The sequence below is a fragment of the Pseudomonas sp. FG35 genome, assembly GCF_057809295.1.
The window spans coordinates 1-114448 of record NZ_JBMDJR010000012.1; the positions used below are offsets into that span (position 1 = coordinate 1).

Sequence of the window (114448 nt, forward strand, 5' to 3'; positions counted from 1 at the left end):
CGTCAAGATTAAATTCCGAAACCCCAATTGCGAAAGCAGTTGGGGTTTTGTTTTGGCCGCAGGAAAGTGCCTGGAGAAACCTCCAGCCGTCTCGACCGGAACCATTGGGGAAATCCTTCTGAAATGACCGCCCGGTTTTTGGTATGGTGCAGCTCGTTTTTTAACGGACTGATGTCATGCCCAAGGATCGGCGCTTATTTTTTGTCAAAGAGTGGCTGCAGAAATGCCTGAACCCATCCCTATCAAGGACCACGAAAAAGAGACGCGGCTGGTCAACAAACGCCTGATCGCCTGTGCCTTGTTCGTTTTCGCCATCAGTTGTGCCCTGGTGGTACGCCTGTACATCCTGCAAGTCGTCGAGTTCGATTACCACTCGACCATCTCTGAAAACAATCGCGTCCATGTCCTGCCGATCCCGCCGACACGCGGCCTGATTTACGATCGCAACGGCGTGTTGCTGGCCGATAATCGTCCCAGCTACAACCTGACCATCACCCGCGAACGGGCGACTGACGTCAATCAAGAGCTGGATGAAGTCATCAACCTCCTGCACCTGCCCGCCGAAGACCGCGCAGTCTTTGACAAAGCCATGAAGCAGTCGCGTCATCCGTTTACACCCGTAACGCTGTTCTATGAGCTAACCGAAGAACAGATCGCCGTGCTGGCAGTTAACGAGTTCCGTCTACCGGGCCTGGATGTCGAGCCACAATTCGTTCGTAACTACCCGTTGGGTGCGCACTTCGCACACTCGATCGGTTACGTTGGCCGTATCAACGAAAAAGAATCCAAAACCCTCGACTCCGTCGAATACCGTGGCACCCAATCCATCGGCAAGACGGGTATCGAACGCTTCTACGAGCCACAGCTGCACGGCCACGTCGGTTACGAGGAGGTAGAGACCAACGCACAAGGTCGAGTACTACGGGTCCTGAAACACACCGATCCAATACCAGGCAAAAACATTGTCCTGAGCCTCGACGTCAAACTCCAGGAAGCCGCCGAAGCCGCACTGGGCGACCGTCGCGGCTCGGTCGTTGCACTGGACCCCTCTACCGGCGAAGTGCTGGCCATGGTCAGCAACCCGAGCTTCGACCCCAATCTGTTCGTGACCGGTATCAGCTCCAAGGAATATTCCGCGCTGCGCGACTCCATCGACCGTCCGCTATTCAACCGCGTGCTGCGCGGTCTGTATGCACCCGGTTCGACGATCAAGCCGGAAGTGGCCATCGCTGGCCTCGACGCCGGTGTCGTCACTCCACAAACCCGAGTCTTCGATCCGGGCTACTACCAACTGCCGGATTTCGACCACAAGTATCGCAACTGGAACCACAGCGGCGACGGTTGGGTAGACATGGATGCAGCGATCATGCGGTCCAACGACACCTACTTCTACGACCTGGCGCACAAGCTCGGCATCGATCGCCTTCACGACTACATGGCGATGTTCGGCCTTGGCGAGAAAGTCTCGCTCGACATGTTCGAGGAGTCACCGGGCTTGATGCCGTCCCAGGCGTGGAAGCGCGCCACCCGGCGTCAGGCCTGGTTCCCCGGCGAAACCGTGATCCTCGGTATCGGCCAGGGCTACATGCAGGTCACGCCGCTGCAACTGGCTCAAGCCACCGCACTGATCGCCAACAAGGGCGTCTGGAACCGTCCGCACCTGGCCAAGACCGTCGACGGTGTGGCGCCGGTGGACGAGCATCCGATGCCGAACATCCTGCTCAAAGATCCCCGTGACTGGGAGCAGGTCAACCACGGCATGCAGATGGTGATGCACGATGCCCGCGGCATTGCTCGTGCGGCAGCGGCCGGTGCGCAATACCGCATCGCCGGCAAGAGTGGTACGGCGCAGGTGGTGGCGATCAAACAGGGTGAGCGTTACAACCGCGAGAAAACCCTCGAGCGACATCGTGACAACGCCCTGTTTGTCGGGTTTGCCCCGGCCGAGCATCCGAAAATCGCGATCTCGGTAATGATCGAAAACGGCGAGGCTGGTGGCCGAGTCGCAGGTCCGGTGGTGCGGCAGATCATGGACGCCTGGCTACTCGACCAGGACGGTCACCTCAAGCCGCAATACGCGGCGCCGACCAAAGCGCCGGGCGATCCTCACGTGTAACCCGCTAAAGCTTCACAGCACAGGCTCACGCAAGCTGAGCATGTGCTGGAAGCTGTCGAGGAATACCGTTTCCGCCTGAGTCATCTTCTGCTCGCGGTTCCACAGCAGCTGAATATCGAAATCCACCACCCCATCCTCCGGCGGCAAGCGCCACAGCAAACCCTGTTCGACATCCCGTCGCACCAGGTGAATCGGCAAGCAACCAATCCCGAACCCTGCACAGATCAGGCGATAAATCTCTTCGAAACTGGTGGAGGAAGCAACGATCTTGCCGGTAAACCCCTGCTGGTCACGAAACAGCGTCAATGGCGAAAGATTGCCGCCGAGCTGATCGCTGGTGAAGCTGACGAAGTTCTCCGCCGCCAGTTGCTCCAGCGTCAGATTCTGCTGCCCGAACAGTCGATGTCGCTGTCCGCAAAAGTACGCATAGCGCTCACGAAACAGTACCCGTTGCTCCAACCTTGGTTGGGGTAATCGACACAGTCCGACCCCCACCGTAGCGGTCTTCTGCAGCAATGAACTGATGATGTTCGAGCTGCCCATCACCTCGACTTCCAGCTCGATTTTCGGGTGAGTTTCGTGGAAGTCCGCAAGAAACTCATCGTAATGCCGCGCCTGAACGCCACTGACGGTGAGGATACGGATCTTGCCCACCACGTCGTCATGGCGATTCTCGACCACGGTGCCCAGACGGGAAATATCCCCGTAGATGTCCGCCGCAATCCGCAGGACTTCCTCCCCGGTTTCCGTCAGATCAAAGCGCCGTCCGCTGCGCGCAATCAGTACACAATCCAGTTGCTCTTCGAGACGTTTCAACGCCTGACTGACCGCCGATTGGGTGATGTGCAACCGCGCAGCAGCGCGGCTCATGCTGCCTTCCTGACCGATCACCAGATACGTGCGAAGCAGGTTCCAATCCAGCCGGTCATTGAGAAAACGCCGACCGACCCAGGGATTAGCAGTAGAAGTCATGTAGTAGTCACGCTAATAGTAAAGATAAGTTTTTGAAAATTGACTAATCCTGTCACGGAAGCGATAAAGCCCACAAGCGCCACAGAGCGCGACCGTCAGCCGCTTCGACACCTGCCCAAAACTATAAATACACAGGGTTCTTGCATGCACACCACCGCTCAGCCGAGTCGCGCCGCGGCAGCTGCCTTCATTGGCACGACCATCGAGTTCTACGATTTCTATATCTACGCCACCGCCGCCGCACTGGTGCTCGGGCAAGTGTTCTTTCCCAGCAGTGACCCGGTGACCAGCACCCTCGCCGCATTCGGCAGTTTCGCCGTCGGCTTCATCGCCCGCCCGATGGCCGGGATGGTGTTCGGGCATTTGGGCGATCGTCTGGGTCGCAAGAAAATGCTGTTGGTGACCATGGCGCTGATGGGCCTGGCCACCGCCGGCATCGGTCTGCTACCGAGCTATGCCAGCGTCGGCATCTGGGCGCCGATCGGGTTGATCGTATTGCGCCTGATCCAAGGCATCTCCGTCGGCGGCGAGTGGGGCGGGGCGGTGTTGATGGCCAGTGAGCACGCGCCGGCCAAACGCAAAACCTTCTACGCCTCGTTCGCCCAGCTCGGCAGCCCGGCGAGTTTGCTGCTGGCGTTGATCGCGTTCCGACTGGTGACGTCGCTGTCCCCGGAAGACTTCCTCGCCTGGGGCTGGCGTCTGCCGTTTTTCGCCAGCGGCGTGCTGATGATGGTCGGGTTGATGATCCGCTCCGGGGTGCATGAATCGCCGGAGTTCGCCAAGGCCAGGGACAACAACGAGACGGCGAAATACCCGGTGAAAGACGTGTTCCGTCAGTGCTGGCGGCAGATCCTGTTTGCTGCCGCCGCCGTCACCATCGGTTCGGCCGGCTTCTTCTTCACCAACACCTTCATGATCACCTACGTCACCCAATATCAGGGCATCCCGCGCTCGACCATTCTCGACTGCCTGTTCCTCGTAACAGTCATTCAACTGCTGTCGCAACCGTTATCGGCGCTGCTCGCCGAGCGCATCGGCGAAGGCCGATTCCTGATGCTGGTCGCGTTGCTGTGCATGGTCACGCCATACCCGATGTTCCTGCTGGTCGGCACTCAAAACATTCTGTTGATGACCCTCGGCATCGCCGCCGCGGTGGTGATTCTCTCGGCCCTGTACGCGGTGATCGCCGGATACATGACCCAAGCCTTCCCGGTGCATCTGCGTTACTCGGGCATTTCCATCGCTTACCAACTGAGCTGCGCACTTGCCGGCGGCAGCACGCCGCTGATCGGCACGCTGCTGGCCAGCAAGTTCTCCGGGCAATGGCTGCCACTGGCGGTGTTCTTCACGTTGCTGTCGGCCCTGTCTCTGATCGGTGTCTGTGGCCTCGCACGTCTGCGGGCCAACCCGGTCACCCTTCATACCAACAAAGAGGTGTATTCGTGAGTAAGCCCGCCCACATTGACCCGATCGAATGGCAAGCCCGTTGCGAGCTCGCGGCGCTGTACCGCCTGATCGCGCACTTTCGCATGACCGACCTGATCGACACCCACCTCACGCTGCGGATTCCGGGGCCGGAGCATCATTTCCTGATCAATCGCTACGGGGTGATTTTCGACCGCATGCGCGCTTCCGATCTGGTGCGCATCGATCAGGACGGACGCATCGTCGACCCTGAATACGCCGGGCATCGGGTCAACGCTGCCGGCTTCGTGATCCACTCGGCGATCCACATGGCGCGCCCGGATCTGAACTGTGTGATCCACACTCACACCGCCGCCGGCATGGCCGCCGCTGCGCAGAAACAAGGCCTGCTGCCGATCAGTCAGCACGCGCTGAAGTTCTACGGAAAACTCGCTTACCACACCTACGAAGGCATCGCTTTGTCGCTGGATGAGCGCGAGCGGTTGATCGCCGACCTCGGCCCGCATCGGGCGATGATCCTGCGCAATCACGGCCTGCTGGTCGGCGGTTCCGGCGTGGCCCAGGCGTTCCAGGAAATCCATTTTCTGGAGCGTGCCTGCCAGGCCCAAGTGCAAGCGCTGGCCGGCGGTTGCGAGCTGCATTTCCCGTCGCCGGAAGTCTGCGCCCACACCGCCGAGCAGTTCGACCGCGATGAACAGGACAACATCATCGACCTGGCCTGGGAGGCCGCACTGACCCTGATCGAATCCCAGCGCGAGTCCTATCTGTCATGAACACCGTTGCACTGATGTCCCGCGATACGCTGTTGCTCAAACAATTGCAGGAAGCCTTTGCTCGCCGTGCGCCGCAGCTTTCGGCGGTGCTGGCTGACGATCCCCGTGCGGTGAATGCGCAGATCGCAGCGTGCTGGTTTCCGTTGCCGGACAGCCTCGCCGCGTTGCCCAATCTGCAAGTGATTCACTCGGTCGCCGCCGGCATCGATCATTTGGAGCACGATCCGTCATGCCCGGATCTGCCGGTGTGCCGGGTGGTCGATCCCGGTCATCGCCAAGGCATGACCGAGTATGTGCGCTGGGCGGTGATTCATTTTCATCGCGGCTTCGATCAAGTGCTGGAGCAACAACGCCAACAGCATTGGGAGCGACCGCTGCAACGCCCGGCCCATGAGTTCCGGATCGGTGTGATGGGGCTCGGTTCGCTCGGCAGCGCGATCGCCCAAGACCTGGCCAACGCCGGTTACGAGGTGCGTGGCTGGGCGCGCAGCAAAAAGGATTTACCGGGCGTGCAGACCTTCGCCGGCACTGACGCCTTCAATCCGTTCCTCGACGGCGTGGAGTTGCTGATCAACCTGTTGCCGCTCACCCACGATACTCGCGGCATCCTCAATCATCAGACCTTCGAACGGCTGGCCAACGGTGCGGCACTGGTCAACGTCGGGCGCGGCGGGCATCTGAACATCGAGGATCTGCAGCAGGCGCTGGCCCGTGGAAAAATGCGCGGGGCACTGCTCGATGTCTTCGAACAGGAACCGCTGCCCGCCGATCATCCGTTGTGGAAAACTCCGGGCGTGACCATCACCCCGCACATGGCTTCGGCGGCGTCTCATGACTGCATTGCGGAGCAGATCGCCGAGAACTTCCGCCGTCTGAATGCCGGTGAGCCTTTGCTCAACAGCGCGGATCGGCTACTCGGTTACTGATCCGCCAGACAGGCCTGCAAGCGTTCGATGAACAGCGTCTCGGCGCGGCTCATGCGCTGCTCGCGATTCCACAGCAGATGAATGTCGACATCGGCAATCCCCTCGTGGGGCGGCAGGCGCCAGAGCAATCCGGCCTCGACGTCCGCCGCCACCACATGCTCCGGCAAACAACCGATACCGAACCCGGCGATCACCAGTCGCCGCACCTCTTCCAGGCTTGGCGAGGAGGCAACGATGCGTCCGCTGAAGCCCTGTTGATCGCGAAAAATCGTCAGCGGCGAGAGCATGCCGCCAATCTGGTCGCTGGTGAAACTGACGAAGTTCTCACGCTGCAGATCGCCTTCGCCGATGTCCTGTCGGCCAAACAGCGCGTGGTGTTTGCCACAGAAAAACGCATAGCGTTGACGCAGAAACAGACGCTGTTCCAGACGCGGTTGCAGGCGGCGATTGAGGCTCAGACCAAGGGTCGCGGTTTTCTCCTGAAGCGCGCTGACGATGTCCGAACTGCGCATCACATCCACCTCCAGATCCACCCTCGGATACTGCCGGTGAAAGTCAGCGAGGAAGTCATCGAAGCGCTCGGAAAAGATCCGACTGATGATCAGCAGTCGCACCTTGCCGATCACCTCGTCGGCCGGTTGCTCCAGCAGGCTGCTGACCTGGGACATCTGCCCGTAGATCTCGCCGGCCAGTTCGAAGATCTGCTCGCCGACTTCGGTGAGGGCAAATCGTGGGCCGCGTCGGGCGATCAACTGGCGACCCAGTTGCTCCTCAAGACGCTTGAGCGCCTGGCTCACCGCCGGTTGCGTCAGGTGCAGACGCGCGGCGGCGCGGCTGATGCTCAGCTCCTGACCGATCACCCGAAAGGTGCGCAACAGGTTCCAGTCGAGGCGGTCGTTGAGCAGGCGCTGGACGTCGCGTTCGGCCATGGGATTTCTCGATTATAAGGAAGGGTAATACTCGGAATAATAAATAGAAAATTGACTAATCATAGCCCCGGGACGATAAATCACCCCACGACAGGCGCCGCCAGAGCGCCTTGGATTTACGTTTTCCTCCTGCCAAAAAAACAATCAAAGGAGCCCGACCCATGAAGCCCCACGCTTCGAACCAGCCGCGCCGTGCGGCGGCCGCAGCCTTCATCGGCACCATGATCGAGTGGTACGACTTTTACATCTACGCCACCGCCGCCGCGCTGGTGTTCGGTGCGCTGTTCTTTCCCTCCGACGATCCGCTGTTCAGCACCATGGCCGCGTTCGGCACCTTCGCCGTGGGCTTCTTTGCCCGGCCACTGGGCGGGATCATTTTCGGTCATATCGGCGACCGCATCGGCCGCAAGAAATCCCTGATCATCACGCTGCTCATGATGGGTGTGGTCACGGTGTGCATCGGTCTGCTGCCGACCTACGCGCAGATCGGCGCGACGGCTCCGGTGCTGCTGATTCTGCTGCGTATCGTCCAGGGCATCGCCGTCGGTGGCGAGTGGGGCGGGGCGGTGTTGATGGCTGGTGAACATGCTCCGAAGGGCCGGCGCAATTTCTTCGCCTCGTTCGCGCAACTGGGCAGTCCGGCGGGTTTGATTCTGTCGCTGCTGGCCTTCAGCGCGGTGACCCGTTTGCCGGAAGAAGACCTGATGAGCTGGGGCTGGCGTCTGCCGTTCCTCGCCAGTGCGCTGTTGCTGCTGGTGGGCCTGGCGATCCGACTGGGCGTGAACGAATCGCCGGAATTCCTCGCCAGTCGCGAGCAGGCCAGCAAGCAAATCAAGAATGAACAAGCGCCGGTGATGGAAGTGTTGCGCACCGCGTGGCGTCCGCTGTTGCTGTGCATCGGTGCCAACACGCTGGGCATCGCCGGGGTGTATTTCACCAACACCTTCATGATCGCCTACACCACTCAGCAACTGGCACTGCCGCGTTCGTTGATTCTCGAATGCCTGTTCTTCGTCGCGATCATCCAGTTCTGCGTCCAGCCGCTGGCCGCGTGGACGGCGGAGAAGATCGGCGCGACGCGTTTCCTGTGCCTGGTGTCGCTGCTGGCGATGGCCTCGCCGTACCCGATGTTCGTGCTGGTGAGTTCGGCCCAGGCGCCGCTGATCATCCTCGGCATCGCGCTGGCGGTGGTGTGCATGGCCTCGTTCTACGCAGTGATCGCCGGCTACGTCAGCGGCATGTTCGAGACCCGCGTGCGCTACACCGCGATCTCGCTGGCCTATCAGATTTGCGGCGCGGTGGCCGGTGGGCTGACGCCGCTGATCGGCACGATGCTGGCGCACAAATTTACCGGGCAGTGGTGGCCGATGGCGGTGTTCTACAGCCTGATCGCCGGCATTTCGCTGGTCTGCGTGCTGTCCCTCGCTCGTCGTCACGCCAACGTCCATCGCGCGGAAATGGCCCGTGCCTGACCCGGAATCTCAGGAGAACCTCATGTTGAAAATCAATGGCGAACGCCTGTGGGCGAGCCTGATGGCCATGGCCGAAATCGGTGCGACAGCCCGAGGCGGCAGCTGCCGTCTGGCATTGAGCGACGAAGACAAGGCCGGTCGCGAACTGTTCGCCCACTGGTGCCGCGAAGCCGGCATGACCCTGAGCGTGGACGCCATCGGCAACCTGTTCGCCCGTCGCGCCGGCACCGATTCGGACGCCGCGCCGGTGATGATGGGCAGCCACCTCGACACCCAGCCCGAAGGCGGGCGTTTCGATGGCGTCTACGGTGTACTCGCCGGTCTGGAAGTGGTGCGTTGCCTAAACGACCAGAACATCCAGACCCGCAAACCGCTGGAAGTGGCGGTGTGGACCAACGAAGAAGGCGCGCGCTTCACCCCGGCCATGTTCGGCTCGGCGGTGTTCACCGGGATCATGGATCTGAACGCCGCGCTGACGGTACGCGATATCGATGGCATCAGCGTCGCCGAGGCTTTGCAGCGTACCGGTTACGCCGGTGAGCGTCCGTTGGGCGGCGCGGTGGACGCGTATTTTGAAGCGCACATCGAACAAGGCCCGATCCTCGAAGACAACGCCAAAAGCATCGGCGTGGTCACGGGCGGTCAGGCGATCCGCTGGCTCGACGTGCGCGTGGAAGGCATGGCTGCCCACGCCGGTACCACGCCGATGCCGCTGCGCAAAGATGCGCTGTACGGCGTGGCGCGGATGATTCAGGCGATTGAAGGTCTGGCGGCGGATTTTGCCCCCGAAGGTCTGACCACGGTCGGCGAGTTGAGCATCAATAAATCCTCGCGCAACACCATTCCGGGGCTGGTGAATTTCACCGTCGATCTGCGTCATCACCGCGACGACGCCATTGCCGCCATGGAGCAACAGGTCCGCGCCCGGTTGCAGGCCATCGCCGATGGCCGAGGCCTGAACCTGGCGATCACCCAGCACTGGAACAGCCCGGCCACGCCGTTCGACGCCGAATGCGTGGCAGCCGTGCAAGAAGCGGTGGATGCGCTGGGCTACGCTCAGCAGTCGATTGTCAGCGGCGCCGGGCATGACGCGATTCACCTCGCGCGCTACTGCCCGACGGCGATGGTGTTTATCCCGTGCGTTGGCGGCCTGAGTCACAACGAAGCCGAAGACGTGTTGGCCGAAGATGTGAAGCAGGGCACCGATGTATTGCTCAACGCCGTACTGGCCCGTGCCGGTCGAATCGAACAGGGAGCCTGAACCATGCGCAGTTTTTTCCACCCCGAACAATTGCTCCACCATCCACGCAGCTATTACTCGCGCGGGCAGATGCGTACGCCGCAGGAAGTTCCCGAGCGTGCGCAACGTCTGGTGCAGGCCGCCCACGGTCTGGGCTTCAGTGTCGAGCAACCCGCCGATGCCGGTCTCGCGCCGTTGCTGGCGGTGCATGGCGCGCCGTATCTGACCTTTCTTCAGGAAGCGCACGCACGCTGGAAGGAAATCCCCGAAGACTGGGGCGATGAAGTGATGTCGAACATTTTCGTCCGCGAGCCCAACGCTTTGCGCGGCATTCTCGCCCAAGCGGCGCGCTATCTGGCGGACGGCAGTTGCCCGGTCGGCGAGCAGACCTGGCGCTCGGCCTACTGGTCGGCGCAAAGCGCAGTGGCCGGGGCGCAGGCGTTGATTGATGGCGAGCCGGCAGCCTACGCCTTGTGCCGTCCGCCGGGGCATCATGCCCGGGCCGAAGCGGCGGGCGGTTTCTGCTACGTGAACAACGCAGCGGTGGCGGCGCAGGTGCTGCGCGACAAGTTTGAAAAAGTCGCGGTGCTCGACACCGACATGCACCACGGCCAGGGCATTCAGGAGATTTTCTACGACCGCGATGACGTGCTCTACGTCTCGGTGCATGGCGATCCGACCAACTTCTATCCCGGCGTCGCCGGGTTCGCCGACGAACGTGGCAGCGGCGCGGGGGAGGGCTTCAACCTCAACCTGCCGATGGCCCATGGTTCAAGCGAAGCGGATTTCCTTGGGCAACTGGAAGTCGCTTTGGCTGCCGTGCGCGAGTTCGGCGCTGGGGTGCTGGTGCTGTCGTTGGGCTTCGATATCTATGAGCTGGACCCTCAAAGCAAGGTCGCTGTGACCCGCGAAGGTTTTGCAGCACTGGGCGAGCGGATCCGCAGCCTGGACCTGCCATGCCTGATCGTGCAGGAGGGCGGCTATCACCTGGAAAGTCTCGAAGACAACGCCCGGGCGTTTTTCGTGAATGCTGAGGTGTGGCAGATCTGAAATTGATGTGATCCGACAGGTCGCCATCGCTGACAAGTCAGCTCCCACAGGGGTTTGTGCAGTTGCAGTTTTTTGTGATCGACACAAAAACTGTGGGAGCTGGCTTGCCAGCGATGAGGCCTTCAATAACTCTGGAAGATCAGGCTCCGGGCACCGGGCAGCTCATGTCACCTTCCTCACACTTCAAATACTGCTTGAGCGCCTCGGTTCGCGTCTTTGTCACTGAGGTGATGCAATTGTTGTAGATCAACGGATAAACACTCCCGCCTGCCACCCCGGATGCCGAAAACTTGCACTCGGCATCGCGAAAGCCGATCCACGCCCGTTGCGCGCTTACCAGCAGTTTCTTGCCATCAGGGTTGTCCTTCAACCGAGCGGTAATCTGCTGATAAACCGTATTCAACTCCTTGTCCGCCGCCTTGTTTTCCTGCGCGGCGCACTGGTTCATGGTGGCCTGATCGCTGGCATTAGCGCAGTCCACGGCAGCGTGAGCAACGGAAGTGAAAAGAAAAGGCGTCAGGGCCAGAAGCAGGCGTGGGGACATGAGTCATCTCGCTTTGATGAATGAACGTGCCGGGCAGTTTAGCGACTTCATGGCGCTAAGAAGGTGTGCGATGTCTGGATGCGTTGAGCAACCGTTCGGCAGTCGCGGCGATCTCTTCTCCGTCATGCAGCTTTTCCAGCCACCCGGACGGGATTCCCTGCACACCATAATGGGCGCCGGCCAACTGGCCGACGATGGCGGCCGTGGTGTCTGCGTCATCCCCCAGATTGGCCGCTCGCAGGACGGCTGCGGCAAAACTGTCGGTGTGGTGGAAGCACCATAACGCCGCTTCCAGGGATTCGACGCAGTAACCGCTGCCGCGAATGTCGCGCTCGGTCTTGTGCAGGTACTCGCCCTGGGCAATCGCCGCGACCTTGGACTGGCTGAAGGCTGTTGGCGGCAGGGTGCGCAGTTGCGCTTTCGATGCGCCTTCCAGGGCCTTGCCGAGCAGGTCGGCAAACAGCTGGCAGCATTCGATGGCCTCCGGTGCCGCGTGCGTGGTGCGCGAACTGTCGGCGGCGAATCGCCTGATTTTCCGGGCATCGGGGAAATAAAACAGAACCACGGGCACCAGTCGCATCAACGAGCCATTGCCGGCACTGTGCGGGTCAGTAGAGCCGGCAAACGGCTCTCCGGTGTGTTGATAGCGATCCAGCGCCTGACTCACGGTCATGCCGATATCGAAACATTCGCCGGTCGAACTCAGATAACCCCATTGCCACCAGTTCAGATAGCGGCCCATCTGGTCGGCGGCATCGAAGCCGTTTTTGTTCAGCAGACTTTCCGCCAGGCACAACGCCATCGAGGTGTCGTCGGTCCATTGTCCGGGCTTCAGGCGAAACGGCCCGCCACCGGCCATGTCGGTCAGGGGCTGGAAGCTGCCGCGCGGCTGGAATTCGACGGTGGTTCCCACGGCATCGCCGCAGGCCAGGCCGAGCAGGGCGCCACGGTAACGTTCGGGGAGGGAGGGCTGCATGATGACGTCCTTGTGTCGTTCAGTTCGCTGCGAACGTTATCAGTTTCGCAACGCTGATCCGTGCGCATTCTGACGAACCGGCGCCGCAAAATACTGCCGGATATTTCAATCAGAGCCGACCTTTGCACTGGATTGATACAACTTCGGATTGGACATGTGGTCATACAAGCCTACTGTTCAAAACAGGAGGTGACGTATGAAACCAGTACCCAACAGCTTTGAACGCAAGATCATGCTCAGGTCGCCGCGCTCCCATGTCTGGCGCGCCCTGGTCGATGCCGAGGCGTTCGGCCAGTGGTTCGGCGTTGCGCTGGAGGGCCGGCGGTTTATCGCCGGCGAATGGACGCAGGGGCAGGTCACTTACCCCGGTTATGAACATGTGCTCTGGAACGTGCTGGTGGAGCGGGTCGAGCCACAGCAGCTGTTCTCATTTCGCTGGCACCCGTACGCGGTAAACCCGAAAATCGACTACTCCCAGGAACCGACCACGCTGGTCAAATTCGAACTGCAGGACTACGAGAACGGCACGCTGCTGAAGGTCTCCGAATCAGGCTTTGCGCACATCCCCGACGTGCGCCAGAAAGAGGCCTACTACATGGACAGTCGGGGCTGGGAGGAACAGTTGAGTCGACTTGAGCACTTCCTCACGGAGAGCGACCGGGCCCGTGAGCGTGAAGGTGGCTGATCTCGACCTGTTCGCGCCGTGGCTGGGACGCTGGGCGCTGGCGCCGGACGGCGAGCCGATCATTACCCCGGGCAGCCGCCTGTTGCCGGTGCGTCAGGACGATACTCCGGCGATGCTGAAAGTCGCGGTGGACGACGAAGAAAAATACGGCAACCTGCTGATGACCTGGTGGGACGGCGACGGCGCCGCCCGGGTGTTCGCCCATCACGACGAAGGCCTGTTGCTGGAGCGGGCGATGGGTCAGCGTTCGTTGATGCACATGGCGCTCAACGGCGAGGACGACGAGGCCACGCGGATCATGTGCCGATCCTTGGCCCGGCTGCACGCACCGCGTCTGACGCCGCCACCGCCGTTGGTAGAACTCGCGCCGTGGTTCGCATCACTACGAGTGGCCGCAGCCCGATACGGCGGCCAATACGCCGAATGCCTGCAAACCGCCCAGACCTTGCTTGCCGAGCCGCAGGACGTAGTGGTGCTGCACGGCGACATGCACCACGACAACGTCCTCGATTTCGGCCCACGGGGCTGGCTGGCCATCGACCCCAAGCGAGTACGGGGCGAACGCGGCTACGACTATGCCAACCTGATCTGCAACCCGGAATTGCCGACGGCAACTGATCCCGAGCGCTTTCGGCGACAAGTCGACGTGATCTGCGAGGCGGCGGGAATCGAGCGAAAACGCCTGCTGCAATGGGTGCTCGCGTTTGCCGGACTGTCTGCCGCGTGGTTTCTGGAGGATGACGAGCAAACCGCGGCAAAAGGACAGCTGAAAGTCGCGCAACTGGCGGCTTCTGCACTTGATGCCTGGCACGCCTAAGGGTTTTCGGAAGGCCCGCTATGGCGAATGTCTTACACGCGATGGTAGCTATTTCGACTATTGCCGATTGGATCCACAGCGTAATCTAGCCTCATCAACTGAAGCACAGGGAGTGTTTCAGGATCACGGATGATCGACCATTAGCAAGGATCGCTGCCGACAGGGAGTCGATAATGGTCTTGGGAAAAACCCGCTTCGGCGGGTTTTTTTTCGCCCGCAGAAAAGTGCCGTGCCCAAACAGAAACACCGCCAATCGGCGGTGTTTCTGTATCTGCAGGTTTTACGAGGCGATCAACTGGCGCAACACGTAATGCAGGATCCCGCCGGACTTGAAGTACTCGACCTCGTTCAAGGTGTCGATGCGGCACAGCACTTCGATTTTTTCCTGATGCCCGTTTTCACGGGTGATGACCAGGGTCAGGTTCATCCGTGGCGTCAACTCGACACCGCTCAGGCCCTGAATCTCCAGGGTTTCCTTGCCGGTGAGGTTCAGGCTCTTGCGGTTCTGATCCAGCTTGAACTGCAATGGCAGCACGCCCATGCCCACCAGGTTGGAACGGTGAATCCGCTCGAAGCTTTCGGCGATCACCGCTTTCACCCCCAGCAGATTGGTGCCCTTGGCCGCCCAGTCGCGGCTGGAACCGGTGCCGTATTCTTGCCCGGCAATCACCACCAGCGGCGTGCCCGAGGCCTGATAGCGCATGGCCGCGTCGTAGATCGCCAGTTTCTCGCCGGTCGGAATGTAGATCGTATTGCCACCTTCTTCGCCGCCGAGCATTTCGTTGCGGATACGGATGTTGGCGAAGGTGCCGCGCATCATCACTTCGTGGTTGCCCCGGCGCGAGCCGTAGGAGTTGAAGTCCCGTGGCTCGACGCCTTGCTCGCGCAAATAACGCCCGGCCGGGCTGTCGGCCTTGATGTTGCCGGCGGGGGAGATATGGTCAGTGGTCACCGAATCGCCAAGCAAAGCCAGCACTCGCGCACCTTTCACATCGGCGATCACCGGCAAAGGCCCGGCAATGTCATCGAAGAACGGCGGATGCTGGATGTAGGTCGAATCCGCCTGCCAGACGTAGGTCGCGGCTTGCGGGACTTCGATGGCTTGCCACTGTTCGTCACCGGCAAACACTTCGGCGTATTCCTTGTGGAACATCGCCGTATTGACCTGATTCACCGCGTCGGCGATTTCCTTGCTGCTCGGCCAGATGTCACGCAGGTAAACCGGATTGCCCTGCTGGTCATTGCCCAGCGGTTCGCTGCTGATGTCGGTGCGCACACTGCCCGCCAAGGCGTAAGCGACCACCAGCGGCGGCGAGGCCAGCCAGTTGGTTTTTACCAGCGGATGCACCCGACCTTCGAAGTTGCGGTTGCCGGACAGCACCGAAGCCACGGTCAGGTCGGCTTTCTGAATGGCTTTTTCGATCGGTTCCGGCAGCGGTCCGGAGTTGCCGATGCAAGTGGTGCAGCCGTATCCGACCAGCGAAAAACCGAGCTGATCAAGGTACTGCGTCAGCCCGGCGGCTTTGTAGTAATCGGTGACGACTTTCGAACCCGGTGCCAGTGAGCTCTTCACCCACGGCTTGCGGGTCAGGCCTTTTTCCACGGCTTTTTTCGCCAGCAAGCCGGCAGCCATCATCACGCTGGGGTTGGAGGTGTTGGTGCAGGAAGTGATCGCGGCAATCACTACGGCGCCGTTTTTCAGGCGATACGTGTGGCCGTCGTACTCGTAGTCCGTTTCGCCGACCAGATCGGCATTGCCCACCGCCACGCCACCGCCACCCTCGCTTTCCAGACGTCCTTCTTCCTTGCTGGTGGGTTTGAACTGCAAGTCGAGGAAGTCACTGAACGCCTGGCCGACATTCGGCAGCGAGACACGGTCCTGCGGGCGTTTCGGCCCGGCGAGGCTGGCTTCGACGCTGCCCATGTCCAGCGCCAGGCTGTCGGTGAACACCGGTTCCTGACCGGGCAAGCGCCACAGACCCTGAGCCTTGGTGTAGGCCTCGACCAGCTTCACCACCTCAGGCGGACGGCCGGACAGGCGCAGGTAGTCCAAGGTCACGTCATCCACCGGGAAGAAGCCGCACGTCGCGCCATATTCCGGAGCCATGTTGGCGATGGTCGCGCGGTCGGCGAGCGGCAGGTCGGCGAGGCCGTCGCCATAGAACTCGACGAATTTGCCGACCACGCCTTTCTTGCGCAGCATCTGGGTCACGGTCAGCACCAGATCGGTGGCGGTGATGCCTTCCTTGAGCTTGCCGGTGAGTTTGAAACCGATCACTTCCGGAATCAGCATCGACACCGGTTGCCCGAGCATCGCCGCTTCCGCCTCGATCCCGCCGACGCCCCAGCCGAGTACGCCGAGGCCGTTGATCATGGTGGTGTGGGAGTCGGTGCCGACCAGCGTGTCGGGGAAGGCATAGGTGCGGCCGTCTTCGTCCTTGGTCCACACGGTGCGGCCGAGGTATTCGAGGTTGACCTGGTGGCAGATCCCGGTACCTGGCGGCACCACACTGAAGTTGTCGAAGGCGCTCTGGCCCCAGCGCAGGAAGGCATAGCGTTCGCCGTTGCGCTGCATTTCGATGTCGACGTTCTGTTCGAAGGCGCTGGCGCTGGCGAATTTGTCGACCATCACTGAGTGGTCGATCACCAGATCCACCGGCGACAGCGGGTTGATTCGTTGCGGATCACCGCCAGCCTTGGCCATGGCGGCGCGCATCGCGGCCAGATCGACCACGGCCGGTACGCCGGTAAAGTCCTGCATCAGCACGCGGGCAGGGCGGTACTGGATTTCGCGGTCGGAGCGGCGCTCCTTGAGCCACGCGGCAAGCGCCTTGAGGTCGGCGCCGGTGACGGTTTTTTCATCTTCCCAGCGCAGCAGGTTTTCCAGCAGGACTTTCAGCGACATCGGCAGCTTGTCGAGATCGCCCAAGGTCTTGGCGGCATCCGGCAGGCTGAAATAGTGGTAAGTCTTGTCATCGACTTTGAGGGTTTTCAGAGAATTCAGACTATCGAGGGACGGCATTACGATCACTCCTTTGAGTCCGCACGGCTACGGACTGAGGGGACGGGCAGAGCTATCAACGTAGCCCTGTTTTCAGTAGCTGGCTAATAACTGGACTCTATGGGCAAGTCCAAGGTTCCGACATGGGCTATCATGCGCCGGTTTTCGTGACAGGCTTTGCTTCAATGCAGGTCTGGGCATCGCGCAGGGGATGAATGATCGCCCTCTGCCCAGGAGTAAGAATGAACACCCTATTCATGCATTGCCGGCCAGGCTTCGAAGGCGAAGTCTGCTCGGAGATTTCCGACCTCGCCGCCCGACTGAATGTGGCCGGCTACGCCAAGGCCAAACCGGCCACCGCTTGCGCCGAGTTCGTCTGCACCGAAGAAGACGGTGCCGAGCGCCTGATGCGCGGTCAGCGTTTCGCCGAGCTGATCTTCCCGCGCCAATGGGCGCGCGGGTTTTTCATCGATCTGCCGGAAAACGACCGTATCAGCGTGATCCTCGCTCACATGAGTGAATTCCCGGTGTGCGGCAGCCTGTGGCTGGAAGTCGTCGACACCAACGACGGCAAGGAGCTGTCGAACTTCTGCAAGAAATTCGAAGGCCCGCTGCGCAAGGCCCTGACCGGTGCCGGCAAACTGGTGGAGGACACCAGCAAGCCGCGTCTGCTGCTGACCTTCAAGAGCGGCCGTGAGGTGTTTCTCGGTCTGGCCGACGCCGGTAACTCGGCGATGTGGCCGATGGGCATTCCGCGCCTGAAGTTCCCGCGTGAGGCGCCGAGCCGTTCGACCCTGAAACTGGAAGAAGCCTGGCACCACTTCATCCCCCGCGACCAGTGGGAAGATCGCCTGCACAGCGACATGACCGGCGTGGATCTCGGCGCGGCGCCGGGCGGCTGGACCTGGCAGCTGGTCAATCGCGGCATGCTGGTGACTGCTATCGACAACGGCCCGATGGCCGAAAGCCTGATGGACACCGGTCTGGTGCAGCACCTGATGGCTGACGGCTTCACCTTCAAGCCCAAGCAGCCGGTGGACTGGATGGTTTGCGACATCGTCGAGAAACCGGCGCGCAATGCCGCGATGCTCGAAGAGTGGATCGGCGAGGGGCATTGCCGGGAAGCGGTGGTCAACCTCAAGTTGCCGATGAAGCAGCGTTACGCCGAAGTGAAGCGCCTGCTCGAACGCATCGCCGATGGTTTCAAGGCCCGTGGGATCAAGGTCGACATCGGCTGCAAGCAGCTTTACCACGACCGCGAGGAAGTGACCTGCCATTTGCGCCGCCTTGACGTGAAGAAAGCCAAAGCCCGCTGAGCGCACGACAGGTGACCGAAGACCCAGCATTGGGCGACAATGCCGGCCAGTTTCAGGAGTGAATCATGAGTGAAATGATCAATACGCCGGTCGACGGCACCCTTGACGCCACGGGCCTCAACTGCCCGGAGCCGGTGATGATGCTGCACCAGCACATCCGTGATTTGGTGCCTGGCGGCCTGCTCAAGGTGATCGCCACCGACCCGTCGACCCGCCGCGACATCCCCAAGTTCTGCGTGTTTCTCGACCATGAACTGGTAGGGCAACACGAAGAAGCCGGGACCTATCTGTACTGGATTCGCAAGAAGTCCGGTTGATCGGAAGGCAAAAAAAAGACCTGCATGTGCAGGTCATTTTTTATGGCCGGTCAGCCCATCGAACGGCTGATGCGAATGCGTTTGCGTGCACTGCGCGTCAGGCGGATCGACAGCATCAGCGCCGCGCAGCTCAGGCCGACGATCAGGCCTTCCCACAAGCCGCTCGGGCCGCGTGGCTCGCCGAGCCAGTCGGTCAGGCCGAGGGCGTAACCCACCGGCAGGCCGATGCCCCAATAGGCGAACAGGGTCAGAATCATCGTCACGCGAGTGTCCTGATAACCGCGCAGGGCGCCGGCGGCGGTGACCTGAATCGCGTCGGAAAACTGGAACAGCGCCGAATACACGATCAGCATCGCTGCGATGTGAATCACCATCGGATCCGACGTGTAGATCGCCGCAATGTGCTCGCGCATCAGCAGCATCATGCTCGCCGACAGGCAGGCGTAAGCCAGCGCAGTGCCCATGCCGACACCCGCCGCGAAACGTGCTTCGCGAGGTTCTTCACGGCCCAGGGCCTGACCGACCCGCACGGTCACGGCCATGCCCAGCGAGTACGGAATCATGAACACCAGCGAGCTGACGTTCAGCGCGATCTGGTGCCCGGCCACCACGGTGGCGCCGAGGCTGCCGATCAGCAGCGCGATCACCGCGAAGATGCTCGACTCGGCAAACACCGCGACGCCGATCGGCAGACCGATAGCCAGCAAACGCTTGATCACCGCCCATTGCGGCCAGTCGAAACGGCTGAACAGTTCGCTCGACTTGTAGGCCGGTGCCCAGCGCTCATAACCGGCCAGACCCAGTGCCATCACCCACATCACGATCGCCGTGGCCCAGCCGCAACCGACGCCGCCCATGGCCGGTACGCCAAAGTGGCCATAAATGAACACGTAGTTGAGCGGAATGTTCAGCGCCAGGCCGCACAGGCCCAGCACCATCGCCGGGCGGGTGCGACCGAGGCCGTCACTGGTGCAGCGCAGCACATGGTAGAACGCCACGGCCGGCAGACCGCTGGCGATGCCGTGCAGGTACTGCATGCATGGGCCGATCAGCTCCGGATCGACTTTCATCAAATGCAGGATCGGTTCGGCGCTGAACAGCATGGTGGTCGCCATCAGGCCCACCACCAGTGCCAGCCACAGGGCCTGACGCACGATCGGGCCGATCTCGCTGTGGGTGCCGGCGCCAAAGCGCTGGGCGACTTTAGGCGTGGTCGCCAGCAAAGTGCCGGTCATCAGCAGGAACACCGGCACCCAGATCGAGTTGCCCAGCGCCACGGCCGCCAGATCCTTGGGCCCGACGCGCCCGGCCATCACCGCATCGACGAAGCCCATGGCGGTGGTCGCCAGTTGCGCGATCATGATCGGCAGGGCCAGGCCGAGCAGATTCTTCAGCTCCAGGCGAACCCGGGCAGGGCGGTTGAGGGAAACGGCGGCAGGGCGGTCAGTCACGGAATTCACAGGCAAAGCGTCCACAGGGGTTGATGCGCAAGGCCGGGCATTCTACGCCGCTGACGTAACGGTCAGGAAAAATCCTCTGTTGCGTATTTGTAATCGCCGCGCCTCATCAAGAAATCAAAGCCTGCTGGCTCATCGCAGTCCCAGCGCCTACACTGCCGATCCGCCCAAGGAGCCTCGCCATGCTGATTGTTGCCGACGAAAATATCCCGCTGCTCGATGCCTTTTTTGCCGGTTTCGGCGAGATCCGCCGGGTGCCTGGCCGCTCCATCGACCGAGCCACGGTCGAACAGGCCGATGTATTGCTGGTGCGCTCGGTGACCAACGTCAACCGCGCACTGCTTGAAGGCAGCAAGGTGCGTTTCGTCGGCACCTGCACCATCGGCACCGATCATCTGGATCTCGATTACTTCAATGAGGCCGGGATCACCTGGTCCAGCGCGCCCGGCTGCAATGCCCGGGGCGTGGTCGATTACGTGCTCGGCAGCCTGATGACCCTGGCTGAAATCGAAGGCGTCGATTTGAGTGAACGCACTTACGGTGTGATCGGGGCCGGTGAAGTGGGCGGTCGCCTGATCAAGGTGCTCAAAGGCCTGGGCTGGAACGTGAAAGTCTGCGATCCGCCGCGTCAGGCGGCCGAGGGCGGCGACTATGTCAGCCTGGAGCAGATCATCGCGCAGTGCGACGTGATCAGCCTGCACACCCCGCTGACCCGCAGCGGTGACGGTGCGACCTGGCATTTGTTCGACGAGCAGCGTTTGCAGCAGCTCAAGCCCGGCGCCTGGTTGATCAACGCGGCTCGCGGTCCGGTGGTGGATAACACCGCGTTGCGCGAAGTGCTGCTGGAGCGTGAAGACCTGCAAGCAGTGCTCGATGTCTGGGAGGCCGAGCCGCAAGTCGATGTTTCTCTGGCCGAGCTCTGCGTGTTGGCGACGCCGCACATCGCCGGTTACAGCCTCGACGGCAAGCAGCGCGGCACCGCGCAGATCTATCAGGCTTACTGCGACTTTATCGGTGAGCCCGCCAGCATTCAGCTCGGCGATCTGCTGCCGGCGCCGTGGTTGTCGGAAGTTTCCCTGCATGCCGACAGCGATCCAGCCTGGGCGCTGGCGATGTTGTGCCGCGGTGTGTACGACCCGCGCCGGGACGACGCGGATTTCCGTCGCACGCTGCTGGGCAGCGTCGGTGAGCAACGTGCGGCGTTCGATGTGTTGCGCAAGCAGTATCCGTCGCGACGCGAGATCGAAGGTTTGAAGGTGCGGATCGAGGGCGATTCGCCGGCCCTGCGCCAGATCGTGGCCGCGCTGGGCGCTGTGGCGGTATAAACAGCGGGCAGAAAAAACCCGGCCTGCAGGGGCCGGGTCAGGAAGACGGTGGCGATATCACTTTTGTTCGGCAGGCTTGACCAATCGCTGTTCCAGTTCGCGGCAGGCTTGCTGGATCATGTCTTCAGTGATCGGCTTTTCGTTGCCATTTTCATCAATAATTGAACAACCCAGAGACTGATCTGGCTGTGTGCGGATCACTTGAATCTTGTCATCGCTGCTGTGTTGCAAGGACATGGCCTGTCTCCTCATCAGGTTGTGTGCCTAGATTAAAACCGTCAGGTGACCAGGCTGTGACAACTCCCTGCGGTCGGTCCGGAACGGCATCTCCACTCAAACAGAAATGACCGTCTGTCTCAACCCGGACCTTAGACCAATAGCGTCTAGGGGGTAGTCTTGCCGGTCATAATTAACCTGACTCATTGTGATTTGCAGAGTTCCACCCCATTTGAGTCTGTAGGCTGGCCCTATCCATCAGCACACGACGTGAACCTGAATGATCCCGATGCTTTCCTCGCGCCACCGCCGGGCCTTGCGCCTGACCAGTTCTTTCCTTGCCCCTTATCGCTGGCCGGCCTTTGGTGCGCTGCTGGCACTGATCGTCACGGCGGGCATCACCCTGTCGATGGGGCAGGGCATCAAGTTGCTGGTCGATCAAGGCTTCATGACTCAATCGCCGCACTTGCTCAATCAATCCATCGGCCTGTTCATGCTGTTGGTGCTCGGCCTCGCGGTCGGCACGTTTGCGCGGTTTTATCTGGTGTCCTGGATCGGTGAGCGCGTGGTGGCGGACATCCGTCGGCAGGTGTTCAACCATCTGGTGTACCTGCATCCCGGGTTTTACGAGGACAACCGCAGCTCGGAAATCCAGTCGCGGCTGACCGCTGACACCACGCTGCTGCAATCAGTGATCGGCTCGTCGCTGTCGCTGTTCCTGCGCAATTTGCTGATGGTCATTGGCGGTGTGGTGCTGCTGTTCATCACCAACCCCAAGCTCACCAGCATCGTGGTAATAGCACTGCCGCTGGTGATTGCGCCGATCCTGATTTTTGGCCGCCGCGTGCGTAACCTCTCCCGGCTGAGTCAGGACCGGATCGCCGACATTGGCAGTTACGTCTCGGAAACCCTCGGCCAGATCAAAACCGTGCAGGCCTACAACCATCAGGTGCAAGACGAACAGCGTTTCGCCAGCACCGTCGAGCAGGCATTCGAGACTGCGCGCAAACGGATTTTCCAGCGGGCCTGGCTGATCACGCTGGTAATCGTGCTGGTGCTCGGCGCCGTCGCGGTGATGTTGTGGGTCGGCGGCATGGACGTGATCGCCGGGCGGATTTCTGCCGGTGAACTGGCGGCGTTCGTGTTCTACAGCCTGATCGTCGGCAGTGCGTTTGGCACGTTGAGCGAAGTGATCGGAGAGTTGCAGCGAGCGGCTGGCGCCGCCGAGCGCATCGCCGAATTGCTGCGTTCGGAAAACATCATCCAGCCACCGACCACAGGATTGGTGACGCTGCCGGAGCGGGTCAAAGGCGAGCTGGAGTTGCAGGATGTACGTTTTTCCTACCCTTCGCGTCCCGATAGCCTCGCCGTCGATGGCTTGAGTCTGACGATCAACGCCGGGGAAACCCTCGCGCTCGTGGGACCGTCCGGCGCGGGCAAGTCCACGGTGTATGACTTGCTGCTGCGTTTCTACGATCCCCGGGAAGGGCGGATCCTGATCGATGGCGTACCGCTGACGAGCCTCGATCCGCTGGACCTGCGTCGCTGCTTCGCGCTGGTCTCGCAAACCCCGGCACTGTTCTTCGGCAGTGTCGAAGAGAACATTCGCTACGGCTGCCCGACCGCCACGCTGGAGCAGGTGCGGGAGGCGGCCAGAATCGCCCACGCCCACGACTTCATCGAACAGATGCCCGACGGCTACCAGACCCATCTGGGCGACGGTGGCCTCGGTCTGTCAGGCGGACAACGCCAGCGCCTGGCCATTGCCCGGGCGTTGCTGGTCGACGCGCCGATCCTGCTGCTCGACGAAGCCACCAGCGCCCTTGATGCCCAAAGCGAACACCTGATTCAGCAAGCACTGCCGAGCCTGATGCAAAACCGCACCACGCTGGTCATTGCCCACCGGTTGGCGACGGTGAAAAACGCCGACCGGATTGCGGTGATGGATCAGGGCAAACTGGTGGCGATCGGTACGCATCAGGAGTTGATCGCCAGTAATCCGCTGTATGCGCGGTTGGCGGCGTTGCAGTTCAGTGATGGTCGTCAGGTTTCAACCGACCCTGTAACCGACTAAGTAATCGACCTAGTAGAACGCCATAAAAAATGCCCGCATCTCTCGATGCGGGCATTTTTGTTTACGTCGATCTATCGGCGAAACACGCCCCGATCACTGATCGTCGAAATACCGCTCATGCCAATCCACCAGCGGTTGCGGCGAATTGAGTTTCTGGCCGTAGATCACCGAGTAGGACAGCACGTTCTGCACGTACTGGCGGGTTTCGTCGAACGGGATGCTTTCCACCCACACGTCGAAGCTCAGATGGTCGGCGCCACGCAGCCACTGGCGCACGCGGCCGGGGCCGGCGTTGTAGGCGGCGGAGGCGAGCACGCGGTTGCCGTTGAACTGGCTGTGCACCTGGCTCAGGTAAGCGGCGCCGAGCTGGATGTTTTTATCCGGATCCAGCACCTGCTGTGGCGAGGCCAGCGGAATGCTGAACTTGCGCGCGGTTTCCTTGGCGGTGCCGGGCATCAGTTGCATCAGGCCGCTGGCGCCGACGCTGGAACGGGCGTCGTCCATGAATGCACTTTCCTGACGGGTGATGGCGAACACCCAGCTCGAATGCAGGCCGCGCACCTTGGCTTCGCGCACCAGAGTGTCGCGGTGGGCCATCGGGAAACGGATGTCCAGATCATCCCAGTACTGCGCCTGACTGATGGTGCGGATGGCCGGGAAGTACCATCTCAGGTCGTAGGCCAGTTTCGCCTGGGCGACCATTTCGTCGCGGCTGAAATGCCGGCTGACGTGATACCACTCGCGGCGGCCATCGACGATCTGCCCACGGGCGTGGAACTCCAGCGCACGACGCACGCCCGGGGTGTTGCGCACCTTGTTGATCAGCGCCTGACTGAGCACCAGCGGCTTGTTGTTCAGCGAGTACGGCGATTGCGAGCGGTCGGCGGCGAGGAAGCCGTAGAAATCCCGTTCCCGCGACAGATTCTTGTACAGCGTCTGCGCTTCCGGGTTTTGCGGTTGCGCCAGTTCCAGGCTGCGGGCCTGCCAGTAGCGCCAGCGGTTGGTAGTGGCCAGATCCTGCGGGAGACGGCGGGTCAGTTGGTAGGCGTCGTCCCAGCGCGCCAGACGCAGCAGCAGCCGCAGGCGCCATTCGGACACGGTGTTGTCGCGCAGTTCCGGGTCGTACTTGGTCATCACGTCCAGCGCGCGGCTGTCGAAGCGCCGGGCGAGGGTCAGGCCGATTTCCCGGGCGATCGCGACTTTTTCATCGCGGGAGAAATGCATGCTGCTGGCATAACCGTCGAGCAGGGCCATGGCCTTGTCCGGGTCCTGACGCGCGAGGCGGCGCAGGCCGAGGCTGACCACGTCCGACATCGGTTCATCGGCCGGCATGAACCGCGAAGGCTGATTGAGCAGTTCCGGTTTCTGCGCCACGTCCACCAGCAGGTGGCCGCGCGGGGCGAGGGTGGTCAGGCCGTTGACCAGGCTGTTGGCCAGCGGATAGTTGCGGTGCTGGGCGGCGAGTTTGGCGCGTTCCCAGCGTTTCTGTTCGGTCAACTGACCTTCGGCGGCCCACATGCCAAACAGCGCATCACAGGCGGCAGGCTGGGATTTGCCGGTCAGCCAGAGCTTCTCGGCGTTGGCGTAGCCCTCGGCCTTCTTGTTGTGGCTGATCTGGTATTGCGCGTGGAGGCAGTCAAGTTCAGTGAAATTCAGTTTCGGGTCGTAATACTTGACGAACGTCGCCCAATCGCCGCGATCGGCCAGCCAGCGCAGCCAGCGCAATTTCATCCAGTTGGCCTGCGGCAGGTCACCGTGCTCGGCGAGGAATTTCTCGATCTCCGCGTTGCTGGCGGTTTTCAGCCGCGCAGTCAGCTCGTCGTAGGCGAGGTACGGCTCCAGCGGATAATCGGCGAGAGCCTGGCTGTAACGGAAATACGGGCCGCTGTCGCCCTTGGCCAGGGCGCGCTTGGCTTCATCGTAATACTGGCGTTGGGTGGACAGGTCCACCGCCTGAGCGGATTGAACGGCAGCGGCGGAAAGCAGCAAACATGACAAAACACTGAAGAGGCGACTGCGCATGAGACATCCGGGCAGAGAAATCATGACAAGTGCCGGCTCAAAACCTGCACTGAATTGCCTGTAGCTTAGCCTTTTGCCAGCAAGGGGCGAAAGCTTTGCCGGCCTTGCAGCACAAGTTCGCAACAATTGTTGTGCAGAGTGCGTCAGCGGCGAAATTGCCGGCCTGTTCGGGCCCCGATTCAGGTAGAATGCGCGCCCGGTTTTTGGAGAAGCTCATGACCCTGCTCAAATTCAGCGATGTGTCCCTTGCATTCGGCGCGATGCCGTTGTTGGACAAGGTGTCCTGGCAGATCGCCCGTGGTGAGCGGGTGTGCATCATCGGCCGCAACGGCACTGGCAAATCCAGCATGATGAAACTGGTCAAGGGCGACCAGAAGCCTGATGACGGCTCGGTGTGGCGTGCCCCCGGTCTGAAAATCGGTGAATTGCCGCAGGAATTGCCGGTGGCCGACGAGCGGACAGTGTTCGACGTGGTTGCCGAAGGACTCGACGGCGTTGGCGCTTTGCTCGCCGAATACCATCACCTGAGCCAGAACATCGTCACCGATGCCGATCTGGACAAGCTGATGCATGTTCAGCACGACCTCGAAGCCCGCGATGGCTGGCGCTTGCAGACTTTGGTCGATAGCACCCTGAGTCGTCTGCAATTGCCGGCCGACAAGACCCTCGCCGAACTGTCCGGCGGCTGGCGTCGTCGCGTGCTGCTGGCGCAGGCGCTGGTGTCCGAGCCGGATCTGCTGCTGCTCGACGAGCCGACCAACCACCTGGACATCGGTGCGATTGCCTGGCTTGAAGAAGCGCTGAAGGATTTCCAGGGCGCCGTGCTGTTCATCACGCACGACCGTTCTTTCCTGCAAAACCTCGCCACCCGCATCCTTGAACTGGATCGCGGCGGCCTGATCGACTGGAACGGCGACTACGCCAGTTTCCTCGTCCATAAAGAAGCCGCACTGGCCGCCGAAGAAACCGCCAACGCGCTGTTCGACAAGCGTCTGGCCCAGGAAGAAGTGTGGATTCGTCAGGGCATCAAGGCCCGTCGCACCCGTAACGAAGGCCGCGTGCGTGCTCTGAAAGCCCTGCGCGTGGAGCGCAGTGAGCGTCGCGAGCGCACCGGCAAGGCCAACATCCAGCTGGAAACAGCGGAGAAGTCCGGCAAGCAGGTGATGGTGCTGGATAACGTGAGCTTCGCGCATCCGGGCGGTCCGTTCCTGATTCGCGATTTCTCCATGGTGCTGCAGCGCGGCGACCGGATCGGTCTGCTCGGCGCCAACGGTACCGGCAAAACCACTTTGCTGAAACTGATGCTCAGCGGTCTGCAACCGACCAGCGGCAAAGTGGAAGAGGGCACCAAGATCGACGTGGCCTACTTCGACCAGTTGCGCCATCAGCTGGATCTGGAAAAAACCGTGATCGACAACGTCGCCGAAGGTCGTGACTTCATCGATATCGACGGCCAGAGCCGCCACGTACTGAGCTACCTCGGCGACTTCCTGTTCAGCCCGCAGCGTGCCCGCACGCCGGTGAAGGCGTTGTCCGGTGGTGAGCGTGCACGTTTGCTGCTGGCCAAGCTGTTCAGCAAGCCTGCAAACCTGCTGGTACTCGACGAACCGACCAACGACCTCGACGTGGAAACCCTCGAGCTGCTCGAAGAAGTGCTGCTGACCTTCAACGGCACGGTGCTGATGGTCAGCCACGACCGGGCATTCCTCGACAACGTGGTTACCAGCACCTTGGTCTTCGAAGGTGAAGGCAAGGTTCGCGAATACGTCGGCGGCTATCAGGACTGGATCCGTCAGGGTGGTTCGCCGCGTCTGCTGGGCGTGACTGAAAGCAAATCCGGCAAGGCCGATCTGAATTCGGCGGTGGTGACTGCCGAACCGGCTCCGGTTGCCGCGCCGGTTGCTGCGGCCCCGGCTGCGAAGAAGAAACTGAGCTACAAGCTTCAGCGTGAGCTGGAAGCGTTGCCGGGCGACATCGACGCGAAGGAGCAGCAGATTGCTGCTGTCGAGGCTGAAATGGCCGAGGCCGGCTTCTATCAGCGTCCGCCGGCCGAGACGGCCAAGGTGATTGCTTCTCTGGAGCAGTTGCAGGCCGAGCTGGATGCGCTGGTGGAGCGTTGGGCTGAGCTGGACGCCTGATTGTTTCAAGGCATGAAAAAGCCCGGCATCCAGTAATGGGTGCCGGGCTTTTCAGCTTTTCACAAGCGAGTGGGATCAGCGTTTGACCAGGTGCACCGCCAGCACATCGCAAGGCGCGCCGTGCAGGACATCGTTGGCGGTCGAGCCCAATAGCAGCGCCAAACCGTGTCGGCCATGGCTGCCGACCACGATCAGGTCGCACTGCTGTTCCTTGGCGAAATGGTGGATTTCCTGACGCGGCTGGCCGTAGGTCAGGTGGCAGTTGGCGCCTTCGAGTTCGGTGTATTTGTGCTTCAGGCGTTCGAGGCGTTCCTTGGCCTGATCGAACTGCTGTTGTTGCAGTTGTGACAGATCCATCGGCACGTCACCGCCGAAGGCCATGGCCATCGGTTCGACGATATGCACCAGCGACAGCTTGGCGCCATTGCTCACCGACAGCTCTCGGGCGCGGTGGATCACAGGGTCGCACTCTTCGGTCAGATCTACGGCGACCAGGATATGGTGGTAGGGCATGAGGTGCTCCTCGTGAGGGATCAATATTGTTAAGTATGGCTGGTTTCAAGCGCATTGGTTCCAAAGTGACGCAATGGGCTCATGACAAAACGGGAGTAGAGATATGACGGTCTGGCTGGTGGTGTCAATCCTGCTGGTAGTGTTGAGTCCGCTGGCGTGGTTGCGTCCGTCCCGTGCCCAGAGTGGCCGGATAGCCTTGCGCACGGAGGCACGGCGCATCGGGCTGGCCATGCAACTGGCGCCTCAGGAATGGCCGCACTGGCTGAGCCAGGAGCCGCCAAACCCGTGCGCGCAATACCATCGGCCACGCCGTGGAAAGCAGCCGGCGTGCTGGACGTATTGGCAGAAATCCCCGGGGGTTTGGGTGAATCAGTGGCAGGAAGTCTGTGAGGATCCGCTGCTGCTCAATCATTTCGAAAAATTGCCGGGCAACGTTTTCAAGGTCGAGGCGGACAAGCAGATGATCGCGCTCTATTGGGGTGAGAAGGGTGACGCTTCGGTTTTGCTGGAAATTGATGCCACGCTGAAAGCGCTGGCATGACTCCCGGACTTTTCGCGCTGCAACGGTGCGAAACGTCCGGCAGACGCGCAATAAAAAGCCCGACATGATTCATCGGGCGGGGTTGGCCAGGCAGGCCGGAAATTCTTTTTTTGCGTTGGCCCGGAGTCATCCGGTCAGCAAACGTGCGCCTGTTTTCCTTCGTAGTCCAGCCAGCGTAGCCTGTTAAACAAGGCTTGCGGTGAATTAGGGCGACTTTTCTAACTATTAATCTTATGAATACCCTCACATGCAAGCGTGGGTGGCCGGGCTGCGTCCTACAGAAATGACCGCAAAGTCGCATTTCAACCCGTATTTAGGGCGATTGACAATTGTCGGAAATTCCGTGAAGGTGGCGTACCCAAATCAAACGGGCGTATGAATTGAGCGTTTGTATTGCAGACTGCTCCTACAGAATCCCGACTATCGCGTTGGCGGGTGTGCCGGGTGGATGGGTGTCAGCATCGACGAAAAAGCGTCCTGCCGAGCCATTTGCCTGCGTCCGACGTGTACTGTTCAGCTTCCATATCGTGGAGATCAGTTGATGATTTACGAAGGTAAAGCCATCACGGTTAAAGCTCTTGAAAGTGGCATCGTCGAATTGAAATTCGACCTCAAGGGTGAGTCCGTCAACAAGTTCAACCGTCTTACCCTGAACGAACTGCGTCAGGCCGTAGACACCATCAAGGCAGATGCTTCGATCAAGGGCGTGATCGTCAGCAGTGGCAAGGACGTTTTCATCGTCGGCGCCGACATCACCGAATTTGTCGACAACTTCAAGCTGCCGGATGCCGAGCTGGTTGCTGGCAATCTCGAAGCCAACAAGATCTTCAGCGATTTCGAAGACCTCAACGTTCCGACCGTCGCCGCGATCAATGGCATCGCTTTGGGCGGGGGGCTGGAAATGTGCCTGGCAGCGGACTACCGCGTCATGTCGACCAAGGCCAAGATCGGTCTGCCGGAAGTCAAGCTGGGCATCTACCCTGGCTTCGGTGGCACCGTGCGTCTGCCGCGCCTGATCGGTGCCGACAACGCCATCGAGTGGATTGCCGCCGGCAAGGAAAACCGTCCTGAAGACGCGCTGAAAGTCGGCGCCGTCGATGCCGTGGTTGCCCCTGAAAAACTGCAGGATGCCGCCCTTGAGCTGATCAAGCGCGCCGTCTCCGGCGAGTTCGATTACAAGGCCAAGCGTCAGCCTAAGCTGGAAAAGCTCAAGCTGAACGCCATTGAACAAATGATGGCTTTCGAAACCGCCAAAGGTTTCGTGGCTGGCCAGGCTGGCCCGAACTACCCGGCCCCGGTCGAAGCGATCAAGACCATCCAGAAAGCCGCGAACTTCGGTCGTGACAAGGCGCTGGAAGTCGAAGCCGCAGGTTTCGTGAAACTGGCCAAGACCTCTGCCGCGCAGAGCTTGATCGGTCTGTTTCTGAACGATCAGGAACTGAAGAAAAAGGCCAAGGCCTACGACGAAATCGCCAAGGACGTGAAGCAGGCCGCCGTACTGGGCGCCGGCATCATGGGTGGCGGTATCGCCTATCAGTCGGCTTCCAAAGGTACGCCGATCCTGATGAAGGACATCAACGAGCACGGCATCGAGCAAGGTCTGGCTGAAGCCGCCAAGCTGCTGGTCGGTCGCGTTGATAAAGGCCGCATGACCGCCGCGAAAATGGCTGAAGTGCTCAACGGCATTCGTCCGACCCTGTCCTACGGTGATTTCGGTCACGTCGACCTGGTCGTTGAAGCCGTGGTCGAGAATCCGAAGGTCAAGCAAGCCGTTCTGGCGGAAGTCGAAGACAAGGTCAAAGAGGACACCATCCTCGCGTCCAACACTTCGACCATTTCCATCAGCCTGCTGGCCAAGGCCCTCAAGCGTCCGGAAAACTTCGTCGGCATGCACTTCTTCAACCCGGTGCACATGATGCCGCTGGTGGAAGTGATCCGTGGCGAGAAGTCCAGCGAGCTGGCCATCGCCACCACCGTTGCCTACGCCAAGAAAATGGGCAAGAACCCGATCGTCGTCAACGACTGCCCGGGCTTCCTGGTCAACCGCGTCCTGTTTCCGTACTTCGGCGGTTTCGCCAAACTGGTCAGCGCCGGTGTGGACTTCGTCCGTATCGACAAGATCATGGAAAAATTCGGCTGGCCGATGGGCCCGGCATACCTGATGGACGTGGTCGGCATCGACACCGGTCACCACGGTCGTGACGTGATGGCTGAAGGCTTCCCGGACCGCATGAAGGACGACCGTCGTTCGGCCATCGACGTGCTTTACGAAGCCAAGCGTCTCGGTCAGAAGAACGGCAAGGGCTTCTATGCCTACGAGGCCGACAAGAAGGGCAAGCAGAAGAAAGTCGCCGATCCGTCGGTACTGGAAGTGCTCAAGCCGATCGTCTACGAGCAGCGCGAAGTCACTGACGAGGACATCATCAACTGGATGATGATCCCGCTGTGCCTGGAAACCGTGCGTTGCCTGGAAGACGGCATCGTCGAAACCGCCGCCGAAGCCGACATGGGTCTGGTCTACGGTATTGGTTTCCCTCCATTCCGTGGCGGTGCGCTGCGCTACATCGACTCGATCGGTGTTGCCGAGTTCGTTGCCCTGGCCGACCAGTACGCTGATTTGGGCGCGCTGTACCACCCGACCGCGAAGCTGCGTGAAATGGCCAAAAACGGCCAGAGCTTCTTCGGTTAAGCGCCCCCAACTAGAGTGAGAGTGAACTTATGAGCTTGAATCCTAGAGACGTCGTGATTGTCGACTTCGGTCGTACTCCGATGGGCCGCTCCAAGGGCGGCATGCACCGCAACACCCGCGCCGAAGACATGTCGGCACACCTGATCAGCAAACTGCTGGAACGCAACACCAAGGTCGATCCTGCCGAAGTCGAGGACGTGATCTGGGGCTGTGTGAACCAGACCCTGGAACAAGGCTGGAACATCGCGCGCATGGCGTCGCTGATGACCCAGATCCCGCACACCTCGGCCGGCCAGACTGTCAGCCGTCTGTGCGGCTCGTCGATGAGCGCGCTGCACACTGCTGCGCAAGCGATCATGACCGGCAACGGTGACGTGTTCGTGGTTGGCGGCGTCGAGCATATGGGTCACGTAAGCATGATGCACGGTGTCGATCCGAACCCGCACATGTCTCTGTACGCGGCGAAAGCCTCAGGCATGATGGGCCTGACCGCTGAAATGCTGGGCAAAATGCACGGCATCACTCGCGAACAGCAGGACGCCTTTGGCGTGCGTTCCCACCAGTTGGCCCACAAGGCGACTGTGGAAGGCAAGTTCAAGGACGAAATCATCCCGATGCAGGGTTACGACGAGAACGGTTTCCTGAAAACCTTCGACTACGACGAAACCATTCGTCCGGAAACCACCCTGGAAAGTCTGGCGGCTCTGAAGCCGGCGTTCAATCCAAAGGGCGGCACCGTGACGGCCGGTACTTCGTCGCAGATCACCGATGGTGCTTCGTGCATGATCGTGATGTCGGCGCAGCGTGCACAGGACCTGGGTATCCAGCCTCTGGCCGTGATTCGCTCGATGGCGGTAGCGGGTGTGGACCCGGCCATCATGGGCTATGGTCCGGTACCGGCTACTCAGAAAGCACTGAAACGTGCCGGCCTGGGTATCAACGATATCGACTTCTTCGAGCTCAATGAAGCGTTCGCCGCACAGGCCCTGCCAGTGCTGAAAGACCTGAAAGTGCTCGACAAGATGAATGAGAAGGTTAACCTGCACGGCGGCGCGATCGCCCTGGGTCACCCGTTCGGTTGCTCCGGTGCCCGTATTTCCGGCACTTTGCTGAACGTGATGAAGCAGAATGGCGGCACCTTCGGGGTGGCCACCATGTGCATTGGTCTCGGCCAAGGCATCTCCACCGTCTTCGAACGCGTTTAAGCGTCTCGTCGATGGAAGCCGGGGCCAAGTGCCCCGGTTTTTGTTTTTGCGGATTTATTTTTGTTTTTATTTTGAAAAAATTTGAGTGAGGGCCGAAGCATGCCGATACAACCTGGGCTCTACCAACATTACAAAGGTCCGCAGTACCGCGTATTCAGTGTCGCACGGCATTCCGAGACCGAAGAAGAAGTGGTCTTTTACCAAGCCCTGTATGGTGATTACGGCTTTTGGGTACGCCCCTTGAGCATGTTCCTGGAGTCCGTCGAGGTTGACGGGGAGCAGGTCCCACGCTTTGCTTTGGTGCAAGCCGAACCGAGCCTTTTTTCGAAGCCGTAAGGCGAGTGCGCGCAAAACCCTGCGCTTGACCTCACCTTGTAGCCACTATATATAGCGGTGCCGCGTCAGGCGCCAACCGCCTTTCACTTCTAGAATTCAGGAATTTTCTGATCCATGGGCAAATCGCTGGTCATTGTGGAATCCCCGGCTAAGGCCAAGACCATCAACAAGTATCTGGGCAACCAATACGTGGTGAAGTCGAGTATCGGCCATATCCGAGACCTGCCCACCAGCGGTTCGGCTAGCGCCAGCAAGGAGCCTGCCGCCAAGCGCGGCAAGGCTGCTGCGGGCGAAGCGCCAGCGCTGTCGCCGAAAGAGAAGGCGCGCAAGCAGCTGGTCTCGCGCATGGGTGTCGATCCCGAGCACGGCTGGAAAGCCAAGTACGAGATCCTCCCAGGCAAGGAAAAGGTCATCGAAGAGCTGCGCCGGCTCGCCAAGGATGCTGACACCATCTATCTCGCAACCGACTTGGATCGCGAGGGGGAAGCCATTGCCTGGCACCTGCGCGAAGCCATCGGTGGTGACGACAGCCGCTACAAGCGCGTGGTGTTCAACGAAATCACCAAGAAGGCGATTCAGGAAGCCTTCTCGGAACCGGGCGAACTCGACATCGATCGCGTGAACGCGCAGCAGGCCCGTCGCTTCCTTGATCGTGTCGTGGGCTACATGGTCTCGCCGCTGTTGTGGGCGAAGATCGCCCGTGGCCTGTCCGCCGGTCGCGTGCAATCGGTTGCCGTGAAGCTGGTGGTGGAGCGTGAGCGCGAGATCCGTGCGTTCAACCCGGAAGAGTACTGGGAAGTGCACGCCGACCTCGGCACCGCCAAAGGCTCGACCGTGCGTTTCGAAGTCGCTCGCGAGAAAGGCGAAGCGTTCAAGCCGCTGAACGAAGCGCAGGCCACGGCCGCGCTGGAGAAGCTCAAGTCCTCCAGCTACAGCATCGTCAAGCGTGAAGACAAACCGACCAGCAGCAAGCCGTCGGCACCGTTCATCACCTCCACACTGCAACAGGCCGCGAGCAACCGCCTGGGCTTCGGTGTGAAGAAAACCATGATGATGGCCCAGCGTCTGTACGAAGCCGGCTACATCACCTATATGCGTACCGACTCGACCAACCTCTCGGCTGATGCCGTAGCGATGGCGCGCGATTACATCGAAACCGAGTTCGGCAAGAAGTACCTGCCGGAGTCGCCGAACGTTTACAGCAGCAAGGAAGGCGCACAAGAGGCTCACGAAGCGATTCGTCCTTCCGACGCCAACACCACGCCAGCCAAGCTGGCCGGCATGGAGCGCGACGCTGAGCGCCTCTACGAGCTGATCTGGCGCCAGTTCCTGGCTTGCCAGATGCTGCCGGCGCAATACCTGTCGACCACCGTCAGCGTCGCTGCTGGCGACTTCGAGCTGCGCGCCAAGGGCCGCATCCTGAAGTTCGACGGTTACACCCGCGTGCTGCCGCAAATCACCAAGCCTGGCGACGATGACGTTCTGCCGGACATGGCGCAGGGCGACGTGATGAAGCTTATAAAGCTCGATCCGTCCCAGCACTTCACCAAGCCGCCGGCCCGTTATTCGGAAGCCAGCCTGGTGAAGGAAATGGAAAAGCGCGGCATCGGTCGTCCTTCGACCTACGCAGCGATCATCTCGACCATTCAGGATCGCGGCTACGTGACCCTGCACAATCGTCGTTTCTATTCGGAAAAGATGGGCGACATCGTTACCGAGCGTCTGTCGGAAAGCTTCTCGAATCTCATGGACTACGGCTTCACCGCCGGCATGGAAGAGAACCTCGATGACGTGGCCCAGGGCGAGCGCGACTGGAAAAACGTGCTGGACGAGTTCTACGGCGACTTCAAGAAAAAACTCGAAGTGGCTGAAAACCCAGAAGCTGGCATGCGTGCCAACCAGCCGGTGATGACCGACATTCCGTGCACCACTTGCGGCCGTCCGATGCAGATTCGTACTGCCTCGACTGGCGTGTTCCTCGGCTGCTCCGGCTACAGCCTGCCGCCGAAAGAACGCTGCAAGGCCACCGTCAACCTGGTGCCGGGCGATGAAATCGCGGCGGACGACGAGGGCGAGTCGGAATCCCTGGTACTGCGCGGCAAGCATCGCTGCCCGATCTGCAGCACGGCGATGGACGCTTACCTGCTCGACGAGAAGCGCAAGCTGCACATCTGCGGTAACAACCCGGATTGCGCCGGCTACGAGATCGAAGAGGGCAGCTACCGCATCAAGGGCTACGAAGGCCCGAGCCTGGAATGCGACAAGTGCGGCAGCGAGATGCAGCTCAAGACCGGCCGTTTCGGCAAGTTCTTCGGTTGCACCAATCCGACGTGCAAGAACACTCGCAAACTGCTGAAGAGCGGTGACGCGGCACCGCCGAAGATGGATCCGGTGAAGATGCCTGAGCTGAAATGCGAAAAGGTCAACGACACCTACATTCTGCGTGACGGTGCTTCCGGCCTGTTCCTGGCGGCTAGCCAGTTCCCGAAAAACCGCGAGACCCGTGCTCCGCTGGTGATTGAGATTCTGCCGCACAAGGATGAGATCGATCCGAAGTATCACTTCCTGTGCGAAGCGCCGCAGAAGGATCCGGATGGTCTGCCAGCCGTGATCCGCTACAGCCGCAAGACCAAGGAGCAATACGTTCAGACCGAAGTCGACGGCAAGCCGACTGGCTGGAAAGCATTCTTTGACGGTGGCAAATGGACGGTTGAAGACAAGCGTCCGGCGAAAGCCAAGGCTTGAGCAATCGCTGATCTGAAGGTGTCCTGACTGGGCATCTTCAATACAAAAGGCCGCATGACAACCTTCGGGTTTTCATGCGGCCTTTTTGTTTAATGCTTGCGGTTGGATTGGCTGATCCATGACACTGTCCGGCCTGTGTGAAGCAATTATTTCGTTGTGGAGAGTGCCAACATGGCCCACGAACTCTATACCCGTACCAATCAGAAGATCTATTTCGCGGGTTTGTCGCTGGAAGCGCTGGCCAGGGCCGAAGAGGGGCGGGCGATGAACTCGCTGGCGCTGATTCAGGCCGGGCGCGAATCCGCACTGTTTCATCTCTACGGTGCGTTGTTGGGGCTGTGTCATGAAATCGCCGGCTTCTATCGTCTGCCGCAAGCCAATGCGTCGCGGGCGGAAGTCTTGCTGACCCGCGAAGTGCTGGAGTCGATTGCCATTCCTGAGCTGGCGGAGATGATCGAGCTGGCAGGTAATCCGGAGACCTGGCTGTCCAAATTGCTGGCTGCGCACTCGGCGCTGTTTCAGCCGCCACGGGTGCCACACAAGCCGAAGGGTGATGTGACGCAGCCGTTGATTCAGGCGGTGAATCTGGATGAAGAAGAGGCGGTTGAAGAGCTGAGCCGCGAAGAGCTCGAGATCTGGCGGCAGAACCTCAAGGGGCTGGCGATCCGTTTCCGTGAAGGCTTGAACGAGTGCTGAGGAGCTGTGGACTGGCGGCGACGAGAGGCGTGCTGCTGGTCAAGATCCCGAGCGAAGCCTGAATGATGTCTATATAATCCCTGCCTTTCGTGGAGAACAGACCTATATGCCAACGTCCTTTCTAGAAATTGTCGAGCTACCAGACGGCCGAATCGAACTGCGCAGGGCCGAGGACGAGGGTTCTCTGGTGACTCTGGATTTCTCCGAGGATGCCAAGGCGTTTCTGCAGGGCCAGCACGTTGAAATTGCCAAAGCGATGTTGAGCGTCGGCGTGCAAATGGCGGGGCGTATGGTTGAAGGTGAATTCGATAAGGATGAGGGGCCGCGGGTTCTTCATTGATCCGCTGTCTGTCAGTTACTGCTCCAGATCGGCTTCTCTATCCCTGGAGAAGCCCTGCGCTTTATATGGCGCGCTTTGTTGCTGAATCACCCCAAACGAATGTTCAGGCTTTGAGCGTCCCCGGTGCGGGCGGCGCTGATCAGCTGTTGCCGTGACCCTGCGCTCAGTGGATTCAGCCACGTGACGACCGTGTGGCTGCGGCCCAGGCGTAATGCCTCACAGGCCAGTTGCTGCGTACTTTGAGCGCCGCGCGGTTGCAACAGCAGGATGCGTTCGCGATTCAATCCAGCGTCCCGCAACCAGGTCTGGGTCAGGCTTGCAGGCGGTGCAATCAGGGTCAGCCAGCGTGCGTCCTGATCTTCACTCAATTCGCGAAGAATCGGTGCCAGCAGGCTCAGGCAGTTCCCGGCCGCGCCGCGCAGTGACAGCTCGCTGAACGCTTCAGGTTCGGTATTCCACGGACGCTCGACGACATCCTTGAGGATGGGGGCGAGGGGTTGCGCCAGAAACGCTTCGAACAACGGCAATTGTGTTTGCTGAGGTGCGTGTGGGAACTGCATAAAGCCTCCTTTAGCGGCGGATAACGCCGACACTCAAGCCTTCGATCACCAGTTCCTGATCTTTCAGGTTGACTTCGATGGGGGCGAACTCGGGGTTTTCGGCAATCAGCCAGACTTTGCTGCCGTCACGCTTGAAGCGTTTGACGGTGACTTCGTCGCCGATCCGCGCAACCACGATCTGACCGTTGCGTGCCTCGCGAGTGGTATGAACCGCCAGCAGATCACCGTCGAAAATGCCGATGTCCTTCATGCTCATGCCATGAACGCGCAACAGGTAGTCGGCACGCGGATGAAAGAAGGCCGGGTTGATGTTGCAGGACTCTTCGATGTGTTGTTGGGCGAGAATCGGCGCGCCGGCAGCTACTCGACCGATGATCGGCAGGGTGGATTCGTCGACCTTGGCTTCAAAACCGGGGATCCGAATGCCGCGCGAGGCGCCGGGAGTCATCTCGATCGCGCCTTTGCGGGCGAGTGCCTTGAGGTGCTCTTCGGCCGCATTGGGCGACTTGAAACCCAGTTCCTGAGCGATTTCCGCACGGGTCGGCGGGTAGCCGTTGTCTTCGAGGCAACGTTTGATAAAGGCCAGAATCTCGGCTTGGCGTGGCGTCAGTTTAAGCATATTGATCGCTCTGTCTTTTTATACAGTGACTGGGATTATATACAGTGAAGCGGTCTTGGCAATGATCGTTTTTTGCCATGCCGCCGGACGGTCAGTGACGACGCCGATTAATGTGGCGTCCTTGTTGTGGTTAAATATCTGACCGACCATTCCCAAAACGAACTGGCAGGCTTGACAAGGCATAGGCTGAAACGTATGTTTCAAACAAGTGTTTGTCAGGCGGAGTAGCCATGGCCCAGTCGGAAACCGTTGAACGCATTCTTGATGCTGCAGAACAGCTGTTCGCGGAAAAAGGTTTCGCTGAAACCTCATTGCGTCTGATCACCAGCAAGGCAGGGGTCAACCTCGCTGCGGTGAACTATCACTTCGGCTCGAAGAAGGCGCTGATCCAGGCGGTTTTCTCGCGCTTCCTCGGTCCGTTCTGCATCAGTCTCGACAAAGTGCTGGAGCGCCGCCAGGCCAAGCCAGAGAACAAGCCTTCGCTCGAAGAGCTGCTGGAAATCCTCGTCGAGCAAGCGCTGGTGGTACAACCTCGCAGCGGCAACGATCTGTCGATCTTCATGCGCTTGCTCGGTCTGGCCTTCAGCCAGAGCCAGGGCCACCTGCGGCGTTATCTGGAAGACATGTACGGCAAGGTATTCCGTCGCTACATGTTGCTGGTGAACGAAGCTGCCCCGCGCATTCCTCCGATCGAACTGTTCTGGCGCGTGCACTTCATGCTCGGTGCCGCAGCATTCAGCATGTCGGGTATCAAGGCCTTGCGCGCGATTGCCGAGACCGATTTCGGTGTCAACACCTCCATCGAGCAGGTAATGCGTCTGATGGTGCCGTTCCTGGCAGCCGGCATGCGTGCCGAAACCGGTGTCACCGACACGGTAATGGCCACCGCGCAGTTGCGGCCACGCAGCAAATCCGCGCCGGCACCTGCCAAGGTTTAACCGTCCATGGGTGGGCGCGGCAGCTGACATCCGCTAAGCTAGCCGCCCATGTCGACTCTCGTTCTGAACCCGTTTCTCATTGAAATCACCGACCCGCCGGACAATGCCCCAGGCGGTGATTTTGTGGGCGACGGGTTTTTCGTTTTCAAGGAATCTCTATGACTGCTGGCCTGCAAGGCTCGTTGATGGTGGACGTCGCCGGTACCTGGCTGACGGCCGAAGATCGCCAATTGTTGCGCCAGCCCGAAGTGGGCGGCCTGATCATCTTTGCCCGCAACATCGAGCATCCGCGCCAGGTGCGCGAGCTGAGCGCGGCGATCCGTGCCATTCGTCCGGACTTGCTGCTGGCGGTGGATCAGGAGGGCGGCCGCGTCCAGCGCCTGCGTCAGGGCTTCGTCCGTTTGCCAGCCATGCGCGCCATCGCTGACAACCCGAACGCCGAGTATCTCGCCGAACAATGCGGCTGGATCATGGCCACCGAAGTGCTGGCGGTCGGCCTCGACCTGAGCTTCGCGCCGGTGCTGGATCTGGATTACCAGCGCAGTGCCGTCGTCGGCACCCGCTCGTTCGAAGGTGACCCGGAGCGCGCCGCGCTACTCGCCGGTGCGTTCATCAAAGGCATGAACAACGCCGGCATGGCCGCCACCGGCAAGCATTTCCCTGGCCACGGCTGGGCGGAAGCCGACTCCCACGTCGCAATCCCCAACGACGAGCGCAGCCTTGAAGAGATCCGCGCCAACGACCTCGTGCCGTTCGCCAGACTCAGCAAGCAACTGGCCGCCGTCATGCCCGCCCACGTCATTTACCCGCAAGTCGATGCACAGCCCGCCGGTTTCTCCCGGCGCTGGTTGCAGGACATCCTGCGCGGCGAGCTGCAGTTTGACGGCGTGATCTTCAGCGACGACCTGTCGATGGCCGGCGCTCATGTAGTGGGCGACGCCGCCAGTCGTATCGAAGCGGCTCTCAGCGCCGGTTGCGACATGGGCCTGGTGTGCAACGACCGCGCCGCCGCTGAACTGGCCCTGAGCGCTACGCAGCGCATGAAGGTCAAGCCGTCGCCGCGTATCGCACGCATGCGCGGTCAGGCATTCGCCAACACCGAATACCGTCAGGATCCGCGCTGGCTGACCGCTGTCGGTGCGCTCAAAGACGCTCAACTGATCGATTAAGGATTTTTCGCTATGACGGTTTACGCAATCATCGGCGGCACCGGCCTGACCCAGTTGGAAGGCCTGAGCATTCGTCAGTCGCTGGCGGTGGATACGCCCTATGGCGCGCCATCGGCCGAGGTTCAGATTGGTGAGTACGCCGGCAAGGAAGTGCTGTTCCTCGCTCGCCACGGTCATCCGCATCGCTTTCCGCCGCACAAGGTCAACTACCGCGCCAACCTGTGGGCGTTGAAGCAGGCCGGAGCCGAATCGATCATTGCGGTCAACGCCGTGGGCGGGATTCATCCTGCAATGGGCACCGGACATTTCTGCGTGCCGCATCAGGTCGTGGACTACACCAGCGGTCGCGAGCACACCTATTTCGCCGATGACCTGGAACATGTCACACACATCGACTTCAGCTTTCCCTACAGCGAACCGCTGCGTCAGCAATTGATTGCTGCGTTGGCCGCCGAAGGTTGCGAGTACAGCGATCAGGGCGTTTACGCCTGCACCCAAGGCCCGCGTCTGGAAACCGTGGCCGAGATCGTGCGCCTGGAGCGTGACGGTTGCGACATCGTCGGCATGACCGGCATGCCGGAAGCGGCGCTGGCCCGCGAGCTGGATCTGAATTACGCCTGCCTGTCGTTGGTGGTGAACCCGGCGGCGGGCAAGACCACTGAAGTGATCACCATGGCCGAGATCGAGCAGGCGCTGCATGACGGGATGGGCAAGGTGAAATCGACGTTGGCGCGGGTGCTCAAGGGCTGAGTCTGGCTCCGCAATGACGTGACTGAACAAGCGCTGAGAATCTCAGCGCTTTTCAAACTTGTCCGGCAACGGCGCAAACAGCGCCTCGATATCATCACTCTGCAACTTCCAGTCCCCGGCCTTGCGCCCATCCAGCACGCCGGCCGCCAGGTCGGATTTCTCCCGCTGCAGAAGCTGAATTTTCTCCTCGACCGTGCCCCGGGCAATCATCTTGTAAACGAACACCGGCTTCTCCTGACCAATGCGATAGGCGCGGTCGGTTGCCTGATTCTCGGTCGCCGGGTTCCACCACGGATCGTAGTGAATCACCGTGTCCGCTTCTGTCAGGTTCAGGCCCACACCACCAGCCTTCAGGCTGATGAGAAAAATCTGACGCTTGCCGCTCTGGAATTCCTTCACCGGTGTACGTCGATCACGGGTCTGTCCCGTCAGCAGCGCATACGCGACATTGCGTTTTTTCAGCTCGTCCTCGATCAGTGACAACATCGAAGTGAACTGCGAGAACAGTAGAATCCGCCGTCCTTCCTCAAACAACTCCTCAAGCATTTCCATCAGGCTGTCGAGCTTGCCCGAGGTGCTGCCGCGGGCGGGCAGGGTGGCGTCGTTGACCAGGCGCAAATCGCAGCAGACCTGGCGCAGCTTGAGCAGCGCTTCAAGAATGATGATCTGGCTGCGCGCCACGCCTTTGCGAGTGATCTCGTCGCGAACCTTTTTATCCATGGCCAGGCGCATGGTTTCGTACACGTCGCGCTGGGCCTCGTTGAGCTCGACCCAGTGGATGATCTCGGTTTTCGGCGGCAGCTCGGTCGCAACCTGTTCCTTGGTGCGACGAAGCAGGAACGGTTTGATCCGACCGTTGAGGTGCTGAAGTCTGACTTCGCTGGCGCGTTTTTCGATCGGCACGCGGTAATCGGCGTTGAAGCTTTTGAGGTCGCCGAGCCATCCGGGCAGCAGGAAGTGAAACAGCGACCACAGTTCGCCCAGGTGATTTTCCAGCGGCGTCCCGCTCAGGCACAGACGCTGACGCGCATTGAGTTCACGGGCAGCCTGGGCGGCTTTGCTGTTCGGGTTCTTGATGTACTGCGCTTCGTCCAGCACCAGCACGTGCAGTGGCTGCTGGGCCAGACGTTCGACATCCTTGGGCAGCAATGCATAAGTGGTGAGGATCAGGTCGTAATCGGCCAGATGCTCGAAATGCTTTTTTCTGCTGGCACCGTACAGGGCGACAACCTTGAGTTGTGGCGTGAAGTGCGCCGCTTCGTCCAGCCAGTTGGGGATCAGGCTGGTAGGCATCACCACCATGCACGGTCGATCCAGTCGCCCTGCGTTTTTCTCGCTGAGAATGTGCGCCAGCGTCTGTAGGGTTTTACCCAGGCCCATGTCGTCCGCGAGAATCCCGCCGACCTCAAGTTGCCGCAGCGACTGCATCCAGCTCAAGCCTTCGAGCTGATAAGGACGCAGCGTCGCATTCAGCCCCTTCGGTGCCTTGGCGCTGTAATCGCGGATGTCGCGCAAGCGTTGGGCGAAGCTGCGGATCTGCTCGCCACCTTCCCAGAGCAGGGGAATGCCTTCCAGCGAATTCAGGCGCGTGGCGTCGGCTTTGCTCAGGCGCAGGGTGGTTTCGCCCGGCTCCTGCAAATAAAACTCGCCCAAGGTCGCCAGCACCGGTTTCAGCCGGCCGAGGGGCAGAGCGACTTGCAGCGGCCCGTGCTCGCTGTTGCGTTGCGGGATGTTCACCAGAATCAGTTCATCGTCGCGACGGCGGGCGAGACGTTCCGGATTGAGGATTTCCGTGTGCGAACGCATCAGGTTGAGCAGGATCGGCAGCAGGCTCAGGCGCTCACCGTTAACGATGATCCCCAGCTCCAGATCGAACCAGTCGCGCTCCGGCGTTTGCTCGACGGTGGCGTACCAGTCGTCGACGGCGGTCAGGTCGAAACCGAACTCATCGTCGACCAACAGCTCCCAGCCCTGGGTGCGCAGCTTCGGCAGATCGTTGAGGGTGAAGGTCAGCCAGGCGCTGTCGTTGACCATCTCGTAAAGTTCGCCGGCGCTTTCCGGCAGGGCCTTGCTCTGCCGGGTGGCAATGCGGAAGCCGAGAATTCGCAGTTGCTCGCGGTAGCTCTGTTCGACGTCCGGGTGGCGCTTGACCCGCAGGGTCTGGGCTTCCTGGCGAATCAGAATGTCGCTGTTCTTCTGGCCGCTGACGTATTCGTCGAGGTAACTGAAGGACAGCGCGGCGCGATGCTGGATGTAACGCTGCATCTTGCCGTTGCGCGGTTCGAACGCGCTGAACTCGACGCTGGCCAGCCACAGGCGCGGCACCGGCTGCACGTTGTCCACCAGCACTTGCGGTGGCGACTTCGGGCTGCGGTTTTCCAGCACGGCCTGGAGTTTTTCCAGCAGTTCGGCGTCTTTGGCGGCGGCGGGGTATTCGAGGGTTTCCTGCACCTGCAACAACACCGCTGCACAGTGTTTGCAGTTGCTGTGAACCGGGCAGGTACAGGTGGCGTCGACCATCAGCAGCGTGCCTTTGGCCGATTCGCGCAGGTGAATCGTCTGACGGTAAACGTTACCGCCAGAGCCTTCGCAGCTGGCGGTAATGGTCGCATCACCGACCTGCACGAATCGCACCCGGTTCTCCAGAGCGTAGCGGCGGCCACGCTCCAGGCTTTGTTCCTTGAATCGGCTGACCCAGGAGGAGGCCAGCGGTTTACTCAGTGGCGGGGGCATAAGGACTTCGATCAGTCCGGAACGACTTCAGGCGCTTCCCGAGGCGCGGGCGCCGTCAGTGAAGTGATCTTGATCAGCAGGGCCAGGTGGCCGTTATCGAGGTAGTTGAGTTGGCCATTTTTGGTGTGGCTGTCCTGTTTCAGGCGCTCGCTGGCTGTGACCATGCCGTTGGCGTCGATCTGGTTGACCCAGAAGTCGGCGTTCACGTCGGTGAAGCGCCCGAGCTTCATTTCAATCGTGCCTTCGATCGGGAACTGGCCGAACTGCTCCTGACCTTCGCTGACCGCCACTTTGGCAGGCGTCTCGCCCAGCGTCTGCTGCCAGGCTTTGTGCATCAGCACGCTGTATTCGCCGCTGGCGGTGAGTTTGGTCACAACATCGTTCAGCGCCGGGGTGCGTTTGCTGTCATCGCCCAGGCGTTGGGCGCCGGCCGCCCAGTCTTCCGGTGCGGCGCGGCTGACAATCGCCGGCACGGCGTTCTGGCGTACCAGAATCATTTCGACCTGATACAGGTCATCGGCAAACGCCGTAGGTGCCACCAGAGTGAGTAGCAAAGTCAGAGAGCGAAACAGGCGCATGCGGCGTCCTTCAAGCAGTTTTCGGGATGAGGCGCTCGAACAGCGCCTCCACAGTATTAAAGCGCTCTTCCGGGCGCTCCATCGGCACCTGGAACTTGAACATCGTGGCGCCTTCGAATTTGTAGCGTTTTGGCTGGCTCTGGATCAGTTTGATCAGGGTCATCGGGTCGACCGGCGTCTGTGCCGCGAACTCGATGCGCCCACCTTGCGGGCCACCATCGACTTTCTTGATGCCCAGCTGCTCTGCCTGCAATTTCAGCGCCGTGATACGCACCAGATTCTTGGTCGGTTCCGGCAACAGGCCAAAGCGGTCGATCATCTCGACTTGCAGATCTTTCAGGCCTTCCTCGTCGGTGGCCGAAGCGATGCGCTTGTAAAGGATCAGGCGAGCGTGCACATCCGGCAGGTAATCTTCCGGAATCAGCGCCGGGACCCGCAGGTTGACTTCCGGACCACCGCCGAGCGGTTGATCGAGGTTTGGCTGTTCGCCCTTGCGGATCGACTTCACCGCGCGCTCGAGCATTTCCATGTACAGCGTGAATCCAACGGCCTGAATCTGCCCGCTCTGACCGTCGCCCAGCAATTCGCCGGCGCCACGGATTTCCAGATCGTTGGTGGCCAGCACGAAACCAGCGCCAAGGTCTTGAGTATTCGCAATCGCCTCCAGGCGTTTTTCCGCATCGCCGGTGATCTGCTGGCGCGGCGGGGTCAGCAGGTAGGCGTAAGCCTGGTGGTGGCTACGACCAACGCGGCCACGCAGCTGGTGCAACTGCGCCAGACCGAACTTGTCGGCGCGCTCGATGATGATGGTGTTGGCGCTCGGCACATCGATGCCGGTCTCGATGATGGTCGAGGCGATCAGCACGTTGAAGCGTTTGTGATAGAAATCGCTCATCACCTGTTCGAGTTCGCGTTCGCGCATCTGCCCGTGGCCGATGCCGATCCGCGCTTCCGGCACCAGTTCGGCCAGTTCGGCGGCGCACTTCTCGATGGTCTTCACGTCGTTGTGCAGGTAGTAAACCTGACCGCCACGCAGCAGCTCACGCAGCAAAGCCTCTTTGACCGTGCTCTTGTTCTGCTCCATGACGAAGGTGCGCACGGAGAGGCGTCGCGCCGGCGGCGTGGCGATGATTGACAGGTCGCGCATGCCCGACACCGCCATGTTCAGCGTGCGCGGAATCGGCGTGGCGGTCAGCGTAAGAATGTCGACTTCGCTGCGCAGGGCCTTGAGCTGTTCCTTCTGACGGACACCGAAGCGGTGCTCTTCGTCGATGATCACCAGCCCAAGGTTTTTGATCTTGACGTCGTCCTGCAGCAACTTGTGAGTGCCGATGACGATGTCGATATTGCCTTCGGCCAGTTGGGCGACCGCTGCGTTCACTTCCTTCGCCGACTTGAAGCGGCTCATCACTTCCACGGTCACCGGCCAGTCGGCGAAGCGGTCGCGGAAACTGTTGTAGTGCTGCTGGGCGAGCAGGGTGGTCGGCACCAGGATCGCCACTTGCTTGCCGCCGTGCACGGCGATGAACGCGGCGCGCATGGCCACTTCGGTCTTGCCGAAACCGACGTCGCCGCAGACCAGGCGATCCATCGGTTTCGGCGAAAGCATGTCCTCGCGCACGGCTTCGATGGTGGATTGCTGGTCTGGGGTTTCTTCGAACGGGAAGCCGGCGCTGAAGGTCGCGTAATCGGCCTTTGGATCGGCAAACGCATAACCTTCGCGTGCGGCGCGGCGGGCGTAGATGTCGAGCAATTCGGCAGCCACGTCGCGCACTTGCTCGGCGGCCTTGCGCTTGGCTTTCTGCCAGGTTTCGGAGCCGAGGCGGTGCAGCGGGGCCAGCGCATCGTCGCTGCCGGTGTAGCGGGCGATCAGGTGCAGGTTGGCCACCGGCACGTAGAGCTTGGCGTTCTCGGCGTATTCAAGGGTCAGGAATTCGGCAGCCTGATTGTCGATTTCCAGAATCGTCAGGCCGAGATAACGGCCGACGCCGTGATCGATGTGCACCACCGGCGCGCCTTCACGCAGTTCGGTGAGGTTCTTGATCACCGCATCGTTGTTGGCGTCGGCGCGTTTTTCGCGACGGCGACGCTGCATCACGCGCTGGCCGAACAGCGGACTTTCCGCGACCAGTGCCAGCGCCGGGTCGTCGAGCATCAGGCCTTCGTCGAGCGGGGCGATGGTGATCGCCAGGCGATCCTTGCTTGCGACAAAGTCCGGCCAGCTGTCGACGGTTTTCGGCCGTAGCTTCAGGCGATCCAGCAACTCCAGCAGCACCTCGCGACGACCGGCGGATTCGGCGGTGAACAGCACGCGTCCGGGAAATTCGTCGAGGAATGCCGAGAGCGCGGCCAGCGGCTGGGTAGCCTTGGCTTCGATCGCCAGATTCGGCAGTGCCTGCGCCGGGAAACGCTCGCGGCCTGCACCGGACTCAACATCCTGCTGACTGGCGACCACACGCGGCCAGTTCTTCAGGCGGGCAAAGCAGTCCTCCACCGGCAGGAACAGTTCGGCCGGCGGCAATAAAGGACGCGAAGGGTCGACGCGGCGCTCTTCATAACGATTGCGTACGTCGTTCCAGAAGTTTTCCGCCGCCTGCTCGATACCCGGCAGCGAAAACACCTGGGTGTCCTGTGGCAGGTAATCAAACAGCGTCGAGGTTTCCTCGAAGAACAGCGGCAGGTAGTACTCGATACCGGCCGGTGTGATGCCGCTGCTCAGGTCCTGAAAGATCGGGCAGCGACGGAAGTCGACGTCGAAACGCTCGCGAAAACGCGCCTTGAAGCGGGTGACCGCGTCTTTCTGCAGCGGGAATTCCTTGGCCGGCAGAAGCTTGACTGAATCGACCTTGTCGATGGAGCGCTGGTTTTCCGGATCAAAGGTACGCAGGGTTTCGATTTCGTCGTCGAACAGGTCGATGCGATAGGGCAGTTTGCTGCCCATCGGGAACAGGTCGATCAGTGCGCCACGTACGGTGAACTCGCCGTGCTCGTAGACCGTGTCGACGTAGCGATAGCCACTGGCTTCGAGCCGCGAGCGCATTTGCTCGACGTCGAGCTTCTGACCGACATCCAGCACCAGGCTGCTGCCGAGCAGGAATTTGGTCGGCGCCAGACGATGCAGGGCGGTGGTGATCGGCACCACCAGCACGCCGTGCTCCAGCTCCGGCAGCCTATAAAGGCTGGCGATGCGCTGGGAGATGATGTCCTGGTGCGGCGAAAACAGATCGTAGGGCAGGGTTTCCCAATCGGGGAAATGCAGCACCGGCAAATCCGGGGCGAAGAAGCTCAGCTCCTGCTCCAGCCGTTCGGCGCTCTGGCTGTCGGCGGTCAAAAGCAGAGTGAAGCGCTTGGCAGCGCTGGCAGCCTCGGCAATCGCCAGGCTCAGGGCGGCACCGGGGAGGTTGCCCCAGTGCTGTTTACCTGCCGCGGCAGGGAGAAGCGGTAGACGCAGAACAGGCACGGAAGGTTGAGCTCCAGGCGTTGCGACAAAGTCGGTAATTGTAGCGGCGTCCGGTGCCGCCTGTCAGTTGCAGGATGCGTCTATCTGCGCTGTTTGAGAAAAATGTAGTGGTAACCATAAAAACCAGCGCTTTTTTTACGGTTATGTAGTGCCAAAAGTCGGTGGTGTTACGGAGGGTTACAGACATCGTCTAACAGTCGTCGAAAAACTGACTGCGCTGGAAGCCCCGGTTTTACTGGGCTGGCGGAGAGCGTTATTTTTTTGGACGGATTTTTGTTACCGATTGCGCGACAAGCGCGCATTGCTACAAGAGGTTCTCGGCGGCATAATGTAGCCCCTTTTTTCTGCCCCTACATGTGGAAGGTTACCGTGACTCAGAAGCCCGACCAGTGTCTTGGTGAATGGATCGACCGTGAAGCACTCGCAGAAGCGATGATTCCGCTTATCGGTCAGCTCTACCGCAACAACAACGTGGTGAGCTCGATCTATGGCCGCAGCCTGATCAACCAGTCTGTCATCGCGATTCTCAAAGCTCACCGCTTTGCTCGCCACCGTTCTGCCGACGACAGCGAACTCTCCGTCCACGAAACATTCCCACTGCTCAAGGCCATGAGCGAGCTCAAGCTCGGCGCGGCCTCGGTAGATCTGGGCAAACTGGCGTACAAATTCCGCAACGAAGGCAACGGCCGCACCGCCGAGCAGTTCGTCCGCGAAGAAATGGCTGACGTGGTTGGCCAGCAAAACGCTTCGGCCCGCAAAGGCACCGACGTTGTTCTGTACGGCTTCGGTCGTATCGGCCGTCTGCTGGCGCGCATCCTGATCGAGAAAACCGGTGGCGGCGACGGCCTGCGTCTGCGTGCCATCGTGGTGCGCAAGGGCGCCGAAAACGACCTGACCAAGCGCGCCAGCCTGCTGCGTCGCGATTCGGTACATGGTTCGTTCAACGGCACCATCACCATCGACGAAGAAAACAACACCATCACCGCCAACGGCAACCTGATCCAGGTTATCTACGCGAAGAACCCTACCGAAGTGGATTACACCCAGTACGGCATCAAAGATGCGCTGCTGGTGGACAACACCGGTGTATGGCGTGATGCCGATGGCCTGGGCCAGCACCTGGCGTGCCCGGGTATCGACCGCGTTGTTCTGACTGCGCCTGGCAAGGGCAAGCTGAAGAACATCGTTCACGGTATCAACCACAACGAAATCACTGCTGACGACAAGATCGTGTCCGCCGCTTCCTGCACCACCAACGCCATCGTGCCGGTGCTGAAAGCCGTGAATGACAAGTTCGGCATCATCAACGGTCACGTCGAAACCGTTCACTCGTACACCAACGACCAGAACCTGATCGACAACTTCCACAAGGGCGATCGCCGTGGCCGTAGCGCCGCGCTGAACATGGTGATCACCGAGACCGGTGCTGCCACCGCTGCTGCCAAGGCCCTGCCTGAGCTGGCCGGCAAGCTGACCGGTAACGCGATCCGTGTTCCGACGCCGAACGTGTCGATGGCCATTCTCAACCTGAACCTCGAGAAAGCCGCCACCCGTGAAGAGATGAACGAGTACCTGCGCTACATGGCGCTGCACTCCGATCTGCACAAGCAAATCGACTTCGTCAATTCGCAGGAAGTGGTTTCGACCGACTTCGTGGGCTCGCGTCACGCCGGTGTGGTCGACGCTGAAGCGACCATCGTTCAGGACAACCGCGTTGTTCTGTACGTCTGGTACGACAACGAGTTCGGTTACAGCTGCCAGGTGGTTCGCGTAATGGAAGACATGGCCGGTGTAAACCCGCCAGCGTTCCCGCGCTAAGCCTTAGCTGCAAATGAAAACGCCCCGACTCTGGTCGGGGCGTTTTTGTTTGTGCGCGATTTGCCTTAGCGGGGGACAGCGGCTTGTGCCGTGCGCAGTTCGTGCCTGTTTCCACGGAACAGCACCAGCGTGGCGATCAGGCCCAACACGGCTGCGCCGCTGAGCCAGATCCCCGGTGCCGCTTTGTTATCCAGCACATGAATCAGATAAGTGCAGGCCGCCGGTGTAAAACCACCGAAGGTCGCGGTCGCCAGGCTGTAGGCCAGCGAGAACCCGGTCGTACGAACTTCTACCGGCATGATCTCGGTGAGCGCCACCACCATCGCCCCGTTGTACGAGCCGTACAGGAACGACAGCCACAACTCGACGATCAGCAAATGGCTGAAGCTCGGGTTCGCCACCAGCCACGACAAAGCCGGGTAGGCGGTCAGGATCGCCAGAATCGTCGCCGCCAGCAGCAGGGGTTTGCGGCCGATCTTGTCAGACAGTGCGCCCATCACCGGCAGCCAGAAGAAGTTAGACAGCCCGATGCACACGGTCACCAGCAACGCATCGAAGTCAGACAGGTGCAATTCCGCCTTGCCGAAGGTCGGTGTGTAGGCAGTGATCAGGTAGAACGACACCGTCGTCATGACCACCAGCGCCATGCCGGCGATGACGATGCCAAAGTTCTGACCGATCGAACGGACGATTTCCTGCAGGGTTGGGCGATGTTTACGCGCCTGGAACTCCGGGGTTTCCTCCAGCGAGCGGCGGATGACGAAAATCACCGGGACGATCATGCAGCCGATCAGGAACGGCACCCGCCAGCCCCATTCGCCCATCTGCTCAGGGCTCAGCCAATGGTTGAGGCCGACACCGAGCAGGCCGGCGAACACCACGGCCGCCTGCTGGCTGGCGGACTGCCAACTGACGAAAAAGCCCTTGCGGCCCGGTGTGGCGATTTCCGCCAGGTACACCGACACACCGCCTAATTCGACGCCAGCCGAGAAGCCTTGCAGCAAACGGCCGAACAGCACGATGAGCGGCGCGGCAACCCCAAGGGTGGCGTAGCCCGGCACACAGGCAATCAGCACGGTGCCGGCCGCCATCAGGGCCAATGTGATGATCAGGCCCTGGCGTCGGCCGTGACGGTCTATGTAGGCGCCGAGAAAAATCGCCCCCAGCGGACGCATCAGGAAACCTGCGCCGAAAGTGGCCAGAGAAAGCATCAGGGAAGCGAAGGCGCTGTCGGTGGGAAAGAAGGTCTTGGCAATAGCCGTGGCGTAGAAGCCGTAGACCATGAAGTCGAACATCTCGAGAAAGTTGCCGCTGACAACGCGAAAAATCGCCTTGCCTTTGCCGGTCGTGGAGGACATGGGTAGGTACTCACTCTAAATCTTGTAAGAAAGCGTTGCGCTCGTAGCCCATAATGGCCGGCGCGGTTTTGCGGGGAGATGAAGAATTGTTAACTGGACGGTGGGGGATTCTCGTGCTGCTGGGCTGGGTTTTGGCCGGCTGTGGCAACGGCGATTCCCTTGAGACTTTCGGTGGCCCGACGATGGGCAGCACCTATTCGATCAAGTACGTGCGCCACGCCCATCTGCCTGCCCCCCAGACGGTGCGTATCGAAGTGGAAAAAATCCTCGCGGACGTCGACCGGCAGATGTCGACTTACCGCGCAGACTCCGATATCTCGCGCTTCAATGCATTGCCGGCTGATCGCTGTCAGGTCATGCCCGCGCCGGTCCTTGAATTGATCCGCGTGGGCGAGCAGCTGTCGCAACAAAGCGAAGGCTCCTACGACCTCACCGTCGAACCGCTGATGAATCTGTGGGGGTTCGGCCCGCAGGGGCGTGAAGAAAAAGTCCCGGATGCGGCGGCGCTGGCCGAAGTGCGCCAGCGAGTCGGTCATCAGCACCTGCGCATCGACGGTGACCGGTTATGCAAGGATGCGGCGATCGAGGTGGACTTCAACAGCATTGCCGCCGGGTACGCGGTTGACACCATTACCGCGCGGCTCGAGGCCCTGGGCATCCATGACTATCTCGCGGAAGCCACCGGCGAGCTCAAGGCGTCCGGCAAGAAGCTTGATGGTTCGCCGTGGCGTATCGCTCTGGAAGAACCGCAAGACGATCAGCAGGTGGCAGAGCGCGTCATCAATGTCGATGGCTATGGCCTGTCCACCTCCGGCGACTACCGCAACTATTTTCAGCAGGATGGCCGTCGCTATTCCCACACCTTCGATGCCCGGACCGGTGCGCCGGTCCTACACGATCTGGCGTCGGTCACGGTAATTCATCCTTCAGCGCTGATGGCCGATGGACTATCGACGCTGTTGCTGATTCTCGGGCCTGAAAGGGCTTGGGACTATGCCGAAAAACACGACATTGGTGCATTCTTTGTGATTCGTGCCGATACAGGTTTCGTCACACGCACCAGTCACGCTTTTGAACGGCTCAGTGGCGCAAAAGTTGACTGAGAACAGTACGAAAGCTGGCGTTGTAGTGCAGGCAAAAGTAGCCTACGACGCGACCAAGGGTTAATGTGCGCGGCGTTGACGCTTCTATAGACTGTGTCCGGGTTTTCTACTGGCCCCCAATTGTTCCTTCGCGCCGTCGTTCGGCGTGATTTAGCCGCCGGTGCTGCTGGCACCGCGGCCTGTTCTGAGGAGTACGCATGGCTGTCTACAACTACGACGTGGTGGTGCTGGGTTCCGGCCCGGCGGGAGAAGGCGCGGCAATGAACGCCGCCAAAGCAGGGCGCAAGGTGGCGATGGTCGACAGCCGTCGCCAGGTCGGCGGCAACTGCACCCACCTGGGCACCATCCCGTCCAAGGCCCTGCGTCACTCGGTGCGGCAGATCATGCAGTTCAACACCAATCCGATGTTCCGTGCGATCGGCGAGCCGCGCTGGTTCTCCTTCCCGGATGTGTTGAAAAGCGCCGAGAAAGTCATCTCCAAGCAAGTCGCTTCGCGTACCGGCTACTACGCCCGTAACCGCGTCGACGTGTTTTTCGGCACCGGCAGCTTTGCCGACGAGCAAACCATCGAAGTGGTCTGCGCCAACGGCGTGGTCGAAAAACTGGTGGCCAAGCACATCATCATCGCCACCGGTTCGCGTCCTTATCGCCCGGCGGACATCGACTTCCACCACCCGCGTATCTACGATAGCGACACCATCCTCAGCCTCGGCCACACCCCGCGCAAACTGATCGTTTACGGCGCCGGCGTGATCGGTTGCGAATACGCTTCGATCTTCAGCGGTCTGGGCGTGCTGGTCGAGCTGGTGGACAACCGCGGCCAGTTGCTGAGCTTCCTCGACTCGGAAATCTCCCAGGCGTTGAGCTACCACTTCAGCAACAACAACATCACCGTGCGTCACAACGAAGAATATGACCGCGTCGAAGGCGTGGACAACGGCGTAATCCTGCACTTGAAGTCCGGCAAGAAGATCAAGGCCGACGCCTTGCTCTGGTGCAACGGTCGTACCGGTAACACCGACCAGTTGGGTCTGGAAAACATCGGGGTCAAGGTCAACAGCCGTGGCCAGATCGAAGTCGACGAGAATTACCGCACCTGCGTGCAGAACATCTATGGCGCCGGTGACGTGATCGGCTGGCCGAGCCTGGCCAGTGCCGCCCACGACCAGGGCCGTTCGGCCGCTGGCAGCATCGTCGACAATGGCAGCTGGCGCTTCGTGAATGACGTGCCGACCGGCATCTACACCATTCCGGAGATCAGCTCGATCGGCAAGAACGAGCAGGAACTGACCCAGGCCAAAGTGCCGTATGAAGTGGGCAAGGCGTTCTTCAAGAGCATGGCGCGGGCACAGATCGCCGGCGAGCCGCAAGGCATGCTGAAGATCCTGTTCCACCGTGAAACCCTGGAAGTGCTGGGCGTTCACTGCTTCGGTTATCAGGCGTCGGAGATCGTGCACATCGGTCAGGCGATCATGAACCAGCCAGGTGAGCTGAATACTCTGAAATACTTCGTCAACACGACGTTCAACTACCCGACCATGGCCGAAGCCTATCGGGTAGCGGCGTACGACGGCCTCAACCGGCTTTTTTGACGGGCTCCGGCCGGTGGCCTGAGCCGGCCGGGGAGACCGATTTCAGCAATTCCCGAGGGTGGCAGTGGCCAAACCGGGAAAGTCTGTAATCAGGCTGTCAACGCCGAAGTCGGCGAGTCTGCGCATCAGCGCAGGCTCGTTGACGGTCCACACCGACACATGCAGCCCCTGACGCTGCGCCTTTTGCAGGCGTTCCGGCGTACACAGCGTCCAGTTCAACGCCAGAATCTCGCAACCGTAACTCTGTGCGACCTTCAACGGGTCGAGCCAGGCGTATTCGGCCACCAGGCCGCGCGATACGTCGGGCACCAGATCCAGTGCAGCCTTCAACACTTCCCGCGAACTCGAGGTGATTGTCACTTTGTCGAGCAGCCCGTGTCTGACTGCCATTTCACGGATCGCCAGCACGGTGGTCGCGGCGCGGGTGCGAGAAGCGCTTTTGACTTCCAGCTGCCAGTGCTCGAAATCACACTTTTCGAACAGTTCTTCCAGCGTTGGAATCGGGCATGGCTTGATCCAGCCCGGACCGCCCTTGCGCGCGTCGTAGGTCACCAGCTCGGCGGCGGTGTGCTCGACTACCTTGCCGCGCCGGTCGGTGGTGCGCTTGAGGGTCGGGTCGTGGATGACCATCAGCTCGCCGTCCTTGGACAGGTGCAGGTCCAGCTCGCAACGGCGAACGCCGTGCTTGAGACATTCCTGAAAACTGCTCAGGGTGTTTTCCGGTGCTTCGCCCTTGGCGCCGCGGTGGCCGTAGATAAGGGTCACGGTTCTTCCTTAATTTAGATGCCTGATTCGTTCTGTTCGCGGGCCAGGCGTCGTTCCTGGGCCTGCTTCTGCAAGATATAGCGGGCGAGCAACTGGCGCTGGGCGTCGGTCAGGTGTTCGAACTCGGTGCCGACGTCGTAGCCGTCGCCCTTGCGGTCGCAATGGGTCACGCGGGCACGCAACAACAGGCCAAGCGCCTGAGGCATCAGCACCAGTTTTACCGACAGGTGGGCGCCGCTGGCGATCGGGGTAGGGTGCTGAAAGTCGATGCCGCCCTCGGAGATGATCACCGGTTGCGGCTCGCCGATATGGCCGAGCACGGTCAGGGCGACCACCTGGCTGAGCAGGTCGATGCGTTTGTTCTGGGATTTCAGGAACGCCGCGATGGCGCGGTCGCGTTCACTGATCTGGCGCAGCAGGTGCTGCGACTCGAATTCGCTCAGGTGCAGTTCGCTGAGCAGGTTGAACAGTGGAGAAGCATCCTGCAACACTTCCTGGCCTGCGGCTTCGGGAGCGGACAGGGGCCGAATTTCCAGTGCGATCGTGTCCTCGATACGGTAGTATTCGCGGCGATCTTCTTCATCTAATGTCGACATGGCGAACCCATGGTAGCGGCGGTGGTCTGAGTGTAAAGCTGGTTATCGACCCCCGCCACAAGGACGTTCCTTTTCCCTCCGAACAAGCCCCGACATGTTCAGACCTCTCTTCGTATTTATCGGCACGCGTTATACCCGTGCAAAGCGTCGCAATCATTTTGTGTCATTCATTTCCCTGACTTCGATGATCGGGCTCGCCCTTGGCGTGGTCGTGATGATCGTGGTGCTGTCGGTGATGAACGGCTTCGATCATGAGATGCGCACCCGCGTGCTGGGCATGGTGCCCCACGCGACCATCGAGTCCGGTGAAGCCATCAACGACTGGCCGAGCCTGGCCGCCAAGGTCAAGCAGAACCCGCAGGTGGCGGCCGTCGCGCCTTTCACCCAGATGCAGGGGTTGCTGACCAACAACGGCCAGGTGTCCAAGGTGTTGCTCAATGCCATCGACCCTGCGCTGGAGCGCAACGTCTCGATCATCGACAACTTCATGAAGCAGGGCAAACTCGACGATCTGACGCCGGGCAGCTTCGGCATCGTGATCGGCGACAAGGCCGCGACCAAGCTCGGCGTAGGCATCGGTGACAAGATCACCTTCGTCGCACCGGAAGTCAGTGTGACCCCGGCCGGGATGTTCCCGCGCATGAAGCGCTTCACTGTGGTCGGCATCTTCCATGTCGGCGCCGGCGAGCTGGACGGCTATCTGGGCGTCACCAACCTGCAGGATCTGGCGAAGATGCACCGCTGGAAGCCTGATCAGGTACAGGGTCTGCGTCTGAAGTTCGACGATCTGTTCCAGGCGCCGCGTGAAGCGTGGAACATCGCCCAGCGCCTCGGCGAGGACCGTTACTACGCCCGCGACTGGACCCGTACCCACGGCAACCTGTATCAGGCGATCCGCATGGAAAAAGCCATGATCGGCCTGCTGTTGCTGCTGATCGTCGCCGTGGCGGCGTTCAACATCATTTCCACGCTGGTGATGGTGGTGAACGACAAGAAGGGCGACATCGCCATTCTGCGCACACTGGGCGCCACACCGGGCACGATCATGCGCACGTTCATGGTGCAAGGCACGGTGATCGGCGTGGTCGGCACGGCCATCGGCGCCGTGGTCGGGATCTTCGCCGCGCTCAACGTCAGCGCCGCGATTTCGGCCCTCGAAGGCGTGATCGGACACAAATTCCTCAACGCCGACGTGTATTTCATCGATTACCTGCCGTCGCAGGTGCAGAGCCAGGACGTGGTCATGGTCTGCGCCGCTGCGTTGGTCCTGAGTTTCCTCGCCACCCTGTATCCAGCCTGGCGTGCCGCGCGCACCCAGCCGGCGGAGGCGCTACGTTATGAGTGAGTCGGGCATGAGTGAAAAAGCAATCTTGAGCTGCCGCAACCTGGGCAAATCCTACGAGGAAGGCCCGGAGTCGGTGGAAGTGCTGGCCAACCTGCAACTGGAACTGCATCCAGGCGAGCGGGTGGCGATCGTCGGCAAGTCCGGTTCGGGCAAAAGTACCTTGCTCAACCTGTTGGGCGGTCTCGACACGCCGACCAAGGGCGGTGTCTGGCTCGACGGTGAAGAACTGTCGGCGCTGAGCGAGAAAAAGCGTGGCCTGCTGCGTAACCGTGCCCTCGGGTTCGTGTACCAGTTCCACCACTTGCTGCCGGAATTCACCGCGCTGGAAAACGTCTGCATGCCGCTGCTGATCGGCAAGACCGCGATCCCGGAAGCCCGTCAGCGTGCCACGGCGTTGCTGGAGCGAGTGGGCCTGGGCCATCGCCTGGAACACAAACCGGCGGAGCTGTCCGGTGGCGAACGCCAGCGTGTGGCCATCGCCCGTGCGCTGGTCAACAATCCAGGACTGGTGATGCTCGACGAGCCGACCGGCAACCTAGACTCCCACACCGCTGAGGGCATTCAGGATCTGATGCTGGAACTCAGCACGTCGATGCGCACGGCGTTTCTGGTGGTGACTCACGACATGAACCTGGCTCGCCAGATGGACCGCGTCCTGCAGCTGCAGGAAGGTTGCCTGACCCCCATCTGACGGCTTGAAACCCGGTGCCTGAAAAGGCATCGGGTCTTTTATTTTTATACGGTGCCCCAGCGAATGTTCAGACCGTTATCGATCTTTATCGGCACGCGCTATACCCGCGCCAAGCGCCGCAATCGCTTTGTTTCGTTCATTTCGATGACCTCGATGATCGGCCTCGCCCTCGGCGTGCTGGCGATGATCGTGGTCCTGTCGGTGATGAACGGCTTCCAGCGCGAAATGAGCTCGCGCATCCTTGGCATGGTGCCTCACGCGACCATCGTCGGCGTCAAGCCGATCGACGACTGGCAGCCAGTCGCTGCCGCCGCGATGAAGAATCCGGAAGTGACCGCCGCCGTGCCGTTCACCGAGATGGAAGGCATGCTGTCCTACAAGGGCATGATGCAGCCGATCCAGATCAGCGGCGTCGATCCGGCTCAGGAAGGCAAGGTGTCGATCGTTGCCCAACATATTGTTCAAGGCCGTCTCGATGCCTTGAAACCGGGCGAATTCGGCGTAGTGCTCGGCGAAATCACCGCTCGGCGTTTCCGCCTCAACGTCGGCGACAAGATCACCCTGATCGTGCCGGAAGTCAGCACCGCACCGGGCGGCATCACCCCGCGCATGCAGCGTCTGAATGTGGTCGGCGTGTTCAAGGTCGGTGCCGAACTCGACGGTTCCATGGGCCTGATCCACGTCTCCGACGCCGCGACCATGCAGCACTGGGAGCCGAATCAGGTGCAGAGCGTGCGTCTGGCGGTGAAGGATCTGTACGCCGCACCGAAGGTTTCCTCGGACATTGCCTCCGGTCTCGGCGCCGATTTCAAGGCTGACGACTGGACCCACACCCAGGGCAGCCTGTTCAGTGCGATGAAGATGGAAAAAACCATGATCGGCCTGTTGCTGCTGATGATCGTCGCGGTGGCGGCGTTCAACATCATCGCGACCCTGATCATGGTGGTGAACGACAAGGGCGCGGATATCGCGATCCTGCGCACCATCGGCGCCACGCCACGGCAGATCATGGCGATCTTCATGGTGCAGGGCACGGTGATCGGTATCGTCGGCACCATCATCGGTGGCGTGCTGGGTGTGATTGCCGCGCTGAACGTCAGTGAGATGGTGGGCTGGGTCGAGCGAGTGACCGGGCAGCACATCTTCAGTTCGGACGTGTATTTCGTCAGCAACCTGCCATCGGAATTGCAGGGCGGTGACGTGCTGCTGATCTGCTCGGCGGGCTTTATCCTCAGCTTCCTGGCCACGGTTTACCCGGCCTGGCGGGCGGCGAAGATCGAACCGGCGCACGCATTGCGCTATTCGTAAGTTCCCCATTGAGGCCGGCATTGCCGGCCTCAATCGTTTTTCGGCAACTCAATCACAAACCGCGTCCAGCCCTGAGCCGATTCGCAATGAATCTGCCCGCCATGGGCCCGGATGATCGACTGAGTGATCGCCAGCCCCAATCCCGCATGCTCGCTGCTGCCTTCCTGGCGCGCCGGATCCGCCCGGTAGAAGCGGTCGAACAAGCGCGGCAACAACTCGGCAGAAATCCCCTCACCACTGTTCTCCACAGTCACGCTCAAGAATTTCGCCTGCTCGACCACCTTTACACGCACTTCGCCGGCGGCCGGGGTAAAGCGCAACGCGTTATCCAGCAGATTCGACAGCGCCCGACGCAACATCGCGCGATCACCCTCGAACCGCCCCGCACCGTCACGGCTGAGGCTGACCTGAGCGTCTTCGGCCAGCGGCGCAAAAAACTCCAGCAACGCATCGGCTTCTTCCGCCAGCTCCAGCGGTTCACGCTTGGGCACCAGCAAGCCGTGGTCAGCCTTGGCCAGATAAAGCATGTCGTTCACCAACTGCGCCATCCATTGCAGCTCTTCGAGGTTGCTGTGCAGTGCCTCGCGATAGTCTTCGAGGGGGCGAGGGCGGGTCAGGGTGACCTGAGTTTGAGTCAGCAGGTTTGACAATGGGGTGCGCAGTTCATGGGCGATGTCGGCGGAAAACGCTGACAGCCGCTGAAAGGAGTCATCGAGGCGTCCGAGCATGGCGTTGAAGCTGTGGGCCAATTCCGCGAGTTCTGCAGGCATCCGTGCGTCCGGCAGTCGGGCATTCAGCGATTGCGCCGAAATCCCCCGGGCGACCGCACTCATGCGGCGTAACGGGCGAAGACCGCTGCGGGCAGCCCAGGCGCCGAGCAGCGCAGTGGCCAGCGCCGACAGGCCGACGGTCAGCCAGATCAGATGCTGCATGCGTTGCAGGAAGTGCTGGTGGTGGGTGATGTCCAGCAGCAAGGTCAATTGCGGGGAATCGGGTTTTCCCGGTTCAAGCGCGGCGTTGAGCAGGCGATAGTCGGTGCCGTTGTCGTTGATGGTGGCCAGGCCGGGCTGTTGCGGCAGATTCGCCGGGGTATGCAACGAGCGACCGAACCAGCGCTGCCCCTCAGAGCTGCTGATACGCAACGAAACATCGCCCTGTTGGCTCAATTCATCGGTGATGTGCGCGGCGTCGCTACCGCTGCGCAGCGTCTGACGCACGCTGAGCAGTTTTCCTTCGAGCAATTGCTGGTCGAGTTCGATGAAGTGGCCTTCGCTGGCCCGATTGAACACCACCCCGGCGACCAGCGAAACCACTGCGGTGCAGCCGGCGAACAACAGCACCAATCGGCCGCTCAAGGACAGTCGGCGCATCAGTCGGCACGCTCTTCAAGGACGTAACCCATGCCGCGTACGGTGTGGATCAGCTTGTTGGGGAAGTCGTCATCGATCTTCAGGCGCAGTCGACGAATCGCCACTTCGATCACATTGGTGTCGCTGTCGAAGTTCATGTCCCAGACCTGCGAGGCGATCAGTGACTTGGGCAGCACTTCGCCCTGACGGCGCAGGAGCATTTCCAGCAGGGCGAACTCTTTGGCGGTGAGGTCGATGCGTTGACCGCTGCGTTCGACCCGGCGGCGGATCAGATCCAGGCTCAGATCGGCTAGGCGCAGGCTGGTTTCCTGGGGCGTGGAACTGCCGCGGCGTAACAGGCTGCGCACCCGCGCCAGCAGTTCGGAGAAAGCGAACGGTTTGACCAGGTAGTCGTCGGCGCCCAGTTCGAGGCCGTGAACCCTATCTTCCACGGTGTCCTTGGCGGTCAAAAACAGGATCGGTGTTTCCAGGCCGGCGCTGCGCACCGCCTGCAGGATCTGCCAGCCATTGCGTCCGGGCAGCATCACATCGAGGATCAGCAGCGCATAGTCGCCACTCAACGCCAATTGCTGGCCGGTGGTGCCGTCGGCCACCAGTTCGGTGTTGAAACCGGCCTCGGTCAGGCCCTGGCGCAGGTACTGGCCGGTTTTGGGTTGGTCTTCGACGATCAGCAGTTTCATGGGCAACTCGGGTAGCGGGAACGAGGACGTTATACCGTGGGCTCACGCGGTGAGCGCCAAACTGACAAAGTTGTAATCTCTCTGTCAGGTCGCTGCCAGCGCAGGCGGGCTAGAGTTTCCCACAGGCTGAACCTTGATTTATTGGAGTACGACTATGTTTTTGCGCAACCGTCTGGCCCTTGCCGCGTGTCTGCTGGCGCTGAGTTCGCCGCTGTGGGCGTCGCCGGCGCACACCTATGACTTCGGCCAGCCGGCCCCGGCGGCCAAGGCCACCCGCAGCATTGAAGTGGTGATGGGCGACATGAGCTTCGATCCGAAGGCGATCGAGATCAAGGCCGGTGAGACCGTTCGTTTTGTGCTTGTGAATAAAGGCCAGTTGTTGCACGAATTCAACCTCGGCGACGCAACGATGCATGCCAAGCACCAGCAGGAAATGTTGCAGATGCAACAAAGCGGCATGCTGACGCCGACCGGCATGAAGGAAATGTCCCACGACATGGCGGGCATGGATCACGCCGCAATGGGCCATGGCATGAAGCACGACGACCCCAACAGCGTGCTTGTCGAACCGGGCAAGACCGCCGAGTTGACCTGGACCTTCAGCAAAGCGGTGAACCTGGAGTTTGCCTGCAATATTCCCGGGCATTACCAAGCGGGAATGGTCGGCAAACTGACTGTCAGTCAGTAAGCACTCAAAGGCGGAAGCAAAGGCTGGTAGAATCCGCTGATTCTTCAGTCAGGTTTCCGCCATGCATCCCGCAGCCGAACATTCGCCGCTGGGCAAATCCAGCGAATACATCGCCACGTACACGCCGTCCCTGCTGTTCCCGATCCCGCGCACCGCGAAATGGGCCGAATTGGGCCTGACCGCCGAGACCCTGCCGTATAAAGGCGTGGATTTCTGGAACTGCTTCGAACTGTCGTGGCTGCTGCCGTCGGGTAAACCGGTGGTGGCGATCGGTGAATTCAGCATTCCGGCGGATTCGCCGAACATCATCGAATCCAAGTCGTTCAAGCTGTACTTGAACTCGCTGAACCAGACGCCGTTCGCCGACACCGCGAGCCTGGAAGCGACGCTGGTCAAGGATTTGTCCGCTGCTGCCGGCAAACCGGTGGGCGTGCGCGTCCGCAGCCTGAAAGACGTCGAAGCCGAAGGCGTTGTGGCGCTGCCGGGCGTGTGCATCGACGATCTGGATATCAGCGTCAGTGACTACGAACACCCGCGTCCTGAGCTGCTGCGCTGCGACGATTCGCGGGTGGTGGAGGAGAGCGTGCACAGCCATCTGCTCAAATCCAACTGCCCGGTGACCAGTCAGCCGGACTGGGGCAGCGTGGTGGTGGAATACCGTGGCGCGGCGCTGGATCACGCCAGTTTGCTGGAGTACATCGTCAGCTTCCGTCAGCACTCGGACTTCCACGAGCAGTGCGTGGAGCGGATCTTCCTCGACCTGCAGCGCCTGCTGAAACCGGAAAAGCTCACGGTGTTTGCGCGTTACGTGCGCCGGGGCGGGCTGGACATCAACCCGTACCGCAGCACTGAAAGCGTGCAACTGCCGAACCACCGTCTGGTTCGTCAGTAACCCGCCTCGCGGACATGAAAAAGCCCTGCCAGTGATGGCAGGGCTTTTTTGCATTCGCGGGGTCTCAGATGCCCATGCTGACCAGGGAATTCATGATGTTGCGCAGTGTGCCGGCGATGGTGGGGTGATCAACTTCAAAGCGCTCAACGGCCAGGTTCACACCATCGGCAATGTTGGAGTCCTTGGTTTTGGTTTCCAGTTCAAGTTCCAGTTCGATCTGTTTCATCAGGGCATGTAGATCAGCGCGCTCGGCTTCGGTCAGCGGAGGATTTTGATCCAGTTGCTCGCGCAGGGCATTGAGCTGTTTCTGCAGTTCTTGAGCGGGCATGGTTGTTTCCTTTTATCGAGAGGCACTGGCATAGACCGCAGCCGTGCGCCAAAGGTCTATGGCTCTCCTTAAGACTAATCCACTCTTGGCCAACCTGCATGATCCCGGTCAGGGCTTTTCGCCTTTGAGGCGGCGCAGGTTGATGTCCGCCAGACAAGTGTCGAGTTCGCCCAGATGATCGATCACCGAGTGCACGCCCAGGCCGAACAGCTGCACCGTCGCCTTGCCGCGCAGCTGTTCGCGTTCTTTCTGGCTCAGGGCCTGCCATTCGCTTGGCGCCAGGCCGCACAGCGAGCCGCAGGACGCCAGGCCGATGGTCCACAACCCGGCATTCAGGCCCGATTGCAGCAAGCGCGGCTCGCCGCTGACCAGCACGCAACCGTCGAGGCAACCGACATTCAAGCCCATCAGCGCTTGCCAGCAGGCGTTGGGCGCCGGCCATGGATTGATTGTTGCCGAATGTTGCGACGGTTTTATCCAGTCAGGCAGTGTGGATGACAGCACTTGAGTGAAGCTTGCAGACAACTCATCCAGCCAGGCGCAGGGAATTTGCTGGCGCTGCAGGCTGCGCAGGCTGTCCAGGGCGCCGGGTGTGACGTCGGCGTGTTCCGGGCCGACGCTGGTGTGATGACGGGCGCGAGCGCCGAAGTCCACCAGACAGCCGCTGAGTCCGAACAGCACGGCGGTCAGCGTCGGTGCCGCGAGGGGCAAGGCTTCGGCTTGAGGCATGGAAAACGTCCCTGAAATAGCGATCAGGCTAGGCAACATCGGTGACAGTTGCATGACAGGCCAGTGACGAAGCGTCCTACAGAGGGTTTCACCGGGGGAACTGCCTAAAGTGCCGTTTCCGTCTTATACTGACGCACTAATCGCCGCGGCCCAGGTGCTGCGTCCGTACTATCCAAGGAGTTTTCTATGCGCTGGAGCCATCCTCTTGCTCAGCTTTGTGTATGTGCCAGCGTGATGCTGGTGCCGTTCGCCGCTCAAGCCGCAACGGAAGAAGACCCTTGGGAAAGCGTCAACCGTCCGATCTTCCAGTTCAACGATTTCGTCGACACCTATGCGCTGAAGCCGCTGGCGCAGGGCTACGAATTTGTTACTCCGCAATTCCTGGAAGACGGCATCCACAACATGTTCCGCAACGTCGGTGATGTCACCAACCTGGCGAACAACATTCTTCAGGCCAAACCGGCTGCGGCTGGCGTCGACACCGCGCGCCTGATCTTCAACACCACCTTCGGCCTGCTCGGATTCTTCGACGTCGGCACCAAAATGGGCCTGAACCGCAGCGACGAAGACTTCGGCCAGACCCTCGGCTACTGGGGCGTCGGCAGCGGTCCTTACGTGATGCTGCCACTGATGGGCCCGAGTACCCTGCGCGACGCGCCGTCCAAGTACGTCGACAGCTTCACCGGCCCGTACCGCTACATCAACGATGTGCCGGTGCGTAACTCGATTTTCGGCCTGAACATCGTTGATACCCGCGCCAGCCTGCTGTCGAGCGAGAAGCTGATCAGCGGCGACAAGTACACCTTCATCCGCAACGCCTACCTGCAGAACCGCGAGTTCAAGGTCAAGGACGGGCAGGTCGAAGACGATTTCTGATCTCGGTTGATCGGTATGAAAGGGCGGCCGCGAGGTCGCCTTTTTTGTGGGCGCGTCCAATGATTGGGTTACGGTTGAAGCCGTTCTTATAACTGCGAGTGATTTGACAAACAAAGTCTCCAAGCGACCATCGGCGCATGCTTGAAACGCTCGAAGGATGGGAGTACCGTCTGCGCCTTAGAAGGGCACCTCTGGTGCAACCGTGTGCGGGGCGAACGCTCCGAAGCGGTGCAGCAGAGAGGCTAGAAAGCGAATCCAGTAGTCTGTGCCGGGCCTTTGCCCCGCCTGCTACGCCAACCTAATTCTGGCGCCGTTTGCCCACATGCCAAAAACCAGTGCCACGCTGCTGATAATCGATGATGACGAAGTAGTGCGCGCGAGCCTCGCGGCCTATTTGGAAGACAGTGGTTTCAGCGTCTTGCAGGCCAGTAACGGCCAGCAGGGTCTTCAGGTATTCGAGCAAGACACGCCCGACTTGGTCATCTGCGATCTGCGCATGCCGCAGATGGGCGGTCTCGAACTCATCCGTCAGGTCACTGAGCGGTCACCGCAGACACCGGTGATCGTGGTCTCGGGCGCCGGCGTGATGAACGACGCGGTCGAGGCCCTGCGCCTGGGCGCGGCGGATTACCTGATCAAGCCTCTCGAAGATCTGGCCGTGCTCGAGCATTCCGTGCGCCGGGCCCTGGATCGTGCGCGCCTGCTGCTGGAAAACCAGCGCTACCGCGAGAAACTGGAAAAGGCCAACCGCGAACTCGAAGCCAGCCTGAACCTGCTCCAGGAGGACCAGAACGCCGGTCGCCAGGTGCAGATGAACATGCTGCCGGAAAGTCCGTGGGCCATCGACGAGTTCAGGTTCGCGCACCAGATCATCCCGTCGCTGTACCTGTCGGGTGATTTTGTCGACTATTTCCGTGTCGACGAGCGCCGGGTGGCGTTCTACCTGGCGGACGTTTCCGGTCATGGCGCTTCTTCAGCGTTCGTCACCGTGCTGCTGAAGTTCATGACCACGCGCTTGCTGTTCGAATCCAAGCGCAACGGCACGCTGCCGGAATTCAAGCCTTCGGAAGTCCTCGGTCATATCAACCGGGGGCTGATCAGTTGTAAGCTGGGTAAACACGTCACAATGGTCGGTGGAGTCATCGACGAGGAGACCGGTTTGTTGACCTATAGCATCGGCGGCCATCTGCCGTTGCCTGTGTTGTACACGCCTGACAGTGTTCGCTACCTCGAGGGGCGCGGTCTGCCGGTGGGGCTTTTCAACGAAGCCACCTACGAAGACCACGTGCTCGAGCTGCCACCGACGTTCAGCCTGACGCTGATGTCTGATGGCATTCTGGATCTTTTGCCAGAGCCCACACTCAAAGAGAAAGAAGCCGCTTTGCCGCAAAAGGTGAAGTCGGCGGGCGGCAGCCTGGATGGTCTGCGGCAGGTTTTTGGATTGGCCACGCTAGGGGAGATGCCGGATGATATCGCCCTGTTGGTGTTGAGCAGGAATCTTTGATGAGTACCGGTAGAATCCAGTTCGCCGAGCAGGACGGCACCTTCGTCCTGAAGTTCGTCGGTGAAGTTCGCCTGACCCTGTGTTCGGCGTTGGATGCGACTATTGAAAAAATCTTCACCGCGCTGAATTTCAACGCGATCGTGATCGATTTGACCGAAACCCGCAGCATCGACAGCACCACCCTGGGCCTGTTGGCCAAGCTGTCGATCCTGTCGCGGCAGAAGGTCGGCCTGCTGCCGACCGTGGTCACCACCCACGAGGACATCACCCGTCTGTTGCAGTCGATGGGTTTCGAGCAGGTGTTCAATATCGTCAATCATCCCGTGCCGTGCCCGGAATGCCTTGATGACCTGCCGGATCAGGATCAGTCGGAAGAGGTGGTGCGGATCAAGGTGCTCGAAGCGCACAAGATTCTCATGGGCCTGAACGACTCCAACCGCGAAGCCTTCCATGACCTGGTGAATGCCCTCGAGCGGCATTGATCGATCAATCCGCCAGGCACAAAAAAGGGCGAACCTGTGAGGGTTCGCCCTTTTTGCGTTTGTGCTCGGCCGATTACAGCTTGGCTTGCAGCAGCGCCTCGAGTTTTTCCTGGTCGCGGGCAAACTGACGGATGCCTTCGGCCAGTTTCTCGGTGGCCATCGCGTCTTCGTTGGACAACCAGCGGAATTGCGCTTCGTTGAGGCTCAGGCGCGCTTCGCCAGCATGGCCCGGAGCAAGTTTGCGTTCCAGCTTGCCGGTGTCGGCCGCCAGTTTCTCGATCAGGTCCGGGCTGATGGTCAGGCGGTCGCAGCCGGCCAGTTGCTCGATCTGACTGAGGTTGCGGAAGCTCGCACCCATGACCACGGTCTTGTAGTCATTGGCCTTGTAGTAGTTGTAGATGCGCGTCACGGACTGTACGCCCGGATCGTCGGCACCGGTGTAGTCGTTGCCGTTGGCCTTCTTGTACCAGTCGTAGATGCGACCCACGAACGGCGAGATCAGGAACACGCCGGCATCGGCGCAGGCAGCGGCCTGAGCGAAGGAGAACAGCAGGGTCAGGTTGGTCTGGATGCCTTCCTTCTCGAGGATCTCGGCGGCGCGGATGCCTTCCCAGGTCGAAGCGATTTTGATCAGCACCCGGTCACGGCCTACGCCGGCCTTGTCATACAGCTCGATCAGGCGATGGGCGCGCTTGAGCACCGCGTCCTGGTCGAACGACAGGCGCGCATCCACTTCAGTGGAAATGCGGCCCGGGATCACTTTAAGGATTTCCTGACCGACCGCGACGCCGAAACGGTCGCTGGCCAGGCCGACATCGCCCTTGCAGTCGCGCACGCTGGCGTTCAGCAGTTCGGCGTAGGCCGGAATCGCCGCTGCCTTGAGCAGCAGGGAGGGGTTGGTGGTGGCGTCGACCGGTTTGACCCGGGCAATCGCTTCGAAGTCGCCGGTGTCGGCCACGACGGTGGTGAACTGTTTGAGTTGTTCCAGCTTGGAAGTCATGAGCGTGCTCTGTCCTATGGGTCTGGTGACATTACCCGAGCGCCGACAGCCACTCAAGGGCATGTCGGCGTATCGAGCGCCCCGGTGGCAACAACCTGAAAACGGCTGTTTGAAAGGCGGGGCGCGTTATCGATCAATACGATGCCAAAAAGGACCACAGGTTCAAAGCAACCGACCCGCTGTACCGCTCAATCGGCGTTCAAATGAGTCGAGACCGCCGCCTGTGCCGGTTTCGGCTGGCCGTCGGAGGTCAGCAGGCCGAAATTCTTCTCCCGGTCGTTGCTGCCCGATTCGCTGTTCTTCCATTCATAAATCGACGTCAGCGGAATGTTGAGTTTTTTAACATCGGCGATGAACGCGGAGATTTTACTGGCTTGCCCTTCCGGCCCACCGTTTGAAGCGAGCGCCGAGACGCCCCATTCACTGATGACCCCCGGCAGACGGAAGTTTTGCTGGATGAAGGTCTGCGCGTTGCTGATCTGCGTCGCGGTCATGCCGTAGGGGTGATAGGAAATGGCGTCCAGGCACTCGGGATACGTGCCGAGAATGCTGTTGAGTGCCACGGTCGAGGCGGAGCCGGCCGTCGGTGGACGGGCGAAACCGAATCCCACCAGGGGCGTCGATTGCGGCTTGCCTTGCAGCGTCTTGCACATGGCCGTCATGAACGGCACGAAGGTGTTTTTGAAGTCCCCAGTGGGCCAGTAAGTGTCGAGGTCCGGCTCATTCCAGATTTCGATCCCTACCAGTTGCGCGCTCCAGCTTTGCTCAAGCCCGGTTACCGCGTTGGCGAAGGCCTCGCCGGCGGTCGCCAGGTCGCCGCTCAACGGCTTGGTGGCGCGCACGGTCATCAAGACCGGCAAGCCGGCGGAGCGAGCCGCCGCAAACGCATCGCTGATCTGTTTCTGATAGGCCTTGGCGCCGAGGCTGTCGCTCCAGACGCCAAAGCGCACAAAGCTGAATCCGGCCGCTTTGATCTGCTCGGCGTCGGCCGGGGCGAAATTCTGGATCTTGACCTGTACGCCGATGGTTCTGGCGGGCAGTGACGGGAACAGCGCGCTGGCGTGAACCTGCGCGGTAGCACTGAGCATCAACAGGGCGGCGGCACCAAGATGTTTGAGATGTGCTGATTTCATGTCGGCTCTCCTGATGAGAATGACATCTAGCCAATAGTTATCTCGTTGCCTGTATTTCGATGCCGAAGAGGGCGTGAAGTGCACGAATGTTATTTTTTGTCGGAAAACGTTCGCCCGAAAATCACAGTTATTTTTAGTCCGGTAATTCTGGTTGGGAGACTTTTAGAGGCCGTGGTACTTAATGCATCGGTATTAAGGGTGAATCTATTTCCGAGTGAAGGAAGGTCTTGCGGGTTCACTCGAATTTGCAAGACATGTTGGCCGATTGACATTACACGGGAAAGTAAACCTTGTTCAAAAAGATTCTTGTCGTTTGCGTAGGCAATATCTGCCGAAGTCCGACAGCGGAACTTCTGTTGCGCAACGCGCTGACCCCCTCGGCGATCAGCGTGACCTCCGCAGGCTTGTCTGCACGGGTTGGCGAAGGCATGGAGTCGACCGCGCGCCAGGTGCTGGAAGAACGCGGTCACAGTGCCGAAGGGTTCAAGGCGCGGCAACTGACAGCGGACATCGTCAATGAATCAGACCTGATTCTGGTGATGGAAAAACAACATGTTAATCAAGTACTGAAGATTGCCTCTCACGCCAGGGGCAAAGTGTTTCTGCTGGGCAAGTGGCAGAGCGAACGAGAAATACAGGACCCGTATCGTCAGGGGCAAGCCGCTTTTATTCATGCCCATGCATTGATTGAAGATGCTGTTAGCTCATGGGCGCAACGCCTGGCGCGTTGATGAATATTCTTCAGTTCAGTGAATGGTAAGAAAGACTTATGCAGTTACCGTCAGTAATCGGCACCCGTGAAAATGATCAAGACAGTATTGATCTTCTCGGCATCTTCGGCAGCCTGATCGATCAGAAGTGGTTGATCGGTGCGTTCACCGGCGCTTTCATGATGACCGGTGTGGCCTATGCGATTTTGGCCACGCCGGTGTATCTGGCCAATGCGTTGGTGCAGGTCGAACCGAAAAAGAACGACATGCTCGGTTTTTCCGACCTCAACAGCATGCTCGGCGGGCAATCGCCGTCGGTGACCGAAATCGGCATCATCAAATCCCGCGCGGTAATCGGCAAGACAGTCGACGACCTGCGCCTGGACATCGACGTCACCCCCAACACCTTTCCGCTGATTGGCGGCTTTCTTTCCCGGCGTTATCGCGGCGAGACCGAACTCAGCGTCGCGCCGCCGCGTTTCGGCCTGAGCAGCTACGCCTGGGGCGGTGAACGCCTGGAGTTTGCCAAGCTCAATCTGCCCAAGGAATTGCTGGGCAAGAAGCTCACCCTGATTGCCGGCGAGCAGCATCGCTTTCAGCTGTTGGACGACAACGACAACCTGCTGGTCGACGGTGTGGCGGGCGAAGCCTTCGCCCAGGACGGCGTAGAAGGGCAGATCACGCAGCTGTTGGCCAACCCCGGGACCCGTTTCGAAGTGGTGCGCTACCCACGAATCGTGACCATTCAGGGTTATCAGGACGCGCTGGACATCTCCGAGCAAGGCAAGGAATCGGGGATCATCCGTCTGGCCCTGGCCAGCAGCGACGCCGCCGAAGCGGTGAAGATCCTCAACAAGATCGCTTCGCTGTACGTCGATCAGAACGTGCGCCGCACCTCGGCCGAAGCGGCGCAGAGCCTGGCCTTCCTGCAAAGCCAGTTGCCGCAGGTCAAACGCGATCTGGCCAAGGCCAGCGATGCGCTCAACGCCTATCAGACCCACGGCAAGACCGTGAACATCTCGCTGGAAACCCAATCGGTGCTCGGCCAGTCCGTGGCGCTCGAAACGCGGATTTCCGAGCTGAAACTGCAACAGGCGGAGATGGATCGCAAGTTCACCAAACAGCACCCGGCCTACCGCGCGCTGATGACCCAGATTGGCGAATTGACCCAGCAACAGCGCTCGCTGGAAGGCAAGGTTCAGGACCTGCCGGCCACGCAGCAGGAACTGCTCAACCTGACCCGCGATGTCGAAGTCGCTTCGCAGATCTACACCCAGTTGCTGAACAAATCCCAGGAGCTGGACATCATTCGCGCCGGTGCCGTGGGTAACGTGCGTCTGGTGGATACGGCGGACGTCGACCTGACCAGCCCGGTCAAACCGAAAAAAGCCCTGATCGTGTTGATCGCCACTTTCCTCGGCGCCTTCGTCGGCGTGGCGCTGGTGTTGTTGCGCAAATCCCTGAGCAAGGGCCTGGAAGGGCCGGAAGCCATCGAACAGCTCGGCTTGCCGGTCTACGCGTCGATTCCCTACAGCGCCCTGCAACAGGAAGAGGACAGCAAAAAAGTCCGGGCCAAAGTTGCGGCGGACACGCCGGCGTATCTGCTGGCCCTGCGCAACCCGACGGACCTGTCCATCGAATCGATCCGTAGCCTGCGCACCTGCCTGCACTTCGCCGCACTGGATTCGACCAACAACCGCATCATGATTTCCGGCCCGAGCCCGCAGGTCGGCAAGACCTTCGTCTCTTCCAACCTCGCGGCGGTCATGGCCCAGAGCGGGCAGCGCGTGGTGCTGATCGACGCCGACATGCGCAAGGGTCATCTGCACAAGACGCTGAACACGCCGATCACCAACGGCTTGTCGGATCTGCTGGTCAAGCGCTGCACCCTCGATCAGGCGATCAACAAGGTCGAGGTCGACAACCTGCACTTCATCAGCCGTGGCCAGGTTCCGCCCAACCCTTCCGAACTGTTGATGCACGCGAATTTCCGCGACCTTTTGGCGCAACTCAGCGAGCGCTATGACGTGGTGATCATCGACACGCCACCGCTGCTGGCGGTGACCGATGCGGCGATTGTCGGTCGCGAAGCCGGCATCAGTCTGATCGTCGCGCGGTTCGGGGTGAACCCGGCCAAAGAGATCGAGATGACGATCCGGCGTTTCGCTCAGAACGGTATCGAGTTGAAGGGCGCGGTGTTCAACGGCGTCGAGAAGCGTGCGGCCAGCTATTACGGCAATGGCAGTTATTACAACTACGAATACGCGTCCGACCAGTCCTGAATCTCAGCGACGGTCCTTACAGGCATGAAAGTGGGTGGGTTGTGAAAAAAATACTGCACGTGGCGGAAACGATCAAAGGCGGGGTGGCGACGGTCATCCGCACGATTTCGGCGGCTCCGGAAGACGGGCGCTATGAGCTGGTGTATCTGGTCCCGCTCGACCAGAAGAAAGAACTGCATGGCATCGATCCACAGCAGATCCGCACCTTCGCCCGAAGCGGGCGGAATGTGCCGTCGCTGCTGCGTTTCGCCTGGCAACTGGCGCGGGTCCTGCTCAAGGAAAAACCTGATGTGGTGCATTTGCACAGCACCTTTTCCGGGGTAATCGGCCGTTGCGTATGCGTGCTCCTGCGGCCATGGCGCAAGCCGAAAATCGTCTACTGCCCCCATGCGTTTTCGTTCCTGATGGAAAGCTCGCCGATCAAGCAGAAAGTCTATGCGGGGATCGAGCGCGTGCTGCAGAAGGTCACGGACAAGATCATTTGCGTCAGCCAGTTCGAACTGGACAAGGCCGCGAAGTTTGGCATCGAGCGCCAGCGCATGACGCTGATCTACAACGGCATCGATCACAAGGATGACGAACGCAAGACCGATGATCCGGCACCGATTCATCTGCTGTTCGTCGGTCGCCTCGACTACCAGAAAGGCTTCGACGTGTTGCTCAAGGCCTACACCGAAGCACAGCGCAGCGACCTGAAACTGACGGTGGTGGGCAGCGCGGTGAATGAGGACGTCGTCGAATGTCCGCCGCTGGATGGGGTGGAATACCTGCCCTGGGTGACGCCAACCGAGGTGCACGCGCTGTATCGGAAAGCCGATGCGCTGATCGTCCCGAGCCGCTGGGAAGGCTTTGCCATGGTGCCGCTGGAAGGCATGGCGCTGGGCCTGCCGGTGATCGCCAGCGACTGCACCTCGTTGCCCGAACTGGTCACCCATGGTGTGTCCGGTTACGTGTTCCCCGCCGGTGACCACCAGGCGCTGGCCGAGCGCCTGAAGAAAATCCAGAAGCCTGCGTTGTCGGCCCTCGGCATCGAAGGTCGGCGCATCGTCCGCGAGCGTTTCAGCGCCGCGTTGATGATCCGCCAGACCTACGACGTGTATTCCGCTCCCTCTTATTAAGTAGAACTCCGCTCATGAACGTAACGATTTTGCATGGCTACAGTGCCTCCAATTCCGGCGATGGTCTGCTGGTCGACCTGGCCATTGCGCTGGTGCAGCGCAACTTTGGCGAAGACACCGCGATCAGCGTCGTGGCGTCCGATCCGGACTCTTTCAAGTACCTGCCGCACCCGCGTTTCGACGCGCCGGTGATGGCGGCCAAGGGTTTGGGCCGAGTCAAACAGGCGGTGTTTCTCAATCAGTCCTACGCCGGGTTGGCGGATCTGTTGAAGAAAACCGATCTGATCGTCGGCGTCGGCGGCGGCTACATGCGCTCGAAAAGTGCCTTCGAGCACATCAAGCTGAAACTCGGCCACGCCAAGCAACTGGAAACCGCGATCCTCAGCAAAGTGCCGTCGGTGTACCTGCCGCAAAGCATCGGGCCGTTCCACGGCGACAGCGACAAGATCGTCGGCCACTACGCCAGCGCCGATGCGGTGTTTGTGCGCGATAACCGTTCCTCGGCGCTGTTCGATGCCTGTGAAAATGTCTACCGCGCGCCGGACCTCGCGGTGCAGGCGCTGGCCGGCAAGATCCTCCAGCAACCCAAGTTCACCCGCTGCGCCTCGACGCCGGCCACGGTGTGCGTAGTGCTGCGCAAACCGCCGGCGTGGAGCAAGGAAAAGAAACTCGCCTACGTGGCCAACCTGAAGGTGCTGCTGCAGCGTTTGAAGAACAAAAGCAAAGTGGTCTGCGCCGTACAGAGCGCCGTGCGCGGTAATGATGACGGCGCGTTCTATCGCGAACTGGGCATCACCGAAGACCTGTTGCCGCTGAAGGCAACGCTGGCCAAATACCAACCGGACCTGGTGATTTCCGTACGCCTGCACGGTGCGATCGAATCGCTGCTCTCGGGCGTGCCGGCGTACCACATCAGCTACGAACGCAAAGGCTTCGGCGCCTATCAGGACATGGGCGTCGAGGACTGGGTCATCAACGGTGGCGACATCAATGTCGACACCATCATCGACACGGTTTACGCGCCGGACGCGCTGTCGAATTTCGGCAAGCGCCTGACCGACACCTGCCGCGAGATCGAGGCGAAAACCGTGGCCATGGACGACATCATCAAGGGCGTCATTCGATGATATTCCGGCTGTTGCTGCGGGGCGGGGCACTGGGCGCGAAGTTCCTGCTGGTGCTCGCCATCACCCATTACCTCGGTTACGAGGCGCTGGGTTTTTACGGCGTGGTGGTTGCGGCGTCGTTGATCGCGTCGAAGTTCTACAGCGTCGGTTTCAGTTCCGAGATCAATCGCCTGATCAGCGTCGGCGGCAGTTCGCGCCGTGTGGTGGACAAGGTGCTGCTGCTGTACCTGGCCGTGGGCCTGGCGTTGTCGGTGCTGACGGTGGTGATTTATTCACTGTTCCAGTCGGTGGAGGCGACCACCGCGCTGATCGCCTGCGTGACGTTGGTGCTGCTCACCGAACACCTGTCGTTCGAGATCAACTCGTTCGTGTTTTCCGCACAGAAAGCCACGGCGGGTGCGCTACTATTCTTCATCAAGACCGGGCTCTGGGCGCTGCTGGCCGTGGGCGGCATGGCACTCGGCTGGGTGTCCGCAATCGCCAGCGTGCTGTGGCTGTGGGTCATCGCCAACGTGCTGATGATTGTCGCCGGTTACCTGATCGTGGTGAATGTTCATCGCGGGCGCGAAGAGGGAACCCTGGCGACGGCGGCCGTGTGGAAAGCCGGGTTGCCGTTTTACCTCGGCACCGGCCTGATCGCGCTGAGTCAGTACGCCGAGCGCTTTCTGATCATCGACCTCGAACCCTACGCCAGCCTCGGTAAATACGTGTACGCGTGGTCGGCGGCCAACACCTTGCAGGCGCTGTCCTACGCGGTGGTGGCGGTGGTCGGCATTCCGCTGCTTGCCAAGCGTTATCAGGCCGATCAGCAACCGTTCACGGTCCGGCAGTTGTTCGTGAACAAGTGGGTCGCGCGTTCGCTGGCGGTGTCGGCGGCGGTCGCGGTGGGCATTTATCTGTTCTTCAACGTGGTGCTCGATTACGTCGCCACCAGCGTTCCGCGTCCGGACAACGGCATCCTCGGCGTGCTGATTTTCTCCTTCGCCCTGCGTGCCATTGGTGACATCGTCTGGGGCGGGTTGATCGCCTCGAAAAACAGCCGGGTGTCCCTCGCCAGTGCGGCCATTTGTCTGTTGGTTTCAGTGCCGGTCAGTTACCTGCTGATCAAGCATTATTCGATCTACGGCGCGGCCTGGGGCAACGTGTTTGCGATCATCGTGCAGCTCGGCGTGATTGCGTTGCTGACTCGCGCCACTCGCGCGAAAAAGGCTGTCGTGTCATGGGCCTGAAACTGCCGTGCATCGAGTTTCGTGGTCGCCGTCTCGATTCGTCGCTGTCGTTCCTGATCCTGTTCACCGGGCTGTTTCTGTCGGTGGCGATGCCGCTCTTGGTGCCGCGCGATCCGGGCCCGGACGCGATGACCCTGTGGTCGTCCTATGCCCGGGCCGACAACTGTAATTTCTGGAACCCGTTCTCGCCGGATCGCTCGTCCTACGAGTGTTCGGCGTTCCTGCTGCGGCCCACCGGGATCAACCTGACCAACGCCTGGGCCTACGGGATGTTCTGCAACTTTTTCCTCACGGCGATTCCCGTGGTGGTGTTCCGGCGCATGCCGCTGACCATCTTCGGAACCCTGTGCCTGTGGGGCATCGTGCGTTCGTTTTTCCTGGAAAACCTGACCAAGGAAATCATCGTGTCGGTGGCGGTGTTGAGCATTCTTTTCAGCTCGCTGACACGCAAATATCGCGGCGGATTTTTCCTCTCGGCGGTGATCTACGGCGTGCTGATCCGGCCTTACTGGATCCTGTTTTCGCTGTCCTGGGTCGGCGTCTGCGTGATGAAGAAATACGTCTCGCGCACCACCTTCTTCCTGATGCTGTTCCTGTTTTATCTCGCGGTTGCGATGGCGATTCAGCTGGCGCTGGGCTTTCCTGTGTCGTCGATTCGCGCCAGCAACAACGAACTGCGCACGGCGGGCGAGGAGGGGTCCAAATCGCTGATCGTGTCGTGGCTCAGCGGCAGCGACTTCGTCTCGCAGGCCCTGGACTCGATGATCATTTTCTTCCGCTTGTCGTTTCCCGTTGAGCTGATCCTGCTGTCGGGGCCGGGCCAGGTGATCTTCGTCGCGTTGATGATCATGACCGCGCTGCTGCTGTTCAAAGTCATCACCTCGACCGATTACAAGGGTGCGCCGATCCAGACCAAACCCAAGGAACTGATCGCGATTCCGCTGGCGTTTCTGCTGGTTCAGGGCTTGTTCGAGCCGGACTTCGGTTCGTTCGCCCGGCACTTTTCGATGGTGGTGCCGGTGCTGTTCGTGGGCCTGGGGTTGATGCTGCGGGCGAACAAACCGGCGAAGGTTGAATCAAGAATTCTCAATTGAGGCGGGTGCTTTATGTCGAGCAAGAAAAAGTCCCTGGAGATCGAAACCCTGCGTGGCCTGGCGTGCCTGTTGCTGGTGCTCTATCACGTGATCGGGCCGTTGGGCGGTGGTTTGAAAATCGACATCGGCTCGCCGTTCCGGGTGATCGCCGATTCGATGGTGTACGTGCGCATGCCGCTGTTCACCTTCATCTCCGGCTACATCTATTCCCTCTACAAGATTCGCGGCAATGACTTTTCCACGTTCTTCAGCGGCAAGGTGCGACGCCTGATCGTGCCGCTGTTTTGCGTGGGCGTGCCGTTCTCGGTGTTGCAGGCGGTGGGGCCGGGGGTGAACAAGGACGTCAGCGTGATGGATGCGCTGTTGTCGTTCTATGTGCCGATCAACCACTTCTGGTTCTTGCAGGCGGTGTTCATCATTTTCATGTTCGTCGGCCTGCTGGAGTGGCGCGGTTTGTTGCGTACACCGACGCGCCTGTACCTGTTGTTCGCCTTCGCGGCGGCGGTGTTCCTGTTGCCGCCGTTTCCCGTGGACGCGTTCGGCATCAACGGGGCGATTTATCTGCTGCCGTTCTTCGTGGCGGGCATGATCGGCCAGGAGAAAGTCAGCGAGCTGAAGCAGACGTTCAAGGTGATCGGCCCGCTGGTGTTTGTGCTGATTTCGCTGACGCTGCTGTACGTGGCGGCGGTGGACCGCGAGCTGATTATCGACCGCCGCAGCCTGATCGGCCTGACGGTGGGCTGCGTGTCGTGCATCGCGTTGCTGTCGAGTGACATGCGCTCGAAGGCGCTGACCTGGCTTGGCGGTTACTCCTACGCGATTTTTCTGTTTCACGTATTGTTCGCCGCCACGTCGCGTTCGATCCTCGGCCGCCTGGGTGTGAAAGACGAAAGCGTGCTGGTGTTCTGCGGTTTGACGTGTGGTTTGCTCGGGCCGGTGGTGTTGTCGATGATTTTCAGTCGCTTCAACTTCACTTCCGTGCTGTTTCTCGGCGAACGTGCGGCGACGAAAAAGAAACCGGCGGCAACCATCGCTCCGGTGGCGCAGACCCGATGAAGGAAGCGATTCATGCTGGCTGTTGATGAGGTGCCGCCGGTGGCGGCGTCGGTGGTGCAAATCGGCGACGCTCGCGAGCGGTTTGGCCAGTGGCGTGAAGGCAAGGCCGGCAAGGTCTTGTCGATCTCGGTGATCGGCGACAGCTACAGCGCCGGGCAGGATTTCTACCTGAACAAACTGGTGCAGCGCGTGGCCGGGGAGGTCGGGTTTGCCGGGCCGGGCTACGTCGGCTTCAACCACGGCGCAGCGCTCGGCGGCACGCATTTCAAGTACACCCGCAGCAGTGAGAAATACTTCGGCGGCGGCTGGCAGGTCTCCGGCCTCGGCCAGGCCAGCCCCGACAGCCGCACGGTGACCGGCCGCCCCGGCGCCTGGTTGCAAGTCGAGGCCAGCCCGACGCCTGCCATCAACACCGCGGTCACTCAGGCGAAACTGCTCTACCTCGGCAACGGTGAGTCCAGTGAGTTGCGTTATCGCTGGTCACCCTCCGCCGACTGGCAGCCGTTGAAACTCGCGGGCGAGGGCGTACAGGAAGTCCCGCTGCCCGGTACGTCGGCCGCGACCGATTGGGCTTTCAGGCTTGAAGTGGTAAAAGGCGCGCCGACCCTGTTCGGTCTGTGGCTGAGCAACGATCAGAACGGGGTTCGGGTGTCGAAACTGGCGGCGTCCGGCGCGGCGTCCGCTGATTTCTACCACGACGATGCCCGCTGGCAGGCGCAGTGGAAAGCCGTTGTATCGAAGATACCCGCAGACATTTACCTGATCATGCTCGGCGGCAACGATCAGGGTTTTGGCGTGAAGCCTGAGCAGTATCTGCATAACGTTCAGGGGCTGGTCGGCATGCTCCGCGAGATTCAGCCGGCGGCGAGCATCAACCTGATCCTGCGTCAGGACACCACCCGCTCCAGCGCCTATCCGATGTCGGCTTATGCTCAGGTCATCGAACCCTGGGCCCGTGAGCAGCATCTGGGTTATGCCAATCTGCAATGTGCGTTTGGCACCGACGTCAAACGCTACGCCGCCGCGATGATCGGGCCGGACAAGATTCATCCGCTGCCGGCCACGGGCGGGCGGGTGATTGCCGATTACTTCTATCGTTGGGTCGTGGGCGGGCAACAAAAAGTCTCGCCACAGGACAGCTGTGGCGAGACTTCGAAGTAGCCGTCAGTTATCGAACAGATCCAGATGGCTCAGCAGCTCTGCGGTTTTCTGCGGCATCAACTGCGTCACGCAACGGGTTTCCACGTTGACGATGATCGCCGGGTCGTTGCAGCAGATCCGCACCCGAAAACGCCAGTCGCTGAAGATCATCTTCAGGCCATCGCGGTCATCGACCTCCAGCGCCTGTTCGCCGTAAATCCGTTTCAGGTGGGCGAGCAGGGGGTAGGGATCGCGCATCGGTCGGCGTATGTCCCCGGACGAGGGAAACACGCCGAGGCGGTCGACCAGCAGCAGGGTGCCCAGCCACGGGCCATTGGCGCTGGGCAATGGCTGATGGCGGGATAACCAGCTCATCACCCCGAGGTTGTCCACCTCACGTTCAATCTCTGCGGAATGTTGTGCAATGTTCATGGTTGCCTCGTTGGCTGTGCGTGCTGCGATGGATCAGTGGGGCCGCTCAGCGGCCCTTCAGGTAAACGTTTTCGTAGCAGAAGTTGGTCGCCTGCAGGTAACCCTCGGCGTCGCCGCAGTCGAAGCGCAGGCCCTTGAATTTGTAGGCCAGCACGCAACCGTTCTGCGCCTGTTTCATCAGGGCGTCGGTGATCTGGATTTCGCCGCCCTTGCCCGGCTCGGTGTCGGCGATCAGGTCGAAGATGTCCGGCGTGAGGATGTAGCGGCCGATGATCGCCAGGTTCGACGGTGCGTCCTGCGGGGCCGGTTTTTCCACCATGTGGTTGACCCGGTAGATGCCCTCGGAAATCGCCTCGCCGGCGATCACGCCGTATTTGTGGGTCTGGTCGCGCGGGACTTCCTGGATGGCGACGATCGAGCAGCGGAATTTCTTGTACAGCTCGATCATCTGCGTGAGCACACCGTCGCCTTCGAGGTTAAGGCACAGGTCGTCCGCGAGAACCACAGCGAAGGGCTCGTCGCCGATCAACGGTCGACCGCTGAGAATCGCGTGGCCCAGGCCTTTCATTTCCACCTGACGGGTGTAGGAGAAGGTGCAGGTGTCGATCAGCTCACGAGTGCCGGCCAGGAACTTCTCTTTCTCGGTGCCACGGATCTGGTGTTCGAGTTCGTAGCTGATGTCGAAGTGGTCTTCCAGTGCGCGCTTGCCCCGGCCGGTGACGATGGCCATGTGTTGCAGGCCGGCGTCCCGTGCTTCTTCAACGGCGTATTCGATCAACGGCTTGTTGACGATCGGCAGCATTTCCTTGGGCATGGCTTTGGTGGCCGGCAAGAAACGCGTGCCATAACCGGCAGCGGGGAACAAACATTTACGGATCATAAAAGTTTCCTGGTCATTCATGGCGCACTGCCATCGTTTATTGCAATAACGAAAGGTTGCAAGTTATTGAAGCTGTACTTTAATACCTGACTCGGGAGATGAGTGGCAAATAGCAATGAGTGTAAAACACGACAATGTTATGAGATGTCGGTTTTGCAGTTATTGGTTATTTTTAGTCGGCATCCGTTGATAGTGATGAATGCGCGAGAGTGCTAATAAGTACCAGGCAATACAGTTTGGCTTGTAAAAATATTTATAGCCAGTGATTGAACTGTTTTTGTTTCTGGTTGTTGTCGCGCTGTTTGTGTGAATCAAGACACACATTAAACAAACAGCGCTTGACACGCGAGTTGGCACTTTTCCCACTATGGACCGCGCTATGAAGATTCTGGTAACGGGTGGCGCCGGCTATATCGGCTCGCACACCACACTTGCACTTCTTGAAGCAGGTTATGAAGTTGTAGTTCTGGATAATCTTTGCAACAGCAGCGACGCCGCCTTGCACGCGGTGGAAGCCATTTGCGGCAAAAGTGCGCTGATGATTCGCGGGGATGTCTGTGACCGGGCCCTGCTGGACCGGATTTTCCAGCAGCACGCCATCGATGCCGTGCTGCACTTCGCCGGGCTCAAGGCCGTGGGCGAGAGCGTGCGCAAGCCGCTCGAATACTACGAAACCAACGTCAGCGGCAGCATCACGCTGTGCCAGGCAATGGCAGCGGCTGGGGTGTTCCGGCTGGTGTTCAGCTCGTCCGCCACGGTCTACGGCGAGCCGGCGCAGATGCCGATCCGCGAGGATTTCCCGACCGGCACTCCGACCAATCCCTACGGCCAGTCCAAGCTGATCGTCGAGAACGTGCTGCGCGACCTGTGCCAGTCCGAACCGCGCTGGAGCATCGCGCTGCTGCGCTACTTCAACCCGATCGGCGCGCATCACAGCGGCCAGATGGGCGAAGACCCCAACGGCATTCCGAACAATCTGGTGCCTTACATCAGCCAGGTGGCGGTCGGCAGCCTCAAGGAGTTGTCGATCTTCGGCGACGATTACCCGACGGTCGACGGCACCGGCGTACGTGATTACATCCACGTCGTCGACCTGGCGGACGGGCACCTGAAAGCCCTGCAAGCCATCGCCGACCGTACCGGCATTCATACCTGGAACCTCGGCACCGGCGACGGCTACAGCGTGTTGCAGGTACTGCGGGCTTTCGAACAGGCCTGTGGGCAGCCGGTGCCTTACCGGGTGATGCCACGGCGTTCCGGGGATATCGCCGAGAGCTGGGCCGACGCTTCGAAGGCGGCGAAGGAACTCGGCTGGAAAGCCACGCGCAACTTGCAGGACATGGTCACCGACACCTGGCGCTGGCAATCGAATCATCCCCGGGGTTATCAGGGATGATGGCGTTTTAGTGCAATGTTAGTTTCAGTCAGGTTGTTAGATATCGTCGGGAAATTAGACTGGCAATGCCTTTTGCAAGTCCGTAGATATAAACCTGCCGTTCGACTTTTATCAGTTGCGTAAGACTGTGAAAGAACAACGGATCTTGTTCGCGCTTTTTGCGACTTGAACTCTACCACCTCTAACCAACACCCGATGTTCAGGTGCGATGTTAGAAAGGAGTTGATATGAAGAAAGTGATGGCGATCGCCCTGTTGACGATGTTGAGCAACTGGGCCTCCGCAGCTGAAGCGCCGCTTACAGCAGTGACCAATGTATCTGGCAGTGTCGCGGCTTCTACAGCGCCTGCTGCCAGTACTGCCATGGTCGCCAGTGCTGTCGCGGCGTCCAACAGTGGTGGAAGTGCCAACGGCGGTACAACGGGTACCACCGGTACCACGGGTACAACCGGCACGCACAACTAACTGAAGTATCTGTTGGTGCAGTACAGGGTCGCCCGACGAAAGTCGGGTGACTTTGTTTTTGGATTCGCCCTTGAATAGCGTAGTGCCATTATGACCCGTCGTTTTTCTCTTTTATTGTTGGCAAGTATCGCTTTGCAAGGTTGCATGTTCTCCCCCGGCCAGTACCTGAGCACCAGTAGCATCACGCGCCAGGGCGCCAGCGAAAGCAGCCGGGTCGAGCTCATTCCGATCACCCCCAAGCTCATCGCCATGAACCGCGCCACGTACAAGCGTGAGTCGGTGCCGGCGGAGTTGTTGGCGACCCCGGCCGAATACCGCATCGGCAGCAACGATGTGCTGTACATCACGGTCTGGGATCATCCCGAGCTGACCGCCCCTTCGGGTGCGCAGCAGCAGATCGACGCCAACGGTCGTCTGGTGCGTTCCGACGGCACGTTGTATTACCCGTACATCAAGGAAGTCCAGGCCGCCGGCAAAACCATCCAGCAACTGCGTTCGGACATCGAGCAACGCCTCTCGGCGTTTATTGCCGAGCCGCAAGTGGATGTCGCGGTGCTGCGTTTCGCCAGTCAGAAAGTCGTGGTCTCGGGCGCCGTGGCCAAGGCCGGCCCCCAGGCGATTTCGACTAATCCGCTGAGCGTGGTCGAAGCCCTCGGCTCGGCCGGTGTCGATACCAATAATGCCGACTTGTCCGGGCTGATGCTGACGCGCAACGGGCGGGTCTATCCGCTCAATCTCGATGCGCTCAATCAGCAGGATTCCGAATTGCAGAACGTCTACCTCAAGGGAGGCGATCAGCTGTATCTGCCGTACAACGACAACAAGCGCATCTACGTGATGGGCGAGGTCAACCAGCCCCGTGCGCTGAGCTTCAAGACCGCCACCATGAACCTGTCCGACGTGCTCGGGTCGGTCGGTGGCCTGAGCCAGACCACCTCCAACGGCAACGCCGTGTACGTGATTCGCGGGGTGGAAAACCTCGACGTCGAGCCGGCGAAAATCTATCAGCTGGAAGCCGAATCGCCGACCGCCATGGCGCTCGCCTCGCACTTCGAAGTGCGGCCTCAGGACGTGGTCTATGTCGGGCCTGCCAACGTGACTCGCTGGAATCGCCTGATCAGCCAGTTGGTGCCGTCGGCATCGATTGTCGGGACGGGGGCTTCCGCTGCGAAGAACTGGAGCGAATACAGTAACAACAGCAAATAAGGCCGCCGACTGTGAAAACGTTGAAAGTGGGCGTGTGCCTGATGGCGGCCGTGTTGTTGAGTGGCTGCAATCCGCTGATGAGCGCTTCGTTGAACAACCTCAAGTCTGCCGTCATCGGGCCGGATGAACTGGACGTGTCGGCGGAGCAGGTGGCCGGGGTCAAGTATCCCCAGCTCAAACTGACCACGCCGTCCGGCTCCGGGGTGCTGGCGCTGGTGCGCGAGCGCGAGGACCTGCAGTTCTGGGTCGCCTCCGGCAAGCAGGTGCTGCTGATGCGCGACGGCCTGGCCATGCGCACTGTGGGCCTCGGCGTAGACGGCGATCTGGACGGCACGCGTCTGTCCGATGACTCGCCGTTCAAACAGGGCCTGCATCGCATCACCGACGGCTACACCAGCCGCCGCTGGATCGACCTCTACAAGGGCCAGGAAGTCGGGATCCTCGTCAACAGCCGCTTCTCCCGAAAGTCCCTGGAAACCCTCGACATTCTCGACAAGGAATACTCCGTGCTGCGTGTCGACGAGCAGATTGACGCGCCGGCCATCGGCCTGCGCGCGACCAACCGTTACTGGGTCGATCCGGTGGACGGTTTCATTGTGCAGAGTGAACAGCAACTGACATCGCAGTTGCGGGTCAGGATCGTGCAACTGACCCCTGACCGCAGGCATGTCCCGTGAAGCGGCTCAGAGCGCTTTCGGCGTGCCTGATGTTGCTTGCCGGTGCCAGCGAGGCAGCGGTCATCGTCAGCGGTGATGTCGCCAACCCGGGCCCGATCGAATTGCCGGCGGGCGGACGTTTGCGCGATGTGATCGGTGAGGCCGTGCCGGATGCCGAAGGCTACTGGCTGGCGGGTGTGCTGTTGCGTCAGTCGCTGCTGGAAGAACAGACGCGGCTCAAGGTAGGCGTGCTGTTCGATCTGGATGTGCTGCAGCGCATGGCCATGCTGTTCGACAAGCCTAGTCGGGCGGCGCTGGCCCAGCGCCTGGCCGAGCAGGTCCGGCAGATGCCGGTGACCGGGCGGCAGATCGCCGATCTCGATCCGGTGGCGGTGGAAGTCGGCTTTGCCCGCAACATCCGTCTCGACGATGGTGATCAACTGATCTACCCGAAACGGGTCGACGAAGTCGAAGTGCTGGGCGCGGTCGCCGAGCCGTGCCGCCTGCCTTATCAGCCGTTGCAGGAGGCCCGCGAATACCTGCAGGGCTGCACGTTGCTGGAGGCCGACGCCGATGCTGATTATCTGTGGCTGATCCAGCCCAACGGCGAATCGCGGCGGGTCGGCATCGCCCACTGGAACCGCGAGAGCGGGCAGATGCCCGTGGCCGGCAGCAAGATTCTGGTGCCGGTGAAAAACGATGATCTGGATCCGCCTGTCCCTGAACTGAATCAGCAGTTGGCCGAATTGATTGCCACGCAGTTGGCTGAGGTGGTTCGTTGAATTTGCGTTTTGCAGCTGTGTTGTTATTGCCGTGTGGCCTGGTGCATGCCGAGCCTCGGATTACCCAGAATGACTTCGGCGGCGTCGGTCTGTTGCAGACCCCGACCGCGCGCATGTCGCCCGCCGGTGAGTTGAGCGTCAACGCCAACCGCACCGAACCGTACAGCCGATACAGCGTTTCGTTGCAGCCGCTCGACTGGCTGGAAGGTTCGTTTCGCTACACCGCCATCACCAACCGTCCGTACGGTTCCGAAGCGCTGAGCGGCAGCCAGAGCTATAAGGACAAGGCGGTCGACGCCAAGGTCCGGCTGTGGCAGGAAAGCCACTGGGCGCCGGAAGTGGCGCTGGGCTTTCGAGACATCGGCGGTACCGGTCTGTTTGCCAGTGAATTCTTCGTGGCCAACAAGCGCTGGGACAATTTCGATTTCAGCGCCGGCATCGCCTGGGGTTACATCGGCAATCGCGGCGATGTCGACAACCCGTTGGGTTCGATCAGTGACCGCTTCAACACTCGCCCTGATCTGGAAGGCACCGGTGACGTCAACGCCGGCTCGTACTTTCGCGGCAAGCCGTCGTTTTTCGGCGGTGTGAGTTACCAGACGCCCTGGGACCGTCTCAGTCTGAAGCTCGAATACGAAGGCAACGACTACAAGCACGAGCCCAAGGACAACATCATCAAGCAGGACTCGCCGATCAACCTCGGCGCGGTGTTCAAGGTGACCGATTCAGTCGATGTGAGTGCGGCCTGGGAACGCGGCAACACGGCGATGTTCGGCATCACGTTCCACACCAATTTCGTCAGTCGCAAGGCCCCGGCCAAGACCTTTGATCCGCCGGCCGAACCGCTGCCGGCGAAGGCGCCGACCGCGTCCATGGAAGAGGTCAACTGGGCCGACGTGTCGCGCCGTTTGCAGCAGAACGCCGGCTACAAGGTCGAACGCATCACCCAGCGCGATTCCGAACTGATCGTGTACGGCGAGCAGCAGCGCTATTTCCATTCGCCGAAGGCTGTCGGCCGCGCGAGCCGGATCCTCGACAACAGCGTCAACGACGACATCGACTGGTTCACCGTGGTCAACAAGCGCTACGACCTGCCGCTGGAAGAAACCAGCGTGCCCCGGCAGACATTCCGCGAAGTGATCAACAACGAAGAGCCTCTGGAGTCGCTGCACCGCACCACCGAGATCAACCCGGCGATGCCGCGCAACGAGAAAACCCTCTACACCGAGGCGCCGCAGCACTTCAATTACGGCGTCGGCCTGGGCTTCAAACAGAACGTCGGCGGCCCCGATGGTTTGCTCTATCAGTTCACGGCGGATCTGGACGCCGAGTACCGCTTCAACCGCAACACCTGGTGGAACGGTCTGCTGAGTCAGAACCTGATCAACAACTTCGACAAGTTCACCTACGACGCGCCCAGCGGCCTGCCGCGTGTGCGCACCGACTTGCGTCAGTACCTGACCACGTCGGACACCACCATGCCGCTGTTCCAGGTCAGTCATGCCGAGCAACTGGACAAGGATTTGTACGGCATGGTCTACGGCGGTTATCTGGAGTCGATGTTCGCCGGGGTCGGGGGCGAGGTGCTGTTTCGTCCGACCGGCAAGCGCTGGTCGATTGGTGCGGACCTGAACTACGTGCGTCAGCGTGAATTCGACCAGGGTTTCGGCCTGCAGGATTACTCGGTCTGGACCGGTCACATCACCGGCTACACCGACCTGCCGTTCGACACGCTGGCCGCGGTCAGCGTCGGCCGTTACTTGGCGGGCGACTTTGGCGGCACGGTGGATATCTCTCGCGAGTTCTTCAACGGCGTACGCTTTGGCGCCTGGGCGACCATCACCACCGCCGGCAGCGCCGAGTATGGCGAGGGTAGTTTCGACAAGGGGCTGTACCTGTCGATTCCGTTCGACGAAATGATGAGCATGTCGACCATGCGCCGCGCCAACCTGGTGTGGGCACCGCTGACCCGTGACGGTGGCGCGCGGCTCAACCGCAGCTTCCAGCTGCATTCGATGACGGACAGTCGGGAAGGGGACATGTTTTACCGCAACTTCGGGAAGATTACCGAGTAGGTTCGGGGGAGCGGGGAGTTAAAGCGGGAGCCTGTGGGCTCCCGTTTTGGTTTGTGGTGAAGGGTGATCTTGATACAGCGCATGATTGCGGTGGGAGTCGGTGTGTTCCAGGTTCAAACCTGATGTTGAATGATCCGGCGCTTTCGTCGGATCGCCGCCCGGACCAAGCCCGCTCCCACAGGGTTTCAGGTGATGCCTTAATCTTCGCTATTCCCCGCATCCTTGTGGGAGCGGGCTTGCCCGCGAAGGCGTCCGCTCAGTCGACATCAAATCATCAGACTTTCCTCGGCCGCAGAGCCCTCCGTCAACCCCCAAATCCCGCCCACAAAAAAGGGGACTTTCGTCCCCTTGCGGTGTTGCCTTCTCAAGCGCTGCGTCTCAGTAAATATCCTTCGACAACAGGGTGAACGGCGTCTTCACCAGGATCTTCACATCCAGCCACAGCGACCAGTTGTTGATGTACTTCAGGTCGATCTCGACACGCTTTTCCATCTTGTCGAGGGTGTCTGTCTCGCCCCGGCAACCGCTGATCTGTGCCAGGCCAGTGATGCCCGGTTTGATTCGGTGACGGGCCATGTAGGCGAGGATCTTGCCCGAGTAGTAGTTGTTGTGCGCCACGGCGTGCGGACGTGGGCCGACCAGCGCCATGTGGCCTTGCAGCACGTTGAACAGTTGCGGCAGCTCGTCCAGCGAAGTGCGACGGATGAAGCGACCGACTGGCGTGATGCGCGAATCGTTGCGGCTGGCCTGTTTGACCTCACGGTCATCGTGCACGCGCATCGAGCGGAATTTCCAGACCTTGATCACCTTGCCGTTCCAGCCGTGGCGATCCTGCTTGAAGAACACCGGACCCGGCGAGGTGAGCTTCACCGCCAGCGCCACGGCCAGCAGCACCGGGCTCAACAGGATGATGGCCAACAGGGCGACGGCTTTTTCCACCAGACTCTTGCTTAGCGCGGCGGTCGGGCGGCTGGTCAGCGGGCTTTCGTTGAGGTAGATCGCCGGCAGACCGTCCACGACTTTCACCGAGTGGTTGAGCAGCGTCAGGCTGTTCAGGTCCGGCACCCAGACCACGTCAACGTTGGCATCCAGCAGATCGACGTACATGGCTTCGATCTTGGCGGCTTCCGACAGCGGCAGCGTGATGTACAGGCGGCGGATGTCGTGGGTCTGGATCAGCTCAAGCAGTTCGTCCTGAGCGCCGACAACGCGCGGAGCGTCCGCTTCCAGCGACGGGGTATCGCCGTTGCTGACCAGGCCGACCAGCGGCAGGTTTTCGTGCTGGCTCAACTTCTTCGCCAGGCCCAGTGCCAGTTCGCCGGTGCCGACGATCAGGGTCTTGTGTTCGCTTTTGCGCGAACGCTGGTAGAACTTCGAGAACGCATGCAGCGGTGCGTACAACAGCGCCTGACCGAGGAAGCCGTACACCGCCCACTCAAGGATGACCTGGCGGGAGAACAGCGCATCGGCCTTGCAGATGAAGGCGATGAACGCCAGCCCGGCCATGGTCATGAACCAGCCCACGAACAGTCGACCCAGCCCGGTCAGGTAATTGTCTCGCTTTCGGTACGCGCCGCTGAAGGTATAAGCCGGCACTGAGGCCAGTACCGCAAGGATCGTGCACATCCGATAGTAGAACTCGACGGTGCCGGTGTGCTGTTCGGCCAGTATGAACAACAGTGAAACAATGAAAGTCTGTGCCAGCGCCCATTGGCCCCAAAAGGTCAGTCCCTTGAGGCCGGTGTTTCGATTGATACGAAGAGAAAGATCCATACGATATCCCCAAAAGACGTCCATTCAGGTTTCGACAGTAGAAAACCGAGTTGTTAAGCAGACTTGTTATTGTTGTTTGAGCCAGTGTCCTGAGGTAACAACGCCGGAATGCGGAACTGTCGTCAGTCAATAGACTAAGTTATTGCCGGGGATGCTGTCTGACGAGTTCTAACAAGATGGCACAATGCCAACTTATTTGAATTTCCAATATTCAAACGTTAGAAAAGGTCGAAAGGCAGGGGGTGAATAATCAATATTGTGTTTGCTATCGTAGGTGGGGTCAGGAGGCGGGTATAACCAGGGAGGGGTGAAACCAAACAGAGTGCTTTTTTATTTTTGTAATCGCACTTGTATCTGTTTGTCTTGTAGTGGGGGATGCTGTTTAGGCAACAACTTCCTGGATCAGGCAATAACCGCGATTGCGCACGGCACGAAACAATCGTTCACCGTTGCTGGCGTTCTTGAATTTGTCTTGAAGACGGCTCAGGCACATTTCCAGTCCCCGGTATTGCTCCGGCTCGCGGCCGATGCTGAGGATCAGATCGTCCCGACTGACAACACGCTCTTCATGGTGAAGCATTTTGCGCACCAGGGCGGTTTCGAGCCCGGTGAGACTGATCTCGACACCCTCTTTCGTCAATGCACCCTGATCATTGTCCAGATGCCAGGCTTCAGTGCAGGGCGCGTCGGACTCGATCGTTCGGGAAGTGTCAGTGGGGTCTTCGGACATGGCCGTGGAGTTGTGGAATGAATGCGCCGATTGTGCTGCCAGCCATTCCGATTCGAGGGTGGCCAATATGCGCTGGGTATCATGTTCAATGCTGGGTGCGACATGCTTCCTTGTGCCGCGTGGGTAAGTGAACTCCATCAGCATCGGAGTGGAAGAGGGCGAAGCAACACCTTCAATAAACATTTGTGCCTGAGACGTGCCAAACGAATTGAAACGCTCACTGGAGAGAATGCTCTCGAGTTCGCGCTGCGACGCTGAGCTGTTAGTCACGACAACAAAGTATTTTCTTGGGAGGGTCGTGCTGGTTTCCATGTCTCTCTCCTAAAGTACACACCAAATTTGGCGAAAAAATAATGGCAGGCGAGCAATGTTTTCCTCGGAATTAATCGATCAGGCAGGGTCTGGGCCCAAAGATGGCCTCGATAAGTTCCACTCGGTCTGCGTTAGAGTAATGGTTTATTGTTATGTTTAAGTGTTGCAGCGCTCATGCAATTGACAGCTTTTTATTAGATACGTGACGCGGTTAAAACTATGAGAAAGCGGATGTTTGAAGCGTTGCATCAGACGTTCCCTCGTATGCTGCAAAAGAGTGTTTTCCCTGAATCAAGGAGTTGAGATCAACCCCCTCATCAGACGATAGCCATACCCGCGAATGCTCTGTATGGCGTTCGTACCGTACACGTCCTTGATTTTCCCACGCAAGCGGCTGATGGATTTTTCCAGCGCCCGAGGGTCGTAGAATTGGGTGTTCAGCCCCATGATGCTGGCGATTTCATCGTGGCTGAGAATGTGATTGCCGGTCTGCGCAAAGGCTTGCAGGATCTTCATTTCGGCAAAGGAGATATCGAGTTTCTTGCTGGTGTCCGAGAGGCAGATGCGGGTGGAGTCCAGCACCAGGCTGATATCCCGCTGCCATTCTTCGCTGTCGAAGAACTCACCCAGCAGTTCCGCGCTTTCATCGGACAAGGTATTGAGTTTGATACAGAAGTCGGCACCGGCCAGAAAGTACTTGATCTTGTTGTGGGCGCCGCGACCTGTGATCACTGCACAAATAATCGGCTTCAAGTTGTCGTTGCGCAGGTTTTCCACCAGCGCAAGGTTATCTTCGAGTGCCTGAGGGCTGTCGATGATAATGAAGATCGCCCGATACAGGCCGTGATATTCGTTGTGCTGATATGAACTAATGTAGGCGTCGGCTTCAACAGCCACACCGCTCTGCACATGCTTCGTGATTAGCGCGCTAAAGTGTTCAGCCACGCCACGGGTACGACCCAGGGTGAGAACACCTGGTTCGTCGCTTGTGCGGCGCGGGCTTCTAGTCGCTAAGTTACCTGTGAGCATCATGCATTGACTCGAAAAGGTGCTGACATCGGGATGTTAAAGCACCGGTTCTCATCTGTGACTGACAATTGGTAACATTTGGACGAATTTTAGACGTGGCTCCCGAGTTTTCTAACAATAATTAAGCGATTCAAGCTTTTAGTTGATTTTTTCGGGGCTGTGAACTAACGGAATTGAGGCCGTTAGATGGTGGCAATATGGAATGGTGCCACTATTTTGTAATTATCGCGAGCTGTTTTTATGTCCCTTGGCCATCACTCAATTGCATACGTATCAGAACAGTGTGAGGTGGGTCACATTTTATGGGGAGGCCTGTCTTTTGGCTATAACGTCGACAAGTTCACATACGGACGTTTATTAACATGCCTTGAGTGTGGCTTTTGATAAGACATATTCTCCGTCCCCGAGTCGGGCAATGGGTGCGCATCTGCCAATTGTTTTACTTCAGATACTCAATGCCTGAATGCATTTAACAGGGCGCCCGCAAAGAGCGCTCTGACGGAGGATTAATGGATTTACTGACCTTGTTCAAGGTGCTGATTCTTGGGGCGGTAGAAGGCCTGACCGAGTTCCTGCCCATTTCCAGTACGGGCCACCAGATTATTGTTGCCGACTTGCTGGAGTTCGGCGGTGAACGCGCCATGGCGTTCAATATCATCATTCAACTGGGCGCCATTCTGGCGGTGGTCTGGGAGTTTCGCCCGAAAATCTTCGAGATCGTCAAAGGCCTGCCGACCCAGAGCAATGCACAGCGTTTTACCCGTAATCTACTGATCGCTTTTTTCCCGGCGGTGATTCTCGGCGTGTTATTCGCCGACACGATTCATGAATACCTGTTCAACCCGATCACCGTTGCCGTTGCATTGGTCGTGGGCGGCATCGTGATGTTGTGGGCCGAGCAGCGCGATCATGTAGTGAGTGTCGACCATGTGGACGACATGAAGTGGGCCGACGCGCTGAAGATCGGTTGCGTACAGTGCCTGGCGATGATTCCGGGTACGTCGCGCTCCGGCTCCACCATCATTGGCGGTTTGCTGTTCGGCCTGTCACGCAAGGCCGCCACGGAGTTCTCGTTCTTCCTGGCGATGCCGACCATGGTCGGTGCCGCAGTGTATTCCGGCTACAAGTACCGCGAACTCTTCCAGAGCAGCGACCTGCCGGTCTTCGCCCTGGGCTTCGTCGTAGCGTTCATCTTCGCAATGATCGCCGTGCGCGGCCTGCTGAAGTTCATTGCGAACCACAGCTACGCCACCTTCGCCTGGTATCGGATCGCCTTCGGCTTGCTGATCCTTGCCACCTGGCAATTTGGTTGGGTCAACTGGACGGCTGCGGCGGCAAGCTGATTACTGACTGCTGAGCAGCGCAGCGACGGCGAGGTCATTCAATTCAGAGTCGGGCGAATCCTGACGAAACCGCTGCAACGCCGAGGTGAAATACGCAGCTTGCAGCATGCCGTCACTGGCGAGGAAATAACGTGCCGCTTCTATTTCCTCTACCGAATACACACGTTTTTTCAGTCCGGAAATGTCCGACATCCCGTCGACTGTGACCATCGTCGTCGTGAAAACCAGAAAACCAGACATTTGGGTAGATTGAAAAGGGCCATTTTCCCCGTTGCCGCACCCCTTCGCAAAATCACAGGATGCATAGGCGCTTGCATAGAGAGTCGAGAGTAAAGCGAGGAGGGTGAAACGCTTGAATAAAACACAGCTGAACGTGGGCATAACCAAAAGACATCCTGTCAGTACAGCAAAACACCGGGCAACGCTCATTCGTTGCCCACACGCTCCAAGCGTCGATCAACGCCCGGCCAGCAACTCCGCCGCCTGATCCAGCAACGCCAGCGGATCCTTGGCCTTGTGGATATCCACCGACAACAACTGACGAAACTTGCGCGCCCCCGGGAAACCGGTGCCCAGGCCCAGCACATGCCGGGTGATGTGATGCATCGCCCCGCCGGCCAGCAAATGCTCGGCTATATAAGGCCGCAACTGCGCCAGCGCCTCGGCCCGGCTGATTACCGGTGCGGTACTGCCGAACAACTGCTGATCCACCTCGGCCAGCAGATAAGGATTGTGATACGCCTCGCGCCCCAGCATCACGCCGTCAAAGGTCTGCAAATGCTCATGGCAGGCCTCCATCGTCTTGATCCCGCCGTTCAGAATGAACTCCAGCCCCGGAAAATCCGCCTTCAACCGCGCCGCCACGTCATAACGCAACGGCGGAATGTCACGGTTCTCCTTCGGCGACAACCCCTCCAGAATCGCAATCCGCGCATGCACCGTAAAACTCGTGCACCCGGCATCCCGCACCGTGCCGACGAAATCGCACAGCTCCTCATAACTGTCCCGCCCATTGATCCCGATCCGATGCTTCACCGTCACCGGAATCGACACCGCATCACGCATCGCCTTCACACAATCAGCCACCAACTGCGGATGCCCCATCAGGCACGCACCGATCATATTGTTCTGCACCCGATCACTCGGGCAGCCAACGTTCAGATTCACCTCGTCGTAACCGTGTTCCTGCGCCATGCGCGCGCAGGCGGCGAGATCCAGCGGAACACTACCGCCCAACTGCAACGCCAGCGGATGCTCGGCTTCGTTGTGACGGAGGAAACGCTCGTGATCACCGTTGAGCAGAGCGCCGGTGGTGACCATCTCGGTGTAGAGCAGGGCGTTTTTCGACAGGATGCGTAGGAAGTACCGGCAGTGGCGGTCAGTCCAATCCATCATCGGCGCGACGGAGAAACGGCGGGATAGTGGGGCGGGTGTGGCGGTGATTGGGGGCATTGGGGGTACGGAATCGGTGTGGCTGGGAGGTGGGGGGAGTTTATCAGGAATGGGAGGAGGGGGCTTGGCGGAGGGAATGGCAGAGTTGGTTCACAGCGTCCGAATCCTGGATCTGCTGAGCTCGCTCAACCTGCACCGGATTGAGCAAGACAAATCCGCCGCAGGATTGATAGCATGTGGCTATCAATGTCCACATCCATTTAGGAACGGAATCCATGTCGAAAAAAATCCATGCGGTAGTGCTTTGCCTGACCGGCCTCGTTGGCGCTATGCAGAATGCCGTTGCAGCTGACAACCTGTTCAAGAGCTACGCCTACGACACGCCAATCACAAAATACACCGAGGCTGGTGGTTACTATGATTGCTCGGCAGAGGTGGGCGCGCCCGCCCGGTGTGTAGATGACGTTGATTTCATTGATCAGAAATTCACCGCAGGCTTGGTGTTCAGCAGTGACAAGTTGATTATGGTTTCACTGTTCGCGCCCTATGAGCGTGAACTGTTCGGGCGTGCCATCGGTGCGTTGGCCAAGTCGTTCGGTCTGGTCGCACTGGCTGACGGCAAGTCCATGCTGGATCTCGTAGATCTGGCGGCTAAAGCTAAAAGCAAGGATGAGTACACCGCTAAACTCACCAACTACGAAAGTGTCGCTCTAAACGCCAATAATCTGACCTACTCGTTTATTGAGGGCGCTGCCTCGATCAAAGGCACACCTAGCATTACCGGTTTGATGGCAGCCGCGCCTGCGAATGTCAGGGGCGCTGATCTCATTGTCACGGGCGAGGGCGAGGAATCGGTCATCATGATCAAGTTTTCTTTCCCGAAATTTGACGAGAACAAGCTTGTTGAACAGGCCAAAAAACCGGTCGAATCTTTCTGAGCACGATGCTTTGGCGTGTAATACGCCTCGCCAGCAATAGAAAAAATAGAAAAGGGACAGATTTATTTGCTCATTATTTGGCGATAATAAGTCTGTCCACATTATTCCCTTGGACTAAAGCATGTTAACGGTTTAAAAAATCATAAAATTAAATGATTGACGAAAACGTGCAACTGGTAACGCCAATGAAATCTCTGCTTGAGTTACTGATCAACAATATTGGCAAGTCATATCACGACCTTGTGAAGCTGGGTTAGTTGAGAAAAACTCCCTCCGCGAATCTCAGTATGAGGATAGCCACTCACTTGAAATCGAGAGCATTCCTGGACTAGAGCTGGTCTTTGATCCAATTGCCCACAGACTTGAATCGATCTACATCAGGTTAAGGAATTACACAGGACTGAATCTCACTATATATTCCGACCCGCTACCCAAGCCTTTTGATCAGTTTAAGCAAAGAAATGACTCATATAAGTACGTTGGCATGCCGCTGTCCAGTACTGAAGCGGATAACTCTCAGGGACTCCCCACCTCCGATCACTTTCAACTGAATACGGATCTACATCCTGCAGCACTGATGGACTTGCAGTATGGTGAAGGCGAGAAGTTGAACGTTATAGCAATTTCTCTTTTCGACGCATCGGCTTGAACAGACTCAAAGATTATCTAGATATAAACCAACTCAAGTCGGATCAATGCATGCTAGGCGTAGCCGGACGCAGGCAAGAACGAAACAATGGGGACATATTTGTTTCTTTGATTGCTAGGTGGTAAATCAATCTGTCCCCCTTGTGACCTTGTTAGCTCATTTCGTTCCGGCTCCCGCATGCTTTGAAACGGTGCATGTAAAGCGCGCTTTACTTCTCTTCGATTGTGATGATAGTTCGCGAAGGAGTACCTTTTCTCAGTTCAGCCGCTGAGCGTTGGAGCGCCTTTTTTTGTAAAAGATTCTCAACTATGTCCATAACGTGGCTGATTTCATTGGAAGAAGGTAAATGACCTCGATGAGATGCAGCATGCCCCGCCTCAAGGGCTGTTTCTAGAACTTCTTTGTCCTGCCTGCCTAAATGGCCATCTGTAACCAATTTATTGAGTTTTTTGCCGAAACCGCCAATGTCTCCAACAGTTTCGTTCATATACATATCAACGATTGTCCTCGCCCCCATCATGGCAAGTCTTCTGCTGTTTGCGTGAAGAGCTGCATAAATTTCACGAAGCATCGATTGCCAGTCTTTTGGAAGAAGCTTGTGCCACTTGGGGGCTTGGCGGGAAATTCTTGGTGGATAAAAATCAGTCTCGTCACTTGCGTCGTACTCAGAATGCCACCAATCGACTCTCAATGTCACCTCTTCGCAGCCTCGGCACTCGATAAAGCGACTCGTCTTTGACCATTCGTATTCGTAACCATCAGAGTACTCGGAGTGGCTCTCGCTTTTCTCGCTGAGGCAATCATGCTTGGTCGGGCCTGAGCACTTGTTGCAATAGGACCAGATAGTTTTTTTCAACGCCATGAAGCTCTGCCTCCAGTATTCACCAATGGTCGTCGCGAGATCAGTGAAATGAATATCGGCCGCTTGGGTTCATGTAATTATAACACGCCAAGCTTTCACTGATTTTTGTACCGCTGACTATGCAAACAGGGGTACAAGCAGGTACTCCAAAGTGCGAGAAATAAGGTGACAGATTTATTTATTTCGGGTTCTAGATTGTAAGCAAATCCGCGGTAAATAAATCTGTCCCCATTGTAGTACATTGTATAGGGTTTTGGTTTCAGATAACCAGTTCGGTGATAGCGTTTCCGAGATCGAGAAGATAGCTGGCCGCTTCGGCGGACTCAGTTCGTGTTATTGGTTGTTTAATGCTCGTTATGGGGTCTAGGTCTGCCTCGTGGACAATTGCATTCCTTCTTGTGGCGATAAGCTTAAGATTCCGCTTAGCATCATTGTCTGAAAGGCCAACTTTATTACCAATAACTTGCCACTTTTGTGCTTCTAGCCATATAAAACTCAGGCCATCTGATACTTTTGCTGGATCTTGGAAGGATAAGATACTGAGCTTTCCTCGAACTAACTCTTCGAATTTTACTCCTGGTGGTGGCGTTGCACCTGGAGCCAGGTCTGTGAGATGCTGAAGGGCAATGCCTTCGTTAGCATATTTAGGTGTATGCGGTCTCGAGCCTTCGAAGATTTGCACCATTCCAATACGAATCAAATCGTGTATAAGTTTGTCAAAAGCGCTAACGGCGTAAACTAGTTGATATCGAAGTAAATCATCGAACGGCTCCCGAATCTGAACTATGTCAATGAGATGGTCATATATTGTGCCAAGGTCATTTGCCTGTTTTATGTTTTTTTGAAAAACTAATTGAGCGTTATGCATGGTTAGCGGTTCATCAGTTCTGTTAGCAGGCTCGCGATTTGTGTAAATTGCTCTTTAATTTGATCTCTTTTGGTAATGGCATTTTCAAGTACCACTCCGGTGTCAGCTAATTCACCTTTATTTAGAATGAATACAGGTACGCCGGCAATGTGCGAGCGTTGTAACAATGAACCAAAGTCTTGAATTTGCCCGACGCAATAACCGTCACTCCGGAATTGTTCTGGATATTCTTTAGGGGTAAGGGTTAAGCCTGAAGATTGCAAAGTAGGAAACAGATGGTCCCGAGCTACTGAGTTAATTTCAGCAATGTTATCTCTGTATGGCGCAGCCGGTCGACCCTTCCGAACATTGAAGCGCTGGATGGACGTCCCTAAAAATTTTGGTAGCCCTGCTCGCAAAGGATAAGCTGAGTCTTGGAATGCTTGCTCGTTTTGTACTTTCCAAGAAGCCCATCTCGGGAAAATTGTCTGGAGTGTCTCAAGCGCCATGATGGAGAATGGGTCGGGATTCGTAGGGATAAGAAAATAGTCGGAGTTCAGAAAAAGATTCTGATTTATAGCGCTCAAACCGGGGTTTAAATCAATGATTGTATAATCAATGTCGTTAGCCTGTTCGACTTTTTGGATTAATTCGTTGAACGCGCCAGGTAGGTTTTGCAAAGTCGCTAGTGCATTCGAGTTTTGCGCGAATGTTAACGAAGCATCATACTCGGATAAGGTGGCGTGGCCTGCAAGCAATTTAAGATTTGGTTGTCTTGCTGGACTTTTGCATGTAATTGCCTCAATAGGTGTTGGCTTGCCTTTGAATGCAGGCGCAACTCCATCTTTGATATTTTGGAGGCGGGTCTCATCACTAAGATAGTATTCATCAAAGTCATCGCCTAGAATGAGGCTGGAAAGATTGCATTGTGGGTCTGCATCAACTAGTAAGACTTTATTTCCTTGTTCTGCAAGCATCCAGCCAATGTTATAAACAGTTGTAGTCTTGCTGACTCCGCCTTTATGATTGAAGAGCACAAGTCTTTTAGCCATTTTTATTCCCTTATAGAAACTATCGGATGAAACTCTGTGCCTTTAAAAGCACTGAAATCGATCTGTAGGTATAGCAGAGTGCCAGTCACATTGGCAATAGCAAAGGGGGCAGATTTGTTTGTTTTGGATTTCTAGGTGTTAAATAAATCTGTCCCCGTCTTTCGTTGGAAAATAAAGGATCCTTCAGGGGCGGATTTATTTGCTTTGGATATTAAGTGGTACATAAATTAGTCCTCTTGGATTCACAATGTTACTCTGCGGGTATGTGCCAGAACATCTTAAAACTATTGCGGTCGCGATTCGTTTTCTGCAGGATATATCTTTCGTTTATTACAGCAATTAACGGTGAGCGAGTTCGTAGATCTATTCGATTGAAAGTACCATATAGATGGTCGTTTAAGGTGTCATTGTCAAAAAGCAACTTTTCAAATAGGTGCATTGTCAAGTGCTCATCGCTGCTGATTTTTAACTCGCTATTTACATAGCTTAAGTTTGAAATGTACTGAAGTCTGACATATTCAAGGAAGATAGGGGTAGGTTTGTCTGAAGTGTTTTCAGCATATTTAGCTTGAACCAACGCTTTCAAATGAGCCTCCGAAGGAACATTGAAATCGACAAAAGTTGTGCTTTCGTTGAATTTCTGCACAGATTTGGTTAATTCCCCAAAATACATGTCTTGCCAATGCATTCGTACGATGGCTTTATGGATGTCTTCATTAAGTTCTCGAAATATAGCGTCAAAATTTCCAGCATGGTTTATCATTTTATCCATGAATGAAATGGATTTCTTGAGGGTCAAAGGCAATGTCTTTGAGTAGGTCTCTGCCTCTGCTTTCATTTTGTTTATGAGGGTTCTGCTTTCTTCGATTAGAACTTTTTGCCTTTCGGATTCTTTGTTTTTTCGATATTGATGTATCGCAAGAAAGAAAGCGGCGGCTGTAGCAATTTGAGCAATGGCGTTGATTATATCAATAAACTTTATAGGCCACCAAAACTCAAAGGGTGCATAAGTGTACATGTTTAGAATTAAAATAAATCCTATTGAGATAGGGATGGTTAAGTTTTTTAATAGGTTTTTTATCGAGTTCTTGGTGAATCCCTTCTTTTCATAGTGCATAAAGTTTTGTCCCTGCGGTATGGTACGCATTGTTTGCCAAAAAAAGGGCGCGGATCTATTTTGAGTGGTAAATAAATCCGTCCCCATTTCTAGTCCTTAGGATCATGGAGGCGTTTGTGCAGTCATCGAAATAAGACGCTTCTACGAACCCTGTCTGATAATCAGGATTCGTAATTTGAGGGACTGCTAGACCTTTTTTTGAAGCATTGCTTCGATTATTCGGATGTACTCTGGAGAGGTAGAGTCATCCGTGAGGCTATTGCTGGAGGGGCGGAATAAAGTGGTGTAAAACAACATTCGAATTTCCGCCGCTTGCTCTGCCTTAGTGCTGTCTATTGCGATGTATGTCTTTATCATGGTGGAACGCTCTAAGGCTTCAATCTCTAATGCGAGATTTGTCATCATGAGTTTTACTAAGATTCGTATGAGCCAAATCATGGCTGTCGTGCAAATTACCAAAAGTGCAATGCTGAATTTTTCGGCTGGCAAAGTTATAGGGAGGCCAAGAATGTTGTATGTTTCACCATTCTTATAAACCGATAACGTTAAGAAGACGATCGTTGCAATGAAAACAATAGCCGAAACAATAACGCCGCGTCGGTAGGATCGAGCTTTGTTGCGGTGCTTTTCCTCGCGATCCTCCCAGTATTTTACAGGCTCCGCTGATAAGATTGCATTAGTTGCGGAGGTTACAGTGTTCGAGATTTCATCTGTGGCAGTTTCTAGCTTTTTTGAAAGATGCTCTGAAACTTCTTTTTTGGTTGTTGTAACGAATTTTTCAATGGAGTCTGTTGTTTCTGATAGGGTGTTGGTGAATCTTTCGTGTTCGTTATTGAAAGAGGATTTCAGGTTTTCTTCTAGAGCTATAAGTTCAGATTTGTATTTGCTTATGTATATTGCGGATTGCTGGGTTAGTAGTGCGTTGAAGATATATAGACCTGTGGCTATTTGCCCTCTTGATGTGAATTCTTTGATGTTCTCAGCATGAGGCTGCTCGTCGTGAAGTGGTATCGAATATTCGTTGTGGAATTGATAAAGTCTAGTCAGGTCTGAATTGTTATGGATCGCTCCATCAACCGTCGTTAAATAGCTAGATATAATATTTCGGTAATACGTGTCTCCGGGGTGTTGTTTTGCAGTGTTGTATATCTGCTCCCAATAAAATCTTTCATTTTTTAACCAGTTATTTCGGTCTTCTTCGTTTAGGTTTTTGATATGGCTCAGTCGATCAGCATGCGTTAAAACCAAATTTTCTATCTGCATTTCCGTTATGCCTGTTATTTAAGTGGCCCAATGATATCAAGAATCCGCCTCTAGACTGAGGGTCTGCTGAGGAAAACTCCAAACGTTTCCATTCTCGGTCTACAGCCCGTTTCGCTGTTTTCTCCGGGGCATAAAGCCACCGCAACCGCCGCGGCTTGCTCTGATCTCCAGCCGTCACCGTTTTCTCCTTCTCGGTTTTCTTGTCGCGGTAGTACGCGATGATCCCCGTGAAATTCCCTTTGCTCTCCTCCGCCAGGTCTTCGACGGTATCCTCCGGCAGCTTGCTTTCAAGCTCCAGACTGACGGTGTAGCCATTGTCCGCACTGAGCGTGTGCTGCACGTTCCCCCCATACCAGATGATTTCGTCAATCTCCGGCTTCACCCCTTCAAGCGTGTAGGTCAGCTCCGGGATCAGATCCGGTCGGCCCATGGCCAGGGTGTAGCTGAGCGTCGCGCTTCCCCGTTGCAGGCGATTGAACTCGGCCCGTGCGGCGCGTAGGGCGAATTGGCGGTCGCTGTAGGTATGACCCAGATCCTTGAGGTTTTCACCACCACCGGCAATGGCTTCCTGTTTCTTGGCGCTGTTCACGTCGTAGAAGTACGCCCGCACACCGTCGTAACTGTCACGGTCGGCTTGCAGGTACCGGTGCTGGTCGCCATCGGCGCGGGTGAGGGTGATGTGGGGCAGCTCGGCGCCGCTGGCAGTCTTGCCGCCACCGGCGGGCAGGCACAGCAAGGGGCAACACGGGGACAGATCTATTTAAGGGCAACATGGGGACAGATCTATTTAATTGGATTTTTTAGTATTCATTGGCCGATGCCTCTCCTAAGCCGTCGGAGTAGAGGGCGGATAAACAACAAATTTCTTCGTGTTTAAATCCGACTTGCCATTGATACTCGTGCCCTACACAACCTTGCGCCACCCCCTACACCTAAGACAGAATCCGCCGGCTTGTGCGTCTACCCCGTGGCTTTTATCGTTCTCGGGTCACTGAAAACCAGTGATCGGGTTTGGTAGCCCGTGTGTTAGATGTACAGCGTCATCGTCTCCGGTCGTGCTTTCGGCCGGGGTCTATGGTGGTCATGTACAGGGCGTCTTCGGGCGCGCCGGCTCCTAACACCCGGTCTACCAACCTGTTCATGGCCGCCACCCTTCGTTTGGTAGCGAAAGGGTGAAGCCTTCACTAAAAGTGTTAGGAGTTTCATCCATGTTCAAACCAACACCCAACCCACCCGAAACCGATCCAGTCTCCCCCTACAAATTCCCCGATTCACGAACCCTGAACGAAGCCGCCGAGCGCGCCCTCGATCACTACCTCACCCCACAGCAACGGATCATGGGCAGCCACACCCAACATGACCCGATGTACTTCGCCAACCCGGCCTACGACACCGAATCCCTGCTCGCCAACGCCAGCGAATCATTGGGATCAGCCTCCGAAATGCTCAACAACTTCGCCGCCACCCTGGAACCCGCTCACCGCAAAACCGCCATCGGCATTGCGCAGTTGGTGATGTTGGGGTCTTTGGCGGTGAATCAGGCGCTGGATAACGTCGAGCCGAAGTAGGTTCGGGCAACCCTCTGCGGTGGAGGGTTGATCGTCAGGCGTGGGTTCAACCTGAACCCACGCTGAAACCTCCGCAAGTTTCATCTTCCCGCCACCCGCACAGGCCTACGATCCATCCACAAGATCCCGACCCCACCCGAGCGCCACACACCATGAACAACCCACTCAAAGCGCTGTTGATCGTCGCAACCGTCTCGGTTCTAAGCGCCTGCTCCGGCTCCGGTGGTTTGACCACCACCAGTTGTTTCTCCAGCGACTGTCAGTCGCCGGAGGCGCGGAACGTGAATACGTTGAAGTTCGGCGGGAGCAATATCGGTAACAGTTTCAACCAGTACAGCTCCGGCCTGATGCATGACGATTGAGGGTTACTGAGCCGCGGGTACGGCGATCCATTCGCTCAGGACGTTCTGGTATTTGCCGGTGACTTTGCTCAGGTGCAGCCACAGGTCGACGTAGAGTTTCCAGCTGATGTCGTCGCGCGGCAGCAGGTAGGCTTTTTCGCCGTATTGCATGAACTGGCTCGGGTTGACGGCGCACAGGCCGGGTTTGAGTTTCTGCTGATAGAGGGCTTCGGAGGCGTCGGTGATCATCACGTCGGCCTTGTTGTCGAGCAGTTGTTCGAAGATGGTCACGTTGTCGTGCAACGCCAGTTGCGCCTTGGGCAGGAAGGCGTGGACGAAGGCTTCGTTGGTGCCGCCGGCGGGTTCGACCAGGCGTACGTTCGGCTGGTTGATCTGGTCGATGGTCTGGTATTTGGACTGGTCGGCGCAGCGTACCAGCGGGATCTTGCCATCGACGTCGAGGGTGTTGCTGAAGAAGGCTTTTTTCTGGCGTTCGAGGGTTACCGAGATGCCGCCGACGCCGATGTCGCATTTGCCGGCCTGCATGTCCGGCATCAGGGTTTTCCAGGTGGTCTGCACCCATTCGACCTTGACGCCGAGGCTGTCGGCCAGGGATTGCGCCATGGCGATGTCGATGCCTTCGAATCCGCCGTCCGGGCGTTTGAAGGTGTAGGGCTTGTAGTCGCCGGTGGTGCAGACGCGCAATTGGCCCTGTTGCTGGATGGTGTCGAGGTGCGAGGCCGGTTCTTGTGCCTGAGCGGCGCCGGCCATGGCCAGCAGGCCGCAGAAGATCATCGTGCTTTTTGGAATTGTCATGGAGATCTGGCTTGTGCAGTGGGAGTGCGGGCCAGTGTAGTGAATGCGTTTGCCGGGTGTCATCCCGGTTCCGGGCTCAACGTGCCCAGCCACGCCACCAGTCCCACGATCAACAGCGCAATCACCAACTCCGACGCCACGCTGCGGCGCAGGGCATTGGCCGCCACTTGATGCTGCCCGGCGCGCAACGATTGCTCGAGCAACGGCCCGAGGTGGAAGCGGTTCAACGCGGCCAGCACCAGCATGCCCCCGAACAACACAACCTTGATCGCCAGCAGAATCCCGTAGGTGCCGAGCAGGATTTCGCCCAGTGTCGGGCCGACGATGAACAGGTAATTCGCCACGCCGGTGACCGACAGGATGAGCACAATTGCCGCGCCGACGCCTTCGAAGCGTTTGACGGAATCCGCCAGCGAACGAATGCGCGCCTCGCTGCACAGTGCGTCGAGCCGCGCCATCAAGATCAACGCGAGCATCGCGCCTAGCCACGCACCCGCCGCGAGCAGGTGCAGGATGTCGCTGAACAGATGCCACGCGTTATCCATCGCGCCGTGTCCGCTCCAGGCCAGAGAGGCGAGGGCGACGGCGCCAGCCATCGACGCCAGCCACAATCCCGGCCAGATCACCACGGCGATCAGCGCAATCATCCGCAGCGCCCACGCCAGCCCGACGTTCGTTTCCAAAACCATCATTTGCAGGTGCGGCCACAGCGCCGCGAATTCCGTTTCGCCGCTCATGGCGCGGGTCATCAGCGCCAGTCCCGCCACTGACAGCAGCGCCCCAATCAACGCCATCCCGCGCAGCATCGGCCGAAACCGCAGCACCGCGTCAACGCTGTACAGCCCGAACAACGCCAGCCCGAACAACAGCAGCAAATCCACATACAGCGCCAGACGCAGGAGGATGTTGATCAGTTCAGCCATCGCTCACTTCACTTTGAACGTGACGTTGCCGGTGATCGGGTGCGTGTCCGATGACACCGCGCGCCATTCGACCTTGTAGGTGCCGGCGGGCAAGGGCGCGAGCGGGGTGACGAGCATGGTTTTCGGGTCACTGCCGGCGCTGACTTTGGCCTTCATCGGCATCGGCGAGTGGGCCATGCCGGGCATCTCGGTCATGACCAGTTTGGCGCCGGAGAACTGGGTCAGCAGATCCTCTGAAAAACGCAGCTCGATCTTGCCGGGCGCCGCGCCGTCGGCACCTTCGGCCGGGGTCGACGACAGCAGTTTTGGATGGGCCTGGGCCAGGGTGCTCAGGAGCATACCGCTGGCGAGGACGAGGGAGATTTTCAATGTGCGCATGCAAGACCTCGGTGTTGTTTTTTGAAGGGATTCAGAACCACAGCCGTACGCCGAGGACGAGTCGCGCTTCGCTGCGATCCTCGCCTTCTTCCCGTGCGTAATCGGCGGTGCGGCCGTAGGTACGGTTCCAGGTCACGCCGATGTAAGGCGCAAATTCGCGGCGGATTTCATAGCGCAGGCGCAGCCCGGCTTCGGTGTTCGACAGGCCCGAGCCGATCCCGCGTTGCGGGTCGTTTTTGCCATAGACGTTGAGTTCGGCGGTCGGCTGCAGGATCAGGCGATTGGTCAGCAGGATGTCGTAGTCACCCTCCAGCCGCACCGCGCTCTGGCCGTTTTCGCCGAGGAACGCCGTGGCTTCGGCTTCGAAGTTGTACAGCGCCATGCCCTGCAGGCCGAACGCGGCCCAGGTTTGTGGAGCGCCGGGTTTGAAGTCCTGGCGCACGCCGCTGACCACGTCCCACCACGGCGAAATCGCGTGACCCCACAGCGCCTGGATTTCCGCGTCTTCGGTCTTGCCGTTGCTGCGTTCGCCCTCGGAGCGCAGCCACAGCCGATCGATGTCGCCGCCGATCCAGCCGGACAAATCCCAGGCCAGGGTGCTGGCGTCGTCGGCGTCCTGCCATTCGAGTTTGTCGGCGAGGAAATAAGTGTTGATGGCGCTGTCGTGGACTTGGTGTCCGGCGTGGCTGGTGAACACGGCGGCGCGGTCGGCGTCGGTCAGCGCCGGGATCGGCGTGCGGCTTTCGGTCGGCGCGGCGGGCTGCATCATGCCGTCGTCCATGCTTTGCATGTCGGTCATTTGACTGTGATCCATGCCTTGCATGTCAGCCATCCGGCTGTGATCCATGCCCTGCATGTCGCTGGCGGCGAAGGCCTGGGCCATCGACAGGAGTGACAACGAAAACGCGGCAAATCGAGTCATGGTCGGCGTCCTCATTCTTCCACCCGCACTTCGCGGAACATGCCCATTTCCATGTGGTACAGGAGATGGCAGTGATAGGCCCAACGGCCGAGCGCATCGGCGGTGACGCGGTAAGTGCGACGGGTGCCGGGCGGCATGTCGATGGTGTGTTTGCGCACCTGGAAATTGCCGTTTTCGTCTTCCAGATCGCTCCACATGCCGTGCAGGTGAATGGGGTGAGTCATCATCGTGTCGTTGACCAGCACCAGGCGAATCCGCTCGCCGTACTTCAACAGCAGTGGCTCGGCGTCGGAGAACTTGATGCCGTTGAACGACCAGGCGAATTTCTCCATGTGGCCGGTGAGGTGCAGCTCGAGGGTGCGGCTCGGGTCGCGGCCGTCCGGGTCTTCGAACGTGCTGCGCAGGTCGGCGTAGGTCAGCACGCGGCGACCGTTGTTGCGCAGGCCGAGTCCGGGGTCGTCGAGTTTCGCGGCGGTGGTCATGGCTTGCATGTCCACCAGCGGGTTGTCCTTTTCGCTGTCGGGGTGCGACTGCATCGGGCCCATGTTCATGCTCGAGTGATCCATGCCGCTCATGTCCATCGAGCCATGATCCATGCCGCCCATGCCCATGTCGTCCATGGTCACCAGCGGGCGCGGGTCCAGCGCCGGCACCGGAGCCGACAAACCGGCGCGGGTGGCGAGGGTGCCACGGGCGTAGCCGGTGCGGTCCATGGCCTGGGCGAACAGGGTGTAGGCCTCGGCGGTGGGTTCGACGATCACGTCATAGGTTTCCGCCACGGCGATGCGCAACTCGTCGACGCTGACCGGTTTGACGTGCAGGCCGTCGGCGGCGACCACGGTCATTTTCAATCCGGGGATGCGCACGTCGAAGTAGGTCATGGCCGAGCCGTTGATCAGCCGCAGACGCAGTTTTTCGCCGGGGCGGAACAGGCCGGTCCAGTTGTCATCCGGGGCGTGGCCGTTCATCAGGAAGCTGTACGTGGCGCCGCTGACGTCGGCGATATCGGTGGGGTTCATGTTCATCTGCGCCCACATCGTGCGATCGGCGACGGTGGCGCCCCAGCCTTTTTCGCCGACGTCGTGGACGAAGTCGCCGACGGTGCGCTTGTGGAAGTTGTAGTAGTCGGACTGTTTTTTCAGGGTCTTCATCAGGCTGGCCGGGTCTTCGTCGGTCCAGTCACTGAGCATCACCACGTAGTCGCGGTCGTACTGGAACGGCTCTGGTTCCCGCGCATCGATCACCAGCGGCCCGTAGACCCCGGCCTGTTCCTGCAAGCCGGAATGGCTGTGATACCAGTAGGTGCCGTGCTGGCGAACCTTGAACTGGTAAACGTACACGCCACCCGGCTCGATGCCCTTGAAACTCAGGCCGGGCACGCCGTCCATGTTGGCCGGCAGCAGAATGCCGTGCCAGTGGATCGACGTGCTGTCCTTGAGCCGGTTGCGCACCCGCAGCGTCACGGTGTCGCCTTCGCGCCAACGCAACAGCGGGCCGGGCAGGCTGCCGTTGATGGTCATGGCGGTGCGGGGCCGGCCGGTGAAGTTGACTGGAGTTTCGCCGATGAACAGCTCGAAGTCTGTGCCGCTTAACTCGTTCACCTGGCCGGGGCTGTTCAAGGCCCAGACCGGTGTGCGCCACAGGCCGAGGCCGCCGAGCAGACTGCCGGCGGCGAGGCCTTTGACGAAGGTGCGTCTTGAGGTGGTGGAAGGCATGCGCTGGAAGTCCCCGTTTGACCAATGACGGGGAGGCTAACCAGCGGCAGCTTTCAGCTGGCTGAGGCGCGGATTACAGTTGTGTCAGGTTCAACCTACAGACCGAGCCCTTCCTGGACTACCAACAGCAGGTTGTTTTCCGTCAACGCAATCGCATCCAGCTGTTGCCCGGTTTCGAGCGTCTGCAACCACCAATGGCTTTCACCGTGCTCATCGACCGTGCGCAGCAGCGATGCTTCGCGGCCCGGCAGGACGATTTGCACACGCCCGGAGCCGTCTTCGGTGAAACGGGCGATGGGATCGAACGTCAGGCTGTGATGGTTGGCTTCGATGATCAACTGGTCGATGGCGTAGTCGTGGGTCTCGCCATCCGGCGAAGTTTCGCAAACATGGGTAGGATTTCGCCGAATCTTCAGTCCTACTTCGGTGACCGGTTGCAACCAGCCCTCGATGCGGTGATACAAGGCGTAGACCTGAGCCGGCCAGCAATCGATCTCCAGTTCAGCGCAGGTGATTTCGTCAGCATGGGTGTGCCGGGTTTGTTTGAGTTTCGCGGCGAGTTCGTCTGCTTTACTCATGTCGGTTCCCTGTGTTGAGTTCAACAACATCGTAGTCCTTTCAAAGTAATGCAGGTTTTGCCCTGCGTCATGCGCCTGCAACACAAGCGTGACTCAATCAGCCCCTGACCACGTGACGGTCAGACCACAGAAACCACGGACGCACGCGTCCCAAGGAACGGGAACATGAAAAAGCTTTTTACAATTATGGCGCTGATTGCGCTGACGGTCGGTAGCATCGGCCTGAGTTCGGCACGCCAGTCGTCTGCCAGCAAGGCGGAATCGGTGGCGGGGGTGTTCGATTACTACCTGCTGACGTTGTCCTGGTCGCCGACCTTTTGCCTGACCCACAAGGACGACCCGCAATGCACCGGCAAGGGTTACGGTTTTGTCCTGCATGGCCTCTGGCCGCAATACGCTAAGGGCGGCTGGCCGGAATCCTGCCCGCCGCTGACCAACCTGTCGGCCGCCGAAACGGCCAAAGGCCTGACGCTGTTCCCGACCAAAAAACTCCTCGACCACGAATGGAGCAAACACGGCACCTGCAGCGGCCTCGGCGCGATGGGCTATCTGGACGAAGCGGACAAAGCGGTGGGCGCGGTGAAAATCCCGCAAGAGTTGCAACCGTTCAGTAGCTCTTATTATTTTGAAGCGCAGGAAATTGCCGACCTGTTCCGCAGGAGCAATCCGGGCATCCCGTCAGACGGCATCGCCGTCATCTGCAACGGCCCGGAACTCTCGGAAGTGCGCGTGTGCATGGGCAAGGACCTGCAATTCGGCGCCTGCGGCAAGGGCGTGAAAACCCAGTGCCGGGCGGGGGATATTCGAGTGCCGCCGTCGCGTTGACCGGAGCAGTTACCGTCCATGGAAAACAGGCGCCTCTTCAGGCGCCTGTTTTTTTTGCATGCGGGTTTGAACAACGCCGCGACTTTGTTCATGCTTGCGCGCCAATGGATGATGACGCGACACCGCAAGGAGCTTTTCATGAGCGGAAAACCCGCTGCCCGAGTGACCGACCCGACCGCTTGCCCATTGCCGGGGCATGGCACCAACCCGATTGTCAGTGGTTCGCCGAATGTGAATTTCGACGGGCTGCCCGCTGCGCGAATGACCGACAAGTCGGCGTGCGGTAGTCCGATTACCGGTGGCGTTGCCTCGACGGTTTTTATCAATGGCCTGAACGCCGCCACCCTGGACAGCACCGGTGGTCACGGGAATGTGGTGGTGGGCGGCTCCGGTACCGTCATCATCGGCGATACCGTGGTGAACGCCCCTTTCAGCGGCCTGCTGCCAATGCCGGTGCACTTCACCGACAAGTTGCAGTTGGTGAACGACACGACCGGCGAACCGATGCCGAATCATCCGTACATGATTCAGCGCGCGGACGGTCGGATGGAGCACGGCGTGTCTGACGCCGCCGGTTTTACCCACACGATCAGTTCGCACCTTCCGGAAACCATCAAACTGTTTCTGGAGGAATGAGGCATGGGTGCGGAAACGGTCACGTGCGAGAAAGGCAACAATTACAAGCTGCACAAGGAACATACGCTGACGGACAAGAAGGATGTCAGTGTGAAGGCTGTTCCGGTGGAGAGTACCAAGGCGGTTGTTGTGTTTGTGGGAGGCGCTGGGGATAAGGAGAGTTATTACTTTTCAGGGCCGTATGGAAACATTCAAGAAGCCCATAAATACTTCGATCAGCGCGTTCAGGATTTGGCAACGGAGGGGAAATATAAATCGGATTGGTTGGGGTACAACGAAGTCAAAGGAAAGAAAGATATTCAGCGGTATGTTCTAAGCCTGATCCCTTACAAAAGCTGCCCCGTATATATCGTCGGCCACAGCCTCGGTGGCTGGAATGGCGCGCACCTGACAAAGATCATGTCCGAATGGGGATACCGTGTTCAGATGCTGGTTACCCTTGATCCCGTGGGTGAGGGCGCTTTGGTCTGGTTGGGTTCAGATATCTATTTTGACCGTCCTGATCCGGTTGCGGCCAATTGGGTCAATATCAAGGCTACGCCTAGCAAAAGAGACCCTTCAGATGGGGTCGCCGACTTTGGCGAAAAATGGCTTATCACTTGTGGCCCGTCACTGAACGTGAATGTAGATACCAATCATGCAAACGCTTTGGGTCTGTTTACCGCACGTATCGCGGGAAACAAGTCTGCTGGTGATCTGCTGTTTGACTCGATCATGGAGGAATTTTCCTGATGTATAGACTGTTCGCTTGCCTGCTTTTCGTGATTTGTTCTGGTTGTGCAAAAGACCATGTATGGCCTCCAGCGAATTTGAGCTATGTGTCTGTTGAGAGAGACAGATCTTTATATGTAATCAGATATCAGTCGAATATTGATGTGTTGGATCTTTTTGGTCGGGGAGAGAGGGTTGGAATGGCTTCAGGCATGCTTCATTGTGCCTTGGCTGAAGATCAGGATTTCTCGGTTGGTAAAGCCATTCGGTTTTCAGCGTTTGGATTGATATCGCCGGATAAAAGAGACGGAGCCCCGGCGGGATACTCTTATCTGACCCATGCTTTCATTTCCGAGACCTCCAGCAACCGAAGCTCGGAAAGATATTTGTCAGTGGCAGAAATCAACCAACTCCTCTCAGGCAAACAACAAATCCCCTGCAAAGTCGTCGTCACCGCTTACGGCTACAAACCCTACTACTCAAACACCATGAACCTCCCGGTCGCAGACCTGCTGCGCGAAGTCAACAAGCCCTGAGCTCAGCGCCATTTGGGGGGATCAAGCAAATCCCCCTGCATCCACCCCCAATTCCCCGCGCAAAAACTCCACCAACCCCCGCTGCAATCCGCTCAACACCCCCTCGCGGCTGACCAGCGCCAGCTCCGTCGGCGGCAGCGGCGGCAAGTCCGTGCACACCCGATGCTCCGGCAACACCGCCGACGCCGGCAGCACCGAAACCCCAAGCCCTGAGGCCACCGCCGCTTGAATGCCGGTCAGACTGTGGCTGCCGAAGGCCACCCGCCAGGGGCGTTGCGCCACGTCAAGCAGGCGGATCGCCCGTTGCCTGTAAAGGCAGCCTTGGGGAAACAATGCCAGCGGCAACACGCCAATGGATGAGTCGAATTCCGTGCCTTTGACCCAAACGAGTCGCTCCGGCCAGGTCGCCCAGGCCGGGCCGCTGTCGGGTTCGCGTTTGATCAGGGCGATGTCGATTTCGCCGCTGTCGAGGCGTTGGCGCAGGTCGAGGCTCATGCCGCTGACGGTTTCCAGCCGTGCTTGCGGGTGGCTGCGGGTGAAGCCGGCGAGGATCAGCGCCATGCGTCGGGCGTCGAAGTCTTCCGGCATGCCGATGCGCAGGATTTCCAGATCCAGATCGCTGGCCAGGGCTTCGCTGGCCTCGGCCGACAAGGCCAGCAGGCGGCGGGCGTAATGAATCAGCAGTTCGCCGTGCTCGGTGACGCTGACGTTCAGCCCGGTGCGGTCGCGCAACAGCAGCGCGTGGCCGACCAGGTCTTCGAGTTTGCGCACCTGTTGGCTGACCGTTGACTGGGTGCGGTGGACGCGTTCGGCGGCGCGGGTGAAGCTGCCTTCATCGACCACGCAGACGAAGGTTTTCAGCAGTTCCAGATCCAGCATGGCGGCGCTCTCGATATTTGTTTGGCAACTGACGGTCGGCTATTTATTTAATTTCACACTATCACCCCGAGTTCATAAGCTGAAGCCCTCACTTGCAGAGGAATTCCCATGACCTTGATCAACACACCGCGCCCGCAATGGCTGACATTCGATTGCTACGGCACCTTGATTCAATGGGACGAAGGCCTGCGCGCCGTGGCTGAGCGGATCCTGAGCGAGAAGGGCGAACACCGGGTCGACGCCGGGCGCCTGATCGAGGTTTACGACCGCCACGAACATCGCCTGGAACAGACGCCACCGCATCGCTCGTTTCGCGAACTCAGCACACTCGGCCTGCAACTGGCCCTGGAAGAACTGGGGCTGGCGAGTGCCAGCCAGGACAGCCAGCGCCTGGCCGCCGCGATCCCGCAGATGCCGCCGTTCCCCGAAGTCGTCGAGACCCTCGCGCAGCTCAAGGCCAAGGGTTTCAAGCTGTGCATCGTCTCCAACACCGATGACGACATCATCGCCGGCAACGTCGCTCAATTGGGTGGCCACATAGACCGGGTGATCACCGCGCAGCAGGCCGGCGCCTACAAACCGGCGCCGAGGCTGTTCGACTACGCTCATGAGCAATTGGGCGTCAGCCGCGATCAGGTGGTGCACATCTGCGCCAGCCCGATGCTCGACCACACGGCGGCCCGCGACATGCATTTTCGCTGCGTATGGATTGATCGAGGGACCGGTCGTCAGTTGCTGCCGGACTATCGGCCCGACGCGATCCTCAACACGCTGGACGAAGTGCTGCCGCTGTTCGCATCCCTTGGCTGGTCATAAAGGAGGTTCGCCATGGCCCATACCCTGACCGGCAGCGCCCGACCCGCGCGTTACGCCTCGGTGAACCTCGACAGCGAAGCCATCATCACCGCTCGCCAAGAGCTGGCGGCGTGCTTTCAACTGGCGGCGCTGCACGGGTTGGAAGAGGGGATCTGCAATCACTTTTCGGCGATGTTGCCGGGGCACGATGAGCTGTTTCTGGTCAATCCGTACGGCTATGCTTTTTCCGAAGTCACGCCGCATAACCTGCTGGTCTGCGACTTCGCCGGCAACGTGGTGGACGGCGAGGGTCAGCCGGAAGCGACTGCTTTCTATATTCATGCGCGCCTGCACCAGCGACTGCCCCGAGTAAAAGTCGCGTTCCACACCCATATGCCGAACGCGACGGCGTTGTGCCTGCTGGAGGGGCCGCCGCTGTTGTGGCTGAGCCAGACCGCGCTGAAGTTCTACGGGCGCACGGCGGTGGACGAGCATTACAACGGGCTGGCGCTGGATGAGCGTGAAGGCGACCGGATTGCCGAGGTGATGGGCGAGGCCGACATTCTGTTCCTGAAAAATCACGGGGTGATAGTCGCGGCGCCGACCATCGCCGAAGCCTGGGACGATCTGTATTACCTGGAGCGTGCCGCGCAAGTGCAACTGCTGGCGATGGCCACGCAACGGGTGTTGAAACCGGTGCCGCACGCGGTGGCGCAGCGGGCGTACGAGCAGATGCGCGAGGGCGATCCGGAAAGTGCGCGGGCGCATTTGCACAGTGCAATGCGGCGGTTGGCCCGTCAGGGCTGATGCGGGTAAAAACGGGCAGGCAAAAATAATTTGCGTCGCAGGTCATCCAATTGCCCTGCGCGCCGATAGCAACTGGGTCGGGATCGTAGCGAGGGCACTTGGTTGCCCCACACAACCCGGTGGGCTACGCTCACAAGAACAAGGGTTTCGGGCTTTTGCCCCTGTCGTACCTGCCCAGGACACGCTTTTGCCTATCCCCATTCACGATCCGCATCAGGCCCCCGGCGGCACCCTCAAGCGTTTGCCCCTGCGCAAGGCGGCGGTGTTGTTCATCGTTGCCGTGTGTCTGTGCCTGTCCGGTCTGCTGTATTTGCAGATCGAACAGTCGCGGCGCCAGGATCTGGCCAACGCGCAGGTGTCGTCGGCCAACCTGACCCGGGCGATGGCGCAGCAGGCTGAAGACACGTTTCTGGCGGCGGATCTGGTGATGACCAGCCTGGTCGACTGGGTTCAGGAAGATGGCTACGGTGCGGCGCAGAAGCCGCGATTGCAGCGAACCTTCGCGCGGCGAGTGCAACAACTCGAGCAGTTGCACGGCATGTTCCTGTTCGACCGCGAAGGTCAGTGGGTGATTACCTCGTTCCCGGATCTGCCGCGCGGCAATGGCGTGGCCGATCGCGAGTACTTCAAGTTTCACCAGCAGAACGTGTCGGGTGTGGCGCACATCGGCCCGGCGATCCGCAGCCGCGAGAACGGCGAGTGGATCATCCCGATCTCGAAACGGGTAAACGACCGCGCCGGCAATTTCCAGGGCGTGTTGCTGGCCGGGATCAAGATGTCGTACTTCGACAAGTTCTTCAAAAGCTTCAGCCTGGATGACAACGGCACGATGTTTCTCGGCATGACTGACGGCACGTTGCTCGCCCGTCGGCCGTTCGACGAGTCTCTGATCGGCACCTCGCTGGCCAAGGGCGAGATCTATCAGAAGCTGCTGCCCAACGCCTCCGCCGGCACCGCGATGATCGATTCGGTGGTCGACGGTGTGGCGCGTCTTTATGGTTACCGGCAGCTGGAAAGCTACCCGTTGGTGGTCGCGGCGTCTTCGTCCCGGGACACTATCCTCCAGGGCTGGTATGACCGGGCGTTTCAGTCCAGCGTGATCGTGGCGCTGGTGATGCTCGGCGTGGGGCTGTTCGGCTGGGTGTTCATTCATCAGGTACGCGATGGCGAGCGGATCGAAAAAAACCTGCGCAAGGCCCAGCAGGCGCTGGAACAGATCGCCACCCACGACAGCCTGACCGGGCTGGCCAACCGGCGTCTGTTCGAGCGCTCGCTGGAGGTGGAATTTGCCCGCGGTGCGCGGCAGTCGAGCCCGGTCAGCCTGATCATGCTCGATATCGATTTTTTCAAACGCTACAACGATGCCTACGGCCACGTGGCTGGCGACCATTGCCTGACGCAGGTCGCGCAGGTGGTGAAAAACTGCTGCCAGCGCAAGTCAGATCTGGCGGTGCGCTATGGCGGGGAAGAGTTCGCGGTGTTGCTGCCGGATACCGACATCAATGGCGCACTGGCGATCGCCGGGCAGATTCGCCGCAGCGTCATGGACAAACACATCACCCACAGCGGTTCGCCCACCGGGTATCTCACGGTGAGCCTGGGTTGCTACGCGTTTATTCCGACCGGCAACGACAGCCCGGAACTGTTCATTCAACGCGCGGATGCGGCGCTGTATCAGGCCAAGAACGCCGGCCGCAACCGCGCGGCCGTGCTGTCAATGGACGTTGGCGTTGGCGAACTGATGCGTTCGGATCGCTGACAAAATCGAATCGGTTCAGACACAGGCCATGGCCTTCACCATGACCTGCTCTTGTTCGTTCAGCCGCCCGTGCCACCGCCGGCACCGCCCGTGCCGCCACCGGCCGAACCGGTGCCACCTCCCGCTCCCGAACCGGAACCGCTGGCGCCGCCATTGGTGCCGGTGCCATTGCCTGCGCCGCTACCGCCGGACGGCGAGCCCGGCGTGTTGTCCGGTGGCATGGGCGGGCTGTTGGTGGAGCCGGATTTGGTGCCCGTGGCGTCGGCGCCGTCATTGGCGGCGAACGTCGCAGCTGAGCCTGTGGCCAGCAGGCCGATCAATAACAGCGAGGTGAGTTTGCGCGTCATCATGGTTTGTCTCCGGAAAGGGGATTTACCTGATATTGGTCAGACGCGCCGAACCCTTGGTGCCGGCCGGATGACGAGCGGTCAGAAGTCCACGGTCGCCGACACCTTCAGCGTACGCGGCGTGCCCTGGGTCAGGTAACCGCCGTTGGCCGAGGCCCAATAGGCTTCGTTGGCGACGTTCTCCAGATTGGCCCGCAGCGTGATCTGCTTTTCATCCAGTTTGAAGGCGTAGCGCGAGCCGAGGTCGAAGCGGTTCCACGCCGGAATGCTTTGAGTATTCGCCGCGTTCAGGTACTGGCCGCCGGTGCGCAACATCCGCACGCTGAGGGCCGCGCCTTCGAGGCCCGGAATGTCCCAGTCGGCGCCCAGGTTGAACTGGAAGCGCGGCACCCCGACGGCGCGGTTGCCGTCATTCACACCGTTGCTGCTGCCTTCCAGTTCAGTCTTCATCAGCGTCGCGCCGCTGAGCAGGCGCAGGCCGTCGAGCGGTTCGCCGTAGACGTTGAGTTCCACGCCTTTGTTGGTCTGCTGACCGTCGACCCGGAAGATTCCGTCCTGGGTGTAGCTCGACGGTTGCTCGATGCGATAGACGCCGAGGTTGGCGCCGTAGCTGCCCATGTCCAGGCGCACGCCGGCCTCGATCTGCTTGCTGCGCACCGGGGCGAAGGTTTCGTCGCGGTTGATCGCGGTGGTCGGCGGCGTCGGGCCCTTGGCCAGGCCTTCGATGCGGTTGGCGTAGAACGACACGTGTTCCCACGGCTTGATCACCAGGCCGTAGACGGGGGTAGTAATCGACTCTTCATAACTTGAGGTGCGGGCGCCGGTGGCGGTGCTCCAGCCGTCGACTTTCAATTCCTGGCGACGCACGCCGAGGGTCAGCAGGATGCGGTCATCGACGAAGCCGAGGGTGTCGGAAATCGCCTCGCTGCGCAGGGTGTTCTTGCCGGTGATGCGCGGGTCGCTGATGTCGCTGGCGAACGAGGTGGGCGCCGGGCGCGGCTTGTCGGTGACGTTGTACAGGTTGGTGCTGTAGCGCC

At 59.4% G+C, this 114448-nt stretch carries 105 protein-coding genes and 1 pseudogene (1 of these 106 cut by a window edge); 61 read left to right on the forward strand and 45 right to left on the reverse strand.

Annotated elements, in window-relative coordinates; all coding sequences use genetic code 11:
• Positions 1–223: 223 nt before the first annotated feature.
• Positions 224–2116, forward strand: coding sequence for a penicillin-binding protein 2 (gene mrdA / locus ACODTD_RS21820; protein WP_011335218.1), 1893 nt, complete (start codon positions 224–226; stop codon positions 2114–2116).
• 12 nt (positions 2117–2128) lie between these two features.
• On the opposite strand, the gene ACODTD_RS21825 is transcribed toward mrdA, so the two are convergent.
• The gene (locus tag ACODTD_RS21825) at positions 2129–3088 is read right to left on the reverse strand and encodes a LysR family transcriptional regulator (protein WP_011335217.1); all 960 of its coding nucleotides are present in this window, start codon (positions 3086–3088) and stop codon (positions 2129–2131) included.
• Positions 3089–3232: 144 nt separating this feature from the next.
• Between ACODTD_RS21825 and ACODTD_RS21830 the strand changes: the two genes are divergently transcribed.
• From ACODTD_RS21830 to ACODTD_RS21840, 3 genes are read left to right on the forward strand one after another with little or no spacing between them, the layout of a single operon-like run.
• The gene (locus tag ACODTD_RS21830) at positions 3233–4534 is read left to right on the forward strand and encodes an MFS transporter (protein ID WP_489105193.1); all 1302 of its coding nucleotides are present in this window, start codon (positions 3233–3235) and stop codon (positions 4532–4534) included.
• Positions 4531–5286: a class II aldolase/adducin family protein gene (locus tag ACODTD_RS21835; RefSeq protein ID WP_489105194.1), complete on the forward strand. Its 756-nt coding sequence runs from the start codon at positions 4531–4533 to the stop codon at positions 5284–5286. Before ACODTD_RS21830 ends, ACODTD_RS21835 begins: the two co-directional genes overlap by 4 nt.
• Entirely contained in the window at positions 5283–6212 is a 930-nt protein-coding gene (locus ACODTD_RS21840) for a 2-hydroxyacid dehydrogenase (RefSeq protein ID WP_489105195.1), read from the forward strand. The genes ACODTD_RS21835 and ACODTD_RS21840 overlap by 4 nt, the downstream gene beginning before the upstream one ends.
• Here the strand turns inward: ACODTD_RS21840 and ACODTD_RS21845 are convergent.
• A complete protein-coding gene (locus tag ACODTD_RS21845; protein ID WP_489105196.1) occupies positions 6206–7141 on the reverse strand; it encodes a LysR family transcriptional regulator in 936 nt (311 codons plus the stop codon). The two genes, ACODTD_RS21840 and ACODTD_RS21845, sit on opposite strands and share 7 nt — an antisense overlap.
• Before the next feature lie 161 nt (positions 7142–7302).
• Here ACODTD_RS21845 and ACODTD_RS21850 point away from each other — a divergent pair, with 161 nt between their 5' ends.
• Genes ACODTD_RS21850 through ACODTD_RS21860 form a run of 3 tightly spaced genes read left to right on the forward strand, consistent with a single transcriptional unit; the run spans position 7303 to position 10903 of the window.
• Positions 7303–8613 (forward strand): MFS transporter, encoded by a 1311-nt coding sequence (locus ACODTD_RS21850; RefSeq protein ID WP_011335212.1) that lies wholly within the window; start codon positions 7303–7305, stop codon positions 8611–8613.
• A gap of 22 nt (positions 8614–8635) precedes the next feature.
• Complete coding sequence (locus tag ACODTD_RS21855; protein WP_221614294.1) at positions 8636–9874, forward strand: Zn-dependent hydrolase; 1239 nt, start codon at positions 8636–8638, stop codon at positions 9872–9874.
• A 3-nt stretch (positions 9875–9877) separates the two neighbouring features.
• Entirely contained in the window at positions 9878–10903 is a 1026-nt protein-coding gene (locus tag ACODTD_RS21860; RefSeq protein WP_221614295.1) for a histone deacetylase family protein, read from the forward strand.
• 139 nt (positions 10904–11042) lie between these two features.
• Here ACODTD_RS21860 and ACODTD_RS21865 read toward each other — a convergent pair whose 3' ends face one another.
• Together ACODTD_RS21865 and ACODTD_RS21870 are read right to left on the reverse strand one after the other, a co-directional pair.
• The gene (locus tag ACODTD_RS21865; protein ID WP_221614296.1) at positions 11043–11447 is read right to left on the reverse strand and encodes a lysozyme inhibitor LprI family protein; all 405 of its coding nucleotides are present in this window, start codon (positions 11445–11447) and stop codon (positions 11043–11045) included.
• 55 nt (positions 11448–11502) lie between these two features.
• Entirely contained in the window at positions 11503–12423 is a 921-nt protein-coding gene (locus ACODTD_RS21870; RefSeq protein WP_221614297.1) for an ADP-ribosylglycohydrolase family protein, read from the reverse strand.
• A gap of 196 nt (positions 12424–12619) precedes the next feature.
• On the opposite strand from ACODTD_RS21870, the gene ACODTD_RS21875 reads away from it, so the two are divergent.
• Together ACODTD_RS21875 and ACODTD_RS21880 are read left to right on the forward strand one after the other, a co-directional pair.
• The gene (locus ACODTD_RS21875) at positions 12620–13108 is read left to right on the forward strand and encodes an SRPBCC family protein (RefSeq protein ID WP_007953087.1); all 489 of its coding nucleotides are present in this window, start codon (positions 12620–12622) and stop codon (positions 13106–13108) included.
• A complete protein-coding gene (locus ACODTD_RS21880) occupies positions 13101–13925 on the forward strand; it encodes an aminoglycoside phosphotransferase family protein (protein ID WP_489105197.1) in 825 nt (274 codons plus the stop codon). The genes ACODTD_RS21875 and ACODTD_RS21880 overlap by 8 nt, the downstream gene beginning before the upstream one ends.
• Positions 13926–14205: 280 nt before the next feature.
• Here the strand turns inward: ACODTD_RS21880 and acnA are convergent, their stop codons facing one another.
• Entirely contained in the window at positions 14206–16947 is a 2742-nt protein-coding gene (acnA, locus tag ACODTD_RS21885) for an aconitate hydratase AcnA (protein WP_489105198.1), read from the reverse strand.
• 221 nt (positions 16948–17168) lie between these two features.
• Between acnA and rlmM the strand changes: the two genes are divergently transcribed.
• Positions 17169–18242 (forward strand): 23S rRNA (cytidine(2498)-2'-O)-methyltransferase RlmM, encoded by a 1074-nt coding sequence (gene rlmM, locus ACODTD_RS21890; RefSeq protein WP_041475377.1) that lies wholly within the window; start codon positions 17169–17171, stop codon positions 18240–18242.
• 65 nt (positions 18243–18307) lie between these two features.
• Positions 18308–18559 (forward strand): sulfurtransferase TusA, encoded by a 252-nt coding sequence (gene tusA, locus ACODTD_RS21895; RefSeq protein WP_011335204.1) that lies wholly within the window; start codon positions 18308–18310, stop codon positions 18557–18559.
• A 50-nt stretch (positions 18560–18609) separates the two neighbouring features.
• Here the strand turns inward: tusA and ACODTD_RS21900 are convergent, their stop codons facing one another.
• On the reverse strand, positions 18610–20019 hold the full coding sequence (locus ACODTD_RS21900; RefSeq protein ID WP_041475594.1) for an MATE family efflux transporter: 1410 nt from the start codon (positions 20017–20019) through the stop codon (positions 18610–18612).
• A gap of 179 nt (positions 20020–20198) precedes the next feature.
• Here ACODTD_RS21900 and pdxB point away from each other — a divergent pair, with 179 nt between their 5' ends.
• Positions 20199–21341, forward strand: coding sequence for a 4-phosphoerythronate dehydrogenase PdxB (gene pdxB / locus ACODTD_RS21905; RefSeq protein WP_221614300.1), 1143 nt, complete (start codon positions 20199–20201; stop codon positions 21339–21341).
• 57 nt (positions 21342–21398) lie between these two features.
• On the opposite strand, the gene ACODTD_RS21910 is transcribed toward pdxB, so the two are convergent.
• Positions 21399–21578 carry a PA1571 family protein gene (locus ACODTD_RS21910; protein ID WP_041475376.1) on the reverse strand — a complete coding sequence of 60 codons (180 nt, stop codon included), beginning with the start codon at positions 21576–21578 and terminating at the stop codon, positions 21399–21401.
• A gap of 259 nt (positions 21579–21837) precedes the next feature.
• On the opposite strand from ACODTD_RS21910, the gene ACODTD_RS21915 reads away from it, so the two are divergent.
• Positions 21838–23631, forward strand: a complete 1794-nt coding sequence (locus tag ACODTD_RS21915) for an ABC transporter transmembrane domain-containing protein (RefSeq protein WP_011335200.1) — start codon at positions 21838–21840, stop codon at positions 23629–23631.
• A gap of 93 nt (positions 23632–23724) precedes the next feature.
• Here ACODTD_RS21915 and ACODTD_RS21920 read toward each other — a convergent pair whose 3' ends face one another.
• Entirely contained in the window at positions 23725–25653 is a 1929-nt protein-coding gene (locus ACODTD_RS21920; RefSeq protein WP_221614302.1) for a transglycosylase SLT domain-containing protein, read from the reverse strand.
• Between the two features lie 215 nt (positions 25654–25868).
• Here ACODTD_RS21920 and ACODTD_RS21925 point away from each other — a divergent pair, with 215 nt between their 5' ends.
• Entirely contained in the window at positions 25869–27791 is a 1923-nt protein-coding gene (locus ACODTD_RS21925) for an ATP-binding cassette domain-containing protein (RefSeq protein WP_011335198.1), read from the forward strand.
• A gap of 75 nt (positions 27792–27866) precedes the next feature.
• Here the strand turns inward: ACODTD_RS21925 and ACODTD_RS21930 are convergent, their stop codons facing one another.
• On the reverse strand, positions 27867–28304 hold the full coding sequence (locus ACODTD_RS21930) for a universal stress protein (RefSeq protein ID WP_011335197.1): 438 nt from the start codon (positions 28302–28304) through the stop codon (positions 27867–27869).
• Positions 28305–28407: 103 nt separating this feature from the next.
• Here ACODTD_RS21930 and ACODTD_RS21935 point away from each other — a divergent pair, with 103 nt between their 5' ends.
• From ACODTD_RS21935 to ACODTD_RS21965, 7 genes are all read left to right on the forward strand, one after another.
• Positions 28408–28845, forward strand: coding sequence for a hypothetical protein (locus ACODTD_RS21935; protein ID WP_011335196.1), 438 nt, complete (start codon positions 28408–28410; stop codon positions 28843–28845).
• A gap of 541 nt (positions 28846–29386) precedes the next feature.
• A complete protein-coding gene (gene fadB, locus ACODTD_RS21940) occupies positions 29387–31534 on the forward strand; it encodes a fatty acid oxidation complex subunit alpha FadB (protein ID WP_007953061.1) in 2148 nt (715 codons plus the stop codon).
• A 29-nt stretch (positions 31535–31563) separates the two neighbouring features.
• Positions 31564–32739: an acetyl-CoA C-acyltransferase FadA gene (gene fadA / locus ACODTD_RS21945; RefSeq protein WP_007953060.1), complete on the forward strand. Its 1176-nt coding sequence runs from the start codon at positions 31564–31566 to the stop codon at positions 32737–32739.
• A gap of 99 nt (positions 32740–32838) precedes the next feature.
• The gene (locus tag ACODTD_RS21950) at positions 32839–33075 is read left to right on the forward strand and encodes a DUF1653 domain-containing protein (protein WP_007953059.1); all 237 of its coding nucleotides are present in this window, start codon (positions 32839–32841) and stop codon (positions 33073–33075) included.
• Positions 33076–33189: 114 nt separating this feature from the next.
• Positions 33190–35820 (forward strand): type I DNA topoisomerase, encoded by a 2631-nt coding sequence (gene topA / locus ACODTD_RS21955; RefSeq protein WP_007953057.1) that lies wholly within the window; start codon positions 33190–33192, stop codon positions 35818–35820.
• Between the two features lie 171 nt (positions 35821–35991).
• A complete protein-coding gene (locus tag ACODTD_RS21960; protein WP_011335194.1) occupies positions 35992–36516 on the forward strand; it encodes a DUF6586 family protein in 525 nt (174 codons plus the stop codon).
• A gap of 106 nt (positions 36517–36622) precedes the next feature.
• Positions 36623–36856, forward strand: a complete 234-nt coding sequence (locus ACODTD_RS21965; protein WP_007953047.1) for a hypothetical protein — start codon at positions 36623–36625, stop codon at positions 36854–36856.
• Positions 36857–36942: 86 nt separating this feature from the next.
• Here ACODTD_RS21965 and sulA read toward each other — a convergent pair whose 3' ends face one another.
• A complete protein-coding gene (gene sulA / locus ACODTD_RS21970) occupies positions 36943–37416 on the reverse strand; it encodes an SOS-induced cell division inhibitor SulA (RefSeq protein WP_011335193.1) in 474 nt (157 codons plus the stop codon).
• A 10-nt stretch (positions 37417–37426) separates the two neighbouring features.
• Positions 37427–38035, reverse strand: a complete 609-nt coding sequence (gene lexA, locus ACODTD_RS21975) for a transcriptional repressor LexA (protein ID WP_007953044.1) — start codon at positions 38033–38035, stop codon at positions 37427–37429.
• A gap of 230 nt (positions 38036–38265) precedes the next feature.
• Between lexA and ACODTD_RS21980 the strand changes: the two genes are divergently transcribed.
• The 3 genes from ACODTD_RS21980 (at position 38266) to ACODTD_RS21990 (ending at position 40892) form a co-directional block, all read left to right on the forward strand.
• Entirely contained in the window at positions 38266–38973 is a 708-nt protein-coding gene (locus ACODTD_RS21980) for a TetR/AcrR family transcriptional regulator (RefSeq protein ID WP_489105199.1), read from the forward strand.
• Positions 38974–39143: 170 nt separating this feature from the next.
• Positions 39144–40142, forward strand: a complete 999-nt coding sequence (gene nagZ / locus ACODTD_RS21985; RefSeq protein WP_181457897.1) for a beta-N-acetylhexosaminidase — start codon at positions 39144–39146, stop codon at positions 40140–40142.
• A gap of 12 nt (positions 40143–40154) precedes the next feature.
• Positions 40155–40892, forward strand: coding sequence for an S-methyl-5'-thioinosine phosphorylase (locus tag ACODTD_RS21990; protein ID WP_011335190.1), 738 nt, complete (start codon positions 40155–40157; stop codon positions 40890–40892).
• 42 nt (positions 40893–40934) lie between these two features.
• On the opposite strand, the gene ACODTD_RS21995 is transcribed toward ACODTD_RS21990, so the two are convergent.
• Genes ACODTD_RS21995 through mfd form a run of 3 tightly spaced genes read right to left on the reverse strand, consistent with a single transcriptional unit; the run spans position 40935 to position 47663 of the window.
• Positions 40935–43625 carry a DEAD/DEAH box helicase gene (locus ACODTD_RS21995; RefSeq protein ID WP_011335189.1) on the reverse strand — a complete coding sequence of 897 codons (2691 nt, stop codon included), beginning with the start codon at positions 43623–43625 and terminating at the stop codon, positions 40935–40937.
• 11 nt (positions 43626–43636) lie between these two features.
• Positions 43637–44203, reverse strand: coding sequence for a CsiV family protein (locus ACODTD_RS22000; protein WP_007953029.1), 567 nt, complete (start codon positions 44201–44203; stop codon positions 43637–43639).
• Positions 44204–44213: 10 nt separating this feature from the next.
• The gene (gene mfd, locus ACODTD_RS22005; protein ID WP_011335188.1) at positions 44214–47663 is read right to left on the reverse strand and encodes a transcription-repair coupling factor; all 3450 of its coding nucleotides are present in this window, start codon (positions 47661–47663) and stop codon (positions 44214–44216) included.
• A 354-nt stretch (positions 47664–48017) separates the two neighbouring features.
• On the opposite strand from mfd, the gene ACODTD_RS22010 reads away from it, so the two are divergent.
• Entirely contained in the window at positions 48018–49481 is a 1464-nt protein-coding gene (locus ACODTD_RS22010; RefSeq protein WP_011335187.1) for a glyceraldehyde-3-phosphate dehydrogenase, read from the forward strand.
• Positions 49482–49546: 65 nt separating this feature from the next.
• Here ACODTD_RS22010 and ACODTD_RS22015 read toward each other — a convergent pair whose 3' ends face one another.
• Positions 49547–50839: an MFS transporter gene (locus ACODTD_RS22015; protein WP_489105200.1), complete on the reverse strand. Its 1293-nt coding sequence runs from the start codon at positions 50837–50839 to the stop codon at positions 49547–49549.
• Between the two features lie 53 nt (positions 50840–50892).
• Between ACODTD_RS22015 and ACODTD_RS22020 the strand changes: the two genes are divergently transcribed.
• Positions 50893–51942: an FAD:protein FMN transferase gene (locus ACODTD_RS22020; protein WP_489105201.1), complete on the forward strand. Its 1050-nt coding sequence runs from the start codon at positions 50893–50895 to the stop codon at positions 51940–51942.
• Positions 51943–52139: 197 nt separating this feature from the next.
• Positions 52140–53534, forward strand: coding sequence for a Si-specific NAD(P)(+) transhydrogenase (gene sthA / locus ACODTD_RS22025; protein ID WP_007953019.1), 1395 nt, complete (start codon positions 52140–52142; stop codon positions 53532–53534).
• A gap of 42 nt (positions 53535–53576) precedes the next feature.
• On the opposite strand, the gene ACODTD_RS22030 is transcribed toward sthA, so the two are convergent.
• Together ACODTD_RS22030 and ACODTD_RS22035 are read right to left on the reverse strand one after the other, a co-directional pair.
• Positions 53577–54299, reverse strand: coding sequence for a glycerophosphodiester phosphodiesterase (locus ACODTD_RS22030; protein WP_039772788.1), 723 nt, complete (start codon positions 54297–54299; stop codon positions 53577–53579).
• Between the two features lie 14 nt (positions 54300–54313).
• Entirely contained in the window at positions 54314–54895 is a 582-nt protein-coding gene (locus tag ACODTD_RS22035; protein WP_011335183.1) for a PilZ domain-containing protein, read from the reverse strand.
• A gap of 94 nt (positions 54896–54989) precedes the next feature.
• Here ACODTD_RS22035 and ACODTD_RS22040 point away from each other — a divergent pair, with 94 nt between their 5' ends.
• The 3 genes from ACODTD_RS22040 (at position 54990) to ACODTD_RS22050 (ending at position 58239) form a co-directional block, all read left to right on the forward strand.
• The gene (locus ACODTD_RS22040; RefSeq protein ID WP_011335182.1) at positions 54990–56240 is read left to right on the forward strand and encodes a lipoprotein-releasing ABC transporter permease subunit; all 1251 of its coding nucleotides are present in this window, start codon (positions 54990–54992) and stop codon (positions 56238–56240) included.
• A gap of 7 nt (positions 56241–56247) precedes the next feature.
• Entirely contained in the window at positions 56248–56931 is a 684-nt protein-coding gene (lolD, locus tag ACODTD_RS22045) for a lipoprotein-releasing ABC transporter ATP-binding protein LolD (RefSeq protein WP_162831788.1), read from the forward strand.
• A gap of 63 nt (positions 56932–56994) precedes the next feature.
• Complete coding sequence (locus ACODTD_RS22050; RefSeq protein WP_011335181.1) at positions 56995–58239, forward strand: lipoprotein-releasing ABC transporter permease subunit; 1245 nt, start codon at positions 56995–56997, stop codon at positions 58237–58239.
• A 29-nt stretch (positions 58240–58268) separates the two neighbouring features.
• Here the strand turns inward: ACODTD_RS22050 and ACODTD_RS22055 are convergent, their stop codons facing one another.
• Both ACODTD_RS22055 and ACODTD_RS22060 read right to left on the reverse strand, forming a co-directional pair.
• Positions 58269–59609 carry a heavy metal sensor histidine kinase gene (locus tag ACODTD_RS22055; RefSeq protein WP_221614307.1) on the reverse strand — a complete coding sequence of 447 codons (1341 nt, stop codon included), beginning with the start codon at positions 59607–59609 and terminating at the stop codon, positions 58269–58271.
• Complete coding sequence (locus tag ACODTD_RS22060; protein ID WP_011335179.1) at positions 59609–60289, reverse strand: heavy metal response regulator transcription factor; 681 nt, start codon at positions 60287–60289, stop codon at positions 59609–59611. The genes ACODTD_RS22055 and ACODTD_RS22060 overlap by 1 nt, the downstream gene beginning before the upstream one ends.
• 154 nt (positions 60290–60443) lie before the next feature.
• Between ACODTD_RS22060 and copI the strand changes: the two genes are divergently transcribed.
• Both copI and queF read left to right on the forward strand, forming a co-directional pair.
• Complete coding sequence (gene copI / locus ACODTD_RS22065) at positions 60444–60977, forward strand: copper-resistant cuproprotein CopI (RefSeq protein WP_011335178.1); 534 nt, start codon at positions 60444–60446, stop codon at positions 60975–60977.
• Between the two features lie 61 nt (positions 60978–61038).
• Entirely contained in the window at positions 61039–61869 is an 831-nt protein-coding gene (gene queF, locus ACODTD_RS22070; RefSeq protein WP_011335177.1) for an NADPH-dependent 7-cyano-7-deazaguanine reductase QueF, read from the forward strand.
• Positions 61870–61933: 64 nt separating this feature from the next.
• Here the strand turns inward: queF and ACODTD_RS22075 are convergent, their stop codons facing one another.
• Together ACODTD_RS22075 and pcrP are read right to left on the reverse strand one after the other, a co-directional pair.
• Positions 61934–62197: a DUF4404 family protein gene (locus ACODTD_RS22075; protein WP_011335176.1), complete on the reverse strand. Its 264-nt coding sequence runs from the start codon at positions 62195–62197 to the stop codon at positions 61934–61936.
• 108 nt (positions 62198–62305) lie between these two features.
• On the reverse strand, positions 62306–62926 hold the full coding sequence (gene pcrP / locus ACODTD_RS22080; protein ID WP_011335175.1) for an HAD superfamily inactivated hydrolase PcrP: 621 nt from the start codon (positions 62924–62926) through the stop codon (positions 62306–62308).
• A gap of 186 nt (positions 62927–63112) precedes the next feature.
• On the opposite strand from pcrP, the gene ACODTD_RS22085 reads away from it, so the two are divergent.
• The 3 genes from ACODTD_RS22085 to rssC all read left to right on the forward strand — a co-directional run bounded on the left by ACODTD_RS22085 (position 63113) and on the right by rssC (position 65788).
• On the forward strand, positions 63113–63802 hold the full coding sequence (locus ACODTD_RS22085; RefSeq protein WP_011335174.1) for an MlaA family lipoprotein: 690 nt from the start codon (positions 63113–63115) through the stop codon (positions 63800–63802).
• A 322-nt stretch (positions 63803–64124) separates the two neighbouring features.
• Positions 64125–65306, forward strand: coding sequence for a two-component system response regulator RssB (rssB, locus tag ACODTD_RS22090; protein ID WP_041475374.1), 1182 nt, complete (start codon positions 64125–64127; stop codon positions 65304–65306).
• A complete protein-coding gene (rssC, locus tag ACODTD_RS22095) occupies positions 65306–65788 on the forward strand; it encodes an anti-sigma factor antagonist RssC (protein ID WP_003226553.1) in 483 nt (160 codons plus the stop codon). Before rssB ends, rssC begins: the two co-directional genes overlap by 1 nt.
• Before the next feature lie 73 nt (positions 65789–65861).
• Here the strand turns inward: rssC and tal are convergent, their stop codons facing one another.
• Both tal and ACODTD_RS22105 read right to left on the reverse strand, forming a co-directional pair.
• Positions 65862–66788 carry a transaldolase gene (tal, locus tag ACODTD_RS22100; protein ID WP_011335172.1) on the reverse strand — a complete coding sequence of 309 codons (927 nt, stop codon included), beginning with the start codon at positions 66786–66788 and terminating at the stop codon, positions 65862–65864.
• A gap of 188 nt (positions 66789–66976) precedes the next feature.
• A complete protein-coding gene (locus ACODTD_RS22105; RefSeq protein ID WP_489105202.1) occupies positions 66977–67921 on the reverse strand; it encodes a glycosyl hydrolase family 5 in 945 nt (314 codons plus the stop codon).
• A gap of 290 nt (positions 67922–68211) precedes the next feature.
• On the opposite strand from ACODTD_RS22105, the gene ACODTD_RS22110 reads away from it, so the two are divergent.
• Genes ACODTD_RS22110 through ACODTD_RS22145 form a run of 8 tightly spaced genes read left to right on the forward strand, consistent with a single transcriptional unit; the run spans position 68212 to position 77698 of the window.
• Positions 68212–68652 (forward strand): low molecular weight protein-tyrosine-phosphatase, encoded by a 441-nt coding sequence (locus ACODTD_RS22110; RefSeq protein ID WP_011335170.1) that lies wholly within the window; start codon positions 68212–68214, stop codon positions 68650–68652.
• Positions 68653–68690: 38 nt separating this feature from the next.
• A complete protein-coding gene (locus ACODTD_RS22115) occupies positions 68691–70913 on the forward strand; it encodes a polysaccharide biosynthesis tyrosine autokinase (RefSeq protein WP_221614309.1) in 2223 nt (740 codons plus the stop codon).
• Positions 70914–70954: 41 nt separating this feature from the next.
• Positions 70955–72031 (forward strand): glycosyltransferase, encoded by a 1077-nt coding sequence (locus ACODTD_RS22120; protein WP_489105203.1) that lies wholly within the window; start codon positions 70955–70957, stop codon positions 72029–72031.
• Positions 72032–72045: 14 nt separating this feature from the next.
• Positions 72046–73158 (forward strand): polysaccharide pyruvyl transferase family protein, encoded by a 1113-nt coding sequence (locus ACODTD_RS22125; protein WP_039772772.1) that lies wholly within the window; start codon positions 72046–72048, stop codon positions 73156–73158.
• The gene (locus ACODTD_RS22130) at positions 73155–74387 is read left to right on the forward strand and encodes an MATE family efflux transporter (protein WP_489105204.1); all 1233 of its coding nucleotides are present in this window, start codon (positions 73155–73157) and stop codon (positions 74385–74387) included. The genes ACODTD_RS22125 and ACODTD_RS22130 overlap by 4 nt, the downstream gene beginning before the upstream one ends.
• Positions 74378–75481, forward strand: a complete 1104-nt coding sequence (locus tag ACODTD_RS22135) for a hypothetical protein (protein WP_039772770.1) — start codon at positions 74378–74380, stop codon at positions 75479–75481. The genes ACODTD_RS22130 and ACODTD_RS22135 overlap by 10 nt, the downstream gene beginning before the upstream one ends.
• A gap of 12 nt (positions 75482–75493) precedes the next feature.
• A complete protein-coding gene (locus tag ACODTD_RS22140) occupies positions 75494–76537 on the forward strand; it encodes an acyltransferase family protein (RefSeq protein WP_489105205.1) in 1044 nt (347 codons plus the stop codon).
• Between the two features lie 12 nt (positions 76538–76549).
• Complete coding sequence (locus ACODTD_RS22145; protein WP_489105206.1) at positions 76550–77698, forward strand: SGNH/GDSL hydrolase family protein; 1149 nt, start codon at positions 76550–76552, stop codon at positions 77696–77698.
• A gap of 3 nt (positions 77699–77701) precedes the next feature.
• On the opposite strand, the gene ACODTD_RS22150 is transcribed toward ACODTD_RS22145, so the two are convergent.
• Together ACODTD_RS22150 and galU are read right to left on the reverse strand one after the other, a co-directional pair.
• Positions 77702–78109 carry a phosphohexomutase domain-containing protein gene (locus ACODTD_RS22150; protein ID WP_039772767.1) on the reverse strand — a complete coding sequence of 136 codons (408 nt, stop codon included), beginning with the start codon at positions 78107–78109 and terminating at the stop codon, positions 77702–77704.
• Positions 78110–78155: 46 nt separating this feature from the next.
• Positions 78156–78989, reverse strand: a complete 834-nt coding sequence (gene galU, locus ACODTD_RS22155) for a UTP--glucose-1-phosphate uridylyltransferase GalU (protein WP_011335161.1) — start codon at positions 78987–78989, stop codon at positions 78156–78158.
• 379 nt (positions 78990–79368) lie between these two features.
• Between galU and galE the strand changes: the two genes are divergently transcribed.
• The 6 genes from galE (at position 79369) to ACODTD_RS22185 (ending at position 85568) form a co-directional block, all read left to right on the forward strand.
• Positions 79369–80385 (forward strand): UDP-glucose 4-epimerase GalE, encoded by a 1017-nt coding sequence (gene galE / locus ACODTD_RS22160; protein WP_041475373.1) that lies wholly within the window; start codon positions 79369–79371, stop codon positions 80383–80385.
• Between the two features lie 227 nt (positions 80386–80612).
• Entirely contained in the window at positions 80613–80849 is a 237-nt protein-coding gene (locus ACODTD_RS22165) for a hypothetical protein (RefSeq protein ID WP_003226528.1), read from the forward strand.
• Positions 80850–80939: 90 nt separating this feature from the next.
• The gene (locus tag ACODTD_RS22170; RefSeq protein WP_176243895.1) at positions 80940–82055 is read left to right on the forward strand and encodes a polysaccharide biosynthesis/export family protein; all 1116 of its coding nucleotides are present in this window, start codon (positions 80940–80942) and stop codon (positions 82053–82055) included.
• A gap of 11 nt (positions 82056–82066) precedes the next feature.
• Entirely contained in the window at positions 82067–82732 is a 666-nt protein-coding gene (locus ACODTD_RS22175) for a YjbF family lipoprotein (RefSeq protein WP_221614314.1), read from the forward strand.
• The gene (locus tag ACODTD_RS22180) at positions 82729–83493 is read left to right on the forward strand and encodes a capsule biosynthesis GfcC family protein (protein ID WP_489105207.1); all 765 of its coding nucleotides are present in this window, start codon (positions 82729–82731) and stop codon (positions 83491–83493) included. Before ACODTD_RS22175 ends, ACODTD_RS22180 begins: the two co-directional genes overlap by 4 nt.
• On the forward strand, positions 83490–85568 hold the full coding sequence (locus tag ACODTD_RS22185) for a YjbH domain-containing protein (protein WP_221614315.1): 2079 nt from the start codon (positions 83490–83492) through the stop codon (positions 85566–85568). Before ACODTD_RS22180 ends, ACODTD_RS22185 begins: the two co-directional genes overlap by 4 nt.
• Before the next feature lie 378 nt (positions 85569–85946).
• Here ACODTD_RS22185 and ACODTD_RS22190 read toward each other — a convergent pair whose 3' ends face one another.
• The 3 genes from ACODTD_RS22190 to ACODTD_RS22200 form a co-directional block, all read right to left on the reverse strand.
• The gene (locus ACODTD_RS22190) at positions 85947–87341 is read right to left on the reverse strand and encodes an undecaprenyl-phosphate glucose phosphotransferase (RefSeq protein ID WP_201819900.1); all 1395 of its coding nucleotides are present in this window, start codon (positions 87339–87341) and stop codon (positions 85947–85949) included.
• 382 nt (positions 87342–87723) lie between these two features.
• Complete coding sequence (locus ACODTD_RS22195) at positions 87724–88383, reverse strand: winged helix-turn-helix domain-containing protein (RefSeq protein WP_201819903.1); 660 nt, start codon at positions 88381–88383, stop codon at positions 87724–87726.
• A gap of 291 nt (positions 88384–88674) precedes the next feature.
• A complete protein-coding gene (locus tag ACODTD_RS22200; protein ID WP_285354454.1) occupies positions 88675–89415 on the reverse strand; it encodes a winged helix-turn-helix domain-containing protein in 741 nt (246 codons plus the stop codon).
• A gap of 506 nt (positions 89416–89921) precedes the next feature.
• Between ACODTD_RS22200 and ACODTD_RS22205 the strand changes: the two genes are divergently transcribed.
• Positions 89922–90755 (forward strand): undecaprenyl-diphosphate phosphatase, encoded by an 834-nt coding sequence (locus tag ACODTD_RS22205; protein ID WP_103386753.1) that lies wholly within the window; start codon positions 89922–89924, stop codon positions 90753–90755.
• On the opposite strand, the gene ACODTD_RS22210 is transcribed toward ACODTD_RS22205, so the two are convergent.
• On the reverse strand, positions 90756–91136 hold the full coding sequence (locus ACODTD_RS22210) for a DUF2388 domain-containing protein (protein ID WP_489105208.1): 381 nt from the start codon (positions 91134–91136) through the stop codon (positions 90756–90758).
• Between the two features lie 75 nt (positions 91137–91211).
• Complete coding sequence (dusA, locus tag ACODTD_RS22215) at positions 91212–92207, reverse strand: tRNA dihydrouridine(20/20a) synthase DusA (protein WP_443576856.1); 996 nt, start codon at positions 92205–92207, stop codon at positions 91212–91214.
• Between the two features lie 176 nt (positions 92208–92383).
• On the opposite strand from dusA, the gene ACODTD_RS22220 reads away from it, so the two are divergent.
• Positions 92384–93085: a hypothetical protein gene (locus ACODTD_RS22220; protein ID WP_489105209.1), complete on the forward strand. Its 702-nt coding sequence runs from the start codon at positions 92384–92386 to the stop codon at positions 93083–93085.
• A gap of 229 nt (positions 93086–93314) precedes the next feature.
• Entirely contained in the window at positions 93315–93734 is a 420-nt protein-coding gene (locus ACODTD_RS22225; protein WP_489105231.1) for a DUF6392 family protein, read from the forward strand.
• Positions 93735–93942: 208 nt separating this feature from the next.
• Here the strand turns inward: ACODTD_RS22225 and ACODTD_RS22230 are convergent, their stop codons facing one another.
• From ACODTD_RS22230 to ACODTD_RS22255, 6 genes and pseudogenes are all read right to left on the reverse strand, one after another.
• Complete coding sequence (locus ACODTD_RS22230; RefSeq protein WP_489105210.1) at positions 93943–94596, reverse strand: DUF4145 domain-containing protein; 654 nt, start codon at positions 94594–94596, stop codon at positions 93943–93945.
• A gap of 259 nt (positions 94597–94855) precedes the next feature.
• Positions 94856–95464 carry a HEPN domain-containing protein gene (locus tag ACODTD_RS22235; RefSeq protein ID WP_489105211.1) on the reverse strand — a complete coding sequence of 203 codons (609 nt, stop codon included), beginning with the start codon at positions 95462–95464 and terminating at the stop codon, positions 94856–94858.
• Between the two features lie 2 nt (positions 95465–95466).
• Positions 95467–96495 carry a ParA family protein gene (locus ACODTD_RS22240; RefSeq protein WP_489105212.1) on the reverse strand — a complete coding sequence of 343 codons (1029 nt, stop codon included), beginning with the start codon at positions 96493–96495 and terminating at the stop codon, positions 95467–95469.
• A gap of 250 nt (positions 96496–96745) precedes the next feature.
• Complete coding sequence (locus tag ACODTD_RS22245) at positions 96746–97699, reverse strand: hypothetical protein (RefSeq protein ID WP_489105213.1); 954 nt, start codon at positions 97697–97699, stop codon at positions 96746–96748.
• A gap of 99 nt (positions 97700–97798) precedes the next feature.
• A complete protein-coding gene (locus ACODTD_RS22250) occupies positions 97799–98875 on the reverse strand; it encodes a DUF6161 domain-containing protein (protein WP_489105214.1) in 1077 nt (358 codons plus the stop codon).
• A gap of 76 nt (positions 98876–98951) precedes the next feature.
• Positions 98952–99611, reverse strand: a pseudogene (locus ACODTD_RS22255) (phage late control D family protein); the annotation flags it as partial.
• Between the two features lie 472 nt (positions 99612–100083).
• Between ACODTD_RS22255 and ACODTD_RS22260 the strand changes: the two are divergent.
• Together ACODTD_RS22260 and ACODTD_RS22265 are read left to right on the forward strand one after the other, a co-directional pair.
• Complete coding sequence (locus ACODTD_RS22260) at positions 100084–100443, forward strand: DUF6124 family protein (protein ID WP_007955862.1); 360 nt, start codon at positions 100084–100086, stop codon at positions 100441–100443.
• A gap of 152 nt (positions 100444–100595) precedes the next feature.
• Positions 100596–100805 carry a hypothetical protein gene (locus ACODTD_RS22265; protein WP_064380963.1) on the forward strand — a complete coding sequence of 70 codons (210 nt, stop codon included), beginning with the start codon at positions 100596–100598 and terminating at the stop codon, positions 100803–100805.
• Positions 100806–100808: 3 nt separating this feature from the next.
• On the opposite strand, the gene ACODTD_RS22270 is transcribed toward ACODTD_RS22265, so the two are convergent.
• From ACODTD_RS22270 to ACODTD_RS22295, 6 genes are all read right to left on the reverse strand, one after another.
• Positions 100809–101600 carry a transporter substrate-binding domain-containing protein gene (locus ACODTD_RS22270; protein WP_489105215.1) on the reverse strand — a complete coding sequence of 264 codons (792 nt, stop codon included), beginning with the start codon at positions 101598–101600 and terminating at the stop codon, positions 100809–100811.
• 59 nt (positions 101601–101659) lie between these two features.
• Positions 101660–102523 (reverse strand): copper homeostasis membrane protein CopD, encoded by an 864-nt coding sequence (gene copD, locus ACODTD_RS22275; protein WP_489105216.1) that lies wholly within the window; start codon positions 102521–102523, stop codon positions 101660–101662.
• 3 nt (positions 102524–102526) lie between these two features.
• Positions 102527–102901 (reverse strand): copper homeostasis periplasmic binding protein CopC, encoded by a 375-nt coding sequence (copC, locus tag ACODTD_RS22280; protein WP_489105217.1) that lies wholly within the window; start codon positions 102899–102901, stop codon positions 102527–102529.
• A gap of 31 nt (positions 102902–102932) precedes the next feature.
• Complete coding sequence (locus tag ACODTD_RS22285; protein ID WP_489105218.1) at positions 102933–103823, reverse strand: copper resistance protein B; 891 nt, start codon at positions 103821–103823, stop codon at positions 102933–102935.
• Positions 103824–103834: 11 nt separating this feature from the next.
• Entirely contained in the window at positions 103835–105538 is a 1704-nt protein-coding gene (locus ACODTD_RS22290) for a copper resistance system multicopper oxidase (protein ID WP_489105219.1), read from the reverse strand.
• A gap of 95 nt (positions 105539–105633) precedes the next feature.
• Complete coding sequence (locus ACODTD_RS22295; RefSeq protein WP_045121792.1) at positions 105634–106116, reverse strand: hypothetical protein; 483 nt, start codon at positions 106114–106116, stop codon at positions 105634–105636.
• A gap of 165 nt (positions 106117–106281) precedes the next feature.
• Between ACODTD_RS22295 and ACODTD_RS22300 the strand changes: the two genes are divergently transcribed.
• The 4 genes from ACODTD_RS22300 to ACODTD_RS22315 all read left to right on the forward strand — a co-directional run bounded on the left by ACODTD_RS22300 (position 106282) and on the right by ACODTD_RS22315 (position 108824).
• Positions 106282–106941: a ribonuclease T2 gene (locus tag ACODTD_RS22300; RefSeq protein ID WP_011335138.1), complete on the forward strand. Its 660-nt coding sequence runs from the start codon at positions 106282–106284 to the stop codon at positions 106939–106941.
• A gap of 138 nt (positions 106942–107079) precedes the next feature.
• The gene (locus tag ACODTD_RS22305) at positions 107080–107577 is read left to right on the forward strand and encodes a PAAR domain-containing protein (RefSeq protein ID WP_085608250.1); all 498 of its coding nucleotides are present in this window, start codon (positions 107080–107082) and stop codon (positions 107575–107577) included.
• A gap of 3 nt (positions 107578–107580) precedes the next feature.
• The gene (locus tag ACODTD_RS22310) at positions 107581–108309 is read left to right on the forward strand and encodes an alpha/beta fold hydrolase (RefSeq protein WP_489105220.1); all 729 of its coding nucleotides are present in this window, start codon (positions 107581–107583) and stop codon (positions 108307–108309) included.
• Positions 108309–108824, forward strand: a complete 516-nt coding sequence (locus tag ACODTD_RS22315) for a hypothetical protein (RefSeq protein WP_011335135.1) — start codon at positions 108309–108311, stop codon at positions 108822–108824. Before ACODTD_RS22310 ends, ACODTD_RS22315 begins: the two co-directional genes overlap by 1 nt.
• Positions 108825–108845: 21 nt before the next feature.
• Here the strand turns inward: ACODTD_RS22315 and ACODTD_RS22320 are convergent, their stop codons facing one another.
• Positions 108846–109703: a LysR substrate-binding domain-containing protein gene (locus ACODTD_RS22320; RefSeq protein ID WP_011335134.1), complete on the reverse strand. Its 858-nt coding sequence runs from the start codon at positions 109701–109703 to the stop codon at positions 108846–108848.
• Between the two features lie 108 nt (positions 109704–109811).
• Here ACODTD_RS22320 and ACODTD_RS22325 point away from each other — a divergent pair, with 108 nt between their 5' ends.
• From ACODTD_RS22325 to ACODTD_RS22335, 3 genes are all read left to right on the forward strand, one after another.
• Positions 109812–110519, forward strand: a complete 708-nt coding sequence (locus ACODTD_RS22325; RefSeq protein WP_011335133.1) for a haloacid dehalogenase type II — start codon at positions 109812–109814, stop codon at positions 110517–110519.
• Positions 110520–110531: 12 nt separating this feature from the next.
• Entirely contained in the window at positions 110532–111305 is a 774-nt protein-coding gene (locus ACODTD_RS22330) for an aldolase (protein WP_201819936.1), read from the forward strand.
• 187 nt (positions 111306–111492) lie between these two features.
• Positions 111493–113064 (forward strand): sensor domain-containing diguanylate cyclase, encoded by a 1572-nt coding sequence (locus ACODTD_RS22335; protein ID WP_064380942.1) that lies wholly within the window; start codon positions 111493–111495, stop codon positions 113062–113064.
• Between the two features lie 59 nt (positions 113065–113123).
• Here ACODTD_RS22335 and ACODTD_RS22340 read toward each other — a convergent pair whose 3' ends face one another.
• Together ACODTD_RS22340 and ACODTD_RS22345 are read right to left on the reverse strand one after the other, a co-directional pair.
• Positions 113124–113414, reverse strand: coding sequence for a hypothetical protein (locus tag ACODTD_RS22340; RefSeq protein ID WP_489105221.1), 291 nt, complete (start codon positions 113412–113414; stop codon positions 113124–113126).
• 78 nt (positions 113415–113492) lie between these two features.
• Positions 113493–114448: the 3' portion of a TonB-dependent siderophore receptor gene (locus ACODTD_RS22345; RefSeq protein ID WP_489105222.1), read on the reverse strand. The gene runs 1474 nt beyond the window's last position; the window shows 956 of its 2430 coding nt (coding positions 1475–2430); the start codon falls outside the window, past its right edge — the gene reads right to left on this strand; the stop codon is at positions 113493–113495.

Coding starts and splice junctions, on each gene's coding strand:
- ACODTD_RS22170 (WP_176243895.1), top strand. CDS start 80,940: ATGACCCGTCGTTTTTCTCTTTTATTGTTGGCAAGTATCGCTTTGCAA.
- ACODTD_RS22165 (WP_003226528.1), top strand. CDS start 80,613: ATGAAGAAAGTGATGGCGATCGCCCTGTTGACGATGTTGAGCAACTGG.
- galU (WP_011335161.1), bottom strand. CDS start 78,989: ATGATCCGTAAATGTTTGTTCCCCGCTGCCGGTTATGGCACGCGTTTC.
- ACODTD_RS21980 (WP_489105199.1), top strand. CDS start 38,266: ATGGCCCAGTCGGAAACCGTTGAACGCATTCTTGATGCTGCAGAACAG.
- ACODTD_RS22055 (WP_221614307.1), bottom strand. CDS start 59,609: ATGCGCCGACTGTCCTTGAGCGGCCGATTGGTGCTGTTGTTCGCCGGC.
- ACODTD_RS21935 (WP_011335196.1), top strand. CDS start 28,408: ATGACGGTCTGGCTGGTGGTGTCAATCCTGCTGGTAGTGTTGAGTCCG.
- pcrP (WP_011335175.1), bottom strand. CDS start 62,926: ATGCCTCAAGCCGAAGCCTTGCCCCTCGCGGCACCGACGCTGACCGCC.
- ACODTD_RS21925 (WP_011335198.1), top strand. CDS start 25,869: ATGACCCTGCTCAAATTCAGCGATGTGTCCCTTGCATTCGGCGCGATG.
- ACODTD_RS22260 (WP_007955862.1), top strand. CDS start 100,084: ATGTTCAAACCAACACCCAACCCACCCGAAACCGATCCAGTCTCCCCC.
- ACODTD_RS22320 (WP_011335134.1), bottom strand. CDS start 109,703: ATGCTGGATCTGGAACTGCTGAAAACCTTCGTCTGCGTGGTCGATGAA.
- ACODTD_RS22305 (WP_085608250.1), top strand. CDS start 107,080: ATGAGCGGAAAACCCGCTGCCCGAGTGACCGACCCGACCGCTTGCCCA.
- ACODTD_RS22040 (WP_011335182.1), top strand. CDS start 54,990: ATGTTCAGACCTCTCTTCGTATTTATCGGCACGCGTTATACCCGTGCA.
- ACODTD_RS21995 (WP_011335189.1), bottom strand. CDS start 43,625: ATGCCCCCGCCACTGAGTAAACCGCTGGCCTCCTCCTGGGTCAGCCGA.
- ACODTD_RS21860 (WP_221614295.1), top strand. CDS start 9,878: ATGCGCAGTTTTTTCCACCCCGAACAATTGCTCCACCATCCACGCAGC.
- ACODTD_RS21855 (WP_221614294.1), top strand. CDS start 8,636: ATGTTGAAAATCAATGGCGAACGCCTGTGGGCGAGCCTGATGGCCATG.
- ACODTD_RS21960 (WP_011335194.1), top strand. CDS start 35,992: ATGGCCCACGAACTCTATACCCGTACCAATCAGAAGATCTATTTCGCG.
- ACODTD_RS22125 (WP_039772772.1), top strand. CDS start 72,046: ATGAACGTAACGATTTTGCATGGCTACAGTGCCTCCAATTCCGGCGAT.
- sthA (WP_007953019.1), top strand. CDS start 52,140: ATGGCTGTCTACAACTACGACGTGGTGGTGCTGGGTTCCGGCCCGGCG.
- ACODTD_RS22000 (WP_007953029.1), bottom strand. CDS start 44,203: ATGCGCCTGTTTCGCTCTCTGACTTTGCTACTCACTCTGGTGGCACCT.
- topA (WP_007953057.1), top strand. CDS start 33,190: ATGGGCAAATCGCTGGTCATTGTGGAATCCCCGGCTAAGGCCAAGACC.
- copD (WP_489105216.1), bottom strand. CDS start 102,523: ATGGCTGAACTGATCAACATCCTCCTGCGTCTGGCGCTGTATGTGGAT.
- sulA (WP_011335193.1), bottom strand. CDS start 37,416: ATGCAGTTCCCACACGCACCTCAGCAAACACAATTGCCGTTGTTCGAA.
- ACODTD_RS22050 (WP_011335181.1), top strand. CDS start 56,995: ATGTTCAGACCGTTATCGATCTTTATCGGCACGCGCTATACCCGCGCC.
- tusA (WP_011335204.1), top strand. CDS start 18,308: ATGAGTGAAATGATCAATACGCCGGTCGACGGCACCCTTGACGCCACG.
- dusA (WP_443576856.1), bottom strand. CDS start 92,207: ATGCCCCCAATCACCGCCACACCCGCCCCACTATCCCGCCGTTTCTCC.
- copC (WP_489105217.1), bottom strand. CDS start 102,901: ATGCGCACATTGAAAATCTCCCTCGTCCTCGCCAGCGGTATGCTCCTG.
- galE (WP_041475373.1), top strand. CDS start 79,369: ATGAAGATTCTGGTAACGGGTGGCGCCGGCTATATCGGCTCGCACACC.
- ACODTD_RS22315 (WP_011335135.1), top strand. CDS start 108,309: ATGTATAGACTGTTCGCTTGCCTGCTTTTCGTGATTTGTTCTGGTTGT.
- ACODTD_RS21825 (WP_011335217.1), bottom strand. CDS start 3,088: ATGACTTCTACTGCTAATCCCTGGGTCGGTCGGCGTTTTCTCAATGAC.
- ACODTD_RS22020 (WP_489105201.1), top strand. CDS start 50,893: ATGGCCGGCGCGGTTTTGCGGGGAGATGAAGAATTGTTAACTGGACGG.
- ACODTD_RS22240 (WP_489105212.1), bottom strand. CDS start 96,495: ATGGCTAAAAGACTTGTGCTCTTCAATCATAAAGGCGGAGTCAGCAAG.
- ACODTD_RS22250 (WP_489105214.1), bottom strand. CDS start 98,875: ATGCAGATAGAAAATTTGGTTTTAACGCATGCTGATCGACTGAGCCAT.
- ACODTD_RS21830 (WP_489105193.1), top strand. CDS start 3,233: ATGCACACCACCGCTCAGCCGAGTCGCGCCGCGGCAGCTGCCTTCATT.
- rssB (WP_041475374.1), top strand. CDS start 64,125: ATGCCAAAAACCAGTGCCACGCTGCTGATAATCGATGATGACGAAGTA.
- ACODTD_RS21840 (WP_489105195.1), top strand. CDS start 5,283: ATGAACACCGTTGCACTGATGTCCCGCGATACGCTGTTGCTCAAACAA.
- ACODTD_RS22295 (WP_045121792.1), bottom strand. CDS start 106,116: ATGAGTAAAGCAGACGAACTCGCCGCGAAACTCAAACAAACCCGGCAC.
- ACODTD_RS21920 (WP_221614302.1), bottom strand. CDS start 25,653: ATGCGCAGTCGCCTCTTCAGTGTTTTGTCATGTTTGCTGCTTTCCGCC.
- acnA (WP_489105198.1), bottom strand. CDS start 16,947: ATGCCGTCCCTCGATAGTCTGAATTCTCTGAAAACCCTCAAAGTCGAT.
- ACODTD_RS22085 (WP_011335174.1), top strand. CDS start 63,113: ATGCGCTGGAGCCATCCTCTTGCTCAGCTTTGTGTATGTGCCAGCGTG.
- ACODTD_RS21990 (WP_011335190.1), top strand. CDS start 40,155: ATGACGGTTTACGCAATCATCGGCGGCACCGGCCTGACCCAGTTGGAA.
- ACODTD_RS22140 (WP_489105205.1), top strand. CDS start 75,494: ATGTCGAGCAAGAAAAAGTCCCTGGAGATCGAAACCCTGCGTGGCCTG.
- ACODTD_RS22325 (WP_011335133.1), top strand. CDS start 109,812: ATGACCTTGATCAACACACCGCGCCCGCAATGGCTGACATTCGATTGC.
- mrdA (WP_011335218.1), top strand. CDS start 224: ATGCCTGAACCCATCCCTATCAAGGACCACGAAAAAGAGACGCGGCTG.
- fadB (WP_007953061.1), top strand. CDS start 29,387: ATGATTTACGAAGGTAAAGCCATCACGGTTAAAGCTCTTGAAAGTGGC.
- ACODTD_RS22330 (WP_201819936.1), top strand. CDS start 110,532: ATGGCCCATACCCTGACCGGCAGCGCCCGACCCGCGCGTTACGCCTCG.
- copI (WP_011335178.1), top strand. CDS start 60,444: ATGTTTTTGCGCAACCGTCTGGCCCTTGCCGCGTGTCTGCTGGCGCTG.
- ACODTD_RS21875 (WP_007953087.1), top strand. CDS start 12,620: ATGAAACCAGTACCCAACAGCTTTGAACGCAAGATCATGCTCAGGTCG.
- ACODTD_RS21930 (WP_011335197.1), bottom strand. CDS start 28,304: ATGCCCTACCACCATATCCTGGTCGCCGTAGATCTGACCGAAGAGTGC.
- ACODTD_RS22210 (WP_489105208.1), bottom strand. CDS start 91,136: ATGCCCACGTTCAGCTGTGTTTTATTCAAGCGTTTCACCCTCCTCGCT.
- lolD (WP_162831788.1), top strand. CDS start 56,248: ATGAGTGAAAAAGCAATCTTGAGCTGCCGCAACCTGGGCAAATCCTAC.
- ACODTD_RS21950 (WP_007953059.1), top strand. CDS start 32,839: ATGCCGATACAACCTGGGCTCTACCAACATTACAAAGGTCCGCAGTAC.
- ACODTD_RS22285 (WP_489105218.1), bottom strand. CDS start 103,823: ATGACTCGATTTGCCGCGTTTTCGTTGTCACTCCTGTCGATGGCCCAG.
- rssC (WP_003226553.1), top strand. CDS start 65,306: ATGAGTACCGGTAGAATCCAGTTCGCCGAGCAGGACGGCACCTTCGTC.
- ACODTD_RS22150 (WP_039772767.1), bottom strand. CDS start 78,109: ATGAACATTGCACAACATTCCGCAGAGATTGAACGTGAGGTGGACAAC.
- ACODTD_RS21915 (WP_011335200.1), top strand. CDS start 21,838: ATGATCCCGATGCTTTCCTCGCGCCACCGCCGGGCCTTGCGCCTGACC.
- tal (WP_011335172.1), bottom strand. CDS start 66,788: ATGACTTCCAAGCTGGAACAACTCAAACAGTTCACCACCGTCGTGGCC.
- ACODTD_RS21845 (WP_489105196.1), bottom strand. CDS start 7,141: ATGGCCGAACGCGACGTCCAGCGCCTGCTCAACGACCGCCTCGACTGG.
- queF (WP_011335177.1), top strand. CDS start 61,039: ATGCATCCCGCAGCCGAACATTCGCCGCTGGGCAAATCCAGCGAATAC.
- ACODTD_RS22135 (WP_039772770.1), top strand. CDS start 74,378: ATGGGCCTGAAACTGCCGTGCATCGAGTTTCGTGGTCGCCGTCTCGAT.
- ACODTD_RS22265 (WP_064380963.1), top strand. CDS start 100,596: ATGAACAACCCACTCAAAGCGCTGTTGATCGTCGCAACCGTCTCGGTT.
- ACODTD_RS22200 (WP_285354454.1), bottom strand. CDS start 89,415: ATGATGCTCACAGGTAACTTAGCGACTAGAAGCCCGCGCCGCACAAGC.
- ACODTD_RS22290 (WP_489105219.1), bottom strand. CDS start 105,538: ATGCCTTCCACCACCTCAAGACGCACCTTCGTCAAAGGCCTCGCCGCC.
- ACODTD_RS22105 (WP_489105202.1), bottom strand. CDS start 67,921: ATGAAATCAGCACATCTCAAACATCTTGGTGCCGCCGCCCTGTTGATG.
- ACODTD_RS22010 (WP_011335187.1), top strand. CDS start 48,018: ATGTGGAAGGTTACCGTGACTCAGAAGCCCGACCAGTGTCTTGGTGAA.
- lexA (WP_007953044.1), bottom strand. CDS start 38,035: ATGCTTAAACTGACGCCACGCCAAGCCGAGATTCTGGCCTTTATCAAA.
- ACODTD_RS22340 (WP_489105221.1), bottom strand. CDS start 113,414: ATGATGACGCGCAAACTCACCTCGCTGTTATTGATCGGCCTGCTGGCC.
- ACODTD_RS22235 (WP_489105211.1), bottom strand. CDS start 95,464: ATGCATAACGCTCAATTAGTTTTTCAAAAAAACATAAAACAGGCAAAT.
- ACODTD_RS22035 (WP_011335183.1), bottom strand. CDS start 54,895: ATGTCGACATTAGATGAAGAAGATCGCCGCGAATACTACCGTATCGAG.
- ACODTD_RS22190 (WP_201819900.1), bottom strand. CDS start 87,341: ATGGATCTTTCTCTTCGTATCAATCGAAACACCGGCCTCAAGGGACTG.
- ACODTD_RS22270 (WP_489105215.1), bottom strand. CDS start 101,600: ATGACAATTCCAAAAAGCACGATGATCTTCTGCGGCCTGCTGGCCATG.
- pdxB (WP_221614300.1), top strand. CDS start 20,199: ATGCTGATTGTTGCCGACGAAAATATCCCGCTGCTCGATGCCTTTTTT.
- ACODTD_RS21910 (WP_041475376.1), bottom strand. CDS start 21,578: ATGTCCTTGCAACACAGCAGCGATGACAAGATTCAAGTGATCCGCACA.
- rlmM (WP_041475377.1), top strand. CDS start 17,169: ATGAACACCCTATTCATGCATTGCCGGCCAGGCTTCGAAGGCGAAGTC.
- ACODTD_RS22130 (WP_489105204.1), top strand. CDS start 73,155: ATGATATTCCGGCTGTTGCTGCGGGGCGGGGCACTGGGCGCGAAGTTC.
- ACODTD_RS22310 (WP_489105220.1), top strand. CDS start 107,581: ATGGGTGCGGAAACGGTCACGTGCGAGAAAGGCAACAATTACAAGCTG.
- ACODTD_RS21965 (WP_007953047.1), top strand. CDS start 36,623: ATGCCAACGTCCTTTCTAGAAATTGTCGAGCTACCAGACGGCCGAATC.
- ACODTD_RS22075 (WP_011335176.1), bottom strand. CDS start 62,197: ATGCCCGCTCAAGAACTGCAGAAACAGCTCAATGCCCTGCGCGAGCAA.
- ACODTD_RS22195 (WP_201819903.1), bottom strand. CDS start 88,383: ATGGAAACCAGCACGACCCTCCCAAGAAAATACTTTGTTGTCGTGACT.
- ACODTD_RS22115 (WP_221614309.1), top strand. CDS start 68,691: ATGCAGTTACCGTCAGTAATCGGCACCCGTGAAAATGATCAAGACAGT.
- fadA (WP_007953060.1), top strand. CDS start 31,564: ATGAGCTTGAATCCTAGAGACGTCGTGATTGTCGACTTCGGTCGTACT.
- ACODTD_RS22245 (WP_489105213.1), bottom strand. CDS start 97,699: ATGGGGACGGATTTATTTACCACTCAAAATAGATCCGCGCCCTTTTTT.
- ACODTD_RS21850 (WP_011335212.1), top strand. CDS start 7,303: ATGAAGCCCCACGCTTCGAACCAGCCGCGCCGTGCGGCGGCCGCAGCC.
- ACODTD_RS22145 (WP_489105206.1), top strand. CDS start 76,550: ATGCTGGCTGTTGATGAGGTGCCGCCGGTGGCGGCGTCGGTGGTGCAA.
- ACODTD_RS22300 (WP_011335138.1), top strand. CDS start 106,282: ATGAAAAAGCTTTTTACAATTATGGCGCTGATTGCGCTGACGGTCGGT.
- ACODTD_RS21870 (WP_221614297.1), bottom strand. CDS start 12,423: ATGCAGCCCTCCCTCCCCGAACGTTACCGTGGCGCCCTGCTCGGCCTG.
- ACODTD_RS22015 (WP_489105200.1), bottom strand. CDS start 50,839: ATGTCCTCCACGACCGGCAAAGGCAAGGCGATTTTTCGCGTTGTCAGC.
- ACODTD_RS22230 (WP_489105210.1), bottom strand. CDS start 94,596: ATGGCGTTGAAAAAAACTATCTGGTCCTATTGCAACAAGTGCTCAGGC.
- ACODTD_RS21865 (WP_221614296.1), bottom strand. CDS start 11,447: ATGTCCCCACGCCTGCTTCTGGCCCTGACGCCTTTTCTTTTCACTTCC.
- ACODTD_RS22060 (WP_011335179.1), bottom strand. CDS start 60,289: ATGAAACTGCTGATCGTCGAAGACCAACCCAAAACCGGCCAGTACCTG.
- ACODTD_RS22205 (WP_103386753.1), top strand. CDS start 89,922: ATGGATTTACTGACCTTGTTCAAGGTGCTGATTCTTGGGGCGGTAGAA.